The organism is Shewanella salipaludis, from assembly GCF_012911865.1.
GTDB classification, from domain to species: domain Bacteria; phylum Pseudomonadota; class Gammaproteobacteria; order Enterobacterales; family Shewanellaceae; genus Shewanella; species Shewanella salipaludis.
Genome location: NZ_JAAXYH010000006.1, coordinates 1 through 115,343 on the forward strand (window position 1 = coordinate 1; position 115,343 = coordinate 115,343).

The 115,343-nt window shown below is 54.8% G+C and carries 98 protein-coding genes, 1 tRNA gene and 1 other RNA gene (1 of these 100 running past the window's edge); 71 read left to right on the forward strand and 29 right to left on the reverse strand.

Going from position 1 to position 115,343, the window contains the following annotated elements; all coding sequences use genetic code 11:
* From HC757_RS09795 to HC757_RS09810, 4 genes are all read left to right on the forward strand, one after another.
* On the forward strand, positions 1-842 hold an 842-nt coding region (locus HC757_RS09795), incomplete at its 5' end, for a restriction endonuclease subunit S (protein WP_211164360.1).
* Between the two features lie 10 nt (positions 843-852).
* A complete protein-coding gene (locus tag HC757_RS09800) occupies positions 853-2,655 on the forward strand; it encodes an AAA family ATPase (protein ID WP_169564171.1) in 1,803 nt (600 codons plus the stop codon).
* Positions 2,652-3,509 (forward strand): HNH endonuclease family protein, encoded by an 858-nt coding sequence (locus HC757_RS09805; RefSeq protein ID WP_169564172.1) that lies wholly within the window; start codon positions 2,652-2,654, stop codon positions 3,507-3,509. The genes HC757_RS09800 and HC757_RS09805 overlap by 4 nt, the downstream gene beginning before the upstream one ends.
* A 176-nt stretch (positions 3,510-3,685) precedes the next feature.
* Positions 3,686-4,597, forward strand: a complete 912-nt coding sequence (locus tag HC757_RS09810) for a hypothetical protein (RefSeq protein ID WP_169564173.1) — start codon at positions 3,686-3,688, stop codon at positions 4,595-4,597.
* Positions 4,598-4,676: 79 nt separating this feature from the next.
* Here the strand turns inward: HC757_RS09810 and HC757_RS09815 are convergent, their stop codons facing one another.
* The 3 genes from HC757_RS09815 to smpB all read right to left on the reverse strand — a co-directional run bounded on the left by HC757_RS09815 (position 4,677) and on the right by smpB (position 6,140).
* Positions 4,677-4,853 (reverse strand): hypothetical protein, encoded by a 177-nt coding sequence (locus HC757_RS09815; protein WP_169564174.1) that lies wholly within the window; start codon positions 4,851-4,853, stop codon positions 4,677-4,679.
* A 367-nt stretch (positions 4,854-5,220) separates the two neighbouring features.
* Positions 5,221-5,576, reverse strand: a transfer-messenger RNA (tmRNA) gene (gene ssrA / locus HC757_RS09820).
* Between the two features lie 72 nt (positions 5,577-5,648).
* Entirely contained in the window at positions 5,649-6,140 is a 492-nt protein-coding gene (gene smpB, locus HC757_RS09825) for an SsrA-binding protein SmpB (protein ID WP_169564175.1), read from the reverse strand.
* Between the two features lie 205 nt (positions 6,141-6,345).
* Here smpB and HC757_RS09830 point away from each other — a divergent pair, with 205 nt between their 5' ends.
* Together HC757_RS09830 and HC757_RS09835 are read left to right on the forward strand one after the other, a co-directional pair.
* Entirely contained in the window at positions 6,346-6,783 is a 438-nt protein-coding gene (locus tag HC757_RS09830) for an SRPBCC family protein (RefSeq protein WP_169564176.1), read from the forward strand.
* Positions 6,773-7,105, forward strand: a complete 333-nt coding sequence (locus tag HC757_RS09835) for an RnfH family protein (RefSeq protein ID WP_169564177.1) — start codon at positions 6,773-6,775, stop codon at positions 7,103-7,105. The genes HC757_RS09830 and HC757_RS09835 overlap by 11 nt, the downstream gene beginning before the upstream one ends.
* Positions 7,106-7,283: 178 nt before the next feature.
* Here HC757_RS09835 and HC757_RS09840 read toward each other — a convergent pair whose 3' ends face one another.
* On the reverse strand, positions 7,284-7,778 hold the full coding sequence (locus tag HC757_RS09840) for an outer membrane protein assembly factor BamE (protein ID WP_169564178.1): 495 nt from the start codon (positions 7,776-7,778) through the stop codon (positions 7,284-7,286).
* Positions 7,779-8,254: 476 nt separating this feature from the next.
* Between HC757_RS09840 and HC757_RS09845 the strand changes: the two genes are divergently transcribed.
* Genes HC757_RS09845 through HC757_RS09855 form a run of 3 tightly spaced genes read left to right on the forward strand, consistent with a single transcriptional unit; the run spans position 8,255 to position 11,100 of the window.
* Positions 8,255-9,046, forward strand: a complete 792-nt coding sequence (locus tag HC757_RS09845; RefSeq protein ID WP_169564179.1) for an SAM-dependent methyltransferase — start codon at positions 8,255-8,257, stop codon at positions 9,044-9,046.
* Positions 9,047-9,081: 35 nt separating this feature from the next.
* The gene (locus tag HC757_RS09850) at positions 9,082-9,297 is read left to right on the forward strand and encodes a hypothetical protein (protein ID WP_169564180.1); all 216 of its coding nucleotides are present in this window, start codon (positions 9,082-9,084) and stop codon (positions 9,295-9,297) included.
* Positions 9,298-9,339: 42 nt separating this feature from the next.
* Complete coding sequence (locus HC757_RS09855; RefSeq protein ID WP_169564372.1) at positions 9,340-11,100, forward strand: tetratricopeptide repeat-containing diguanylate cyclase; 1,761 nt, start codon at positions 9,340-9,342, stop codon at positions 11,098-11,100.
* 96 nt (positions 11,101-11,196) lie between these two features.
* Here the strand turns inward: HC757_RS09855 and HC757_RS09860 are convergent, their stop codons facing one another.
* A complete protein-coding gene (locus HC757_RS09860; protein WP_169564181.1) occupies positions 11,197-13,635 on the reverse strand; it encodes a TonB-dependent receptor in 2,439 nt (812 codons plus the stop codon).
* 775 nt (positions 13,636-14,410) lie between these two features.
* Here HC757_RS09860 and aceB point away from each other — a divergent pair.
* The 3 genes from aceB (at position 14,411) to HC757_RS09875 (ending at position 19,261) form a co-directional block, all read left to right on the forward strand.
* Positions 14,411-16,042, forward strand: coding sequence for a malate synthase A (gene aceB, locus HC757_RS09865; protein ID WP_169564182.1), 1,632 nt, complete (start codon positions 14,411-14,413; stop codon positions 16,040-16,042).
* A 144-nt stretch (positions 16,043-16,186) separates the two neighbouring features.
* The gene (gene aceA, locus HC757_RS09870) at positions 16,187-17,512 is read left to right on the forward strand and encodes an isocitrate lyase (protein WP_169564183.1); all 1,326 of its coding nucleotides are present in this window, start codon (positions 16,187-16,189) and stop codon (positions 17,510-17,512) included.
* A gap of 294 nt (positions 17,513-17,806) precedes the next feature.
* Positions 17,807-19,261 (forward strand): HDOD domain-containing protein, encoded by a 1,455-nt coding sequence (locus HC757_RS09875; protein WP_425313959.1) that lies wholly within the window; start codon positions 17,807-17,809, stop codon positions 19,259-19,261.
* A gap of 1 nt (position 19,262) precedes the next feature.
* On the opposite strand, the gene HC757_RS09880 is transcribed toward HC757_RS09875, so the two are convergent.
* From HC757_RS09880 to HC757_RS09895, 4 genes are all read right to left on the reverse strand, one after another.
* On the reverse strand, positions 19,263-19,679 hold the full coding sequence (locus HC757_RS09880; RefSeq protein ID WP_244623434.1) for a nuclear transport factor 2 family protein: 417 nt from the start codon (positions 19,677-19,679) through the stop codon (positions 19,263-19,265).
* Positions 19,680-19,891: 212 nt separating this feature from the next.
* Positions 19,892-20,716, reverse strand: coding sequence for a M90 family metallopeptidase (locus HC757_RS09885; protein ID WP_169564184.1), 825 nt, complete (start codon positions 20,714-20,716; stop codon positions 19,892-19,894).
* 280 nt (positions 20,717-20,996) lie between these two features.
* Complete coding sequence (locus tag HC757_RS09890) at positions 20,997-21,371, reverse strand: CopG family transcriptional regulator (protein WP_169564185.1); 375 nt, start codon at positions 21,369-21,371, stop codon at positions 20,997-20,999.
* Entirely contained in the window at positions 21,331-22,074 is a 744-nt protein-coding gene (locus HC757_RS09895; RefSeq protein WP_169564186.1) for an AAA family ATPase, read from the reverse strand. Before HC757_RS09895 ends, HC757_RS09890 begins: the two co-directional genes overlap by 41 nt.
* Positions 22,075-22,598: 524 nt before the next feature.
* On the opposite strand from HC757_RS09895, the gene HC757_RS09900 reads away from it, so the two are divergent.
* From HC757_RS09900 to HC757_RS09915, 4 genes are all read left to right on the forward strand, one after another.
* Entirely contained in the window at positions 22,599-23,069 is a 471-nt protein-coding gene (locus HC757_RS09900; RefSeq protein ID WP_169564187.1) for a GNAT family N-acetyltransferase, read from the forward strand.
* 60 nt (positions 23,070-23,129) lie between these two features.
* Positions 23,130-23,339 (forward strand): DUF3820 family protein, encoded by a 210-nt coding sequence (locus HC757_RS09905; RefSeq protein WP_169564188.1) that lies wholly within the window; start codon positions 23,130-23,132, stop codon positions 23,337-23,339.
* An 89-nt stretch (positions 23,340-23,428) separates the two neighbouring features.
* Positions 23,429-24,016 (forward strand): GNAT family N-acetyltransferase, encoded by a 588-nt coding sequence (locus HC757_RS09910; RefSeq protein WP_169564189.1) that lies wholly within the window; start codon positions 23,429-23,431, stop codon positions 24,014-24,016.
* A gap of 68 nt (positions 24,017-24,084) precedes the next feature.
* The gene (locus tag HC757_RS09915) at positions 24,085-24,582 is read left to right on the forward strand and encodes a GNAT family N-acetyltransferase (RefSeq protein WP_169564190.1); all 498 of its coding nucleotides are present in this window, start codon (positions 24,085-24,087) and stop codon (positions 24,580-24,582) included.
* A 15-nt stretch (positions 24,583-24,597) separates the two neighbouring features.
* Here the strand turns inward: HC757_RS09915 and HC757_RS09920 are convergent, their stop codons facing one another.
* The gene (locus HC757_RS09920; protein ID WP_169564191.1) at positions 24,598-25,290 is read right to left on the reverse strand and encodes a pirin family protein; all 693 of its coding nucleotides are present in this window, start codon (positions 25,288-25,290) and stop codon (positions 24,598-24,600) included.
* Between the two features lie 10 nt (positions 25,291-25,300).
* Entirely contained in the window at positions 25,301-25,744 is a 444-nt protein-coding gene (locus HC757_RS09925; RefSeq protein ID WP_169564192.1) for a DoxX family protein, read from the reverse strand.
* Between the two features lie 159 nt (positions 25,745-25,903).
* On the opposite strand from HC757_RS09925, the gene HC757_RS09930 reads away from it, so the two are divergent.
* Positions 25,904-26,800, forward strand: a complete 897-nt coding sequence (locus HC757_RS09930; protein ID WP_169564193.1) for a LysR family transcriptional regulator — start codon at positions 25,904-25,906, stop codon at positions 26,798-26,800.
* 5 nt (positions 26,801-26,805) lie between these two features.
* Here HC757_RS09930 and HC757_RS09935 read toward each other — a convergent pair whose 3' ends face one another.
* Together HC757_RS09935 and HC757_RS09940 are read right to left on the reverse strand one after the other, a co-directional pair.
* Positions 26,806-28,530, reverse strand: a complete 1,725-nt coding sequence (locus tag HC757_RS09935; protein ID WP_169564194.1) for a bifunctional metallophosphatase/5'-nucleotidase — start codon at positions 28,528-28,530, stop codon at positions 26,806-26,808.
* Positions 28,531-28,601: 71 nt separating this feature from the next.
* A complete protein-coding gene (locus HC757_RS09940; protein ID WP_169564195.1) occupies positions 28,602-29,690 on the reverse strand; it encodes a CNNM domain-containing protein in 1,089 nt (362 codons plus the stop codon).
* Between the two features lie 174 nt (positions 29,691-29,864).
* Here HC757_RS09940 and rlmN point away from each other — a divergent pair, with 174 nt between their 5' ends.
* The 9 genes from rlmN (at position 29,865) to HC757_RS09985 (ending at position 44,155) form a co-directional block, all read left to right on the forward strand.
* Positions 29,865-30,986, forward strand: a complete 1,122-nt coding sequence (rlmN, locus tag HC757_RS09945) for a dual-specificity RNA methyltransferase RlmN (protein WP_169564196.1) — start codon at positions 29,865-29,867, stop codon at positions 30,984-30,986.
* A gap of 46 nt (positions 30,987-31,032) precedes the next feature.
* Positions 31,033-31,821: a type IV pilus biogenesis/stability protein PilW gene (gene pilW / locus HC757_RS09950; protein WP_169564197.1), complete on the forward strand. Its 789-nt coding sequence runs from the start codon at positions 31,033-31,035 to the stop codon at positions 31,819-31,821.
* Entirely contained in the window at positions 31,818-32,840 is a 1,023-nt protein-coding gene (locus HC757_RS09955) for a RodZ domain-containing protein (RefSeq protein WP_169564198.1), read from the forward strand. The genes pilW and HC757_RS09955 overlap by 4 nt, the downstream gene beginning before the upstream one ends.
* A 37-nt stretch (positions 32,841-32,877) precedes the next feature.
* A complete protein-coding gene (gene ispG / locus HC757_RS09960) occupies positions 32,878-33,993 on the forward strand; it encodes a flavodoxin-dependent (E)-4-hydroxy-3-methylbut-2-enyl-diphosphate synthase (RefSeq protein ID WP_169564199.1) in 1,116 nt (371 codons plus the stop codon).
* Between the two features lie 145 nt (positions 33,994-34,138).
* A complete protein-coding gene (gene hisS / locus HC757_RS09965) occupies positions 34,139-35,413 on the forward strand; it encodes a histidine--tRNA ligase (RefSeq protein ID WP_169564200.1) in 1,275 nt (424 codons plus the stop codon).
* A 17-nt stretch (positions 35,414-35,430) separates the two neighbouring features.
* On the forward strand, positions 35,431-36,051 hold the full coding sequence (locus tag HC757_RS09970; protein ID WP_169564201.1) for a tetratricopeptide repeat protein: 621 nt from the start codon (positions 35,431-35,433) through the stop codon (positions 36,049-36,051).
* Positions 36,052-36,061: 10 nt separating this feature from the next.
* Complete coding sequence (gene bamB / locus HC757_RS09975; RefSeq protein ID WP_169564202.1) at positions 36,062-37,249, forward strand: outer membrane protein assembly factor BamB; 1,188 nt, start codon at positions 36,062-36,064, stop codon at positions 37,247-37,249.
* A 77-nt stretch (positions 37,250-37,326) separates the two neighbouring features.
* Positions 37,327-38,793 (forward strand): ribosome biogenesis GTPase Der, encoded by a 1,467-nt coding sequence (der, locus tag HC757_RS09980; protein WP_169564203.1) that lies wholly within the window; start codon positions 37,327-37,329, stop codon positions 38,791-38,793.
* 301 nt (positions 38,794-39,094) lie between these two features.
* On the forward strand, positions 39,095-44,155 hold the full coding sequence (locus HC757_RS09985) for an outer membrane protein assembly factor BamB family protein (protein ID WP_169564204.1): 5,061 nt from the start codon (positions 39,095-39,097) through the stop codon (positions 44,153-44,155).
* A 214-nt stretch (positions 44,156-44,369) separates the two neighbouring features.
* Here the strand turns inward: HC757_RS09985 and HC757_RS09990 are convergent, their stop codons facing one another.
* A complete protein-coding gene (locus tag HC757_RS09990) occupies positions 44,370-45,221 on the reverse strand; it encodes a GNAT family N-acetyltransferase (RefSeq protein WP_169564205.1) in 852 nt (283 codons plus the stop codon).
* Between the two features lie 892 nt (positions 45,222-46,113).
* Here HC757_RS09990 and HC757_RS09995 point away from each other — a divergent pair.
* Complete coding sequence (locus tag HC757_RS09995) at positions 46,114-48,531, forward strand: TonB-dependent receptor plug domain-containing protein (RefSeq protein WP_169564206.1); 2,418 nt, start codon at positions 46,114-46,116, stop codon at positions 48,529-48,531.
* 164 nt (positions 48,532-48,695) lie between these two features.
* Here HC757_RS09995 and HC757_RS10000 read toward each other — a convergent pair whose 3' ends face one another.
* Positions 48,696-49,742, reverse strand: a complete 1,047-nt coding sequence (locus tag HC757_RS10000; protein WP_169564207.1) for a GlxA family transcriptional regulator — start codon at positions 49,740-49,742, stop codon at positions 48,696-48,698.
* 139 nt (positions 49,743-49,881) lie between these two features.
* On the opposite strand from HC757_RS10000, the gene HC757_RS10005 reads away from it, so the two are divergent.
* On the forward strand, positions 49,882-50,658 hold the full coding sequence (locus HC757_RS10005; RefSeq protein ID WP_169564208.1) for an MBL fold metallo-hydrolase: 777 nt from the start codon (positions 49,882-49,884) through the stop codon (positions 50,656-50,658).
* Here the strand turns inward: HC757_RS10005 and HC757_RS10010 are convergent.
* A complete protein-coding gene (locus HC757_RS10010) occupies positions 50,648-50,851 on the reverse strand; it encodes a hypothetical protein (protein WP_169564209.1) in 204 nt (67 codons plus the stop codon). The two genes, HC757_RS10005 and HC757_RS10010, sit on opposite strands and share 11 nt — an antisense overlap.
* Positions 50,852-50,884: 33 nt before the next feature.
* Positions 50,885-52,228, reverse strand: a complete 1,344-nt coding sequence (xseA, locus tag HC757_RS10015; protein ID WP_169564210.1) for an exodeoxyribonuclease VII large subunit — start codon at positions 52,226-52,228, stop codon at positions 50,885-50,887.
* Between the two features lie 120 nt (positions 52,229-52,348).
* Here xseA and guaB point away from each other — a divergent pair, with 120 nt between their 5' ends.
* The 5 genes from guaB (at position 52,349) to tadA (ending at position 57,870) form a co-directional block, all read left to right on the forward strand.
* The gene (gene guaB, locus HC757_RS10020) at positions 52,349-53,815 is read left to right on the forward strand and encodes an IMP dehydrogenase (protein WP_169564211.1); all 1,467 of its coding nucleotides are present in this window, start codon (positions 52,349-52,351) and stop codon (positions 53,813-53,815) included.
* Positions 53,816-53,958: 143 nt separating this feature from the next.
* Positions 53,959-55,536 (forward strand): glutamine-hydrolyzing GMP synthase, encoded by a 1,578-nt coding sequence (gene guaA, locus HC757_RS10025; protein WP_169564212.1) that lies wholly within the window; start codon positions 53,959-53,961, stop codon positions 55,534-55,536.
* Between the two features lie 515 nt (positions 55,537-56,051).
* Positions 56,052-56,435, forward strand: a complete 384-nt coding sequence (locus HC757_RS10030) for a hypothetical protein (protein ID WP_169564213.1) — start codon at positions 56,052-56,054, stop codon at positions 56,433-56,435.
* Positions 56,436-56,540: 105 nt separating this feature from the next.
* Complete coding sequence (locus tag HC757_RS10035) at positions 56,541-57,005, forward strand: DUF2846 domain-containing protein (RefSeq protein ID WP_169564214.1); 465 nt, start codon at positions 56,541-56,543, stop codon at positions 57,003-57,005.
* Positions 57,006-57,336: 331 nt separating this feature from the next.
* Positions 57,337-57,870, forward strand: a complete 534-nt coding sequence (gene tadA / locus HC757_RS10040) for a tRNA adenosine(34) deaminase TadA (protein WP_169564215.1) — start codon at positions 57,337-57,339, stop codon at positions 57,868-57,870.
* A 427-nt stretch (positions 57,871-58,297) separates the two neighbouring features.
* On the opposite strand, the gene mltF is transcribed toward tadA, so the two are convergent.
* Positions 58,298-59,794, reverse strand: coding sequence for a membrane-bound lytic murein transglycosylase MltF (gene mltF / locus HC757_RS10045; RefSeq protein WP_169564216.1), 1,497 nt, complete (start codon positions 59,792-59,794; stop codon positions 58,298-58,300).
* A gap of 258 nt (positions 59,795-60,052) precedes the next feature.
* Here mltF and purL point away from each other — a divergent pair, with 258 nt between their 5' ends.
* The 6 genes from purL to HC757_RS10075 all read left to right on the forward strand — a co-directional run bounded on the left by purL (position 60,053) and on the right by HC757_RS10075 (position 71,525).
* Positions 60,053-63,934, forward strand: a complete 3,882-nt coding sequence (gene purL / locus HC757_RS10050; protein ID WP_169564375.1) for a phosphoribosylformylglycinamidine synthase — start codon at positions 60,053-60,055, stop codon at positions 63,932-63,934.
* A gap of 1,070 nt (positions 63,935-65,004) precedes the next feature.
* Positions 65,005-66,561, forward strand: coding sequence for a cytochrome ubiquinol oxidase subunit I (locus tag HC757_RS10055; protein WP_169564217.1), 1,557 nt, complete (start codon positions 65,005-65,007; stop codon positions 66,559-66,561).
* A 15-nt stretch (positions 66,562-66,576) separates the two neighbouring features.
* A complete protein-coding gene (gene cydB, locus HC757_RS10060) occupies positions 66,577-67,716 on the forward strand; it encodes a cytochrome d ubiquinol oxidase subunit II (RefSeq protein WP_169564218.1) in 1,140 nt (379 codons plus the stop codon).
* A gap of 29 nt (positions 67,717-67,745) precedes the next feature.
* On the forward strand, positions 67,746-67,862 hold the full coding sequence (gene cydX / locus HC757_RS10065) for a cytochrome bd-I oxidase subunit CydX (RefSeq protein WP_169564219.1): 117 nt from the start codon (positions 67,746-67,748) through the stop codon (positions 67,860-67,862).
* Positions 67,863-68,104: 242 nt separating this feature from the next.
* On the forward strand, positions 68,105-68,350 hold the full coding sequence (locus HC757_RS10070) for an HP1242/YdcH family protein (protein WP_169564220.1): 246 nt from the start codon (positions 68,105-68,107) through the stop codon (positions 68,348-68,350).
* Between the two features lie 445 nt (positions 68,351-68,795).
* The gene (locus tag HC757_RS10075; RefSeq protein WP_342343061.1) at positions 68,796-71,525 is read left to right on the forward strand and encodes a TonB-dependent receptor domain-containing protein; all 2,730 of its coding nucleotides are present in this window, start codon (positions 68,796-68,798) and stop codon (positions 71,523-71,525) included.
* A 57-nt stretch (positions 71,526-71,582) separates the two neighbouring features.
* On the opposite strand, the gene HC757_RS10080 is transcribed toward HC757_RS10075, so the two are convergent.
* The gene (locus HC757_RS10080; protein ID WP_169564221.1) at positions 71,583-74,654 is read right to left on the reverse strand and encodes an efflux RND transporter permease subunit; all 3,072 of its coding nucleotides are present in this window, start codon (positions 74,652-74,654) and stop codon (positions 71,583-71,585) included.
* Positions 74,655-74,657: 3 nt separating this feature from the next.
* Positions 74,658-75,791, reverse strand: coding sequence for an efflux RND transporter periplasmic adaptor subunit (locus tag HC757_RS10085; protein WP_169564222.1), 1,134 nt, complete (start codon positions 75,789-75,791; stop codon positions 74,658-74,660).
* Between the two features lie 142 nt (positions 75,792-75,933).
* Between HC757_RS10085 and HC757_RS10090 the strand changes: the two genes are divergently transcribed.
* A complete protein-coding gene (locus HC757_RS10090) occupies positions 75,934-76,572 on the forward strand; it encodes a TetR/AcrR family transcriptional regulator (protein ID WP_169564223.1) in 639 nt (212 codons plus the stop codon).
* Between the two features lie 96 nt (positions 76,573-76,668).
* On the opposite strand, the gene HC757_RS10095 is transcribed toward HC757_RS10090, so the two are convergent.
* The 6 genes from HC757_RS10095 to HC757_RS10120 form a co-directional block, all read right to left on the reverse strand.
* Complete coding sequence (locus HC757_RS10095) at positions 76,669-77,241, reverse strand: chalcone isomerase family protein (RefSeq protein ID WP_169564224.1); 573 nt, start codon at positions 77,239-77,241, stop codon at positions 76,669-76,671.
* Positions 77,242-77,325: 84 nt separating this feature from the next.
* Positions 77,326-77,805, reverse strand: a complete 480-nt coding sequence (locus tag HC757_RS10100; RefSeq protein ID WP_169564377.1) for a DUF2947 domain-containing protein — start codon at positions 77,803-77,805, stop codon at positions 77,326-77,328.
* Between the two features lie 236 nt (positions 77,806-78,041).
* Positions 78,042-79,295, reverse strand: a complete 1,254-nt coding sequence (locus tag HC757_RS10105; RefSeq protein WP_169564225.1) for a sensor domain-containing phosphodiesterase — start codon at positions 79,293-79,295, stop codon at positions 78,042-78,044.
* A 349-nt stretch (positions 79,296-79,644) separates the two neighbouring features.
* Complete coding sequence (locus tag HC757_RS18935) at positions 79,645-80,472, reverse strand: nuclear transport factor 2 family protein (RefSeq protein ID WP_211164362.1); 828 nt, start codon at positions 80,470-80,472, stop codon at positions 79,645-79,647.
* Positions 80,473-80,769: 297 nt separating this feature from the next.
* Positions 80,770-80,845: transfer RNA gene (locus HC757_RS10115), tRNA-Arg, on the reverse strand.
* A 55-nt stretch (positions 80,846-80,900) separates the two neighbouring features.
* Complete coding sequence (locus HC757_RS10120; RefSeq protein ID WP_169564379.1) at positions 80,901-82,079, reverse strand: flagellar assembly protein FlgT; 1,179 nt, start codon at positions 82,077-82,079, stop codon at positions 80,901-80,903.
* Between the two features lie 524 nt (positions 82,080-82,603).
* On the opposite strand from HC757_RS10120, the gene HC757_RS10125 reads away from it, so the two are divergent.
* The gene (locus HC757_RS10125) at positions 82,604-83,236 is read left to right on the forward strand and encodes a FlgO family outer membrane protein (protein WP_169564226.1); all 633 of its coding nucleotides are present in this window, start codon (positions 82,604-82,606) and stop codon (positions 83,234-83,236) included.
* The gene (locus tag HC757_RS10130) at positions 83,233-83,691 is read left to right on the forward strand and encodes an LPP20 family lipoprotein (protein ID WP_169564227.1); all 459 of its coding nucleotides are present in this window, start codon (positions 83,233-83,235) and stop codon (positions 83,689-83,691) included. Before HC757_RS10125 ends, HC757_RS10130 begins: the two co-directional genes overlap by 4 nt.
* A 71-nt stretch (positions 83,692-83,762) precedes the next feature.
* Here the strand turns inward: HC757_RS10130 and HC757_RS10135 are convergent, their stop codons facing one another.
* From HC757_RS10135 to flgA, 3 genes are all read right to left on the reverse strand, one after another.
* Positions 83,763-84,188 (reverse strand): flagella synthesis protein FlgN, encoded by a 426-nt coding sequence (locus HC757_RS10135; RefSeq protein WP_169564228.1) that lies wholly within the window; start codon positions 84,186-84,188, stop codon positions 83,763-83,765.
* Positions 84,189-84,190: 2 nt separating this feature from the next.
* Positions 84,191-84,511 carry a flagellar biosynthesis anti-sigma factor FlgM gene (gene flgM, locus HC757_RS10140; RefSeq protein ID WP_169564229.1) on the reverse strand — a complete coding sequence of 107 codons (321 nt, stop codon included), beginning with the start codon at positions 84,509-84,511 and terminating at the stop codon, positions 84,191-84,193.
* 74 nt (positions 84,512-84,585) lie between these two features.
* Positions 84,586-85,293, reverse strand: coding sequence for a flagellar basal body P-ring formation chaperone FlgA (flgA, locus tag HC757_RS10145; protein ID WP_169564230.1), 708 nt, complete (start codon positions 85,291-85,293; stop codon positions 84,586-84,588).
* A 198-nt stretch (positions 85,294-85,491) separates the two neighbouring features.
* Here flgA and HC757_RS10150 point away from each other — a divergent pair, with 198 nt between their 5' ends.
* The 29 genes from HC757_RS10150 to HC757_RS10290 all read left to right on the forward strand — a co-directional run.
* Complete coding sequence (locus tag HC757_RS10150; RefSeq protein WP_169564231.1) at positions 85,492-86,412, forward strand: chemotaxis protein CheV; 921 nt, start codon at positions 85,492-85,494, stop codon at positions 86,410-86,412.
* 115 nt (positions 86,413-86,527) lie between these two features.
* Positions 86,528-87,367: a CheR family methyltransferase gene (locus tag HC757_RS10155; protein WP_169564380.1), complete on the forward strand. Its 840-nt coding sequence runs from the start codon at positions 86,528-86,530 to the stop codon at positions 87,365-87,367.
* A 132-nt stretch (positions 87,368-87,499) separates the two neighbouring features.
* Positions 87,500-87,898, forward strand: a complete 399-nt coding sequence (flgB, locus tag HC757_RS10160) for a flagellar basal body rod protein FlgB (protein WP_169564232.1) — start codon at positions 87,500-87,502, stop codon at positions 87,896-87,898.
* Positions 87,899-87,900: 2 nt separating this feature from the next.
* Positions 87,901-88,317, forward strand: a complete 417-nt coding sequence (flgC, locus tag HC757_RS10165) for a flagellar basal body rod protein FlgC (RefSeq protein WP_169564233.1) — start codon at positions 87,901-87,903, stop codon at positions 88,315-88,317.
* 24 nt (positions 88,318-88,341) lie between these two features.
* Entirely contained in the window at positions 88,342-89,109 is a 768-nt protein-coding gene (gene flgD, locus HC757_RS10170) for a flagellar hook assembly protein FlgD (RefSeq protein WP_169564234.1), read from the forward strand.
* 65 nt (positions 89,110-89,174) lie between these two features.
* Positions 89,175-90,551, forward strand: coding sequence for a flagellar hook protein FlgE (gene flgE / locus HC757_RS10175; protein WP_169564235.1), 1,377 nt, complete (start codon positions 89,175-89,177; stop codon positions 90,549-90,551).
* A gap of 181 nt (positions 90,552-90,732) precedes the next feature.
* Complete coding sequence (gene flgF, locus HC757_RS10180) at positions 90,733-91,476, forward strand: flagellar basal-body rod protein FlgF (RefSeq protein WP_169564236.1); 744 nt, start codon at positions 90,733-90,735, stop codon at positions 91,474-91,476.
* A gap of 10 nt (positions 91,477-91,486) precedes the next feature.
* Positions 91,487-92,275 (forward strand): flagellar basal-body rod protein FlgG, encoded by a 789-nt coding sequence (gene flgG / locus HC757_RS10185; protein ID WP_169564237.1) that lies wholly within the window; start codon positions 91,487-91,489, stop codon positions 92,273-92,275.
* Between the two features lie 10 nt (positions 92,276-92,285).
* Positions 92,286-92,960 (forward strand): flagellar basal body L-ring protein FlgH, encoded by a 675-nt coding sequence (flgH, locus tag HC757_RS10190; RefSeq protein ID WP_169564238.1) that lies wholly within the window; start codon positions 92,286-92,288, stop codon positions 92,958-92,960.
* An 11-nt stretch (positions 92,961-92,971) separates the two neighbouring features.
* Positions 92,972-94,063 (forward strand): flagellar basal body P-ring protein FlgI, encoded by a 1,092-nt coding sequence (locus tag HC757_RS10195; RefSeq protein WP_169564239.1) that lies wholly within the window; start codon positions 92,972-92,974, stop codon positions 94,061-94,063.
* 16 nt (positions 94,064-94,079) lie between these two features.
* The gene (gene flgJ, locus HC757_RS10200) at positions 94,080-95,132 is read left to right on the forward strand and encodes a flagellar assembly peptidoglycan hydrolase FlgJ (RefSeq protein ID WP_169564240.1); all 1,053 of its coding nucleotides are present in this window, start codon (positions 94,080-94,082) and stop codon (positions 95,130-95,132) included.
* A gap of 37 nt (positions 95,133-95,169) precedes the next feature.
* Entirely contained in the window at positions 95,170-97,089 is a 1,920-nt protein-coding gene (flgK, locus tag HC757_RS10205) for a flagellar hook-associated protein FlgK (protein WP_169564241.1), read from the forward strand.
* A 10-nt stretch (positions 97,090-97,099) separates the two neighbouring features.
* Positions 97,100-98,305: a flagellar hook-associated protein FlgL gene (flgL, locus tag HC757_RS10210; RefSeq protein ID WP_169564242.1), complete on the forward strand. Its 1,206-nt coding sequence runs from the start codon at positions 97,100-97,102 to the stop codon at positions 98,303-98,305.
* Positions 98,306-98,501: 196 nt separating this feature from the next.
* Entirely contained in the window at positions 98,502-99,665 is a 1,164-nt protein-coding gene (locus tag HC757_RS10215) for a flagellin (RefSeq protein WP_169564243.1), read from the forward strand.
* Positions 99,666-99,992: 327 nt separating this feature from the next.
* A complete protein-coding gene (locus tag HC757_RS10220; protein ID WP_169564244.1) occupies positions 99,993-101,153 on the forward strand; it encodes a flagellin in 1,161 nt (386 codons plus the stop codon).
* A gap of 249 nt (positions 101,154-101,402) precedes the next feature.
* A complete protein-coding gene (locus tag HC757_RS10225) occupies positions 101,403-101,795 on the forward strand; it encodes a flagellar protein FlaG (RefSeq protein ID WP_169564245.1) in 393 nt (130 codons plus the stop codon).
* A gap of 58 nt (positions 101,796-101,853) precedes the next feature.
* Positions 101,854-103,212 carry a flagellar filament capping protein FliD gene (fliD, locus tag HC757_RS10230; RefSeq protein WP_169564381.1) on the forward strand — a complete coding sequence of 453 codons (1,359 nt, stop codon included), beginning with the start codon at positions 101,854-101,856 and terminating at the stop codon, positions 103,210-103,212.
* A gap of 88 nt (positions 103,213-103,300) precedes the next feature.
* Positions 103,301-103,666: a flagella biosynthesis chaperone for FliD, FliT gene (locus tag HC757_RS10235; RefSeq protein WP_244623425.1), complete on the forward strand. Its 366-nt coding sequence runs from the start codon at positions 103,301-103,303 to the stop codon at positions 103,664-103,666.
* A gap of 6 nt (positions 103,667-103,672) precedes the next feature.
* Entirely contained in the window at positions 103,673-104,083 is a 411-nt protein-coding gene (gene fliS / locus HC757_RS10240; protein ID WP_169564246.1) for a flagellar export chaperone FliS, read from the forward strand.
* Positions 104,084-104,370: 287 nt separating this feature from the next.
* Positions 104,371-105,804, forward strand: a complete 1,434-nt coding sequence (locus HC757_RS10245) for a sigma-54 dependent transcriptional regulator (RefSeq protein ID WP_169564247.1) — start codon at positions 104,371-104,373, stop codon at positions 105,802-105,804.
* A 130-nt stretch (positions 105,805-105,934) separates the two neighbouring features.
* Positions 105,935-107,017: an ATP-binding protein gene (locus HC757_RS10250; protein ID WP_169564383.1), complete on the forward strand. Its 1,083-nt coding sequence runs from the start codon at positions 105,935-105,937 to the stop codon at positions 107,015-107,017.
* Entirely contained in the window at positions 107,010-108,362 is a 1,353-nt protein-coding gene (locus HC757_RS10255; protein ID WP_169564248.1) for a sigma-54-dependent transcriptional regulator, read from the forward strand. Before HC757_RS10250 ends, HC757_RS10255 begins: the two co-directional genes overlap by 8 nt.
* Before the next feature lie 330 nt (positions 108,363-108,692).
* Positions 108,693-109,028 carry a flagellar hook-basal body complex protein FliE gene (gene fliE, locus HC757_RS10260; protein WP_169564249.1) on the forward strand — a complete coding sequence of 112 codons (336 nt, stop codon included), beginning with the start codon at positions 108,693-108,695 and terminating at the stop codon, positions 109,026-109,028.
* Between the two features lie 47 nt (positions 109,029-109,075).
* Complete coding sequence (fliF, locus tag HC757_RS10265; RefSeq protein WP_211164374.1) at positions 109,076-110,755, forward strand: flagellar basal-body MS-ring/collar protein FliF; 1,680 nt, start codon at positions 109,076-109,078, stop codon at positions 110,753-110,755.
* Positions 110,748-111,788, forward strand: a complete 1,041-nt coding sequence (fliG, locus tag HC757_RS10270) for a flagellar motor switch protein FliG (RefSeq protein ID WP_169564250.1) — start codon at positions 110,748-110,750, stop codon at positions 111,786-111,788. The genes fliF and fliG overlap by 8 nt, the downstream gene beginning before the upstream one ends.
* Positions 111,789-111,808: 20 nt before the next feature.
* Positions 111,809-112,801, forward strand: coding sequence for a flagellar assembly protein FliH (fliH, locus tag HC757_RS10275; RefSeq protein ID WP_169564251.1), 993 nt, complete (start codon positions 111,809-111,811; stop codon positions 112,799-112,801).
* Positions 112,770-114,110, forward strand: a complete 1,341-nt coding sequence (gene fliI / locus HC757_RS10280; protein WP_169564252.1) for a flagellar protein export ATPase FliI — start codon at positions 112,770-112,772, stop codon at positions 114,108-114,110. The genes fliH and fliI overlap by 32 nt, the downstream gene beginning before the upstream one ends.
* 89 nt (positions 114,111-114,199) lie before the next feature.
* Positions 114,200-114,643 (forward strand): flagellar export protein FliJ, encoded by a 444-nt coding sequence (fliJ, locus tag HC757_RS10285; RefSeq protein ID WP_169564253.1) that lies wholly within the window; start codon positions 114,200-114,202, stop codon positions 114,641-114,643.
* A 129-nt stretch (positions 114,644-114,772) separates the two neighbouring features.
* Positions 114,773-115,343, forward strand: partial view of a flagellar hook-length control protein FliK gene (locus tag HC757_RS10290; protein WP_169564254.1) — the 5' end (the start) only. It continues 1,061 nt past the right edge of the window; only the first 571 of its 1,632 coding nucleotides appear in the window; the start codon lies at positions 114,773-114,775; its stop codon lies beyond the right edge, outside the window.

The following is a 115,343-nucleotide window of genomic DNA, read 5'->3' on the forward strand; positions in this document are numbered from 1 at the left end:
TGCTGCCTCGAGTCGAAACTCCGGGCTGTATGTTGGTCTGGTTTGCTTTGTCATTGTGTCACCTGTTTAAATACAGAAGTGATGATATCACCTCTAATCAGGTGGCCAAATTTAGTATGCCACTACAAACCCCACAGCCAGATGATATTTTTTTCACCCGCGAAGCCCCTATGGGGGAAGCTGCGATAGTGCCATCTGATCAAATCGTTTGCCTTGGCCAAAGGCTCATGCTTATCAGATTGTTTACTGACTTACTCAATGAAAGATACTTGATTTATGTAATTAGAAGCCCTGAATTTCAACGGCGAATACAAGAGTCTGCTGTTGGCATGACGGTTAAGCACATTAATGTGCGCGACGTAGAAACATTGATGCTGCCTGTTCCACCTAAGCCTGAGCAAGACGCTATTGTTAGCATTATCGATGCGCTGTTTGGCATATGTGATCGCTTTGAGAAACAGCTATCGAAAAAGCAACGCCTTGCTGAAAACTTGGTAACGAGCTCGGTCTCCGCCCTCACCGGCATCGCCATCGAACAAGAAGAGGAACCTATGAAAGCCCCACAAACTGAACTGGTGGCACCTGTGCGTTTGGGTACACCGCCCGATGTAAAAGCTCAGGCCCCGCTGGCCACGATTTTGGCTCGCCATAACGGCGAAATGAGCGCCAAAGATTTATGGCAGCGTTTTGGCGGTGAGATTGATGCCTTTTACGCCCAGTTAAAAACCGAAGTGGTCCACGGCTGGGTTGATGACCCAAGCTATGTCTTAGATAAAGATGCTGCAGATAGCCCTAAAAAATATCCTGACGGTGCCCAAGTAGCCAAGGTAATAATCAAATAGGAGGTTTGATTTGCAACTTCGATATTTAGCCATACCGCAGTTTCGTAACCTGCGAAATTTAGAAGTGAACTTTGCCACCGAGCTAGAGCCGGCTTCGGGCACACCTGCCGATGCAGCTGGCGATACTTCAGCAAAACGCATTCGCAGCCATGCGCTGATTGGCCAGAATGGCACAGGCAAATCGAACTTAATCGAAGCGTTGATCACCCTGTTTCGCGATGTGGATCTTGACCGCGATGCGGCTTTTGATTACACATTGGAATACGAAATTCGCGGGCATGTTGTGCGCATCGAGGCCGATACTGCCAAACAAAAACGCCCTTACGTTTGGGTAGATGGTGATCGTGTTAGCCAAGAGTATCTGATTAAAAATGACCCGCAGGACAAAGTCCAGCAAGATAAGCGTCGCGGCCCACGACTGTTACCAACACACATATTTGCCTATTACTCTGGCCGAAATGAGCGCATCGAGCAGCTATTTCAGGAGCACCAGCGCCGCTTTAACAAACGTCAGGAAATCACCACCGACGAAGTTTTATCTGAAGACCTGCTGGAAAACTTCACCGCCTCCGATACTGATATTCGCGCAATAGAAGAAGCCAAGCGTCGCCGCGAATCCAAATTAAAGCAAGCGGGCGACGACCGCCTGCGCCGCCTGTTTTACTGCCGTGGTGGCCACAGTCAGATAGTATTGCTTGCCTGTTTGCTCTCAGACGATCCGGTATTTAAAAAGGTGTTGAATAATCTGCATATCGAGTCGTTGGAATCTGCGCTATTTGTACTTAAAGAACCCCACCGCCTACGCGAAAAACGCCGGGGCGGTAAATTCGATGAAATGGAAATTAACGAAGGCGACCCACGCTTTTGGTATGCCCGTGGCAATGTGGTCAGTGAGTTCCTAGAAAAGCTCTGGCAAGTTGCCTGGGCACCGATTGAGCAGGAAGCTAGTAAACAAATTGATTTTCGCGGTCGCAGCGAAAAACAAAAGCAACTCTACTTGTATGTACCCAACAAGCAGAAACTAAAAGAGTTAGGTGAACTTGTTGGGGGAACCGACAGCTTCTTCCGCTACGCCGAAGGTGCCTACATTGGCGATTTGATCGACGAAGTACGAATCACGGTAAAAAAACGAGATGAGCACGGCGGCAAGGTCAACTTTACCCATCTCTCTGAAGGCGAGTTGCAAATGCTCACTGTGCTGGGCTTGATGCGTATCACCCGCGAAGACCATTGTTTATTTTTGTTAGATGAGCCCGATACCCATCTCAACCCCATCTGGAAGCTACGTTACTTCGACGATATAGAAGGCGTGTTGAGTTCCGAGAAAGATTCATTGGTACAAGGCGAATCGCAAATCCTGATCACCACCCACGACCCAATGATGGTGGGCAGCCTTAAACGTGAACAGGTGCATATTCTGCGTAAACACGGCGACCGTTCAGTGATTGAATCACCCGATGAACATCCGCAAGGCATGGGGGTTACCGGCTTGCTCAAAAGCGAGTTATTTGGCCTCTCATCCACTTTGGATATTGAAACCGAACGTCGCTTATTCCGCCGAAATGAGCTGTTTGTAAAGTCGCCTCGTACTGCTGAAGAAGATGCCGAGCTTTCACGGCTGTCAGCCGAGCTGGCTGATCTTGGTTTTTCGACTGCAGATTTCCGCGACCCGGACTACGCCCTGTTCGTGCGCAAAATGGCACAACATCGCAAATTTAGAAAACCGACCCTGACTCCTGAAGAGCAAGCCGAACAAGATCGCATTGCTGACGACATCATTAGTGAAATTTTGCGTGAGGAGGCCGGAGAATGATTTTTATCGATCTCGAGAATAAAAAGCCCACCGACACCGACATTCCAAACTGGGCACCTTGGTCACAGGCTCAATGGGACGCATGGCTTGCGAAATCGAATCAACTTGTTGCCGAATTAGCAGCTTTCGATGCGGCTGGAAATATCAAAGAGCGAAACGAGCAAATTGATAAACATAGCGATCACTGGGGAAAGCTAAAACCTTGGTTGCTGGCGCTGTCAGGTGGCAAGTGCTGGTTTTCGGAAGTGCGTGAACTGTATTCACATTATGACGTCGAGCATTTTCGACCCAAAAAGGAAGCCAAAGCCCTTGATGGTACAAAACGTGATGGCTACTGGTGGTTAGCCTTCGATTATATGAATTTCCGTGTATGCGGTAATGTGGGGAATCGCAAAAAGGGCGGCTGGTTCCCTTTGGGGCCTAGCTCGTTACTTTCAACTTATGCAGCACCCTGTGAAGAATCTGAAACTCGCTATTTACTCGACCCCATTGACGACGATGATGTATCGCTCATCGCCTTTGATGAAGAAGGCAAGGTCGTGCCTGCACCCGGTACCTCAGGCTGGGAACAGCAGCGGGTAGAGGAAACCGTGAAGCGTCTAAAACTCAATGAACATGCCCCACTTGCAGAAGAGCGCCGCAAGGTGTGGCAAAAGGTGGATGGTTTGATTGAGGACTTCAATAAGGCCAAAACACGGTGCGCAGCTGGTAATAACCCTGCTGCCAAAGCAAAGTTGATAGAGGTGCGTACGAAAGTAAGGCAAATGACCAACCCAACAGCCGAGTTGTCGTCCGTCGCTCGCTGGTGCCTATTACTACGAAATGACCCACAACTTTCAAGATTGGTAGGGTAAGGTTTCTTAAAATTGGAAGTTGCTTTTTGAACTGGTTTTACTTTTTGGCTGTCCATCTGGATTGTAACGGGCTGCATGATCAGAGCTGCACGTCGGACGAGCTTTAGAGGCTATTGTAGGCTGTGAAAGAGCTGATAATCAGTTAGATTGTTGGATTAATTTATCAGGGAGTGATGATGAGTATAGGGATTAGTGAACTGTTCAGCGGCTTGCAGTTTGCTGAAAAGGTTGCTCTTTACGTTAACAAATTTCTAAAGCGGCCTGAACCTGATTCACCCGCCAGCCGCTTCCTCGCGTTATTCAATGCCCACGGCGTAAAACCAAGCCAAATCCCTGAGTTCTTCGGCTATGGTCTCAGCATTGCGGATTGCCACTGCGCTGACTCACTCACTAAGGTGTTAACCACTGGTCAGCTTGAACAAGCTGCCAAGCTCTTTGGTGTAAACAAAGACTGGTTGTACTGTGCCAGTGAGCAGGTTTACGAGCCGCACAATTTCTATAAAAACCCCCAGGGTTTTGAAGAATATTTTAAAGGTTTGAATATCGATAGGACTACCCCTGTGCGGGCAACCCTGTACATGCCCGCTCGCAATAAGTGGTTAAAATGTTTCTACCCAGAACACTCTGGTTTATTGGTGATTTATGTTCCGATGGGTGAGATAAACCAGCGCACTATCTATCGTGTCGAATTGGTGAGTTATGAGTGTGCGTTCTACTGGCACACGAGAGGTTACCTGGCGGCAAACTTAGCGCACATGTTACGAAAATATGCTGTAGTGTATGGCACCTTCGTTAGCCCCAAACTGCTGGAGCCGGTGGCGCAAGGACAAAGAATACCTGTCTACGAATATGAATCGCACCATCCCTTTAGCCTGAAAGCGGCAGGGCGCTTTTCTATTGAGGAATTGATTTCCTGTCCCGATAAATATTTGCATGGTGTTGACCCGGAGCAAGATAGCTATGGTCATCGCGCCGCGTTGGACCTGTGGCTCAGCATGGCAGACCGCATGAGGATATGGAATAAGGAACAGCACTCTAGTAACGTTGCGAATTTTGAGGATGCGCTGAGGCGTGTAATTTCACTATAGTGCTGGGGCGACTGTTGCCAGGTTGCAAACCGGTATCGAGGCCAAGTTTTGGCTGTATCATCCCCGTGAAGATGAGCTGTTAGCGAAGAAGCGCGAGTTCATCACACAAAATCTCGACGCTATCAATTCGGGTGCCGGTATGGCTAGAAAGGGGCCAATAATAGCGCCGCATAAGCTCATCAAATGTCAGTGCCTTGGCTGTGGTAAAACCTTTACCGACATCAGGAACCAGGAAAATTCCTGTGCCGATTGTCATACCCATCTTTATGTGGTTAACGCATGAGCTGGATGTCGAGGTATTGAACACTAAGGTTTTATGGATGGCAAAACCGGTTCGACAGTGTTTGGTACTGACGGCAAACGGTAGTAGTTCACTAGGTTTGGGAAACATTATCAAATCATGCGGCGGGATGATTCGCTACATCCCTGTAGCTCACCCCGTTGGGGCCAGCGCAGGCGCTGTTCGGCATTAGTTCCTGACGATGCTCGTGAACCCGCTACGCGGCTAAGTCCAGCACCCACATTAAGATCGAAATAAAAAGGGCCATCCAAACGGATGACCCTTTTGCCGCCATTCACAAAAGAAAAAGGGCTTAGCGTTTCCGCTAAGCCCTTGTTTTATTTGGTGGAGGCGGCGGGACTTGAACCCGCGTCCAGAAAGCCTACATCCAAGGCACTACATGCTTAGTCTCTCTTTTAATTAACCCGAATAAACTCCGAAAGACAGGATTTCATCGGGCGAGTCCGGTACTGTTTCGCGGTTCACCCCCGGACGGAGTTCCCTCGCTATCAAATGTAAGATGACCATCTGTATACACCGCCCATTTGAGAGACCTGTGTCAGATGGCTAGCTAGCCTAAGCTGCTAGAGCGTAGTTATCGTCGTTTGCAACTATAACTGTGCGGCTTTTTACGAGGCCAACCGCCCCTCGGCATGCTCCCAGGGTTTCGTGAATCCTGTCGAATCCAAAATCGCCCCCAAGTGACTTAATTGTAACCCCTGAAAGCGCGAATAACTAGCAGCAATTTCAAAGGGAACAACCTTTTGTTCATTATCCGCGCGTTTTCTCTTTCTTCATCACCCGCGCCTTCTCGACTTCCCATTCCCTGGACTTGGTGTCTTCGCGCTTGTCGTGATCTTTCTTACCCTTACCCAGACCAATCTCGACCTTGACCCAGGCACCCTTACGCCAGTACATGGAGATGGGAATGATGGAATAGCCCTGACGCTCAACCAGCCCCGCGAGCTTGTCGAGTTCCTTGCGGCTCAGCAGCAGTTTCTTCAACCGCAACGGATCGCAGACCACATGGGTCGATGCGGTATTCAGCGGGATTATGGTGCAGCCATGCATGAAGGCTTCGCCACCTTTGAGGAAGACGTAGCAATCGGATAAGTTGACCTTACCCATACGGATGGATTTGACTTCCCATCCCATGAGTTGCAGGCCGGCTTCCATTTTTTCTTCGAAACGGTATTCGAAGGTAGCGCGTTTATTGCGTGCGATAGTCGCAGACGCTTCTTTCTTTGATTTTTTCTTTACCATAGTGGCGCCATTATACCCACGGGCAGTGAATTTGGAATTGGATATGGGGGAATATTTGTGGCTTTTCAACTTTTAATGCCGGGCCTGCTGTTTTTTTGTGCATACCAAGGCGTCGTGCGGCAATAAGGGTGCGTTTTTGCTTGTTCGTGATAAAATCCCGTTAATTTTCGGCCCCAGAGCAGAACCAGGAATACAAGCAGAGCCCATGCCACAGATTTCACGCAGCGTCTTAGTTCGTTTCAGTGCCAAGCAAATGTACGATTTGGTGAATGATGTCGAGTCTTACAAGGAGTTCATTCCCGGCTGCGTCGGTGGCAAGGTATTGGAGTTTGATGGCCAGACCATGTTGGCATCCGTGGACGTGAGCAAGGCGGGCGTCAGCAAGACCTTCACCACCCGCAACCAACTGGTACCGGGAAAGAGCATAGAGCTGAGCCTGGATAACGGCCCGTTCAAGCATTTACGTGGCCACTGGCGTTTCACCGAGTTGACAGAAGACGCCTGCAAGGTGGATTTTGAGCTGAATTTTGAGTTTTCCAGCTCGCTGGTGGAACTGGCTTTTGGTAAAGTATTTAAAGAGTTGATGTCTTCCATGGTAACTGCGTTTACCGGCAGGGCTAAGGTGATTTACAGTGGTGAATGAGACTGAGAAGTTTGCGGTGGATGTGGTGTATGCTTTGCCGACGCAGCAGAAGGTGATTAGGGTAACAGTCAGTGCCGGCACCAGTTGCATTGAGGCGGTGCGCCTGAGTAACATGCAGCAATTTTTCCCCGAGATCGACCTGGAAACGGTGAAACTCGGAATATTCAGCCGCCTGGTGAAACACGATGAAGTGCTCGAGCCCGGGCAGAGAGTTGAAATCTACCGGCCCTTGATTGCCGATCCCAAGGATGTGCGTCGCCGCCGCGCCGATAAGGCTAAAGACGAAGGCAGGGCGAATAAGATCACCGGCGGCCGCGCCTGATGGGCTAGGGCCCAGCACTGAGCCCTGTACAAACAGACTTGAAAGCATTTTTGCCCAATATTTTTTGCTCAATACTTTCTGAACAATGATTTTTGTTCAATGATTTTTGCAGGATAAAGGTGCGGAAACAGCCAACAAAAAAGCGCCCTTGGGCGCTTTTTTGTTGCTCCAGCCGTGACTAATTTTGTGGATCGGCGGGGGTCTTCATTTCCAGTTTCTTCTCTTCGACCAAAGGTTTCCCATCGGCACGCTGGGGCGGCACTTGAGGCACTGTTTCCTGGGTATTCAACGCAGGCAGGCTGCTCTGTTCCAGCGGAGTGTTAAACTCGGGGCTGAGTTCGTAATCTCCGCTGACGCTCACCAGGTGTTGGTCCTTGAATCTCAGTATGAGTTCTTTATGTATTATGCTGGCATCGCGGCCACTCTTATAGTGGTAAACATAATACCAGGTATCGTCGGCGAAGCTGTCGCGTAACACGGGGCGACCGAGTATGTACTCCGCCTGTTCCTTGGTCATGTCGATACGCAGTTTCTCGACTTGCTGCGGCTCCATGTAGTTACCTTGCGGCACATCCGGCTTATAGATCAGATAGTCAAAAACACTACAGGCATTGAGTGACAGGGAGAGCGCAGCGGCGCCCAGCAGGGTAAGACTTTGCTTTTTATTGATCATTGTGTGCGCTACTTCCGAAAAATCTGTCGGCCATGATACCCAAGCATTCCCCCCGCTGACAAGGGTTATAGGAGGTTATAGCAGCCATGGAAACTATTGTGTCACAGTTGGACTGCGGCTTTTGGCATTAGTTCAGTAACATTGGTCTATAGTTAGATGACGTTTTACCGTGGATGAGAGGGTAAAGGCCGGCGCCATGATTTCAATGTGAAGAGCTAGGGTTTGCAGCGGCGGCCAAGGAGTGGACAGGTGCAGTTTAGGCTGTGCTGGCTTGGGTGATGAATAAAGTGGCTAACACTTGTTACCCCTTAAAAAAGTTAACAAAATGTTTTTATTTTGAGTTATTGTAAGTTGAATGTGTCCCTTGGTTTCAAGGTCTTGTCTATAGTGAGATCTTAGCCTGAGCCAAGTCACCTGAGAGGTAGGCCTGAACATTCTCATGCTTTACCTAAGCAACCAGTCTGAAGGAGTTAGATTTGGGTTCACTAGTATGTGTCGGTACCGGATTACAACTGGCCGGGCAGATCAGCGTGTTAAGCAGAAGCTATATTGAGCATGCGGATGTTGTTTTCAGCCTGCTTCCCGATAGTTTCGCCCAGCGTTGGCTCGAAGGATTGAATAACAATGTCATCGACCTGCAGCAGTACTATGCCCAGCAGGAGGGGGTAAAGAATCGGCGCGACACTTATGCTCAGATGGTGGCAGCCATACTGAATGCGGTGCGCTCGGGTAAGAGTGTCGTCTGCGCCCTCTACGGTCATCCAGGGGTGTTCGCCTGTGTGTCCCATCTGGCGATTAAGCAGGCCAGAGCCGAAGGCTTCGCGGCGCAGATGGAGCCGGGGATTTCCGCCGAAGCCTGCCTGTGGGCCGATCTCGGCATAGACCCGGGCAATTCGGGCCACCAGAGCTTCGAGGCCAGCCAGTTCATGTTCTTCAATCATGTGCCCGATCCCACGACCCATCTGCTCTTGTGGCAAATCGCCCTGGCGGGTGAGCACACTTTGACTCGGTTCCATACCACGGCCGACAGGCTGCAGGTGTTGGTGGAGTTGCTGCAACGCTGGTATCCGGCTGAACACGAAATTGTCATCTATGAGGCGGCTAACCTACCGACCCAAAGCCCGCGCATCGAGCGTTTGGCGTTAAGAGACTTGCCGGGAGCCAGGTTGACGGCGATCAGTACCCTGTTGATACCGCCGGCCCGCAAGCTGACATATAACCTGGAAATACTTGAAAAACTGGGAATTACCCCAGCGGATTTAGGATAGTTATTGTTACCACCACAGTAAAATAAGGAAATACTATGTCAAACTTAACTGGTTTTTTGAGTGAGCTGGGTCAGGATGCACGGCTGATGCGGGGCTACAAGCAAAATCCTGTCGCCGTGATGAGCGCCTATGGCGTGAAGGATGAAGAGGCTGTTGCCGTGATGGCGGGGGACAAGTCAAAGCTGCAGTCTTTGGCTGGTGGAGATGAAGGTCAGTCCTGGCTGGTTGTTTATCATGGCAACGATAAATAGCGCCAGGTGAATAAGCTGTATCGCTGGCTATTTACTGCAATCATGGTGCTCTATAGTGGGCACTTGATTGCAGCTATGCAGGAATATGACCAAACTCTCGATGAGATTGGCGTTATTCTGCATTCTGATGTGTCGACATCTGTGACCAGATTGAATGAGTTGGAGCTTAGTTTCGATAAACTGAGCCCTGCACAACAAGGTCGTTTCTTGACCTTCAAGGGCATTACATTCATCTATAACGCCCACTATCGAGAGGCCTTGATAAACTTCAATCAGGCTGAATGGCTAGTTAAGGATACCTACCTTCTGGCATCCCTATACAGCTATAAGGCTACCGCCTATATTGCTACCCGAGATTTTGAACAGGCCTTGGCTATGATGGCCAAAAGTTTGGCATTAATCGTCAGAATCGAAGATGTGGACATCAAACGCAGTGCCTATTTGCGTCTTGCGAATCTTTACAGTGGTTTAGAGGCGAACGATGCCGTTGCCCTATATGCGACCAAGGCAATAGAGCTGGCCGATGCCGACGATGTTAAGGATATCTGCACCGCTAAACTCTATTTGGCAGTGTCGAGTTTAGAGCTGCGGAGTCTGGATTCCGCCTTTAGTGATTTCGAAAATACCCTGAGTTATTGTAAACAAAATGGCTTATCGCTGATCGCCAACATGGCGCTCAAGGGACTGGGATGGGTTAAATTACGAGAGGGTGACTTCCCATTATCCAGAAATTTATTGCTCAAGGCGCTCACAGGTTATGAGGCATTTAATTTCCAGCTAGAAATCAGCCATGTACATGCCTTACTGGCACAGAATTATTTGGCCACCGGCGAAGATGCCGAGGCTAAGATCCACGCCGAGCGAGTGATAACCCAGCCTGAAGATCCCAGTAGCATAGAACATAAGCAGCTAGCCTACCGGGTCTTGTCTGAGCTGGCGGCCAGACAAGGGGCGTTCGAGCAAGCCTATGAGTATTCCCTGCAGGATCAACATTATAGTAAATTGTTGTTCGACGAGAAGAAGATGAAGGCGCTCGCCTACCAGTCATCCAAGTTTAACGTCGATGAGAAGGAGCGGGAGATCAACCTGCTCAACCGTGAGCGTGAGCTGTATATGGCGATGCAGCGGGTCAAGGAGCGGGAACGCACCAATATGCTGATGCTGGTGACCATACTCATAGGTGGGGTAATTTTTCTCGCTATCTTGTTCATCGCCGGCATGCTGCAGAAGCGTAAGTACAAACGCATGGCGAGCTTGGATAGTCTGACCGGCATACTCAATCGCGGTGCGGGTCAGGAGCTGGCCGAGAACCTGTTTGTGCAGACCCTGGCCAAGGGCGGGAGTTTCAGTGTCATCCTGTTCGATCTGGATCATTTCAAGCGCATCAACGACAGCTTTGGTCATGGGACAGGGGACTGGGCGCTGAAAAAAGTGGTCGAAATCCTCAGGAGCCGCATTCGCAGCTGTGACGTGTTTTCCCGGGTCGGTGGAGAAGAGTTTGGCATATTCCTGCCATCTGCCAGCGAGGCCCAGGCATTGGAAGTGGCGCAGCTATGTCGGGAGAAGATAGCCGCCATCAATACCCAGCATTCAGGACATGAATTCAGTCTGACCGCCAGTTTCGGTGTCAGCAGCATGGGTGATAGCGACTTGAGCCTGGATCCCTTGTTGCATAGGGCCGACTTGGCGCTGTACGCAGCCAAGTCCCAGGGACGCAACCTTGTGGTGGCTTATTCCGCGGCATTGGAGCCAGACAAAGGTTCGAACGCCAGGCAGAGCAAGTTATCCCTTAGCCCATCCTGATCCGGAGCCGAACATTGATGAGGAAGAGGGCAGAGCTTGGCGTCTGCCCTCTTTGTTTTAGGACGAGTCAACGGCGTTAACGAGCCGACGCTTGGCTTAAAGGCGATAGCTCAGGCTGAGTTTGAGATTGCGCTCGGCCCCAGGGAGGCCGCCGAGGAACATTGCCTTATCATAGTAGTCTTGGTTGAACAGGTTATTCAGGTTCAACTGCAGCGACCAGTCATCCGTGTCATAGGCTATCGCCGAATGCCATAGACTATAAGCGTCCACATGACCGTCGGGAATGCCGAAGGAACTCGATGCCGTGCTGCGTTCGGCCACATAGTTGACTCCCAGGCTCAATGACAGAGGTTGTGGCAACACGGCTAGATTGGCGCTGTAACTGAGCCAGGCGCCGGCGGTGATCATGGGGACGCCTTTTTGATGCGAGTTGTAGTCGGATGAATTGGGATCGTTCTTGTTACGGGCATCCTGATATACGCCATTCAGATTGAATTTCCACTGCTCATCGAGAAAGGCATTAATATCCAGCTCGACGCCTTTGGTCTCATCGGCACCGTTAAAGAAGTATTGTGGCACCTCGATCGCAGATATCCCAAGCTCATAGTCTGGATTAGTGTACCTCAGGTTGGTGCGCGAACTCTGAAACAGCACCAGGGAGGCCAGCAGCTGATCGTCGAATTGCTTCAGCCGTATCCCCAGATCATAGCTGAGGGATTCCGAGTCCGGCCTGTCATCTTGTTGACCACTGATGCTGCCGAGCAGGCTGTAAGCTATTCTGCCCTTGGCGTGATTGATGAACAAAGACAGTTCATCCACTGGATGATAGGAAAGGCCTAAGTTATAGGTCATGCCATTGTCTTTGCTGTTTTTCTCAGGGGTCGGCTCGGCTTTGCTGGTGCTGTAGCGGGAGTCGACGCCAAGATGCGTGTAGGATTGGGCTATCTCATTGAAGGCAAAGCCCAAGCGTGTCGTGAGGGTGTCGCTGAGGTAGCCCACATATTGCAGCCCCAAGCCCCAGGCTTGCACCTGTTTGCTGTAATTGGCGGTCAACAGGGGATCGTACTGCTCGAAGCTGCCCGTTCCCCAGTTGGGATCGCGGATATCCAGCAGGTAGGGCAGTTGTCCAAGGTAAAGCCGTTCGCCATTCTTGCCCTTGATTTCCTTGTCCGCATCATAGATAGACCAGTCCTGCAGCCTTATGTCCCTGTCTTCCAGATTGGCGTTGAGCAAGAGCTCACTGTCTATGCCGGCCAGGCTGAAGTCATACCTCAAGTCGGCAAAATACTGCCAGGAGGTTTCGTCGGCGTCGACCTTGCGATACTCCTGTCGCCGGGCCGCATAGGGATATAAGACATCATCCACAACCAGTGGTGCGCGGGGATTGGCGTTGGTTGCGCCGCTCCTATGCCAATAAACATAGTTGTAAGCCCCCGTTTGGCGCACGAAGCCGGAATGATAATCCCGGTATTGCAATTGTTGATTGAGATAGAGGTTATCGCTTAAGTCCAGGTTATGGTTGAGCTTGAACCTGAGTTCTTCACCCTGGTTCGGCTCGGTCAGACTCGACACCAGGCTGGTATCCCCGAGTGCAAAGGGGGTTAAACCATCACCGGCCCTGAGGGAGTCTGCCAGTTGCTGGCGCTGGCTATCGCTCAGGTTCACGCCTTTGCCTTTGGGGTCATTGACCAGATCCTGCCAACTGACCTCCATGGCTGACTTGCCCGCGACCGAGTCGCTGTTAAAGATGCGGATAGGATCCCCTATCGAATCGACCCGCACCGCATCCTGAATATAGGCGACAGAGAACAGCAGATCCTGGGATGGGCCGAATCGCTGCTTGAGCGAGGCATAGATTTCATCTCTGTCTGTGCCCAGCTGGCGATAGCCATCACTGCGGCCATGTTTCGCCACCAAGCGGTAGGCGGTATCCGGGGCTATGGCTCCCGTGGTATCCAATGCCAGGCTGTAGCTATCCCATTGACCCAGTTCAGCCTTGAATTCGGTACCGGCATCGAACCTGGGTTTCTTTTCGATAAGATTGATGATGCCGCCGGCACTGCCCATGCCGTAAAGCCCGGTAGCCGGGCCTTTCAATACTTCCACCGACTCCACATTGGTGAGTGAGCGGGTCGGATTGAAGCTATTGCCCAAGCCCGCACCGCCGTACATGCCATCGTAGGTGTAACTGGTATCCAGGCCCCGGATAGACAGGTTATCGCCTATGCCATAGTTATTACCCGCTTGGGTGACACCGCTGATGTTGCGCACCAAGTCTTGCAGATTGCCGGCGCCTTGGCTTTCAATGAGTGCCTGATCCACCAGGACTATGGCCGCTGGCGTTTCCATCAGTGACATATCCGACTTGGTTGCCAGGCCCGAGTTCATCACCAGTCTATTTTGTCTGCCGTAAACCGTGATGCGCTCGACGTCGTCATTGGCGGTGAGCGACACCCGGCTCACAGCCGCATGGCTCATGGTCGCCATGACACTGCCGCATGTCATTAGCATGAGTGAAAAGCCAACAGATCTCATCTCTATATCCTTCCTTCTTAAAAGGGTGGGAATGATAATGATTTTCATTTTTAAATCAATCTATGATTTCAACATTATCCAAGCTGGTTTTCGTCTGCCGTAATTTCGGACAAGCCCCCGGAATGGCCGCCTTCTGCTGCATGCCAACGACTGCCAGGGGGCTTTGGGCTGTGATTGTCACCAAATTGAAAAATAAATGAAAAAAATGTGATTTTTTTGAAGTAAACCAAAACAAATTTCTTTGATGATCGACAAACGTAACTCGCATGTGTGGTTTTGATGACCATCGTCATATTAACCATTACGTAAAGGTAAGATTAAAACGACCGTTTTAATTCGGGGTGGTGAACTTGTTTATTATACTTTTGAAAAATAATGATTTTATCGACTTACCTTAAGGGCAATCCAAAACGCTGAGCTGTTCTCTGGCTAGGTATTTCGCTCGCATTTTTCGTAATTAAAAGTTTATATTTGGTAATTTATTTACGTAATAAATTACGTTGTCACTGGATTGGTAAACTTGTCTGACAAATTTACCTTCACAATTTCAACTACATGTTGTTCTGTTGTTTTTTTGTTTTATTTTAATTAGTTAAATTAATATTTATATCTTGGTCAGACCAATTTTAGTGCCTGTTTCGGCTATTTTATTGCCGAATGCAGCCTGTTGCAAAGCCTGTGTTTTATGCGTAGATTTTGGTTCGAAACGAACATTTGATGGTTTCTGGGTTGGCATAGAGCAGAACCACAGGGTAAGGGTTATCGGGGGCATAAGATGGCGGAACATAGGTTAATGCAACAACAACAGAGCAAGACCGGGCTGGCGATAGTTGGCCATGAGGTCACAGGACAAGAGTCACTCTTCAGTGAAGGCGCCGTCAGTCTGCTGGAGGCGCTCTGCCGGGAATTTGCTGCCGAAGTGCCTGTGCTGCTGGGCGACAGAAAGCAACGACAGGCGCGTATCGACAGCGGGGCCTTACCGGATTTTTTGCCACACACCCAGGCCATTCGTGATGGGGACTGGCAGATAAGAGGGATCCCCGCCGACCTCTTGGATCGCCGGGTAGAGATCACCGGGCCTGTGGAACGCAAGATGGTGATCAATGCCCTCAACGCTAAGGTCAAAGTCTTCATGGCGGACTTCGAGGATTCGCTGGCGCCCAGTTGGCAGAAGGTGGTCGAGGGCCAGATCAATCTGCGTGATGCGGTGCGTGGCGATATCGAATATACGGCGCCACAAAGCGGGAAACACTACAAGCTGGATCCCGACCCTGCTGTGTTGGTCTGCCGGGTTCGCGGCCTGCATCTGCAGGAAAAACATGTCGAGTTCAACGGTTTGGCGATCCCAGGAGCCCTGTTCGATTTTGCCTTGTACTTCTATCACAACTATCGCCAGTTGTTGGCTAAGGGCAGCGGGCCTTATTTCTACTTGCCCAAGCTGGAGAGTCATCTCGAGGCGCGCTGGTGGGCTAAGGTGTTCGCCTTCGTCGAGGACAGATTCTGCCTGCAGAGCGGCGCCATCAAGTGCACCTGCCTGATAGAGACACTGCCTGCGGTATTCGAAATGGACGAGATCCTCTACGAGCTGCGTTCCAACATAGTGGCACTCAACTGCGGCCGTTGGGATTACATCTTCAGCTACATCAAGACCTTGAAGCAACACCCGGACAGGGTGCTGCCGGACAGGCAGGCGGTCACCATGGATACGCCTTTCCTGAGCGCCTATTCGCGACTCTTGATCAAGACCTGCCACAAGCGCGGTGCCCTGGCGATGGGCGGCATGGCGGCTTTCATTCCGGCCAAGGATGCCGGGCAGAATCAGGCGGTGTTGGAACGGGTACGCAAGGACAAGGAGCTGGAGGCCCGCAATGGTCATGATGGCACTTGGGTGGCACATCCCGGGCTCGCCGATACTGCCATGGCGATATTCAACCGCTACATAGGGGATGAGCACTGCAATCAACTGCACATCACCCGGGATGTCGACGCCCCTATTCTGGCCAGCGAACTCTTGCGGCCCTGCGAAGGTGAGCGCACTGAAACCGGGATGCGGCTGAATATTCGTATCGCGTTGCAATACATAGAAGCCTGGATCCAGGGCAATGGCTGTGTGCCCATCTACGGCTTGATGGAGGATGCCGCCACGGCGGAAATTTCCAGGGCCTCTATCTGGCAATGGATCCAGCATGGCAAATCGCTTTCCAATGGCAAGTTGGTCACCAAGGCCTTGTTTAAAGACATGCTGGTGGAAGAACTCGCCAAGGTCAAAGAGGAAGTCGGCGGGGACAGATTTACCCACGGCAAGTTTACCCAGGCGGCGGTGCTGCTGGAGCAGATCACCGTTTCGGACGAGCTGGTCGATTTCCTGACCTTGCCCGGTTACGAAATCCTGACGGCTAAGCAGTAAGCATCGGCATAGCTAATATCACGGCTTCAAGCCTATTGAACCATCATTTTGGCGAGCTATCGCCGCAAACGGGTTTGGCAGGGTGGAACTTGGGGGGCAAGTTTCATCCATGCCGAATTTACCACACAGAGGAAGGGGTACACTATGACTAAGGCAACGACTCAAATGACACGCCAGCAACAGATTGACGCGATAAAGCAGGATTGGGCCGAAAACCCACGCTGGAAAGGGGTGCGCCGTCCATACAGCGCGGAAGAAGTGGTCGCCTTACGTGGTTCCATCGTCCCCGAGAATACCCTCGCCAAGCATGGTGCGGCCAAGCTGTGGGAGCTGGTGAACGGCGGCGCCAAGAAGGGCTATGTCAACTCACTCGGGGCGTTGACCGGCGGTCAGGCGGTGCAGCAGGCCAAGGCGGGGATCGAGGCTATCTACCTCTCGGGTTGGCAGGTGGCGGCGGATGCCAACCTGGCGGGCACCATGTATCCGGATCAGTCACTGTACCCGGCCAACTCGGTCCCCGCAGTGGTATCACGCATCAACAATTCGTTTCGCCGCGCCGATCAGATCCAATGGGGCAACGGCATCAATCCCGGGGATCAAGGCCATACGGACTACTTCCTGCCGATAGTCGCAGATGCCGAAGCGGGTTTCGGTGGGGTACTCAATGCCTTCGAGTTGATGAAGTCCATGATAGATGCGGGTGCCGCCGGGGTTCATTTCGAAGATCAGCTGGCTTCGGTAAAAAAATGTGGCCACATGGGGGGTAAGGTGCTGGTGCCGACTCAGGAAGCGGTACAGAAGCTGGTGGCGGCGCGCCTGGCCGCCGATGTCAGCGGGGTGGAGACCCTGGTCATCGCCCGCACCGATGCCAATGCCGCCGACTTGCTGACCTCCGACTGTGATGCCTACGACCGGGACTTTGTCACGGGTGAGCGTACCAGTGAAGGTTTCTACCGGGTCAGAGCCGGACTGGAGCAGGCGATTTCCCGGGGATTGGCCTATGCCCCCTATGCGGATCTCATCTGGTGTGAAACCGCCAAGCCCGACCTGGACGAGGCGCGCCGTTTCGCCGAGGCGATCCACGCCCACTTCCCGGATCAGCTGCTGGCCTACAATTGCTCGCCGTCGTTCAACTGGAAGAAAAACCTCGATGACGCCACCATAGCGCGCTTCCAACAGGAGCTGTCGGACATGGGCTATAAGTACCAGTTCATCACTTTGGCCGGTATTCACAACATGTGGTACAACATGTTCGACCTGGCATATGACTATGCCCGCGGCGAAGGCATGAAGCACTATGTCGAGAAGGTACAGGAAGTCGAGTTTGCCGCGGCGAAGAAGGGCTACACCTTCGTGGCCCATCAACAGGAAGTGGGCACAGGGTACTTCGATCAGGTGACCACAGTGATCCAGGGCGGACATTCATCCGTGACTGCCTTGACCGGCTCTACCGAAGAGGAGCAATTCTAACCCTTGCTGCCCCAGGACAGCCTGGTTCCCTGTGTCGCTTGTTTCAGGCGGCACCCTATTTGCGCCAGCCGCGCCTTTGGCTGGCGTACCTTTCCCCTGCTTACCCGGCAGCGAACAGACAAGCCAGGCATACAGCCAGAGATCCAGGCTTTCATCCCACAGGTTTGTGTTTGCGACTCCTTAGAGTCGCTTTTTTTGTTATGCTAATGCTTCAGAAAAAATCCAGCGTCACCACTATACTCACAGGTGACTCTTATAATAAGAAAACCATGATTAACATGGGCGGACCATGCAGTGAAAGCAAACAAACTTCCTTCAAAGGGCGTCGATTACTGGACCAAGAGGATCAGTGAACAGGAAATGCCGGCCCTATGCTCGACCATCAAGGCGCTGGAGAAGCTGGAAAAAGACGACGTCTCATCTCTGGCTAAGCTCGGCAACTCAGTGATGCACGATAATGCCCTGACCTCGAGGATCCTGCGGGTCGCCAACAGTGCCATCTATAACAAGGGAATAAGTCACATCACCACCGTCAGCCGCGCCGCAGTGGTGCTGGGGTTCGATACCATACGCAATATCTGCATTACCGCTAAGTTACTCAGCAGCCTGTTGGAAAATAAGAATTTATCACCCCAGGTTTACAAGAGATTGCTCAAGCTGATGGCGCAGGGGTTCCAGGCTGCCATGCTGGCCAAGATGATCCTGGGTGAGCATCAGGAAGAATTGCAGGAAGAAGTGTTTATCGCGGCCCTGCTCTACCAGTTGGGAGAGAGTGCCTTCTGGAGCATGGGCGGGGAGGTTACCGAGCAACTGGACGCCCAATTGACAGTGTGTCAGGACAGGGCGGCAATGAATGGCGTCACCCGGGAACTGCTCGGCACCTCCTTCGGTATACTGACCCAGGGGATAGCCCGTCACTGGGGGCTGGGGGAGGTCTTGCTCAAGTCGCTGAATCAGCCGAATGACAGGACGCCGGAGATCCGCAGCATTTTCCTGGCCAACAAATTGACCGAGCTCTTGGCTTCGCCGGGCCAGAATGCGCAGGAGCTGCAGAGGCGTTTGGCTCAGATAGCGGATGTGATGGCCATAGAAATGGATGAGCTCAAGGGACGCATTCAGGCCTGCCGAATGGCGACCCAGGAGCTGGCGGAAATGTACGGCGCCAGGGCGCTGGTTGAATATCTCCCCGATACCCAGGCGTTGGCGGCGGCCGCTGCAGCAGCGCCGGCACGCGGCGTCGATGTGCATGTTCAACTGCTCAAATTGCGTGAGTTAACCGGCTTTACCGCGGTGAAGACAGACTTCAACCTGGTGCTCATGACCATGCTCGAGGGCATAGTGCTGGGTGTCGGCGTGGACCGCTGTGGGGTATTGCTCTTGTCACCTAACCGCAAGTTGCTGCAACCCAGGCTGGTACTGGGGGACGATGCCCAGCTGATGAAACAGAGTTTCATGCTGGACCTCACGGCGCCTGGCAACCTCTTCCGTCGCTGTGTCGAGCTCAAGAGCCCGGTATGGGTGGACTCACCCGCCTCTGTCCATTGGTCGGCGCAGCTCGATGCCAAGCAAGCCGCCCTGGTGTCGGCCGCAGGTTTTTTACTGGCGCCCTTATTGGTGGCCAACAAGGTGATAGGCGTCTGTTATGCTGACAGGCACAGTTCCCAAAGCGGATTCACCCAGGAGGATTTCGACAGTTTCACCCATTTCATCCAGCTGACCAACATCTGTTTGGGTATCTCTCTGGGCTAGGCTAGTGATTGCCGTCATGGCGCTTGAGTTGCGCTGTAATCTCTTTGGCCATCTCGTTGGGGATGGGGAAGCTGAGGTGATATTGCAGCAGCTTCCATCCCGCCAGGGTGTGGATTAGGGTGCCGCTACTCCGGCAGGCACCATAGGCCAGGCTGCTCAGCCGCTCATCGAAGACGATAACCTCGGCGTGACGCAGCAGATGCCGCTCCATGACGTCATAGCGCCAGCCTTTAGTGGGGCGGGCGTATTGCTCTAACTCGGCCATCCCCCAGCGCTCATCTGCATCTGTGCCCAGAAATAGGGCATCCTGGCTGTAGAGTGAGAAATAGCGATCCCAATCGGCCGTCTTGGCCGACAGGTGCAAGGCATCGAGCACTCTTCCTGCCTCAAGCAGCGCCTGGTCCTCTGTCTCGGCCATTTTGGCGATTTTGGCCTTACCGGCCAGGGCCATGGCGGCGTCTGTGGCCGGGACTTGGGTCTCGGCGGCAAGTGGGCCGAACGAGCAGAGCAGCAGGGCGGCAGTCAGCGCAGGCGCCATAGCCCCAAGACGGAGCTGGCTACAGGGTTTTTCGGTGGGCACTTCATGCATAAGACGTCTTCCTCGGTGAAGCATTATTCTTCTTGGGCGCATCAGTGCCAGCTGACGGGATCCAAGCGGTAAAAGTGGCTCAGCTCAGTGTACAGTGCCGGATGCTGCTGGTAAAAGATCTCCGGACGTTCGAAGAAGACTTCGCTGATCACGGCAAAAAATTCGGCGGGGTTGGTGGCACCATAGTAACTGAATATCGAAGGTAAGCCATGGGCCGCACAGTGCTGGAGTGCGGCAAACTCCTCGCCCAGCACCTTGGACCAGGAAGGGTAGTCAGTGATGCTGGAGAGAAGGGGGGCACCGTTGGCCTGACCGCCTTCCTGATCCAGCTGATGGGCAAATTCATGGATGACGACATTGTTGCCATCATAGGGCTCGGCAGCATCGACCAGGGTATGGGTCCAGGAGAGTATGACCTTGCCCTGCCCCCAGGATTCTCCCGCCAATATGCGTCTGTGATCCCAGACGACGCCGTTGGCGTCTGCTTGTGGTTGCTTGACGATGAAGGCGTTGGGGTAAACCAAAATGTCTTTGAGTTTGGGGTAATAATCCGTCTCGCGATTGAGCAGCAAGAGGCAGGCCTGGGCGGCTATGGTGACCCTGACATCATCATCGATTTCGAAACCATTGCAGCCGATGAAACGCTTCTCATGGATAAAAATCTGTATGTGCTTCTTCAGCTGTAATTGCAGATCTGTGGGCAGGGCCTTGAAATAGGGCAGGCGCTTCTTGAGTATGCTGCGCCATGCCTTGGGAAAAGGCGTCTTGAGTATCTGTGCCCGGCGGCGGCGGGTGCGGGCGTCTTCTGAGACTATCCAGCCTATGGCGAGGCCGCCGAGTAAGATTGTGACTGCTATTGTCAGCATAGTTTATCCGAGACTTGTTCATCTATTACATAACTTGGGGGGATTTGGACATAAATCAAGGGGAAGGGGACTATATCGCCTGTGTGGCACTCAATCACCTGTGTAGCACTCAGCCCGTTTAACGGCAGCTTATCCGGGGGAGAGAAAAAAGGCTGGTAGCGCAAAGCTAAAGTTAATTCGGCGCTAATGTCCGGGCGACAATGACATGAGATCCGGGCCAGGAAACCGTATCTACGAATCTGGATCTCATGTCATGCTACCAGCCAAAGGGAGGAAAAGGTTAGTCTCTGTAAAGGCTTTGCTCTTTCTGTTTACGCTCATGCACGGGCAAGGCATAGTGATGCTCTATTAAGAAGCGCACCAGTTTCGACTTGGCAATCTCACATTCGCTCGCCAGATCGGCCAGTTGGCTGATGGCCGATTCACTCAGGGTGAAGGTGGCCTTGCGAAACGGCTCATGGGGCCTGTTGTCCTGCTTGTTCTGCGCCCCTTGAGCCGGCCTGATGAAGGGTACCAGCTGAGCCGTGGTCTGGCGGACCTCGGGCGCCTGACCCATGGCATACAGATTGGCGGCTTCGATGAAGTCATCCAACGACAGCTGAGCGGTAACCTTCTTAGACTGCGTATAATTTTTCTTGAGATCGGCCAGTCCCATAGTTACCTCTCATATTGGTTATCTTGGTTTGTGTGATGCGCTGACGTATTTCATCGGCGTTGGCGGCCTCCAGCAGCTCACAGGCAATGCCACGAATTTCATCGGCGGCCTTGCCCTTGGGCTCTATTTCTATCACGGACAGGCCGGACTCTTCACTGTCGTCATAGATGTTACGGCTATAGGTGATGGCCTTGAGGACATGGATGTCATAAGTCTGGCAGACTTCCTTGGCTTCCAGTATCCGTCCCGCCTGGTTGGGCAGGTTGGGGCACTGAGTGACCACGAAGGAGGCCTTCATCTTGGGGTTGATCATCATACAGGTGGCGACTATGTCATCCATGTGACTGACTGTCTTGAGATCGCGGCGTTTGGGTCTCAGCGGCATAAGCACGTGGGAGGCGACAGACATGCTCGCCCTCAATGCCAGGTTGTCCTGGCCGCCACAGTCGACTATGACATAGTCATAGTGTTGCTCCAGGCTCAGCAAGTCGTTGCGTATCTTGCCGTAGAGTTGCACACAATTGATGCCGGCTAGCGCCGGATTATTGTTTCTGGCATGGATCCAATCCGACGTAGTGCGCTGGGGATCGCAGTCAACCATGATAACCGCAGCACCACACTCGGCCGTGAGAAACACCGCAATGTTTTGCGCCAGACAACTCTTGCCACTGCCGCCTTTTTCGCCACCGACTAATATGATCATCTTGTTTATTCCTATTATTGCCTGCTTGGCTATTTGCTTTTACTGTTGCTGCGTCAACTGGAGCGGGCAGGGTTCAGATTCATTCGAGCCAACCGTCGCTGATCACAACGTTTCCCGGAGTATGCTCAATGTAGATGCATAAAGTCTTTGGGTCAATTACTTGAATTTTGACGTTTTTTTACATTATGACCCGCGACATTATTTTGGCTTAGGTGGCTGGGATGGCAAAAAGTTGACACTCTGAGGCATGGTGGGAAATTTCATTTTTTCACAATAAAAACATGTGATTAACATTTTTTTGATTTATATTTCGCCGTTAACGGACAGAGTCGCCAGTCATGGGAGCGCATGGCGGCAACCCAAGTATTCCTTCAGGGTATATTAATTCAATAATTAATACGTAAATGATATATAAGGCAATCCCATTATCTGGCGTGATGCTCGGGGCTGCCGCATTGTCATTTTTCTGCCAAATTGGCGGTGTAGGCTAAAAAAACAGCTTTTATCACCAGAAAGGATGCGCGATGGACACCATGAATAAGATGCCGGAATTGGATGTTGGCTTCAGCTTGGCGGAAGAATCGCCGCTGCTGCATGAGTTGTTGAGCCTGAGGCAAACCGCGGGCCAGGCAAGATTTAATGCGGATCAATTCGATCCCGATGACACGGCGCCTCTCTATGCCGTCAGCGCCCGGCTCGGCGCGGCCAGGGAGCCGGGGTCGCTGGCCAAGCTCGTCGGCGTGGTCAGTGTGGTCGAGGACGTGCACCGGCATCTCTATATCCAAGACTTCATCGTCATGCCTCAATACCAGGGATCCGGGTTGTCGCGCATGATGCTCGAACGCGTGTTGGCCTTCGCCCAGCGCAGAGCGGCGCCCGGCACTTGTCTGCGCATTCATGCCCTGGGAGAGGACGAACGTCTCTGCCATGAGCTGGGATTCGTTTCTTCCCACTGCGCCAATCTCGGGCCCAATCTGTCTAAATTACTGCAATAGTGCATCGAAGGTGGAATTTGAGTAGACTGGCGCCAAGTTCCACCGCAACGACTTATCCCTATGGACGAATCTTTACTGCTCGAAGCCATCAATCAAAAAATGCCTTTCGGAAAATATGCCGGCTGGAAATTGTTGCAATTACCCGAGCCATATCTGGTGTGGTTTCATGGCCAGGGGTTCCCCCAGGGCAAGTTGGGTGAACAGTTGGCGCTCATCTATGAGATCAAGCTCAATGGCCTGGAAGCCATGCTGCAGCCCCTGCTCGAGTGAGCGGTCCCGGCTCGCTTAGACTGAGAATATGAAGCCGGTCTTCGAGCCTACATTATTGAATTCAAAGTTAAACTCAAGTTATTGATACTATGCCACAGGACTCAGATTACCAGATCGTTGCCTTTCAGCCGGCCCATGCCCGGCAGGTGAGCCTTGTATTCCATGAAGCCGTGACGGCCATCAAGCACCCGCGTTATTCGCCCGAGCAGCTGAACGCCTGGTCGCGGGCGCCGCGCTCGGAAAAACACTGGCAATTGCGCCTCGCCCGTTCCCGGGGCTGGGTGGTGGTAAGGAAAGGCATGGTCGTCGAGGGGCCGACCGCAGTGCAATCAGCTTCAGGGCAGGATGGCACAGGGGCGAACAGGCTACCACTCTGTTGTGGCTTCATCAATATAGAGACAGGTTTCGGTAGTCGTGGCTACATTGACAGCCTCTACATAGCGCCGGCGCATCAGGGATTGGGGCTGGCCGGGCGGCTGTACGCCACAGTCGAGCTATGGGCCAGAGAGCAGGGGTATGACAGGCTGACGGTCGACGCCTCCTATGTCTCCAGGCCGCTGTTCGAAAAGTGGGGCTTCATCCTGGAGCGGCGCAGCTATCAGCAGAAGCTGGGGCAAGTCATCGCCGGCTTTTCCATGTACAAGCCATTAGGGCATCACGCAGCGGCAAGGCCATAGCTTTTTAGTCGGCATAGCTTGTTAATCGCCATAGTTTTTCAGTCATTCTTTAGTCAGAGTAGGGATATATGCGGGTAAGATTATTTGAGCGTGCGGATGTGGCCCAGTTGGCTGAGGTGTTTCACCTGAGCATCTCGCGGGCCGCGGCGACGCATTATACCCAAGCGCAGCGTCATGCCTGGTCGGGGGCCGTTCGCAGCGAGGCGTATTGGTTGGCCCGGCTGCAAGGCACCCAAACCTGGGTCGCAGAAGACGCCGGGGTTATCCTGGGGTTCATTAACCTCAAGCCGCCGGCTGTCGATGCCCCAGGCTCCGTTCGCCCCAGCGCCGAGATTGACTGCCTCTTTACCCATCCCGAGCATCAGCGGCGTGGGTTGGCGGGCTTGCTGTACCTGGCATTGCTGCAGCACGCCAGGGAGAGTGGCGTAGGACACTTATGTGTCGAGGCCTCTCATCTGGCGATGCCCTTTTTTCTCAAGCAAGGCTTCGTGATCTACAGCCGCAACCAACACCCTCGCGGCGGTGAGATCCTGGAGAACTTCAGCATGACACTGGCGCTTGGCTGACGTTCTCCACACAGCTTAAGGCAAGTCGAAGACCAGGGCTTCTACTGCGCTTGTCCGCGACGCCAGCCTGAGCTCGCCTATGCCTGTTATCCGGGCACCATCGCCCGGTTGCAGCGGTTGGCCGTCGAGCGTCAGCTCACCCGAGATCAGGTGCACGTATGTATTGCGTGTCTCAGTCGTCGGGTAATTTACCTGCTCGCCGGCAGCGAGCCGCAGGCGGTAGAGGGTCGCATCTTGCTTTATCTGCAGGGTGCCGTTTTCCCCATTGGGAGTGATAACCGCGGTCAAGGCGCCTGTCTGCTCGAAGGCCTGCTGCTGATACCGGGCAGCCTGGCCGAACTCATTGGGCTGGATCCAAATCTGCAGGAAGCGCAGCTCGCCGGTCTTCGAGGCGTTGTACTCGCTGTGGTAGATGCCTTTACCCGCCGACATGAGTTGGAACTCGCCCGCCGGCAACACCTTCTCATGCCCATAACTGTCCTTGTGGGCGATTTTTCCCTGAGTCACATAACTGATGATCTCCATGTCTTTATGGCCATGGGTATCGAAACCCATGCCAGGAGCGACATAATCATCGTTGATCACCCGCAGCGCCGAGAAGCCCATCTGCTCGGGATCATAATATTGACCGAAGGAGAAGCTATGGCGACTCTTGAGCCAGCCAAAATTGGCTTTGCCACGCTGTTCTGCACGTCTGATGTTGATCATGGGGACTCCGTTACTTCAGTTTCTGGGCGATGAGGTTATCCAGCGATAATTTGCCGGCTCCCTGGAGCGCCAGCGCCACAGTGATGGCGAGCAAGGCCAGGCCAAATTCATAGCCGTTGTTGGCCAGGAATAAGCCGTTGCCGGCGTGGACGCTGAAGATGGCAATGACCATGGTTATTGCCAGTACCGCTGCGCTTGGTCTCACCAGGAATCCCAGCAGCAACAAGAGACCGCCGAAAAATTCACTGCTGCCGGCCATCAGCGCCATCAGGTAGCCGGGTGTCAGTCCTATGGAGGCCATCCATTGGCCTGTGCCTTCCAGGCCGTAGCCACCGAACCAGCCGAACAGCTTCTGGGCGCCGTGGCCCATGAAGATGATGGCGACAGGGAGGCGCAGTGCTAAAGGTGCCCAGCCGGAGTTGCTGGTGACTAAGGTTGAAATGACTTTTTTCATGATCTTGCTCCAATGTTTGATTAAGTGTGATGCCGTAGCGGACGCTCAGTGACAGAGTGAGCTCCTGCGACTCGAAGCTCAGTCTATGCTTGACCCGGGTCGATAAAAATCGGAACATTTTGATATGAATATTCAAATTTTTTGAACAAAGGTGCCATCATGTATTCCGCCCTGAACCTGGATGCGCTGAGAGTGTTAGATGCTATTGATAAGAAAGGCAGTTTTTCTGCCGCTGCCGATGCCTTGTACAAGGTGCCTTCGGCCTTGACTTATACGGTGCAAAAGCTGGAGAGTGAGCTGGGGGCCAAACTTTTTGATCGCAGCGGTCAACGCGCGGTCCTGACCCAGGTGGGTCGCCTGGTGCTGACCCAGGGACGGGAGATCCTCGCGGCGACCACGCGTCTGGAGGAAGCCGTGCGGCAATTGGAGACAGGTTGGGAGCGGCGCTTGATTTTGGCCAAGGATACTGTGGTGCCGGACGCGCCGCTATTTGGCCTGGTCAGGGAGTTTTGCGAGCTGGGCAAGCAGATTGAACTTGAGCTCACCGAGGAGTCACTCGGTGGCAGCTGGGATGCACTCTACAGCGGCCGGGTCGATATCGCCATAGGCGTAGGTGAGGACAGGCCCAAGGGACAATACCAGGTGCATAAGATGGCCGAGTTGAATTTCGTCTTCGCCATCAGCCCATCCCATCCGCTGGCACAGTCTGACGCCGTCATCTCCAGCGAGGCCCTGCTGCAGTTTCCCTCTGTGGTGGTGGCCGACAGCTCGAGATCCCTGCCGCAACGTTCATCCGGCCTGTTCGAGAGCCGCCAGGTTATCCGGGTGCCCAACATGCGCAGCAAGATAGAGGCGCAACAGGCCGGTGCCGGGGTGGGGTTCATCCCCAGGCATTTGATCGCCCAGGAGCTGGCGCAAGGCAGTCTGTTGGCCCGCGAGGTGGCGCTGCCACGGGCCCCGCAGGCGCTGTATGTTGCCTGGCGCAAGGACAATGACGCCAGGGCGCTGAACTGGTTTGCCAGCCGTTTGCCTACCCTGGACTGGGGGATAGACTAGCTGACTCAGCGCCTGTGGCTGGTATAGTAGACATGGGGAGCCAGGGGCTCGTCGAATAAACCTGCCTTGCCGACGAAGCTGATGAAGGCCCCTGGCAGGGTCAGAGACTCGAGCGGGTCTTGCCAGCGCGATGACAGCAATGCCTGGTAACCTTCCTTGCCGGCGGCTGTGTAGGCGCTGGACACCCCGACATAGTGGCTGTCATGGCAGACGCTATGCCATTCCTGCTCCCGCAGGATCTCCAGGCGGGTGATCCTCTGCCCCTGAACCCGGGTACCGTCATAATGAAACCTGAGGCCGTAGGTGTAGGGGAAACTGCCGGCACCCGTGCCCGTCACGCCGTTATTGGTGGCGCCATCTATGGCGGATTCCAATGCCTGGTACAGATAGAGTCCCTGAATTTCATACTTGACCAGCGGCAGATCGAATGGCAGCAAGCCGCCGACCACATCGGCCAGGGTCAGCTCGCCCTGGTTGAGGGATTGGCGTACCCCGCCGGCATTATGCAGGGCAAAATCGACTCGAGCGTCGAGCTCCTTGGCTTGGTGATACATGCTGTAACTCACCCAGGGGGCGATTTCGCTGCCGTGGGGAAGGTTCTTGCTCGGCAGCCGGGTGTGAACCAATTCCCTTGGGATGAAGGCCAGCACCTGATTTTCCAGGGCGTCCAGTGCCGGACGATACTCCTCGGCTATGGTCCTGGCGAGGGTCGCAGATTCGTCATCCCAGAGTATCCCAGGGTGTGCCCTGAGCCTGGCCGTTGCCGCGTCATGGTCGGCGCGCGTCACCCCGGCATCGCTGCTGAGCTTGAACTGGGTGTCCAGCATGAAGAAGTTGTTGCCCTCGAGACTCACAGCCTTACCCTGGGCATCGAAGCGGATCTCCGCCAGCCCCAGGGTCTCGGCATACTTGCCGGCATGCACTATCGGGGTGTGATTGACTGTTTCACCGTAGGGGATATGACTCAGGCCGAGGGTGCTGAAATCCCCCTGCAGGGTATGGGTATGGCCGCCGACGATCAGGCTGATGCCATCGACCTCGGCCGCCAGGGTCCTGTCTTGATCCAGCCCTAAATGGCTGAGCACTATGATATGGTCTATGCCATCGGCCTTGAGTTGCCTGACTGTGTTGGCCGTGGTGACTATGGCGTTGGCAAAGTGGGTGTCGGCATCGGGCCTGGCGATCAGCTTCATCTGATCCAGGGTGATGCCTATGATCGCCAGCGTCCTGTCATGGAAGGGCCTGAGCAGCACCTTGGCGGTCCGGCTCTGCTCCTGATAGTCGAACAGCATGGGATGGTCCCTGAGTTTGCCGGGCTTATGGCTGTCTTCCTGGCTCAGGTCCATGTTACCGGCCAGCACGGGAAAATCGACACGATTCAAAAAGGCCTGCACCGGACTGTTGCCCGCGTCTATCTCATGATTGCCCAGCACCATGGCATCGGGTTTGAGCAGGTTCAGCAAATGGGCATTGGCGGCGCCCTGAAATTCACGAAAATACAAGGTGCCCTGAAAACTGTCGCCCCCGTGAAGGAAGAGAAACTCGCAGCCCTTGGCTTCGGCATTCTTTCGGGCGCGCGCTATCTGAAATCCGAGCCTGGCGTAGCCACCGCTGCGGCTCTGGAGCTGTAACGTCTTGCCCCCTTCATTCAGGCTGAATTGTACCCGGCTGGGCTCGAAATTGGAGTGAGTATCATTGATGTGAGCGAGCATTAAACTGTAGTTGCTCATGTGCGTCCTCCTGACCACGGCCGGCACCTGCCGGCGATAAACAATAGTGCGGGGGATGGCAGCCCGTCGATTCAGTCCTGGGGGCTGGCATCGTCGGCCGTCGATTCGAAATCGCCGTCGGCGGATAATCGAATGCCTTTCTGTTCCATCCTGCGGGTCCATAATCTGCGAGCCAGCTGTTGCATGTCGGTGACCAGATCGTTGCTATCGACTATCTCCAGTCCCAACATGGATTCTATTATGTCTTCCTGGGTCACTATTCCCTGACTGCTGCCGTATTCATCGACCACCATGGCGATCTGGGTGTTGCGTTTAATCATGAGTTCGAACAGCGGGAGGATCTTCGCCGTCTCCGGCACTACCACCAGGCTATTCTTGAGCAGGCCTATGGGCTCATCCGGGCTGTAGCGCTCGGCCAGCAGGATATCCGTGCGGTTTACATAGCCTATGATGTCGTCATGATCTTCGTCATAAACAGGGATGCGGGAAAATGGCTTATCCATATATTGCCGCACGAACTCATGCTGAGTCAGGCCCACCGGCAGGGAGAACATCACGGTTCTCGGGGTCATGATGGCGGTGACCGGCATGTCCCTGACGGTCAGCATCTGGGTGAGGATCTTGGACTCCTGCTCGTCCAGTTCACCGGATTCCAGCCCCAGGCGGGCGAGGGCACTCATCTCCTGGCGGATATAGTGGCCCTCATCGCCCTTGCCAAGCAGCCTTGTTACCCGCAGCGACATCCACACCAGGGGGCGGGACAGGGTGGTCATCCACTTGAGGGCGACCGACACGGCCGGTGCCAGGCTGCGCCAATAATTGGCTCCCAGGGTTTTGGGAATGATTTCCGAGAAAAACAAGATGATGAAGGTCAACACCCCGGAGAAGACTCCCAACAGCTCGTCGCCGAATACGTGGGAGGCCTGGGCACCGGCGACGGCTGCGCCGACGGTATGGGCTATGGTGTTGATAGTCAGTATGGCAACCAGCGGGGCTTCCACATTGTCTTTTTGCTTGCTGAGGCGTTTGGCCGCCTTGGGGTGGGACTGAGCCAGGCTGGCAATATAGCTGGGAGTAACAGACAAGAGCACGGCTTCAAACACGCTGCACAGAAAAGACACTGCGACGGCAACAAACACTATGATGATGAGGGTTAACATAAAAGTGGGTTTACAATTCCATACTTAGGGACAACGGTGACCCGGGGCAATTCTACCACAGTTTGTCGCCCGGCTTATAAATCTTTAGCCGTGGCCGCTGCCGCTGGCTATAATCCCTCAGCCTCTGTATAATTTGCCGCCCTGTTGGCAGGTTTTAGGTGTTGAGGTTAGGCAATGAGTGAAAAAAAGATCAATTTATTAGACCTTGATCGTAAGGCAATGAGAGCGTTATTCGCTGATATGGGTGAAAAACCTTTCCGCGCCGATCAGCTAATGAAATGGCTTTATCATTTCGGTGTCAGTGACTTCGAAGAAATGACCAATATCAACAAAGTGTTGCGCCAGAAGCTGGCGGCACGTTGTGAAGTGGTTGCACCGGAAATTTCCAAGTACCAAAAATCCGAAGATGGCACCATCAAGTTTGCCATCAATGTGGGCAATGGCCAGGAAGTGGAGACTGTTTACATTCCGGAAGATGACAGGGCGACCCTGTGTGTCTCATCCCAGGTCGGCTGCGCACTGGAATGTACCTTCTGCTCTACCGCCCAGCAGGGATTCAACCGTAACCTGTCTGTGTCGGAAATTGTCGGTCAGATCTGGCGGGTATCGCATTTCCTCGGCTTCCAGAAAGAAACGGGTGAACGTCCCATCTCCAACGTGGTGATGATGGGCATGGGCGAGCCCTTGCTCAACCTCGCCAACGTGATCCCCGCCATGGACATCATGCTGGACGATTTCGGTTTCAGCCTGTCCAAGCGCCGCGTGACCCTGTCGACCTCGGGCGTGGTGCCTGCATTGGATAAACTCGGCGATGCCATAGATGTGGCATTGGCCGTCAGTATTCATGCGCCCAACGATGAGCTGCGCGACATCCTGGTGCCTGTCAACAAGAAGTACCCGCTGCAGACGTTCCTCACCAGCATACGTGGCTATCTGGCCAAGTCCAACGCCAACCGCGGCCGGGTGACTGTGGAGTATGTGATGTTGGATCACATCAACGACAGCACAGATCAGGCCCATGAATTGGCGCAGTTGATGAAGGACACCCCTTGTAAGATCAATCTGATCCCTTTCAATCCCTATCCTGGCTCGCCCTATGGCCGCTCATCCAACTCACGCATCGACCGTTTCTCCAAGGTGCTGATGGAATATGGCCTGACAGTGATAGTGCGCAAGACCCGTGGTGATGATATCGACGCCGCCTGTGGTCAGTTGGCCGGGGATATTCGTGACAGAACCAAGCGTCTGGCGAAAAAACGCATGCAAGATAACCAGATTTCGGTCACAATGGATTAACTGTTTGTTTGCATTCTCTTTGTTCACATCGAATATAGGCTCGCCCATGAAGCATGGATTGCCAGGTTTAGCGTTACTCTTTTGCGTGACTTTGCTGAGCACCGGCTGTGTCACTGAACGTACCTATACGGGCACAGACACGCCTGTGTCGGAACGTAAACTGGACAAGGTAGCGGCGGCAAGGGAGCGGGTGCAGCTCGGTCTGACCTACCTTAACCGCGGCAATAGCGAACAGGCGAAATATAATCTCGACAGGGCGCTGGAATATGCGCCCGAACTGGAAGATGTGCATGTCGCCCTGGCGTATTATTACCAGACAGTGGGCGATCTGATCCGCACCGAAGAGTCTTATAACAGGGCGACCAGCAGCAAGGATGCCAGTGGCGACTCCATGAATAACTTCGGGGTGTTCCTATGTCAGCAGAAGCAGTATGACAGGGCCGAGAAGTTATTCCTGGCCGCCATTGAAATGCCCAAGTATACCCGTACCGCATCCAGCTATGAAAATCTTGGCATTTGCAGCCGGGACGCAGGTCAGGTAGAAAAAGCGCGACACTATTTTGAGATAGCGTTAAAGTATGATCCGAGACGACAAGTTTCATTACTCGAGCTCGCCGAACTCGAATTAGAGCAAGGTGAACTGACCGCCGCCCGTGCCCAGATGGCACGTTATCATGCGGTGACGGCGCAGACACCAGAGAGTTTGGCACTCGCCATTCACATAGAGCAGGCGCTGAAGGATGATGCCGCGGCAAGAAGGTTTGGTATTTTACTGCTTGCCAAGTTCCCCGCATCACTTCAAGCCAAGCAATACAGAGCTAATTTGCACCAATGACAGATAAACACACAGATGTGCACAAGGATGATGCCCAAGACAAAGATTCGGCTCAGCAGATAACCCTGGGACAACTGCTGAAAACAGCCAGGGAAAACAAGGGTCTAAGCATTGACGATGTGGCTTTTAAACTGAATCTGCGGCCATGTATGGTACGGGATATCGAAGCCGATAACTTCGCCAATATTTCCTCCCCGACCTATGTGCGCGGTTACGCCAAAAATTTCGCCCGCCTGGTGGAGGCCGACAAGCAGGAGCTCGAAGCCTGTCTGCAACGTCAGGCACCTCAGGTTACCGAGCCTGTGATGCAAAGTTTTTCCCGCAAGACCACCCACGAGGCCCGCGACAGCCGGCTGATGCTGGTGACCTATCTGGTCATATTTGCCCTGTTGGCACTCCTGGTGCTCTGGTGGGTGCAGAAGTCGTCACTGACGACAGACATAGACTTCTCCAAACCTACCATGGAAGAAATTGCCGCCGCCGAGCAGGCCAAGGCACGGGAAGCCTCTTTTTCTGCGCTGGAGGCTAGCAGCGAAATGCATTCGGGTCAGGGCGGCACGCTTGCTATCACCACTGAGCCCATTGCCACAGACCCCATTACCGCAGAACCCGACACAGCAGTGTCCCTGGTTTCGGCACCTGTGACACAGAGACAAACGCCCCGGAACCCGGCGTTGGCGGATGACGGCCAGGCAAGCCAACATGTTCAAGACAGCGCCCATGCCATCGGCGAGCCGGAGGCGCAGGATAATAGTGCCAGCCAGGCAGAGACGGCATCGACCCTGACTATCGTCCTCAGCGGTGACTGCTGGCTCAATATCAAGGATGCGAGCGGCAAGACCCTGGTCGATGGGGTCAAGAGTCCAAGTGATGAACTCAAGCTGAGTGGCCGTGCCCCCTTTAAGGTGATCCTGGGCGCGCCGCAAACAGCCATAATGCATTTCAATGGGCAGAGCGTCAGCCTGGCGGCGTTTCCTGCCGGCCGCGTGGCACGTCTGACCCTGCCGCAAACCGAATAACGATTGCCCGTCAAAACGAGTAGTAGAGTAGAATCCTATGTACAACGAATCTCCCATCATCAGACGTCAATCCAGCCGCATCTATGTCGGTAAGGTGCCCATAGGCGACGGTGCTCCCATAGCAGTGCAGTCTATGACCAACACCAAGACCACGGATGTTGACGCCACTGTGGCGCAGATCCGGGCGCTGGAAAAAGTCGGCGCCGACATAGTCCGAGTCTCGGTGCCGACCATGGATGCCGCCGAGGCCTTCAAGATCATCAAACAGTCGGTGAATGTGCCGCTGGTGGCCGATATCCACTTCGATTACCGCATCGCCCTCAAAGTCGCCGAATACGGTGTCGATTGTCTGAGGATCAACCCGGGCAACATAGGCAATGAAGCGCGCATCCGCAGCGTGGTGGAGTGCGCCCGTGACAAGAATATTCCTATCCGCATAGGGGTCAACGGCGGTTCATTGGAAAAAGATCTGATGGATAAGTACCGCGAGCCGACGCCGCAGGCGCTGCTGGAATCGGCGATGCGCCATGTGGATATTCTCGATCGTTTGAACTTCGATCAGTTCAAGGTCAGCGTCAAGGCCTCCGACGTGTTCCTGGCCGTCGAGTCTTACCGCCTGCTGGCCAAGCAAATACGTCAGCCGCTGCACCTGGGGATCACCGAGGCGGGTGGCGCCCGCGCCGGTGCCGTCAAGTCGGCCGTCGGTCTGGGCATGTTGCTCGCCGAAGGCATAGGCGACACCCTGCGCATCTCGCTGGCGGCCGATCCCGTCGAAGAGATCAAGGTCGGTTTCGACATCTTGAAATCCCTGCGCATTCGCAGCCGTGGTATCAACTTCATCGCCTGTCCGTCATGCTCGCGCCAGGAGTTCGATGTCATCAGCACAGTCAATGAGCTGGAGCGCCGCCTCGAAGATGTGACCACGGCCATGGACGTGTCCATCATAGGTTGCGTGGTCAATGGTCCGGGTGAAGCCCTGGTGTCCCACATAGGGCTGACGGGAGGCCATAACAAGAGCGGTTATTACGACGAAGGCGAGCGTCAGAAAGAGCGTTTCGATAACGACAATCTGGTGGATTCGCTGGAAACCAAGATCCGCGCCAAGGCCAGCATGATGGCCAATCGCATTCCAGTGCAAGACCAAACCGAATAGCGGCTGTTACCGCCAGGCACCTGTGCCGGTTGCCGTTTCGGTACCGCCGGTTTCAGTCTGGATAGCCAGTTTTGCGTTTAAGGCCGAAGCGCCTATAATGCGGGACGTTTTTTATCAATTTACGTGAAACGGACGAGTCGACACAGTGGCAAAACAGATCCAAGCGATTCGCGGAATGAATGACATTCTGCCTACCCAAAGCCCTCTATGGCAAAAACTTGAAGGTGTCCTGCGCTCGACCGTGAGCGCCTATGGTTACAGCGAAATTCGCACCCCCATAGTGGAAAGTACCGACCTTTTCAAACGCTCAATTGGTGAAGTCACTGATATCGTTGAAAAAGAAATGTACACCTTCGAGGACCGCAACGGTGACAGCCTGACCCTGAGGCCCGAAGGCACGGCGTCGACTGTACGCGCAGGTAACGAGCATGGTTTGCTCTACAACCAGGAGCAGCGTCTGTGGTACATGGGCCCCATGTTCCGCCACGAGCGCCCCCAGAAGGGCCGCTATCGTCAGTTTCACCAATTCGGTGTCGAAGTCTATGGCATAGGCACCCCGGACATAGATGCCGAAGTGCTGATGTTGTCGGCCCGTTTGTGGCAGAAACTCGGTATCAGCGAGCATGTCACCCTGGAGCTCAACACCCTGGGCGATCCTGCCGAGCGCAGCGCCTACCGTGATGCCTTGGTGGGTTTCCTGGAGCAACATAAAGACAGGTTGGATGAAGACAGTCGGCGTCGCATGTACAGCAACCCGTTGCGGGTGCTGGATTCGAAAGACGCCGGCGTGCAAGCCCTGCTGGCCGATGCTCCCGCCTTGATGGACTATCTGGGTGAAGAGTCCCGTGGTCATTTTTCACAATTGCGTGAACTCCTGGACGCCGTTGGCATCCAATACAAGATTAATCCGCGGCTGGTACGTGGGTTGGACTATTACAACCGTACTGTTTTTGAATGGGTGACCACGAGTCTGGGTTCTCAGGGCACTGTGCTTGCCGGTGGCCGTTACGACGGTTTAGTCGGTCAGCTGGGCGGTAAAGATACCCCGGCCGTCGGCTTCGCCATGGGGCTGGAGCGCATCGTCTTGCTGCTGGAGACCCTGGAATTGAATCTGGACTTGCCGGCCGAGGTCGATGTCTATGTGACCGCCATGGGGGATAATTGCCGCATCGAAGCCATCAAGCTGGCCGAAGTGCTGCGTGATGCCTTGCCTGAACTCAGTGTGATGAGTCATTGTGGCGGCGGCAATTTCAAGAAGCAGATTAAGCGGGCCGACAAGAGCGGCGCGGCCATCGTCATCATCCTAGGCGAAGACGAGCTGGCGAATAATCGGGTCGCGGTAAAGCCTTTGCGCAATGACAGTGAACAACAAATAGTGTCCAGAGATGAGTTGGTCTCTTTTCTGGCAGGACTTAGCTAACTAAAGGGGACGTGCGCGTGGAAATTTATAGCACAGAAGAACAACAAGTCGATGCTATCAAACAGTTTTGGAAAGACTACGGTAACTCTATTCTGATTGGCGCCATAGTAGGTTTGGGCGGCCTGTATGCTTGGAACTATTATTCGGATCTCAAGATTGCTCAGACCGAAGCCGCTTCACAGACTTTCAGCAACATAAGCCAGAATGCGAGCGATGCCGCCGCGATAGAAGCGGGCGTCGCTGAGTTTGCCAAGGTGCATGATCAAAGCGGCTACCAGTCTCTGTTGGATCTGATCCTGGCCAAAGCTGCGGTAGAAGCCGGCGAATTGACCAAGGCCGAAGATGCGCTCAAGCGCGTGATCGCCGCCAAGGCGGGTGCCGGCCTGGACATGATAGCCACGCTGCGTTTAGCCAGGGTGCAGGCCGAGCAGGGCCAGTTGGCCACGGCGCTGACGACGCTGGAACAAGTGACTGAGGATGCCTTCGCCGCCCAGCGTGATGAACTCAAGGGTGACTTCCTGGCGCGCCAGGGTGAAGTGGATAAGGCGAAAGCGGCCTATCAGGCTGCGATGGACAAGGGTGGCGTAGCCGCGAGTCCGGCGTTGAAAATGAAATTCGACAGTCTTAACCAGGCATAAGGAAACAGCCATGAAGTCTTGGTGCAAAAACCTGCTTGCCGCTGGATTGAGTCTGGCCGTTTTGTCGGCTTGTTCGTCCAGTGATGTCGAGGAAGAACCTGTCAGCGAGCTGACCGAAATACAAGCGAGTGTCTTCCCCGGGATCGGCTGGAGTACCAGCGTCGGTGATGGCGTCGGTGATTATTACTCCCGGCTGCGTCCCGCGGTCAATTATGGCAAAGTTTTTGTTGCCGACAGATACGGCACCATAGAAGCCTTCGATGAAAACACGGGTGAACGGGTATGGGAGCGGGACTTCAGCGAAGCCTTCCGCGACCACCCTCTGGCGAAGAACAAGGGCGCCCGTCTGGCGGCCGGTGTCGTTGCCGCCCGTAATAAGGTCTTCATCGGCAGCGAGAGCGGTCTGCTCGGCGCCCTGAATGCCGAAGATGGCAGCAATGCCTGGCTCAGCAGCACGAATGGCGAGTTGTTATCCGCCCCGACGGTTGCCGAAGATGTAGTGGTAGTGCATACCAGTGCCGGCAACCTGGACGCCTTCGACGTCGACACGGGCGAGAAGCTGTGGAGCTACGAGATGCAACTGCCCAACCTGACCCTGCGCGGTACGGGTTCGGCGGCCTATGAGGCCGGTGGCTTCTTCCTCGGCAGCGCCGATGGCAAGATAGCCGTGGTGATCAAGGGCAACGGTCAGGCGGCTTGGGAGCAAGCCATCTATACTCCGGGTGGCGGCAATGAGTTTAGCCGCATGGCGGATGTCGACATGACACCGCTGATCCTCGGCGAAAACCTGTACGCCGTCAGCTATAACGGTAACTTGGTGTCCATGGAACTGCGTACCGGCCGGGTGATCTGGAGCCGTAAGTATTCCAGTTTCAACGAGCTGGCCTCATCTGGATTGAGCCTGTTCCTGGTCGATGATCACAGCCGTGTCTACGCCATAGACAAACGCAATGGTCTGGAACTGTGGAGCAACTCTGAGCTGGCCAACCGCAGCCTGACCTCCCCGGCGGTATTCGGTAATTATCTGGTCATTGGCGACTTCGAAGGTTATTTGCATTTCCTCGACAAGAGCACAGGCGCCATAGTGGGCCGGGTCCAGGTGGACAGCTCGGGTTTGTTCAGCCAACCTTTGGTGGTAGGCGACAAAATTTATGTTCAAGGCCGCAGCGGTAAGGTGGCGACAGTAACACTTCCCTAATTTAAGGTGTTATCCTTGTAGAGCCCCTGGAAGTGTTCCGGGGGCTTTTTATTGAAAAGTTTTATAGAGGCAAAATCATGATCCCTGTAGTGGCCCTTGTGGGTCGGCCTAACGTAGGTAAATCGACCCTGTTTAATCGTCTCACCCGTACCCGAGACGCCTTGGTGGCTGACTTTCCTGGCCTGACCCGTGACCGTAAATACGGCCGGGCATTCCTGTCCGGCTACGAGTTTATCGTGGTCGACACCGGCGGTATCGACGGTACCGAAGAGGGGATCGAAACCAAGATGGCCGAACAGTCCCTGGCTGCGATCGAAGAGGCCGATGTGGTGCTCTTCATGACAGATGCCAGAGCCGGCCTGACCGCCGCCGATCTGGCGATCGCCCAGCACCTGCGCAGCCGTGAGAAGACCACCTTCGTGGTCGCCAACAAGGTCGATGGCATAGATGCAGATTCTGCCTGCGCCGAGTTCTGGTCTCTGGGGTTGGGCGAGGTCTACCAGATGGCCGCCTCCCAGGGCCGTGGTGTGACCAACATGATCGAATACGCTCTTGGGCCTTACGCCGAAGCCATGGGCATCACCCGTGACGGTGAAGAAGGCGAAGAGGTCGCCGAGCGTGAATTCACCGAAGAAGAAGCCGAAGCCGAACAGAAACGCCTGCAGGACTTGCCTATCAAGCTCGCCATCATAGGCAAGCCCAACGTCGGCAAGTCGACCCTGACCAACCGCATCCTGGGTGAAGAGCGAGTGGTGGTGTACGATGAACCCGGCACCACCCGCGACAGCATCTACATCCCCATGGAGCGTGAGGGTCGCGAGTATGTGATCATAGACACGGCCGGGGTACGACGTCGCAGCAAGGTGCACCAGGTCATCGAGAAATTCTCTGTGATCAAGACCCTCAAGGCCGTCGAAGACGCCAACGTGGTGCTGCTGATCATAGATGCCCGCGAAGGCATAGCCGAGCAAGATCTCGGCCTGCTGGGCTTCGCCCTCAACGCAGGTCGCGCGCTGGTGATCGCAGTCAACAAGTGGGACGGCATAGATCAGAACGTCAAGGACAGGGTCAAGAGCGAGCTCGACCGTCGTCTGGGCTTCATCGACTTCGCTCGTATCCACTTCATCTCGGCGCTGCATGGCACGGGTGTCGGTCACCTGTACGAGTCCATCGAGGAAGCCTACGACAGCGCCACCCGCCGCGTCAGCACCTCAATGTTGACCCGCATCATGCAGATGTCCCAGGACGATCACCAGCCGCCCATGGTCAACGGTCGCAGGGTCAAGCTCAAGTACGCCCACGCCGGTGGTTACAACCCGCCGATAGTGGTGGTTCACGGTAATCAGGTCAGCAAGCTGCCGGATTCCTACAAGCGCTACATGATGAACTACTTCCGCCGTTCGCTTAAAGTCATAGGCACGCCTATCCAGCTGCGCTTCCAGGAGGGGGAGAACCCTTTCGAGAACAACACTGAGAAGCTGACCATGAGCCAGGAGCGCCGCCGCAAGCGCGCCTTGAGTCATATCAAAGACAGAAAGAAATAAGCCATTAGCCGTTCGGCTGCTGGCAATGAAAAAGGAACCCCAGGGTTCCTTTTTTGTTGCCTTTTGCGCTCTGTTCTAAAGGATGAAAAGGTCATGGTTTTATTTCCTGATGCAGCTTATTGATGGTTTTTCTGGCTGTATGGCTCCAACAGTATAAAAAAAAAATCGCGGGCAAGCTGTTAATAATATGTTTCTTTTCTGAGTGTTCGAGTATCATGTGCCGACTTTTTGACACTTTTACTGATTTCAGGCACAGGCATACTCTTCGTCAGCAGGAAAGCAATACTGTAAGGAAACACGCATGAACCTCTTGGTTAAATATACCAGCATACTTTTTATCGCCACGATACTTGCGGCTTGCGGCGGCGGTTCCGATGAGTCGGAACCACAGCCTTCCGCTCAAGTTAAACCCGACTTTGATAAAGACGGTATCCCGGATGACATAGATACCGACGATGACAACGATGGTGTCTTGGATGTCGATGATAGATTCCCTTTCGACGCAGCTGAGTCTGCCGATACCGACAATGATGGCATTGGCAATAATGCCGATACCGATGATGATAACGATGGTGTTCTGGATGTTGATGATGCGTTTCCGTTAGATGAAAGTGAATCATTGGATACGGACAATGATGGCATAGGCAATAATGCCGATACCGATGATGATAACGATGGTGTCCTGGATGTTGATGATGCGTTTCCACTGGATGCCACTGAGTCGGCCGATAGTGATGGCGATGGTGTGGGTGATAACGCCGACGTGCTGGCACTGAATCCACTTTGCTACATGGCATCGGATGCGATAGGCGACCGCTGCTATGTCGAAGTCATAGGTGGGATGACTGACGTTAGCCTGATTGCCGGCAAGGACGCAACTGCATTTTTTTACCTAAAGACAACCAAACAACTCTTGCCTTATGATGTACAAGGCCAGCACTTTGGTACGCCTTTCTCTGTAGGTCAGGCTGACAGTGAGCCGTCAAAAATCACCTTCCATCCGGAACAGGATAGATTTTATCTGGGGTATGCCAATGGGCTGGTCACTACTTTAACCAACCAGGCTGGCGCGACCGAGGTCATCTTTACCAATGTTGACTCGGGGATCAGTTTAATTGCGGCGTTCGATAAATTCGTATTGATTAATAGCGGTTACCAGTCTCGAATATATGCTGCCAATGGTGAGTATCAAGAGAACTCCTCTTATTTGCCGGATGCAAGAGAGATCGCCTGGAATGCCAGCAATAATCGCCTGTATTTCCTGACATTCAGATATTCGCCGCGCGATATTTACTATGCAACGGTTAATAAAACAACCGGTGAAGTCACAGAAGTCGTAGACTCCCCTTATCATGGCGACTATCAGATACAGCCCCCTTTGGCACTTTCACCCAATGGCCAGCAGGTTCTGCTGGGCAGCGGTGATCTGTACAAGGCCAGTGATCTAACTCTGGAAAAAAGCATTGGGGTGACAGCATCTCTCTTCCGCTGGATTTCAGACACACAAGTGGTTGCGCTTAAGGCTCAGGACGGCCAAATCCTGGTTCGCCGAATTGATGTGTCTTCCTCCCAAGTGCTGGAGCAATTTACCCTGGAAGGTGAGTTGCTTGGTTTAACCACCTTAGACGAACAATCGTTCATCGGCTACCGCAGCAACGGTATTGCCTATGTGCTCCCCTTTGTCACCAACGATGATACCGATGGCGATGGTGTCACAAACACCGAAGATGCGTTTCCCAATGATGCTGCCGCCTCTCTCGATTCGGACTTCGATGGCTTTCCAGATGCCTGGCTCGAAGGAAAGACTCAGGCCGACAGTACTACTGGGCTGACGCTCGATGCATATCCAATGGATAGCGCCTGCTACCTTGAGGCCCATGGAACAGAGGGTAAGTGTGATATTGCCCTCAGGGTCCCCAATTTTACTCCGGACAAAATTGTCTATGACAATGCCGGTATAGTGTATCTGTTGGATCGCAGCAATAGACGAGTGTACCGTTGGTCCAGTAGCAGTCAGTCCTATTTAAACCCCTTTGTAATAGGCATCAATGATGGTTTCTCCAGTATCGCGCCGACGACCATGGCAGTGTCCAATACGCATGGGCGTTTGTATTTTGGCTATGCATCCGGTGCCATTACCCAGGTAGATTTGCAGACGCAAATCCGGGATACAAGGTTCGCCAATGTTCCCGCAAGCGTGGGCGGTTTGGCGGAGGCCGGGAATTTCCTGCTGGCCCAGGACAGCAGCGGCGCCTGGAATACACATTACATTTTCGATATCTCAGGGACTCTTCGTGACACTAAAGAGTGGAACTATTACTCGACACAATATGCCTGGAATGAAGTCAACCAACGTCTGTATTTTTATCGTGACCAGACGTCGCCCAACAACCTGCATTTTGAACAGATAGATCAAGAATCAGGATTAATTACTGCCAATGGCGATACCCCCTACCATGGCGATTATCGTTTCTTTGGTCCCATCAGGATGTCACCTGCAGGAGACAAAGTCTTGATAGGTTCGGGGGAGGTATTTGACGCAGATTCAATGCAACATCTCGGGTCGCTGAATCTGAGCTACACAGATGCGGCTTGGGTAAGCGATGTAATGGTGGTCATGGGCGTCACTTCCGCACAGCATACATTGACGATCCACAATAGAGATAGCTATCAGCTAGAGGGGACGCTCAGTTTCAACGATACTGCCCTGGCATTGCTGCCACTGGGACAAGACGTGGCGGTGTTGCAGAAGGGGCCCCAGGGCCTGAGTTTTGTCACCCGTATCATAGGTGATCACGATGCTGACGGATTGCCGGGATGGTGGGAGTCGTTATATCAGTTAGATGATCAGGAGCCGAGCGACGCGTCCTTGGACCCGGACCTGGATGGTCTCACTAACCTGCAAGAGTTTGCTGTCAGAACCCTGCCAAATGATCCTGATACAGATAAGGATGGGCTGACGGATGGCGAAGAGCTGACGGTGAACCACACCAATCCTCTGGCGGCGGATTCGGATCAAGATGGTCTCAACGATGGTATCGAAGTCAATACCTACGGCACCAATCCGCTGGCAACAGACTCGGATGGCGATGGTGTTACAGATAGCGATGAAGTGATCTTGTACAGTACCAATCCATTGGCCAACGATTCTGACAATGACGGTATGGATGACCTGTGGGAAATCAGCAATGCAACGGATGCCAATAGCGACGATAGCCTGCTTGATCCCGATGCCGATGGCCTGGTGAATATCGATGAGCTTACTCATCACAGCAATCCGCATCTTGCCGATACAGATGGCGACGGGTTGATCGATGGTGATGAGGTACATATTCACCTGACCAATCCGATTGCCAAAGACACAGACGGCGATTTCATGGATGATGGCTGGGAGTTAAGCTTTGCCCTGGATCCCCTGGTAAGTGCGGATGCCGGTGAAGATCTGGATAGTGATACTTATACCAACCTTGAAGAATATTTTCTCGATTCATTGCCCAATGATGCTGCTTCTATACCACAGGCACAGACATGGTCTACCTATCAGGGAAATGCGTCCCATAATGGTTTTGTTGCCGAGCGCATCGATCCTAATAACTTGTCCGAACGTTGGAACATCACTTCGATGCGCTTTGGCAACTCGGTTACGGTTGCCGACGGTAAGCTGTTCGGTACCAGTTACGATGCCAACAACAGTGGTGCAAGTCTACTCGCACTCGATATGAACGACGGTCATCTTGTTTGGCAAAAACAGTATTCGTCTGCTGACTCCATCAACTCGCCGGCCTACTTCGATGGCAAGGTCTATTTTCAGACCGGCGGGCATAGCAATTCCTTCCTGCGGGCCGTAGATGCGAACAATGGTGACTTGTTGTTCAAGTCCTCTTATGGCAACCAGTGGTCTCAATATCAGGCACCCACTGTGACCCAGGATGGTGTCTACTTTGCCGGCGGCACCTATGGCGGCGCGTATCGCTTCAATAAAGACAGTGGTTTGGAAGAGTGGTTCCATTCCCTGGAGCAGGAAAATGGCTGGACTCCAGCTGTCAGTGATGGCCAGGTTTACTTCTTTAAGCGAAATGCTCTGATTAAGGCCGACAAGGCGACCGGTGAGACGCAGGTCGAAATTGTGACTGAATACAGTGATTATCGTGCCTATACTCCCGTACTTGGCTTTGTGGATGATGCTTATGTCGTGCGCGGAAATACCCTGGTTGCCTTTGATACCCTGACAAACAAGGTTAACTGGGCGCTTCCCGGTGGCAATTATCAACAACCTGCCGTGGGCATCACGATACTGGCGGTAGTGAATAACGGCGCCTTGAATGTGTTGAACTCGAAGACGGGTGAATTACTTTGGTCGTGGGAGCCTGATTCGGGCTTGTATATCCAAAGCAATGTCGTTATCACACCAAACCTGATATTTGTGGGAGACAGCAGCTTAACCTATGCTATCGACCTTCAAACCCATCAGGCAGTGTGGAGCCATGCGGCAACGGGGAGTTTGTCTCTGAGCAATGAAGGTGCCTTGGTCATACATAACGCCAATGGCCGGATTAGCGTCATCAACACAGGGGGGGATACCGATGCCGACGGCATGTTTGATTGGTGGGAGCTGCGTTTTGGTTTGGATCCCGAAGATGCGGCCGATGCTGCCCTGGATAGTGACGCAGATGACCTCACCAACCTGGAAGAGTATAACGCCGGTACTCAGCCTACCAAGCTGGATAGCGACGGTGACGGCCTGAGTGACGGCGATGAGGTGAATATCCACCTGACCAGCCCTATATCGCTTGATACAGATGGCGATCAACTCAGCGATTATGACGAAGTCATTACCTATGCAACCAATCCGCTGTTAATAGACACAGATAACGATGGCTTCAGTGATGGCCAGGAAGTGTATCTGTATCTGACCGATCCCAACGACATCGACTCGGTTCCGGCCCCCATAGACAGTTATCAGGAGTCATTCGAAGCGGCTCTACTGCCTGTAGCCTGGTTTAATAATGCCGGGAATGTAGCGGATTGGTTCCTTGATGCCAGCAACGCCAGCGATGGCAGCCAAAGTATTCGTGCCGGCGATATCGGCGATGGCCAAAGCTCCAGTCTCAATTTCCAGGGGCTCTTCTCCGATGGTATATTGAGTTTTGATGCCAAAGTGAGTGCCGAATCCTGTTGCGACTACCTGCTGGTATTTGTCGATGGTCAGCAGGTTGCGTATGTAACCAGTGGCGACTGGCGCAATGTGCAGCTAAACCTAACCAACGGCGAGCACACCATTGAATGGCGTTATCGTAAAGACGGCAGTGTGAGTACGGGCGATGATACGGCTTGGATAGACAAGGTGCAATTCGTGCACTAGCCGTTCGGCCGCTGGCAATGAAAAAGGAACCCCCAGGGTTCCTTTTTTGTTGCCCGTATCCCGTATGGAGAGTGTGGGGGCATCTCTGCCGGGCAAGCGTGCGGCGGGCAGGCTCCTGACTCGCCATTGTATGAGGCTCCAAGGACAGCCAGGCACAGGCGATACCCGCCGGGAAGGTCATCCAGGCTGTTGCACCCGCGTGTTGATTCGGAGATCAGCCAATCTCAAATGAGGTGATGCCGAAAATTTTGTCTAAAGGCAGCTCGGGCATTTCCCGGGTATACATGCGGGCGGTTTCGAAGACGAGCTGCATCTCATGACGTTCGGCCAGTTCTATTGCCGCAGGGTTGAGTTCAGATATGTCGAGGTAAATGGCGTCCGACGCCTTGACCTTGGCTTTTAATGCCTGAAACAATGACTCGGCCAGATCTTGGCTATCGGCAAACAAGGGGCCTATCTTGTAGCCCTTGCGGCATGGACGAATGACCCCATAGCCTGAGAGCGTACCGTTGCGCATCATGCCCAGGGCATGGCAGTCTGGCTGGTTGATCCAGGCCTTAATGAACTCGAGACGTTCGGTGGGGAAAAAAGGGCGCTCGTATGCGGCTAGGGTGTCGAAGGCGAGCCTGTCCAGTGGGATTATCTCCGGGTTTTCCGTCTGGCTGCCACCACCCAGCCCCTCGTAGCGGATGTTGCGGTAAGCCAATTTGAAGCCGGACTTCATATAATTGTCCTGTTGGGCAACCACACCATCCAGGCCTATATTCCGGCCTTCTAGGTAGTCGAGCGCCGCATTCCAGAGTTGCATGCCGTATCCCTGGCCGCGGTATTCCGGCTTCACAATATAGAAACCCACGAAGCCGAAAGACCCGGCGTAGCGAATTGCAGAGATGCTGGCGATGGGCTCGCCGTCGAGCAGACCCATGAGGAAGCCATCAGGATCGGCCTCATAGTAGCAAGCCGCATCATGCAGGCCTGGATTCCAACCTTCCTGTGCGGCCCATTCGATGGCGAGTGTGACTTCTTCCCGTGTCATGGTTCTTATGCTGTAGTGTTTTTGCTGCATGCTTTATCCTGGAAAATTCGTTGTGGTTTGCAGGCTGGTCTCAATTTGGATAACAAAGCGCCGGCTGCGATGAGTTCATCTTTGGTGCAAGACTAATGGCGTGAAACCGAGCGTTGCGAGTATGGAACCTGTCCCTTTATAGCCGAAGCTTGACGACTTGTCAGGCATAAGCCTGTGCCTACTTGGATATTGAATGCCAGAAACCTGCCAGGAAAGCCTCCAAGCGCGCCCGCTGTCGAGGCCACAGGCAGGGGGCGGGCAGGAGATGTGCGCTGAAAACCGATCATTCACCATATCGCCGGATGAGGCCAACACCCGCCATTCCCGGATCCTTTTTCTTGGATCCAAGCCATTCAAAATTGCCGTATGTTGCTAGTTTGTTGCGAATAAATTGAGTATTCTGTATTTATTCCGGTCAAACACTGAACATTTCTCTTGTCTTTAACGATAATGTTGAAATGCATAATCACCGAGTTTGCTTTGCCTTTAGTATGAATTGCGAGCGGTTGAACTCAGTGCTTGAGTGCCTTGATATTGTTGTGCCAACCCATAACATGCCGTAATTAAATGTAAAATCACTGCCACCTTGGGTGGGGGCAAGAGTTTCTTCGTTTGGTGTGAGCAAATTCAGTTTGCATAAAAAGGTGGATTGCAGGATTATTCACGCGTTTTGGTCTGAGGCGGCGTTGCAATGCCTGTTGACAATCCTGTTACAGGATCACTAAATGTGCTTAACGCCTGGCGTGTTGGTCGAGTTTTATTTTTCGGCCGCATACAAGCTCAGGGCGCCAGCGATAGGGCATCGAAAGCTTGAGGTTCGATGCCGGATATTCGATGTCAAATATTCGATGTCAGATAATAATAAGACAGTTACTTTGAGTAAGGGAAGTTCATGACAACAAGCAGTTTTCCACTGAGTAAAATCAATAAATTGATCCAATTGGGGTTATTTGCCATGACGGGTACCTGCCTGCTGCCTGCGGCCCAAGCCGCAGAGGCCGATACTCAGGTTGTAGATCAGAAGATAGAATCGATTTCCGTTATCGGCACCCGCCGGGCCTCACGGGTCGATACCGACACCCCGGTTCCCGTCGACATAGTGCCCATGGATCAAATCGCCGCCAAGTCGGGCCAGCTGGATATAGGCCAGCTGCTTAACTTCGCCGCCCCTTCATTCAACTCCAACCGCCAGGCGGGTTCAGACGGCAGTGACCACATAGATGCGGCGTCACTGCGTGGCCTTGGACCGGATCAGGTGTTGGTGCTGATCAACGGCAAGCGCCGCCATACCTCGTCCTTGATCAACGTATTCGGCTCCCGTGCCCGTGGTAATGTCGGCACGGATCTCAACACCATTCCCGTGGTGGCGATCAAGCGCATCGAGATCTTGCGTGACGGTGCCGCCGCCCAGTATGGCTCGGATGCCATCGCCGGGGTCATCAACATAGTGCTCAAGGACAAGATTGGCCTGGATGCCTCGGTTACCACGGGGCAATACACCCAGGGCGATGGTCAGAGTAATCAGATTGCGCTCAATTATGGCTTCGAACTGAACTCGGACGGCGGCTTCTTTAACGTCTCGGGTGAATACACCACCAGAGACAAGACCGACAGGGCCCCTGAGGGCGAGCATAGGGTGATAGGCGACTCAGATGTCGACAATGCCTCACTGATGTTCAATGCCGAGTTGCCGGTTGACGACAAGACCACTCTCTATGCCTTCGGTGGTCTCAACGACCGTCAGGGACTCGCCGGTGCCTGGTATCGTGCCCCCATAGATGAGCGCACAGTGCCAGAAATCTATCCCAACGGCTTCGTACCCGACATAGGCACCAGCATAGACGACAAGTCGCTCGCCGTCGGTGTCCGCAGTGAGCTGAACGACTGGGCCATAGACTTCAGCAATACCTATGGCAGCAACAAGATGAAGTATTTCATCAGCAACACGGCCAACGCCTCCCTGGGTGCCAGCAGCCCAACCAGTTTCGATGCCGGTGGCTTTCAGTTCAGCCAGAACACCACCAACATAGACTTCAGCCGTTATTTCGACGGTTTCGATGCCATCGAAGGGGTGAACGTCGCCTCAGGCCTGGAATATCGTAAAGAGTCTTACCAGATCTTCGCCGGTGAAGAAGGCTCCTGGAAAAACTACCAGATGGCCGAATTTACCGATCCCGACACGGGTGAAGTGAGCAAGCGTCCGGGCGGCGCCCAGGGCTTCCCCGGCTTCCAGCCGAGCAACGAGCTGGATCGCAGTCGCTCCAACATCTCGGCCTATGTCGATCTTGAGTTTCAGCTGACGGCCGATACCCTGGTGACCTCTGCTATCCGCGGCGAGCACTACAGTGATTTTGGCAGCACAGTCAACGGTAAGCTGTCGTTCGCCAACTCCAGCCTGGAAGACATAGTACTGCGCGGCTCTGCCAGCACAGGCTTCAGGGCGCCTTCGCTGCAGCAGCGTTATTACAACCAGGTGATCACCGACTTCGTTGCCGGCCAGCCGGTCGATACCGTCTATGAATCCAACGATGGCAAACTGGCCAAGGCGCTGGGGATCCCCAGTCTGAAAGAGGAAGAGTCGGTCAACCTGTCACTGGGAATGACGGCCCGCCTGGGCGATGTCACTCTGTCGGTGGATGCCTATCAGATCAGCATCAAAGACAGGGTGGTGCTCACGGGTAAGTTCTACAGCGATGACGAAGACATAGGCCACATACTGCAGGACCTCAACGTAGGGGCGGCGCAGTTCTTCACCAACGCCATAGACACCAAGACCCGCGGTGTGGACCTGACCCTGAGCCATGAGATGGATCTCGGCGAAGGCAGCCTGAAGAGCTTCCTCAGTGCCAACTACAACAAGACGGAGATCGACGGCCAGATCAAGACAGCCGGTCTGCTGCAGGGCAAGGAAGTGAACTACTTCGATGCCCGTGAGCGCTCCTTCCTCGAAGGCGGTGCCCCGGACACCAAGTTTGCCCTGTCGTTCGACTATGAGCTGGGGGATTTCAGCACCAGCCTGCGCACCACCTACTTCGGTGATGTCAGCATGGGGACCTGGTCTGCGGAAGGCACGCCCTTCGATGCCACGGATGTGCCGACCCAGTCCTATGGCGCCAAGTTCTCCACGGATCTCAGCTTTAGCTACAGGCTCAACGACAACCTGAGCTTCACTGTGGGCGGCAGCAACCTGTTCGATGTCTACCCGGACAAGCAAGATCCCGATGAGACAGAGACAGGTGGTCTGTATGAATCCGTGCAGATGGGCTTCAACGGCGCCTATTACTATGCCCGGGCTTCATTGAGCTTCTAAGTCAAAACCAGCCATATCAGGCAATGATAAAATGCCAGTCGCTAATACGACTGGCATTTTTTGTGGGCGTTTGCTTACGGTTGAACACTCAGACATGACGCTTTGAAATCGGGAAGCCGTGTGCAGATATGCCTGTGTCTGCTTTTGATTGGACTCAATGTTTTTTAAGTGCGTTTGAACTCGTTTCTATAGTCATTTGGGGTAAAGCCGCAGACTTGCTTGAAGCTGCGGCGAAAGGCGGTGTCGTCCGAGAAGCCCAGCTCCTCGCCTATAGCGGCGATAGATTGGCGACTGTAAATCAGGCGTTCGCTGGCCTGGTGCAGCTTGACCAGGCGCATGAACTGGGCACAGGAATGACCTGTCAGGTCTTTGACCTTGCGGCTTAGGGTGCGCTCCGTGGTGTTGAGTGCCTGCGCCAAGGCGCTCAGGTTTAACTGCGAAGCCTGCGTCTGTTCGACCCAGAGGATCAGCGAACGGATGAGCTTGTCCTCTATGCTCACCAGTTTCATGAATGCCAAAGGCTGGCTCCTTGGCTCGGGCTTGGGCAGGATCATTAGCTCTATGATGTCGCGCAACACATCCTGACCACACTGCTGACCGATCAACGCCTGTGCCAGCGGCAGATAGCCATTCACGCCCGAGGCACTGGCATACCCTGGTCGATAGAGACAGGTTTGGCTGAAGTGCCATTGCACCCCGGGAAAACGCACTCCCAGGTAATCGGCGAGCCACCAGGTTGAAGTGGCTACTCTGTTATCTAGTTTTCCGGTCTCGGCCAACAGGCATACGCCGCTGCAATATGCCAGCAGCTGGGTGGTGGCGGGTAATTGTTTGAGCCCCTGGATTAACTGCCTATGGCCTCGAATCGCGGCGCTGACTTCCCGGGTGGAGCTGGCCCAGAATCCCGGTACCAGCAGGGCATCGACTCCCTCCTTCTCCGTCGCCATGCTTGCCAGCGACCTGTCTACAGGCAGGGAGAATAGGCTGGGCCCAAAGCCCAGGCCGAGTGGGATTGTGCTCTGTGAAGCCGGAGCGAGTGCGGCGAGATCTGCATGGTCACCGACCCAGCAGAGGGTGAAGTGCTTCCTTCCGGCCCTGTGGTTGGCGACTGTCAAGAGTTCGGCAAAGGCCAATAGGCCCGAGGCAACGCATCCAGGGTATATCAGCAGTCCTATCTTCATCTCACGCTTCGCTTCCGTCTCTCGCCTCATTTATTCACCCAGATTTTGGCCTGAATTGTATGTTTAGTGTCAATATAAGCCATTCTCGGTTCGGGTGCTAATCCATATCATGGGCATCGGTTCACTACTTATATTACTGACGGCTTCACTGGAATATTCTGGAGACGAGATGCGCTTAACACAGATCCGCAATGCCACTATGGCAATCGATACCCACCGCCAAACCCTGCTGCTCGACCCTATGCTGGCGCCTCAGGGGGCGATAGTGCCACTCAAATATTTCACCCGCGCACGGCGGCGTAACCCCCTGGTAGCATTGCCGGATAACACAGGACAGCTGTTGCAGAATGTGCAGCATTGCCTCATCACCCATTGCCGGAAGGGGCACTTCGATCATTTGGATAGGGCCGGCGTCAAATGGTTGCGGCAACATCAGGTTACAGTGCATTGCAGCACCGCCGATGCCGGGTATTTGAAGGGCAAAGGCCTAAAGGTGCACAGTTACGAACCTGGGCGCTCGGCTCCCTTTCTGGGGGGGCAAATAGAGCTGGTCGAATGCCTGCATGGTACGGGGGCGGTCGGTAAACTGATGGCACATGGATATGGCTTTTATATCCAACTGCCTGACGAACCCAGTCTGTATATTTGTGGTGATACTGTGTTGACCGACACTATTCGTGACTTTATCAGGCGCAAGCAACCCGATGTGATAGTCGCCCCGGCAGGCGGTGCCCAATTCGATTTTGGCGGCGAGATCATCATGGGGGTAGATGAGGTGATGGCGTTAGCCGACTTAGCCCTAGGCCAGGTGGTAGCCAATCACCTGGAAGCCTTGGATCATTGTCCAGTGAGCCGTCGTGAGTTGATCGAGGCCGTCAGCCGCCGCAGCTGGCAGACACGTTTCCATGTGCCGGCAGATGGCCAGAGCCTGATCTTCAACCGCTAACATGCTGCTTGCCGCCGGCGATGTCGATAAAAGGTTCTGTGGCATAGGAGGCATGATTCAAGAGTAACCGGCCAATCGCGTCGATGGCACGAATGCCACCATCGAATCTACAGATGAGTGTCCATGGCGACTTGCGGGGGCAAGAGTGCAGGTTACCGTGGCTGATGGGACACTCTGTTATTGGCAGGGACATATCCCTATGGATCTTGCCGCAAGTGGCGAATACTCATTCCGGCTCGACCGCCACCACGGTCGACACCAGGCTCCCCTTGTGCAGTCGGGTATGCAGGCTGCTGCCGACTGCCAGCTGGGATGCCGACTGCAGCACCTGGCCAGTGGCATCCATGCTGATGCTGTAGCCCCTACTCAGGGTCGACAGCGGGCTGACTGTCTCCAGCTTATGGGCGGCGTAACTGATGCGTTGCTCGGCGCCCTTGAGCCTGTCCTGCATCGCCTCGTGCAAGCGTTCGCCCAGATAGTCGAGCCTGCGGGCCTCCAGCGCCAACCTGTGGCTCGGGGTGTGGGCCGCGAGTCGATTGGCCAGCTGCTGCTGTTTCAGCGTCAGCTTGTGCAGCCTATGTTCCAGGGCGTTTTCCAGTCTGAGCTGCATCTCATCGAAACGCTGGGCGAACTGCTGCAGCCGGCGCTTGGGATCCTGGCGTTGCAGGCCATGCTCCAGCAAGCTGAACTTGCGCTCCTGTTTGAGGCTGTAATGTTGCCAACTCTGTTGCAGCCGTGACAGCATGCCGGCCAGGCGCTGGGCCTTATTGGCCGCATCCTGGGACAGGAGTTCGGCACCGGCCGAAGGCGTGGGGGCGCGGACATCGGCGACATAATCGCTGATGCAGGTGTCCACCTCATGGCCGACGGCGCTGACCACCGGCAGGGCGCTGTTGTATATGCAGTGCGCCAGGGCTTCGCTGTTGAAGCACCAGAGATCTTCCAGGGAGCCGCCGCCACGGGTCAGCAGCAATACGTCCACTTCCAGACGGCGGTTGGCGATATCGATCGCCTGACATAGCTGCTCGGCGGCGTTATCGCCCTGGACCTGAGCCGGGTAGATCACCACCTCGATGGAAGGATCGCGCCGTGCCAGCACATGCAGCACGTCGCGGATGGCTGCGCCGGTGGGGGAAGTGATGACCCCGATGCGCTGAATGTTCTGCGGCAGTGGCCTCTTGGTGTCGGCGGCAAATAGCCCCTGGGCGGCCAATTTCATCTTCAGCACTTCGTATTGCTGTGCCAATAGACCGTCGCCGGCGGGTAGCATGGATTCGATCAACAGCTGGTAATCGCCCCTGGGCTCGTAGACGCTGATGGCGCCCTTGACCAGCACTTGCTGACCGTTGGCGGGACGAAAGCCGACAGCCTGGTTGCGGCCCTTGAACATGGCGCAGCGGATCTGCGAGGCACTGTCTTTGAGGGTCAGGTACCAGTGGCCGGAAGAGGGCGCAGAAAAGTTGGAAATCTCGCCGTTGAGCCAGATCTTGCCCAGCTGGCCTTCCAACAGCCGTCGTACTTCACCGTTGAGCCGCGAGACGGTATAAACATTGTTTTCAGTGATTTTCATGGTTTTTCGGGCTCAAATGGAAATTTTTACTATTTTCCATTTACCAAGCCCAGTATGCAAGGTATAATCCCGCCGCAATATTTCACCTCTAAATCCTACTCAACTGGGGAGATGTTGCCAATGCTACGTTTAATTAAAGAAGCGCTTACCTTTGACGATGTGTTACTGGTTCCAGCGCACTCGACCGTCCTCCCAAACACCGCCGTCCTCAAGACTCGCCTGACCAATAAGATTGAATTGAACATTCCACTGGTGTCTGCCGCCATGGATACTGTCACCGAAGCGCGCCTGGCGATTGCCATAGCTCAGGAAGGTGGTTTAGGTTTCATTCATAAAAACATGAGTATTGAGCAACAGGCCGAAGAAGTCCGCAAAGTAAAAATTTACGAAGCGGGCGTAGTACAGCAACCTGTCACAGTGACGCCATACACTACCTTGGCCGAGCTGAAAATCCTCACCGAGAAGAATGGCTTCGCCGGTTATCCCGTGGTCAACAGTGCCAACGAGTTGATCGGGATCATCACAGGCCGTGACGTGCGTTTCGTCACCGACTGGAGCAAGACGGTCGAAGAAGTGATGACGCCGAAACCTCGGTTGATCACAGTCGCCGAAGGCACCAAGCTGGATGAAGTGCAGAAGCTGATGCATGCCCACCGCATCGAGAAAGTGCTGGTGGTCGACGACAACTTCAAGCTCAAGGGTCTGATCACAGTCAAAGACTTCGAAAAAGCCGAACGTAAGCCCAACGCCTGTAAGGACGAGCTGGGCCGCCTGCGTGTCGGTGCCGCCGTCGGTGCCGGTGCCGGTAACGAAGCGCGTGTCGATGCCCTGGTCAAGGCAGGTGTCGACGTGCTGCTCATCGACTCTTCCCATGGTCATTCCGAAGGCGTGCTGCAACGCATACGTGAAACCCGTGCCAAGCATCCGGATCTGCAAATCGTCGGCGGCAACGTCGCCACCGCCGAAGGCGCAGTGGCCCTGGTCGAGGCCGGCGTCAACGCGGTCAAGGTCGGCATAGGCCCAGGCTCCATCTGTACTACCCGTATCGTTACCGGTGTGGGTGTGCCGCAGATCACCGCGGTCTCCGATGCGGCAGAAGCCATGAAGTCCCTGGGCATTCCCGTCATCGCCGATGGCGGCATACGTTTCTCCGGCGATTTGGCCAAGGCGCTGGCGGCAGGTGCTTCCTGCATCATGGCCGGCTCCATGTTTGCCGGTACGGATGAAGCCCCGGGTGAAACCGAACTCTATCAGGGTCGTGCCTACAAGTCTTATCGTGGCATGGGCTCTCTGGGCGCCATGAGCCAAGGCTCATCGGATCGTTACTTCCAGACGGATAACGCCGCCGACAAGCTGGTCCCCGAGGGCATCGAAGGCCGCGTACCTTACAAGGGCAAGATCAAGGAAATCATTCACCAGCACATGGGCGGTCTGCGTTCATGTATGGGCCTGACGGGTTGCGCCACCATCAAGGAATTGGGTGAGAAGGCCCAGTTTGTCAAGGTGACCTCTGCCGGTATGGGTGAGTCCCACGTCCACGACGTGACCATCACCAAGGAAGCGCCTAACTATCGCTCCGGTTCATAACAGAGTTTAACAGGGCGGCGCGGGTCGCCCTTCGTTTAGCTGGCTCCCGGCATCTTCTGCCTGAGCCGGCAAACGTTAGCCGTTAACTGTTTGAGTGGAAACTTAAACGGGATTTCAGACAACTAGATAGATGAAGGTTATCCATGAGCAATATTCATGAGCACAAGATACTGATCCTCGATTTCGGTTCTCAGTACACGCAACTGATTGCCCGCCGTATCCGTGAGATAGGCGTTTATTGTGAACTCTGGGCCTGGGATGTGAGCGAAGCGCAAATTCGCGAGTTCGCGCCAAACGGCATCATTCTCGCCGGTGGCCCAGAGAGTGTCACCGCCGACCACTCACCCCGCGCCCCCGAATACGTGTTCAGCGCCGGCGTGCCTGTACTGGGGATCTGCTACGGTATGCAGACCATGTCCGAGCAGCTGGGCGGCAAGGTCATTCAGGGCATAGGCGAAGGCGAATTCGGTTACGCCCAGATCGAGGTCCTGACCCAATCTGAGCTGTTCAAGAGCATAGAAGATGCGGTCAGCGAGGATGGCAAGCCACTGCTGGACGTGTGGATGAGCCACGGCGACAAGGTCTCGGCCATTCCCGAAGGTTTCGTTGCCGTCGCCAAGACAGATACCTGTCCCTTCGCGGCCATGGCCAACGAAGACAAGCGCTTCTACGGCGTGCAGTTCCACCCTGAGGTGACCCACACACGTCAGGGCATGCGCATGCTGTCGCATTTTGCCCTGGACATCTGTGGCTGCGCCGCCAACTGGAAACCGGCGTCCATCATAGAAGATGCCATAGAGCGTCTGAAGAAGCAGATAGGCGACGATGAAGTCATCCTCGGCCTGTCCGGCGGCGTCGATTCTTCCGTGGTGGCCATGCTGCTGCACCGCGCCATAGGCAAGAAACTGACCTGCGTGTTCGTCGATAACGGCCTGCTGCGTCTCAACGAGGCCGAACAGGTGATGGAGATGTTCGGCGATCACTTCGGCCTCAACATCATCCACGTGGATGCGGAAAACCGCTTCCTGGATGCCATGAAGGGCGAGGCGGATCCCGAAGCCAAGCGCAAGATCATCGGCCGGGTGTTCGTCGAAATCTTCGACGAGCAAGCCAAGAAATGCGTCAACGCCAAGTGGCTGGCCCAGGGCACCATCTACCCTGACGTCATAGAATCTGCCGGCAGCGCCACCGGCAAGGCCCATGTGATCAAGTCACACCATAACGTCGGCGGCCTGCCGGACGACATGGAAATGGGTCTGGTCGAGCCGCTGCGTGAGCTGTTTAAAGACGAAGTGCGCAAGATAGGCCTGGAACTGGGCCTGCCTTACAACATGCTTTACCGTCACCCTTTCCCAGGCCCTGGCCTGGGAGTACGGGTGCTGGGTGAAGTGAAGAAGGAATACTGTGACCTGCTGCGCCGCGCCGACGCCATCTTCATCGAAGAGCTGCACAAGGCCGATCTGTACAACAAGGTCAGCCAGGCCTTCACCGTCTTCCTGCCGGTACGAAGCGTAGGCGTGATGGGCGACGGTCGTAAATACGATTGGGTCGTGTCATTGCGTGCGGTGGAAACCATAGACTTCATGACAGCCCACTGGGCGCACCTGCCGTATGATTTCCTCGGCCGGGTGTCCAACCGCATCATCAACGAGATCGACGGCATCTCCCGCGTGGTGTACGACATCTCCGGCAAGCCACCTGCGACTATCGAGTGGGAATAAGCTCTTGGCCCGATAGTGGTCCAGCTTAAATTGAAAAGGCGCTCAGGCGCCTTTTCTTTTGTGCCTTAATCAGTTGCAAGAAAGCGTGTTGGCCATCTTCACTGTGGACTTATTAGGCGTATCTGAGTTTATTCTGGCAGGTGCGGCTACTGCTGCGAGACGCCACGAGCACATCCCTGTGGGCTCTGGGATTTCATCCCTGAAATCCAAGCTCGCAGCCGCAACTGCACCTTCGCTATGGGAGCTTGTCTTTTCGACTTATTCCTAGACTACTCTCGTGTCTGTTATTTCTCTGTTTGATTTCCCAAATTTTTTACTTGCGATTAACCAGCCAGGCCTGCCAAGATACTGTGTCAGGTGTTTTGGCCAATGACCGTATTCAGCAAATAATACAAAAATTTAGCGATGCGAACTTTTAGCCCTCAAAGGAGTAAAATGCGCATGCGCACTATACAGCTGTGACTTAGACTATGAATACATTTCGATTTAACGACTCACTTTACAAAAAGTACAACTTGAAAATGCTGTGTATTACCGCACCGGTAGTTTTGGTTTTTTATGCTCTAATCGAAGAATTGGGTTTACCGAATTTTGTTATTGCTGTGGTAATCTTCATATGCTGGCTCATCGTAAACCGGCCAATGTTTCTGATGCCAGATGATAATAAATATCGTTCTGATATCGAAGTAACGACAAGCACAAATGAAATAACCGTACTTAATCCGAAAACACATTATAAATTTACGAAACTGTATTCTGATATTGCGGAAGCTAAGAGCTACAACTACTTTGGTATGCCTATCATCAAATTGATATTTCAAGGAAATGAAGTGATTCATTTTGTCGGCTTAGAATCTAGCGACAGGCTGTTTGATATTGTGAGCAAGCGTCTTAAGTAACAAGTGCTTCAGGTTTAACTTCGTGCTGCTACGCAGCACGAAGTTGGGAAGCTGGCGTCATTGCCCCTCAAGCAAACGTTAATTTTAGTACAGGGAACTTTGTTGATGTTTAAGAACTTTATTTTTTCGTTGGTTATGATTGCATCGCTTACCGGTTGCAGTGCAACAGGCCCAAAATTCACTCAAACGGAAGCGCCCAAGGCCAATCAAGCTAAGGTTTATTTCTATCGTCCCAAGGCCATGCTGGATGGTGCAGCCGCTCCAACAGTGCAGATAAATGGTGTTGATAGTTTTAATATCAGCAACGGCGGCTACCAGGTTTTGGATCTTAATCGTGGCGAAACGGTAATCTCGGTCAAAGAAGGCGGGTTTGTGTCCAATTGGCGTGCCGGGCCATTGCAAATCTCTTTCGACGCTCAAGCTAATCACACCTATTTTGTTCGCTTAACGGCTGAGCTTGCCAATGCAGCATATCTTGGAGGCATAGTGAGTATTTCTGGTAATTATTCGCTTGGACTGGTTAATCAAGAAACTGCATTACAAGAGTTGCATGAAACTAAGAAAAACTAACAAGGCAAGCCAGCATCACACCTTCGGTGCTGGACTCGCTAACGCTCGGCCGCTGTTGGCAGCGATATGATTCCCTTTGCCAAATAGACAAATAGTCTCCTTAGCGGAAATTCAAAAAATTTCCGCTAAGGAGACTCTGACAGAGCCTTGTAGTGGCAGAGTGTTTGCTGCACACCGCTGCCGTGCTTGCACATGCCTGCCGCTGGCTAATGCCGCTGAACTTTCCCCCGAATCCAACATCGGACAAATGACCCGTCTACAAATGTCAGTGTCTCGATTCGAAGGCGCCCAGAAACTTGGTATACTGCGGTGCTGAAGTCGATAAGAGTTAATGGACAAAGTGGAAAATCAATCTAAGGCAATGCAACTGACCCAAGAGCAGCAAGACGAACATTGGATGCGGCTGGCGCTCGAGTTGGCCGCGGAGGCCGAAAGCCAGGGGGAAGTGCCGGTCGGCGCCGTGCTGGTCAAGGACGGCGAGCTTATTGCTTCAGGTTTCAATTATTGCATAGGTCTCAAGGATCCCAGTGCCCATGCCGAGATGCAGTGTCTGCGTGAGGCGGGGCAAGTGTTGCAAAATTATCGCCTGCTGGACACCACCTTGTATGTCACCCTGGAGCCCTGTGCCATGTGCGCCGGCGCCATGGTGCACAGCCGCATTGCCCGCCTGGTGTTCGGCGCCAGGGATGAGAAGACCGGCGCCGCAGGTACAGTGGTGAACCTGGTACAGCACCCGGCATTCAATCATCAACTGGCGGTGACGGCCGGGGTGATGGAGGCTGTGTGCAGCGAGCAGTTGAGTCAATTTTTTCGCCGTCGCCGCAAGGAACAGAAGGCGTTGAAGAAAGCCGCTAAGGCCAGCTAAGTCACTCAGGCTGGCTAGTTCAATGCCGGGGCCGACGCCTGGCTTGTTGCCGGGTCTTGCTTGTTCTCTGAATGAGTCGGTGGATTGGACGTCGGAGCAGGAATCTGCTCCGAGCCTGGGGCTTGCAGTCAGTCCTGTACCTGGAGAAAGGTAAAAAATAACTTTTGTCGATTCAGAATGCGTCTGTGGCGTATCTTGAGCAGGGTGCGGCGCCTGGCGGCGGTATTGTTTATGCTTCTTCTTTTCATCTCAAACCTCTTATCTTAAACGTTTGATCTTAATTAAAAGTCTGGTCTCAAACGTTTGCAGTGCAAGTTCATTCTCATCGGCCATTGGCGGCCTATGCCTGAACCGTCAACGACAGTAACAGTTGCCCCGGCTGCAGGCAAGCACACAGGTTTATCGGCAACTGTTTATCCCGGGATACTCAGCGGGGGAGTTTGGGCTCGGCGAGCGGCACCTCGTTGGGCCCGTCCCCGGAAAGCGCCACCGGCTGGGGCTCTGCCGGCGTCAGAATGCCCGGCTGGGCTGTCACTTCCAGATGCCGTTCCTGATTGTCTATCCACACCAAGGTATCGTAGTAACGGCGAATGCTGTCGACATAATGCACCGCCTCGCTGCCTCTGGCGTAGCCGTAGCGTGTCTGCTGGTAGTATTTGCGTTTTTGCAGCAAAGGCAGCACCTTCTTGATGTCACGCCAGGCGCTGGGATTGAGATCCATCTGCTCGGCGAGCTTTCTGGCATCTTCCACATGCCCCATGCCTATGTTGTAGGAGGCCAGGGCGAACCAGATGCGTTGATTCTCCGGGATGGAGTCGGGCAGGCGGTCCATGATGTCCGCCAGGTAAATGGCGCCGCCGCGTATGCTCTGTTCGGCGTCGAGCCTGTTGCTGATCCCCACCCGTTTCGCCGTGGGCATGGTGAGCATCATCATGCCCCTGACCCCGGTGGGTGAGCGGGCATTGGGATCCCAGTGGGACTCCTGGTAGCTGGTTGCCGCCAATTTGCGCCAATCCAGGGTGCCGGCATAGGACTCGAACAGCTTGCGGTATCTGGGCAGGACCCTGTCTATGGCGCGGATGAAGGCCCGGGTATCGACATAATCGAAACGTTTGACGTGACCGAAGTATTTCTCGTTGAGGTGTGCCAGGGTTCCGGCCCTTTGCTCGCTATGCCAGAAGGCCAGCAGCTGGCTCATCAGGGTATCGCTGTCCTGTGGGGCCAGCAGCCATACCACATCCAGCCCCTGTTCCAGGAGCATGCCGTCCCTGAGTTCCGGCAGGTAGCGGCGGTTGATCTGCAGGCTGGTGGAGTCGGTTATTGTGTAGTCCAGCTCACCGTTGGCTATCATGGTCAGCAGTTCTTCATTGTCTTTGTCGTACACCTGCTCCCATAGCAACTTGGGGTGATCTTGTTGCAACTGGGTGAGGGTATCGACGAAGGCGGAGTCGGCGATAACCGCTATGCTGCCTTCCAGCTGATCTATGGCCTGTGGCGGTGGCAGGCCCTCACGGTAGACCAACACCTGATTGACCTTGTAGAGCGGTGGCCCCAGGCGGAATTGTTCTTCGCGGCTGACGGTTTTGCTCATGCCGGCGGCGATGATGTCTATCTCCCCGGTTTTGAGTGCCTGGTAGAGTTCGCTGCGACTGGGATAGGGGGTCATGGTCATGGGCAGATGCAGATATTCGGCGAAACGGCTGGCCATCTCATAGTCGAAGCCGCTGAATCCCTGACCCGAATTCATGAAGATCTGCGGCCCGTAGAGGGTGCCGACCCTGAGCTCGACCAATGGGGGCTGAGGCGGGGCCAGGTCTATGTCCTCTATCCCGGCCGGCTGGCAGGCACTCAGCAGGCTGCATAGCAGCAGGGCAAGCCAGCGAGAGCGGCTGGGGCCGAATAGGGAGTAGGTAAACTTATTCAATATAATCAATTCAGTAGCTTGGCAATGCTGGGCTAGGCAGCTTGTCGGGCTGGATTCTGGCTGAGGTGAGTCTGGGTATTTGTCATAGTGTCGACACCGCCTTTTTCTCAGTAGAATAATGTTTTCAGAAATAGATCCCTTTTATATCACAGGAAACTGGCTTTTGAGCAAGGTCAGCAGGTGATTTGTGGCCGACATTTCCTTATAATAGCGCCACCTTCGACCCTGCAATAATAAATAATAAGGTGAATAGACGTGATGGAGATCATCCGCGGAGCCCCTGCACTCTCGGCATTTAGGGTGCAAAAGCTGATGGAGGCCTGCGAAATCGCGGCGCTTCCGGTACGGCAAATCTATGCTGAGTATGTTCATTTGGCGGATTTGAATGAGTCGCTCGACACTAACGAACGTCAGCAACTCGAAAAAATTCTTACCTATGGACCGGCGATAGAATCCCATACGCCCCAAGGTTCACTTCTGTTTGTTACTCCCCGCCCCGGCACAATTTCCCCCTGGTCTTCAAAAGCAACCGACATAGCCCACAACTGTGGTCTGGGTAAGGTCAAGCGTCTGGAACGCGGCCTGGCCTACTATGTGGAGTCCGATGCCCTGAACCAGGCACAACAACAGGCACTGAGCGCCCTGTTGCATGACCGCATGGTCGAGATCATCCTCGATGATTTTGCCAAGGCAGAGGTGCTCTTTCGCCGCACCGAACCGGCCGAGTTCAAGAGTGTCAACATTCTCGGCGAGGGCCGCCGTGCCCTGGAAGTGGCTAACACTCAGCTGGGACTGGCGCTGGCCGAAGACGAGATCGACTATCTGGTCGAAAACTTCGTGCGGCTCAAGCGCAACCCACACGACATAGAGCTGATGATGTTTGCCCAGGCGAACTCGGAGCATTGTCGTCATAAGATTTTCAACGCAGATTGGACCATAGATGGCGAAGTTCAGCCTAAATCTTTGTTCAAGATGATCAAGAACACTTTCGAAAAGACCCCGGATAACGTCTTGTCTGCCTATAAAGACAACGCCGCCGTGATGCAAGGTTCGGTCGCCGGACGCTTCTTCCCGGATCCCGATGGGGTTTACAGCTATCACACAGAGCCCATGCATGTGTTGATGAAGGTGGAGACCCATAACCATCCGACCGCCATCAGTCCATACCCGGGCGCAGCCACAGGCTCGGGCGGCGAGATCCGCGATGAAGGCGCCACCGGCCGCGGCTCCAAGCCCAAGGCAGGTTTGACAGGTTTCAGCGTATCCAACCTCAAGATCCCCGGCTTCGTTCAGCCTTGGGAAGGGGATTACGGCAAGCCTGAGCGCATCGTCAGCGCATTGGACATAATGACCGAAGGCCCATTGGGCGGCGCGGCGTTCAACAACGAATTCGGCCGTCCGGCGCTGGTGGGTTACTTCCGTACCTATGAGCAGCAGGTCAGCAGCCACAACGGTGTCGAAGTGCGCGGCTACCATAAGCCGATCATGTTGGCCGGTGGTCTGGGCAACATTCGCGAAGATCATGTACAGAAAGGTGAAATCACGGTCGGCGCCAAGCTGATAGTGCTGGGTGGCCCGGCGATGAATATCGGTCTGGGCGGCGGCGCAGCCTCGTCCATGGCCTCGGGCCAGTCGAGCGAAGACCTGGACTTCGCCTCGGTGCAGCGTGAAAACCCTGAGATGGAACGCCGTTGTCAGGAAGTGATCGACCGTTGCTGGCAGCTGGGCGATGAGAACCCGATTCAGTTTATCCACGACGTGGGCGCCGGCGGTCTGTCGAATGCCTTCCCCGAGTTGGTGAACGACGGTGAGCGCGGTGGCTTGTTCAACCTGCGCAAGGTGCCATCCGACGAGCCCGGCATGAGTCCGTTGGAGATCTGGTGTAACGAATCCCAGGAGCGTTATGTGCTCTCGGTCGCACCGGAAAACCTGGCGCTCTTTAGCCAGATCTGTGAGCGCGAGCGCGCGCCATTCGCGGTTGTGGGTGAAGCCACCGCCGAGAAACATCTGACTCTGGCCGACAGCCATTTCGACAACAAGCCGATCGATCTGCCGTTGGAAGTCTTGCTCGGCAAGGCCCCCAAGATGAGCCGTGATGTGGTCAGCGCCAAGGCGCAATCGCCGGCGTTGGATCAGAGCAAGATTGACGTCAAAGAGGCGGTCAGCCGTATCCTGCGTCTGCCGACCGTGGCCGACAAGACCTTCCTCATCAGCATTGGCGACCGCACCGTGACCGGCCTGGTCAACCGGGATCAGATGGTCGGTCCCTGGCAGGTACCTGTTGCCGACTGCGCCGTGACCGCGGCCAGCTTCGACAGCTATGCCGGTGAAGCCATGTCGATCGGCGAGCGCACGCCGCTGGCACTGCTCGACTTCGGCGCCTCGGCGCGTATGGCGGTGGCCGAGTCTGTCATGAACATAGCAGGCACAGACATAGGCTCGTTCAAGCGCATCAAGCTGTCGGCCAACTGGATGTCGGCCGCCGGTCACCCGGGGGAAGATGCGGGTCTGTATGAAGCGGTCAAGGCCGTGGGTGAGCAGCTGTGTCCCGAGCTGGAGCTGACCATTCCTGTCGGTAAAGACTCAATGTCGATGAAGACGGCCTGGCAGCAGGATGGCGAGGAAAAAACCGTCACTTCGCCCATGTCGCTGGTGATCACCGCCTTCAGTGTGGTGCAGGACATACGCAATACAGTGACGCCTGAGCTGCGCAGCGATAAGGGCGACACCGCCTTGCTGCTGCTGGACTTGGGCGCGGGCAAGAACCGCTTGGGCGGCTCTTGTCTGGCCCAGGTGTATGGTGAACTGGGCGATGTGGCCCCGGATCTGGACGATGCCGCCCTGCTGCGCGGCTTCTTCGAGGTGACTCAGGCGCTGGTGGCCGACAAGGCGCTCATCGCCTATCACGACCGCAGCGACGGCGGCCTGTTCACCACCCTGGTGGAAATGGCCTTCGCCGGTAACACAGGCTTGGCGATCGATCTGGCGGGCCTTGGCGGCACGGATCTCGAGCGACTGTTCAACGAAGAACTGGGCGCTGTGATCCAGGTCGCTGCCGCCGAAGCCGAGGCCATCCAGGCCAAGTTTGCCGCGGCCGGGGTGCCTTGTCATTCGATAGGCACACTGGCGGGCGATCAGCTTGTCAGCATCAGAGACGGCGAGCGTGTCATCTTCAGCGACACCCGCATCGCCCTGCGTACCCTCTGGTCCGAGACCACCTACCGCATGCAGGCGCTGCGTGACAACCCTGAATGTGCGCTGGAAGAGTTCAAGCTGAAGCAGGATGCCAGCGACTCGGGGCTCACAGTCAAGCTCGGCTTCGATACCCGTGAAGATGTGGCCGCACCTTACATTCTCAAGGGCGTCGCCCCCAAGATGGCGATACTGCGTGAGCAGGGCGTCAACTCCCATGTGGAAATGGCGGCGGCGTTCGACCGTGCCGGCTTCGAGAGTCGCGACGTGCATATGTCGGATATCCTCTCGGGTCGCATCAGCCTGGATGAGTTCCAGGGGCTGGTGGCCTGTGGCGGCTTCTCCTACGGTGACGTGCTGGGTGCGGGAGAGGGCTGGGCCAAGTCGATCCTGTTCAACGACCGTGCCCGTGATGAGTTCTCGCGCTTCTTCGAGCGTGATGCCAGCTTCGCCCTCGGCGTCTGTAATGGCTGTCAGATGTTGTCCAATCTGAAGGAAATCATTCCCGGCAGCGAACATTGGCCACGTTTTGTGCGCAATCGCTCCGAGCGTTTCGAAGCCCGCTTCAGCCTGGTGGAAGTGCAGCAGAGTCCCTCCATCTTCTTCGAAGGTATGGCGGGTTCGCGCATGCCGATCGCCGTTTCCCACGGTGAAGGCTTGGCCGAGTTTGCCAGCCCGGAAGCGCTGGCCTTGGCCGAAGCCTCAGGCACTATTGCGTTGCGCTTCGTCAACGGCCAGGGTGAGATAGCGACCCAGTACCCGCAGAACCCCAACGGTTCGCCAAACGGCCTGACGGGGATCTGCAGCACGGATGGCCGCGTCACTCTGATGATGCCGCACCCAGAGCGGGTATTCAGAACGGTCGCTAACTCCTGGCACCCGGATGCCTGGGGCGAAGACAGCCCCTGGATGCGTATGTTCCGCAACGCCAGGGTCAAGCTGGGCTAATGCATGATGCTCGGGGTTAGGTCTTGAGCCGAAAGCCAATCAAGAAAGGAGCGATTCATCGCTCCTTTTTTATTGCTCTTTTTTATGGCCCCTGCCCAAGGAGGCGATGCCATGGCCTCATCGCCGGCGGCGTAAGGCTATCGCCGGGCAGGCAAAAAAAAAGCCCCCTGTCTTATCCAGACAGGGGGCAGGTTTTGCGCTAACAAAACTCAAGGTAAATCAGCGCGCCTCGTTTAGCTTTACCGCGAGTTAGCCTTATAGCTCTTTAGCGGTGTATAACTCAACGAAGACACGTTTGTAACTGTTAACCAGACGTTCGAATAAGTTTGTCATATCAATTTCCCCACACCAAAAGTAATGTTTATGTGCGTGAAGTTGGGCTTGACTGGGCATAACCACCAGTACCACCAGACCGTCTCCCTAACACTGGGCATATAATAGGCGGCGACCGCGTTATTCTCAAACGAGAAAAAATACATTTTGCCATTAATAAAACTAATCAATAATATTGATGATTATATATTCACAGATTATGCATTGTTAGTAAGTTTATGATTTTAAGTTGTTATTGTTTTGTTTTATTATACCTTGGTATTTTTTATGGTTAGTGAAACTAGGGTTTATATTGTTGTCGCGCTGTTTTTCATGACTCAGGGCAGCAGGGTGGCGCTAACGCTCTAAACCCGCTTAAAGCCTGTGGCCTGGTTTGCTATCCCATAGTGACCCCTATGTCAATATCGCTTGGGGTGGAAGTGTGCCGCCGGCCGCAAACCCCGGCTAATCTATTGACTCAGATTGATTTACATCAATTTAAGGTGGTATAAATTGGCCTCCGTGGAGAATGCCCTGGCTATCAGTGCCGGCCATTGAAGGTCTCTCACGCCGGGTGTCATCGCTGTCAGCATGAGAGCCTTGGCTCTGCTAGAGTTGGCAGGTAACAGCAGCCTGCCCGGATCCAGGATCGCCAGGCCTATGCCGGCAAGGCATGGGACATTTTAAGCTTCACTCTACTGCCGCTCTGCATGGTTCGGGAGAACCCAGCATAGGGCGCACCACCTAAGGAGTCACAGATGATAGTCGAAGAGGTTGTTGAGCTATCGCGCTTGCAGTTTGCGTTGACGGCCATGTATCACTTCCTGTTTGTTCCCTTGACCTTGGGGCTGGCATTCTTGCTGGCTATCATGGAATCCCTCTATGTGATGACGGATAAGCTCATCTACAAGGACATGACCAAGTTCTGGGGTAAGTTGTTCGGCATCAACTTCGCCCTCGGGGTCGCTACGGGTCTGGCGATGGAGTTTCAGTTCGGCACCAACTGGTCTTACTATTCCCATTATGTCGGCGATATCTTCGGTGCGCCGCTGGCGATGGAAGCCCTGATGGCCTTCTTCCTCGAGTCGACTTTTGTCGGCATGTTCTTCTTCGGCTGGGACAGGTTCACCAAGCGGCAGCATTTGGCGGTAACTTGGCTGGTGGCCTTCGGCTCCAACATGTCGGCCCTATGGATCCTGATCGCCAATGGCTGGATGCAGAACCCTGTGGGATCTGTGTTCAACTATGAAACCATGCGGATGGAGATGACCAGCTTCGCCGAGGTGGTGTTCAACCCCGTCGCCCAGGTCAAGTTCGTCCACACTGTGGCGTCGGGTTATGTCGCCGGTGCCATGTTCGTGCTGGCCATCAGCGCTTATTACATACTCAAGAAACGCGACCTGCCGTTCGCCCGGCGTTCATTCGCGATCGCCGCCAGCTTCGGCATGGCCTCGATCCTGTCTGTAATAGTGCTGGGTGATGAGTCGGGTTATAAGATAGGTGAGGTGCAGCGGGTCAAGCTGGCGGCTATCGAAGCCGAGTGGCACACGGAGCCGGCCCCGGCGTCTTTCACCGCAGTAGGTTTCCCCAACCAAGACACAATGCACACGGATTATGCCATCAAGATCCCCTACGCCATGGGCATCATAGCTACCCGCTCCCTGGATGAGGAAGTCACGGGCCTGACAGATCTGATAGCAGATCATGAAGTGCGCATCCGCAACGGCATCCTGGCCTACAGCATGCTGGAGAAGCTGCGCGCTGGCGATGAGTCGCCCGAGCTGAGACAGGCATTCGAGTGGGCCAAGGTGGATCTGGGTTATGGTTTGCTGCTCAAACGCTACACGGACAAGGTGGTGGATGCCAGCGAGGCGCAGATCAAGGCGGCCGCGCAGGACTCTATTCCCAAGGTGGCGCCTATCTTCTGGAGCTTCCGGGCCATGGTGGGCAGCGGTATGATCATGCTGCTGGTGTTTGCGGCCGCCTTCTGGCAGAGCACCAGACATAAGATAGAAGAGAATAAGTGGGTGCTGAGGGCGGCACTCTACAGCCTGCCTCTGCCATGGGTGGCGATAGAGAGTGGCTGGTTTGTCGCCGAGTCCGGGCGTCAACCCTGGACCATCTCCGAAGTCCTGCCGACCTTCATGTCGGCGTCCAGCCTGACACCGGCCGATGTCTGGTTCAGCATCATCTCCATCACAGTGTTTTACAGTATTTTGTTGGTGATAGAAGTCTACTTGATGCTGAAGTTTGCCAGGCTCGGCCCCAGCAGCATGAAAACCGGGCGTTATCACTTCGAGACGCTCGAGGCCTAAACAGAGGATTTCGTTATGTTTGATTATGAACTATTGAGAATGATCTGGTGGGCCTTGATCGGCGTGCTGCTCATCGGATTTGCAGTGACAGATGGCTTCGACATGGGGGTAGGGGCCTTATTGCCCATCATAGGCAAGGACGACACAGAGCGGCGCATCATGATCAACAGCATAGCTCCCCATTGGGATGGCAATCAGGTGTGGCTGATCACCGCCGCAGGGGCGCTGTTTGCCGCCTGGCCCATGGTCTATGCCGTGTCTTTCTCGGGTTTCTATGTCGCCATGATGTTGGTGTTGTTTGCCTTGTTCCTGCGGCCCGTGGGATTCGACTACCGCTCCAAGATTGAAGATCCCAGATGGCGCAAGAGCTGGGACTGGGCCTTGTTCGTCGGTGGTCTGGTACCTCCCTTCATCATAGGCGTCGCCTTCGGAAATCTGTTGCAGGGAGTGCCGTTCGATTTCGATGAGTTCCTGCGGGCGACCTACCATGGCGGTCTGTTGGGGCTGTTGAATCCCTTCGGTCTGCTGGCCGGTCTGGTCAGCGTCAGCATGGTGATGATGCAAGGCGCCAGCTGGTTACAGATGAAGACGGAAGGCGAGCTCAGGGTGAGGGCGGCGACAGCGGCCCAGGTCTGCGCCATCCTGTTGCTGGTGTTATTTGGCCTGTCCGGTCTCTGGCTGATTAACGGCATCGACGGCTATGTGGTGACCTCTGTGATAGATCATCACGGTGCCTCCAATCCCGCCACCAAGACGGTCGCGGTCCAGGCCGGTGCCTGGCTGCTGAACTACGACAAGTATCCGCTGACTATGTTATTCCCGACATTCGGGCTCATCATGCCCTTGCTGGCATTTGCGGCGAGTCGCTTCAACCGCTCGGGCTTCGCCTTCCTGTTCAGTTCGCTGGCGATAGCGGCGGTGATCCTGACCTGTGGTGCGGCCATGTTCCCCTTCATCATGCCATCCTCTCTGGCCCCTAACCTGAGCCTCACCCTGTGGGATGCGACGGCAAGCCAGATGACCCTGACTGTGATGAGTTGCGCGGCGGCGTTTTTCATTCCTCTGGTGTTGAGCTATACGGTATGGACATACTTTAAAATGTTCGGTCGTCTCAGTCGCCAGCATATCGAAGACAACAGGACCTCACTCTATTGATGGTTACCAGGAAATAAGGAAACTGATTTATGTGGTATTTCACTTGGATATTAGGGGTATTGCTGGCTTGCTCCTTCGGTATCATCAACGCCCTATGGCTGGAAAATACCGAGAATATGGACAGATCCGTCGAGGATGAGAGTTAACGCCGGCTACCAACAAAAGAACCTCACCCTGTGAGGTTTTTTTATCTCTTGCGCTCGGCGTTGGCCCGCGCCTGTCGGGCGTTGCCGCCCCGGCATTGTCAGTCCCGGGCCCCGGGTCTACTATTTAAGGAGATACAGCTCACATGGCTGCGATTGCTGAACGGCAGTTTGCTTGCTGGCGTGATGCGCTCTGCCAGTCCTGTGATTGAACATTATCCATTCTGTGCCGAAGGAGGCTGACTATGTTAGGTGAAATTCATTCTTTAACCCACGAGTTCCCCGAGTATGTGGATGTCATCGCCGAGTTGAAACACAGAGACAGTGAATTTGCCACCATGAGCAAAAGGTACAGCGAGCTGGACAACAAGATCCGCGCGCTCGAGCTTACCAGTGTTCCCACCACGGATGCGCATTTCATGGAGTTGAAGATGGAGCGCTTGTCCCTCAAAGACAAACTGCATCACAGGCTGGTCAATCAAGGGGCCTGAGCAGGCACCCCATTTTTTATGGCATAAGGCTCGCCGGCTGCCGCCTTCGGCCCGGCGATGAGGCTGTTTCGTGCCTGTCATTCCCATGAGTGCCGGCTGGCGCTGCCTTTAGCCCAGGCTTTCATGCTTGGGTGTTGCCGCGTGCGGCTTCTCCTCTGGCGAAAGAGGCCGACTCAATATCAGAAGATTCATTTCAAAATCAATCAGCCATAGGCCTTGGTGTCTTGCGGCCTGAGCCTAGTTCTCCCCCCGGCATTTCCCCTTTCTCTTGTCCAGCCGCTACTGAGTTTGGTTATTTTTGCAACAAAAAATATTGTATACAAAATAAAGTATATGTTATAAATGTTGCGGTTTTGTGACCTTGAATCGCCGGGATGGACACGGCTGGCGGCACAGGAAAGACAAAACTGACCAATAACGACAACGAATCAAAGGGAGAGGAAAGGTGAAATTACACCCATTAGCCAAGATGACAGCGTTAGCCGGCGGCAGCATTATGTTGACCGCCGTACCCCTAATGGTACAAGCAGAGCAGCAAGATAAGGTCGAACGCATCGAGGTCACAGGTTCGCATATCAAACGAATAGACATGGAGGGGGCGAGCCCAATCACTACCATCACGGCCGCCGATCTGGAAAAATCCGGTTTTGCGACCGTGGGCGATGCACTGCGCAGTTCCAATTTGAACGCGTTCGGTTCTTGGGGCGGTGGCTCGAACAACAGCTGGGGATCGCAGGCGACAGTGCAATTGAAAGGCGGTTCGGCATTCCACACCCTGACGCTGCTCGACGGCAAGCGCATGGCCAAGTCGCCCGTGCTCGACGGCGGCGCGGCCAACATCAATACCATTCCCATGGCGGCGGTTGAGCGGATCGAAATCCTCACAGATGGGGCCTCGGCCATCTATGGCACAGATGCCATCGCCGGTGTCGTCAACATCATACTGAAGAAGGACTATGAAGGCATTCAGCTCGACGCCCGCATGGACAGGCCCACAGCCGAAGGCGGCGACTCATCCAATCTGTCTTTTACCGGCGGTCTGGATTCGGATAAGGGGCATCTGGTATTGACCCTGGAGCATTATGAATCCCAAAAGATAAAGCAGAGTGACCGCTGGTATACCCGGCCCTTCCTGTTGGAGGGCGGGGATGCCAATGACTATCAGGACTGGGTGAATATCAGCCCGACGGGACGGGTGCTCACCCAGGGCGATGCCGGCGGCTGGGTGTACTCGGCCCCGTTTTCGAATGCCGACAAGAGCTGTGCCGATGTCTATGGCGAGCAGTTCCTCGGGGTATTGAACGACAGCGACTATCCGGGTGACACCCTGTGTGCCTACGACTACAGCCGGGCGGCGGCCATTTCTGTCGGTCAGAAGCGCAACAATACCCTGATACATTACACCTATGAGTTGAGCGATGACATAGAGCTGACGGCGCGGGCTTTCTGGGCCGCGAACGAGACCATGGACGTGTCGGCACCTGTGCCCGCAGCGATCAGCATTCCCAATGGCTTGCCTGCCTATACCACGGCCGAAGGCCTGGATTTGGTCGAACTCGTTGCCGACCCGGATGCAGGCATGAATTTCCGCTTCGATACCGCGGGCAATCGCGTTGCCGAGCACCATGACAACATCTTCGACTACCTGCTGGCCTTGAATGGGACAACGGATTACCTGTCCTGGGATTTTTCGGTTAATTACAACCAATACAGCAACTTTACCTGGGGAACTGGCTATCAGCTGAAAGGCGCGACCACAGATCTCATCGGCCGCTGGGATAGCGACAGCAATAGCTTCGTGGGGTGGGATCCCAGGGATCCCCATTCACCCATGCCACAAGGAGCGACGGCGAACTATGACAAGCGCATGAACGCGACGTATCTGGACGTCAGCGGTGGTGCCTCATTCGATCTGTTCGAGCTGCCTGGGGGGATTTCCGGCATGTACCTTGGCGCCGCCTATCGTGAAGAATCTTTGGATTCCAAGGTGACGGCTCTGGCCGAGGCGGGGCAGATCATCGGCGGCAACGGCGGCAGCGGCGGCGAGGGTGAACGCGATGTGAAGGCCGCTTACTTCGAGTTGGTGTTGCCGCTGCTGGACAAGCTGGAGCTGAATCTGGCGGGACGCTACGATGATTACTCGGATTTTGGCGGCACCTTTAATCCCCAGGTGTCGGTCAAATACAATGTGCTCGACCCCTTGCTGCTGAGGGCATCCTGGGGAAACGGCTTCAGGGCGCCGACCCTGTCGGATCTGTATCAGGGCACCTCTGAAGGTTTCGGCTATATTACCAACTACCTGAATTGCTACACCGAAGGCGAAGACATAGATACCTGTGGCCGCCGTGACTATGCGCCTACCCGCACCGGCGGCAATGAAGCGCTGCAGCCGGAAGAGTCCGAGTCATACAACTTTGGCCTGGTGTGGGATATCACGGACCAGATCAACATCTCGGTCGATTATTGGTCGCTGGAGACCTCAAACCTCATAGAGACCCTGGACCCGGACGAGATAGTCAAGACGCAGGCCAAGCTATGGCAGGCGGCAGACGCCCTGGGGGTGGCCCGTCCCGAGGTGGGGTCTGTCTATGCCGGCGCCTCGCTCGAACAGAGAGGCAACGGCCGGATAGACAATGTCGTCAGTCGTAAGGTTAATGTGGGCTTGAGCGAGCGCGAAGGCATGGACGTGAGTATGCATGCGAGCTGGGATACCCAAGTGGGGGAGTTGAAGGCCGGCCTGAGCTGGTCCCACTATTTCAAGTACAAGAGCACTTATGTTGACTCCGGGGTGCGTATCCTGGGTGACAACATCGCCGGGCGCGAGGGCTCTCCGGACGACAGGGCCAATGTTTCGCTGGATTATCTGGTGGGCAATCATTCGCTGAGCTACTTCGGCAACTATATCAGCGCGCAAACGAGCTGGGATCTTATCGAAGGCAGCTGGGACCCGGATGCAGGTCAGACCGAGGACGAGGGGCGGTTATTTGAAATCGACTCTGTCTTCTATCATAACCTGACCTATACCTACAGCTTGCCATGGAACGACAGCCTGTCCATCGGCGTCACTAACCTGACGGACGAAGAGCCATCGTTCAAATACGACGGCACTTTCGATGGCGACTTGTATGATATACGGGGACGCACCTACTGGGCTTCATTCCGCCAAGCATTCTGAGTCTCGCAGCGACACAGTTAAAAAGGGCGCTCTCTGAGCGCCCTTTTTTTATTGATGTCAACAGGCCTCTTGTGCCTGCCGTGCCCTCTCGGGCGTTCGCTTCATCAACAATAAATACATGGTAGGGACCCAGAGCAGCGACAGCAGGGTGGTCAGCAGGGTGCCGCCGGCAATGGCGATGGCGAAGGGAGGCCAGAAGCCGCCGCCGGCGATGATCAGCGGGATGAAGCCACCGACTGTGGTGATGGTGGTCGAGCTGATGTGGCGGCCACAGGAAGACACTGCCCTGACTATGGTGTCCAGATCCCCGAGCCTGGCCGCCGGCAGATCTTCCAATTCGGCCAAGATCACTATCGCGGCGTTGATCGCCAGCCCCATCAACCCCAGCAATCCTATGATCACAGTGAAGCCGAAGGGGTAGCCGAAGACATAGACGGCCAGCAGCCCCAGCCCGGCCGATTGCAGCGCACTGAGCAGGATAATGCCCGTCAGCCTGAAGGAGTTGAAGGACAGGACCACGGTTGCCAACAGCAGGGTGACGACCAGCACCAGGCTCGACAACAGGTTGCCGACCGCCTCATTGCGCTTGGCACTTTCACCGCCGATTTCCAGGTGATAGCCGGGCGGCAAATGCAGCTGCGCCAGCTGTGGCTCTATGGCTTGCAGCACCTGCGCCGGCAACACGCCACTGGCGATATAGGCTTCGACCGTGTTGACCCTCTGGCCGTTGCGCCGGGGAATGGCACCGCGGCTGACCTGGGTTTCACTGTGTGACAGGGCGGCCAGGGGGATGCCTGAGCCCGTCGTCGACACCAGGTTGATTTCCGCCAGGCGAGTGGCCTGTTCCCTGGTGCTGTCGCCGAGCCGGACCCTGACCGGCAGAGACTCTGTCTGTTCCAGCAGGCTGCCGCCGAGTATGCCTGTGGTCGACATCTGGATCTGATCCGCTATGTCTTTGAGGCTCAGGCCGCTCATCAGGCTGGCGTCTTCATTGACCTGCAGCCAGACCTTGGGGGCGCCGGCACTCAGGGTGGTGCGGCTGTGGATCACCTGGGGTATGGTGGCGAGCATCCGCCTGACCTCGTCCCCCAGGCCGCGCAGCACGTCCAGATTGGGGCCGAAGAGCCTCAGCTCGACCGGGGCGTTGAAGGGCGGGCCCTGTTCCAGCTTGCGCACCAGGATCTGTGCCTCTGGATAGGCCAGGTCCAGCGCCTGTTGCAGCTCAGGGATCAGACGGTTGGCCGTGTGGAAGTCGCTGACCTTCACCATGGCCTGGGCATAGTTGGTCGCCCCCTGTTGCCGCTGGAGCAGGTTGTAATAGAAGGAGGGGACATTGCCGCCTATGAGCCAATCGACCTGGGTAATGTCCCGGGCCTGGCGCAGCCGCTGGTCCAGGGCGGCAACCAGGGTGCGGGTATGCTCTATGCTCACATGGGGGGCGAGATGGACTTCGACCTGGAACATGTCCCTGTCCGATGGCGGGAAAAATTGCTCCGTCATCTTGCCGGCGGCGAAGAACCCCAGCACAGGCAGGGCGCCTATGCCGATAGCCGTCAGCAATGGCCGTTTGAGTGCGCCGCCCAGCAGGGTCTGATAATAACGGCTGAGGCGAGGCAAACTTATGCCGTCGCGGATCCAGCCGGGGCTATGGCCTTCGAGGCTGAACCTGCCGGCCAAGCCGGCGATCAGCGTATGGGAGATGACATAGGAGCCCAGCAAGGCGAAGATCACCGAGATGGCGATGCCGCCGACAAACTCGCCGGCGGCGCCCGGCATCAGCACTATGGGGGCGAAGGCCAGCATAGTGGTGATGGTCGAGCCTGCCAGTGGCAACCAGAGGTGGTGCAGTGTCTGCGACACAGCCGCCAAACGGCTGGCCCCCTGTTGACGGCGCTGGGCGATGGCGTCGACTATGACGATGGCGTTATCCACCATGATCCCCAAGGCGACCACCAGACCCGTGACCGACATCTGGTGTATCGGCAGGCCGACATATCTCATGCAGGCCAAGGTGAACAGGGCGGTCAGCGGCAGCGACAGGGCGACTATGACGGCATTTCTCAGCCCTAGGGTCAGCATCAGCACCAGCAGGATGATCACAAACCCCTGCAACAGGTTGATCAGCAGGCCGCCGAGGCGCTCCGAGGTGTAACTCTCCTGCTCGAACAGCCATTTGACCTCTATGTTGGCCGGCAGGCTATGCTCAAACTCGGCGACGGCCTGGGCGACCTGTTCCTGCCACAGATCCACCCTGGAGGTGTTGAGCATGCGGGCGGCGACCATTATGCCTTGCTGGCTGTCGATCAGCGCTATGCTGTCCGCCGGGGTCTTGGCCTGGCGCGAGATGTCGGCGACATCCCCCAAACGCAGGATCCTGCCATCGGCATCGACCCTGAGCGGCACCTGACGGATGCGACTCAGGGAGTCGAGTTCTCCCGAGACTTCCACCAGGGCCCTGAAATCGGCATTGTTGATTTCCCCGGCGGAAATCTTGGTATCCGCGTGGCTGAGGATGCCGGCTATGGCCCCGGGAGTCAGCTTCAACTGGCTGATTTTATTGCCATCGAGCCGAACTTGGATCTCCTCCGTCGGAGCGCCATGGAGTTTGACGAAATCGGTACCCGGCAGGAGTCGCAGACGGCTCTGCAGCTCCTTGGCATACCTGTGCAACACATGGGGTTGCAGCTGGGAGTCGCCGCGCCAAGCCAGGCCCAGGATGGCGGTGTTGGCGTAACCTACCTGGTCGTCGAGCCGGGCGTTGTGGGCACCCTCGGGTAATTGTGGCTTGGCATCGGCGATGAGATCCCTGGCCCTGGACCAGACGGGATCTGTCTGGGTGACATTATCTTTCAGTTCCAGCTGGATAACCGAGATCCCTGGCCTGGAGGTCGACTGCACCAGCTTCAACTCTTCCAGACGCCTGAGCTGGTTTTCCAGCACTTCTGTGACCAGGGCTTCGACCCGTTCCGCCGAGGCGCCAGGGTAAGGGGTGATGACAGAAGCGAAGCGATTGGTGATGTGGGGATCTTCGGTTCTCGGCAGGCTGGAGATGGCACCGAACCCCGCCACTATCAGCAGGGCGATGAACAGGCTGACGAGGCGGCCATTTTCGACGAAGGCTTTAATCATGGCTTACCTCGACGTCATTTCTGTGCTTAGCGCGAGATCTGTCCCGGCGGCCACGGGTTTGACCCTTTGGCCTATGACCAACTTATGCAGCCCCTGGCTGACATAGGCCTCGTCATCGGCGATGGCACCGCGAATGAAGGCGCGATCGCCCGAGGTGTAGAGTATGTCGACATCGCGGCGCTCGAGCAGGTAATCGCCTTCAGCCGCCTTGAGCACATAGAGATTCCACAGGCCGCGCATGCCGTCGGTCAGGGCCGCCAGCGGCACCCAGTAGCCGGGCTGGGCTATAGTTTGCTGGTAATGCAGATAGGCAAGCTCACCATTGATCACCGCCGCGCCGAGCGGCAACTTGACTCTCAGCTGCACCGTGCGGCTGACGGGGTCGACTTCGGCGCTGATGCCGGCGATGCTGGCATCGAACTCCTGTTCGGCGACCGTCAGTTCGATTGCCTGGCCCTGGGTCAGTGTCTGGGCAACGGCGACGGGAACCCCTATGTAGGCCTGGGGAGCGGTTGCACCTATCAGGGTGAATACTGGGCTGCCGAGGGCGACCACTTCGCTCGGATTATGATGCCGCTTGCTGATCTTGCCATCGAAGGGGGCGAGCAGGGCAGATTTGTCCAGTTTGAGCCGATTGACTTGCAAGGAGGCGAGCAGGCGTTGCTTACCTGCCTGCAGTCCATTGAGTTGACGCTGGTTCTCATCCAGTGTCTGCGCCGAGACATAGCCTTGCTGTTTCAGTTGCAGGTTGCGCGCCAGGGTGGTCTGCGCCAGATCCAGATCCGCCTGATTCTGCGCCAGACTGGCTTTGAGTTCCTGTTGCTCGGCCAGCAACAGGCGGGTGTCCAGGGTCGCCAGCACTTGCCCCGCCTTGACGCTGTCGCCGCTGTCTACCGCCAGCCCATCGAGCTTGCCTGCCAGCTCGAAGCCTATGGCGGTGGTGTTGCCCGAGCGTATGGTGCCTGTGTAGGTCTGCCTGTGTTGGTAGTATGCCGCCTGGGTCAGGGTTTGAGTGCTGACCACAGGGAGACTCACCTGCGCCTGCGGCGTTGCCTCATCCTGGCAGGCACCCAGCAGCCAAGTCGCCGCAACAGCCAAGGTCAATGGAAGCAGGATGCTATGTCTTGTGATCGCCATGCTGGTATTCCCCGGTTAGCGAAAGGTTGATTTTTGGTTAAACTGGACTGTCTAGTCTAGTTGTGTAGAACTGGACTGTCTAGTCCATTTTGTGCTTTAATTAGCTAAATTTTGATTCTATGATTCGGGTGGATTGAGCAGATTGAGCAGTGTAACCAACCCCAGCGCGACCCTGAGTCGCAGCGAACAGAAGCGCAGCCAGGTATTGGATGCGGCTATCGATCTCTTCTGTTGTCAGGGATTTTTTAACACCAGCATGGATGAAGTGGCCAGGCAGGCCGGGGTGTCGAAGCAGACTGTCTATGCCCACTTTGGCAGCAAGGATGAGCTGTTCGTGGCCGCTATCGAATCCAAGTGTGTGGCCCATCAGCTGACGGGCGATATTCTGACCGATGCCGCCGAGCCCGAGTCGGCACTGATGCGCTTTGCCACCCAGTTCAGTGAGCTCATCATCAGTCCGGGGGCGATGGCGGTGTTCAAGACCTGTGTCGCCCAGGCCGACAGTCATCCCGAGTTGTCGCGGCTCTTCTATGATGCCGGCCCCAACCATGTGTTGCAGTTGCTGGCGGACTATTTGGCTCGGGTCGAAACCCATGGGCGCTACCATTTCGGCAATACCCGCCATTGCGCCGTGCGTTTGTGTCTGATGACCTTCGGGGAATTAAGGCTCAGGCTGGAGTTGGGATTGGAACATCAGGAACTGCTCGGCAGTCGGGAGCAGTATGTGCGGGAATGTGTGCAGATGTTCCTGAAGGCCTACAAGCTGCCGGAAACCCACTGAAGCAACACCCGGGCATGGCCCGGGTGCTTATGCTGAGAGTGCTTGGGTGGAGAGTGCTTGGATAGAGAGTGCTTGGGCGGATAGCCTTTGGCTCGATTAGCCGCCCAGCATGGCTTGCTTGAGGCTCTTCTGTGCCGGCTCGTCGCCTAACCATATCTTCAGCAGGGCGCGTCGAAAGGCGTCGCCTGCTATCGTCGCCTGCGGCGCGCCATTCTTGTAAGCCGTCACCCCCAGCTGCTTATCGGCCGCCAGGGTGAACTGATCGCCTTCCTTGATTTCATCACCGAACAGCGCCATGAAACTGGCTATCTGGGCCTCTATCTCGCCGGTGTCTTCGTGCGTAGCCTTGTCGAAGCCCTCTATGATGGCGGCTTGCATCTTTTGCGAGCTTATCATCCCCGAGGTGATATTCAGGCGGATCACCGCCAGCGGTGCCTCCAGTACCTGTTCTGTTTCTGTCTCGGCCTGGGGCAGATACAGGCTGCCGACATAGAGATCGATAAAGAACTTGCTGCGCACCCCGGCGCCGTTGAGCTGCAGCCTTTGCGCTCCCAAGTCCAGGGTGTCGGCCACGTCGACATCGGCAATGTTTTTCGCCATCACGCCCGTGGGCAGCGACAGAATAAGGAATAGACTCAAACCGCGGATAAGTTGACGCGAAGTGCTCATGTATGACTCCAGAGATACTCTGCCTGCTAGAGGGTAAAAGGCAGAGATAAAATAGTGAAAAATAGGCAAAACGGCCGGCGGGAATTAACCCCGCAGCCCCAGCTTGTACTGGCCCGATTGCTCGAACATCACAGCCTGCTTATGTTTGGGGGAGATCAGCAGTGGACCGTCGTCGAAAAACAGGAAGCATTTCCAGTTACGCACGAACACATCCCAGCGGGTCTCGATGATCTGATATTTTTCATAGCAAAAATACACGGGCGCATCGTCCGGCCAGGGGATGAAGGCGGCCAGGGGCTCGGGCAGGCCGGCATCCTCGCTGTCCCAGGCACTCTGCCAATGCTCAGTCTGCTGCCAGGCGTCGACCTTGGCGGCCCAGTCGCCCTTGGTGAATTGCTCGGCGCGGCTGCTCTTGTTGCTGATCCACTGATTCCACACCCCCATGGCACTCTTTTCATCCAGCGGACGAATGGCGCACTTATCCTGGTCTGTGACTGGCAAATCCTTATGATTGAAAATCCACTTACGACGATATAGATCTAGGGGGATATAGGTATGGGTCAAGCTGCCTCTCCGCATCTGGCTAAATCCCGGTCCACCGCTCGCTCGCGCTTGGGTACCCAGGATTATGAAATAGGGATCACTCAGGGTGATTGATGGCGCATTATACATGGCAAGCCATCATTTAGGGAAATGACCCTGTCGTCAGGACTGAGGGGGACTTGTGCTGCGTTCCCTGGCGCATGGCAGGAACTCGGCTATAGAGATTGGCACTGCAGGCCGTGCCTGTCTTGGCCGTGTTAACCCGTCGACTGCTTATGGGCCAGGTTCAGTGAGCACTTGGCAGCCTCCGCCAGCGGCATGGGATGACCTATGAAATAGCCTTGCACCTTATGCACCCCGAGTTTTCTCAGCGCCAGGAGTTCATCGCTGGTTTCAATGCCTTCGGCCACCACCTCGCAGCCAGTCGCTCTGGCGAAGGCAATCAATGAGGTTGCAAGCGCATGGCGTTTGGGATCTTTATGAATATTGTGGATCAGGCTGATGTCCAGCTTGATGATATCTGCCTCGAGTTCGAGGATATGCTGGAAACTGGCATAGCCGGCACCGGCATCATCTATGGCGAGACGAATGCCTCGGTTGCGCAATGGTTCGAGTGCTGCTCGCAGAGCCGAATAGTCATGGATGCGAGCGTGTTCTGTCATTTCCAGGATGACGCGCTCTGCCGGCACATACGCCAGTGCCGCTTCGATGGCTCCGCTCAGAATATGCTCGGGAGAGGAGTTTATCGAAATGAATATGTTCTCTGGTAGTTGCTGCAGCCCCTTTAGCGCCAGGGTTACCGCCATTAACTCCAACGCTTCTCCCAGCCCCACTTGTGCCGCCTCGTCGAACCAAACGTCCGGTGTACGATAGGGGGTGGTATGGAAGCGGGCCAGAGCTTCAAAGCCTGTGACTCTTTCTTTATTGAAATTGTAAATGGGCTGGTAGAGTATGTTGATCTCCTGCGAGGTCAGGATCGAGCCGACCCTGTCTTCCATCTCCTTCAATAAGCGATTGGCCTTGAGCTTGTTGGCTATGATGATGCTGGCGAAATCCGAAAATGCGCGTAATAAGGCGAGATCCCGTTCCGCCAGGGTAGGATCGGCTTCATGCTTGTAGCAGCAGAAGGCACCATAGAGTTCACCGTCGGGAAGGTAGATGGGCACACCTATATAAGCACCTATCGATAACTCGTAGGTAAAAGCGAGCCTTTGGCTGATGGGATTCAGGCTTGTGTCGGGAATGAGCTGAGGCAGCTCGCCACCGGCAATTTTCTTGCAGTAACTCTCTTCGAGCGGCCCAGAGTCACCCACCTTGATTGAAACCGAGTCATCGGCTGAATCTACGTACTTGAAAATTCGCTTGTCTTGAGTAAATTCAGAAATGAATGCCACCTTCATTCCAAGGTGCAAACGAACCACATTTAAAATGGTCTGCAAGTCATCGGTAATGCCACCATCGCCGGCATGGGCATTAGTTAGAATAACTTTCCGCAATAATGTATTGTGCATCCTGCCTCCAACAATCTCACCTGACTAGCGCTATTCCCTCGAGCGCCGGAGAGCGTTAACCTTCTTCATTGTAGCCTAAAATACGGCTCCGCCGGGTTTCGGCTCTGAGCATCATGGGTGCATAGCCTTGCAGCTGAAGATCCTGAGCCTAGTGCTGAGATGAATTTGGGCACTGCTTTTCTATCTGATCGGATATTGAATGGGGAGGACATGGCTCACACCTTTCAGGGCAATTCCAATGCCCTATTGTGAAAGGTGAACAATCGAATGACGCAAACTGATTCGAAAAAATGGACACTAACCTTGTTAAGTTCAAGGTGGCCATATATGCCCTGTCTTTCTTGTCTTTTCACGGCCTAGCGTTAACCGCGCGATGGTCCAAGCTGAGCACGCGTGCGAGGCGCCATTGCCCATGCTGGAAATGCCACAAGTGAATGAACTGTGCCAGCGTACTGGTGGCTGCACCATACTCGTCGAACCGGTGGACGCCGATTTGCACTGCCCCATAGCCCTCGATTGGGTACACCCGCAGACTGCCTGGAACAACGGTCCTGGTGATGCCGCGGGTGCCCGGGCACGACGCTATGAGCTGGCGAGTGTTCTCCCGCACTTGCTCACCCGCGGTGAAGCCAGCCTGATCGTGATAGAACTCGACATCGTCGGCAAAGATGGTATTGGCCTTGGCGGCATCGCACGACGCAAACGATGCATCGAACAGGATGCTATCCATGTGTGCGAGCTCTTCAAAGAGTGCACCCGAGCGCAAGCCATCGACGCTGTCCGGAACGGCTTCCTTGAGCACGCAGCCGCTAGACATCAGCGCAAACAGTGCGAGAGCGATAGAGAAGGTTCGATGTGTAATGCGCATGAGGTGATCCTTGCCTTCTTTTCTTCGGATGCTTGGCACAGCCGTATGCCTGAACTGATTGCAAAGATCGGTGAACATGGCCTTGGCTTGCTGGGTACACTTGGAATAGGGCGTAGCTTGCTGCTTACGGTCGGCACAGACGCTTTCGGGCTTGATTTGCCAGAGAAAGTGTTGGGAACGTGTCTTTGTGTCTTTGTAGACGAGGCTTTGGGTTGTGACAGTAATATTGGCAGTATCCACATAAGCGTCTGCTATGTTACTGCTGACCGTTTGTTGATAGGTTGCAAACAACTGTGACAGTGGATCCATGACTTATCCCTAAGCAACTGTTAAATCCCGTTTAATTGAATTTGATGAGACTGTGCTGTTGGTTTTTATAACATGATACATGCTATGCGAGGAACACATTTTTAGCTATCAAAGGGCGGTGCGTTCTATGGCGACACGCTTTATGACGGCATTTTTATCGCGGGACTTTTATGGTGACACTTTTATAGCGGGACTTTTATGACGGCACTTTTATGGTGGCACATGGGCGGCAAAGATGGCGGCACAGGAGCTTGGATTTTACTAACTGATTGAATTTAAAAGGGAGGGAGAAAAAACTGGTCTCTCCACAGGGACTCGAACCCCGATCGGCCGCTTAGGAGGCGGCTGCTCTATCCTGTTGAGCTATAGAGAGACGGGAGTGATTATACTGATTTCATCCCCAATTAAAAGCCTTATGATTTAGTTGCTTAAATCTTGAGCGTGATATCATTGATTTGTATGTTATCTGCTGCATTTTCACCCATGAGCAGGGCGGTGGCGCTCTCTTCCGTGACCTGTTCTATGGTGATGCTGGCGCGGCTCTTGCTGGCGATGGGGCGCATCTGCGCCAGCCGGTCGGGCAGGTTTTGCTGCAATACCAATTGAAACTTGTCGCCGACCTTCACCCCATGCTTGCGGCCCAGGTTGAGGACCAGCCTGCTGCCGTGTTTGGCTATCACCTGGCCGAGCAGGGGGCGGCAGCCCAGGCTGTTATCCAAATCCCGTGTCGCTTGCTGCAGTACCTGGGTTATGCCATTGGCGTAAGCCGAGCGCCAGAAACGCTCGCTGTTTGGCGCCACAGTTTCCTGCAGCTCAAACTCCCAGGGGGCCGAATTACGGTATTGATTGTGCCAGATGGCTTCGCCGCTGATCCCGTGATACAGCCTCAGCTCCATGCTGAATTGCCTCTGGGGAGCGCTATGCCAGAGTCCCAGCAGATGGGACGCTTCGGGTTCTGTGGAAACATCGAGTATGTTGATCAGCAACATGTATTGGCTGTCGCTGAGTTCGGCCAGCCAGCCGGGCAGACGATTGCCCGGATTGTCGGCCAGAGCCTGTTTCATGTCCAGGCGTTCGTTGGCGTGTAAGTGACTGAAGCCGGTGCGTGAGTCCAGATCCAGGCCGGCCGCCAGCCGCCGGGATATGGCCTCACCCAGGCCGTCCAGTTGCCCATGCCTGAGTTGGGTCCTGTCGCTAATCTGCGCCTGGGGAATGAAAATGGCGGCCTTGAGATGGTCGCTCATGCATTGCTCGGCGCCGTCCTCGGTCAGATCCAGGCGTAATTCGACCCTGATGCTGTTGTTGCTGAGGTGTTCAGCGACAACTTCTATGCTGTTGGCCTGGGTGAGCCGGTTGAGGGTGAAGTTGTCTTCGACCAAATTGCCCTGGCTGACGGTTTGCACGCTGCTGAGGTTGGCGCCCCTGCCCAAGGTGGCATAACTCATCGCCTGGTTGATGGCCTCTTCCCGCGCCTTGTCCACCTTGCCATCGAAGATCTTGGCTTCGCCACTGACTTCGACCCACTGGGCCTGGAGGGGCAGGGCCAAGCCGAGTAGACTCAGGAGCAAGACTAACTTGGATTTTGCCGACTGGCTTGAGAGTCGCATCTTTTGTCGCACTGTTTGTTGCATCATGGTTTGTTGCATCCCGGTTTGCTGCATCATGGTTTGTTGCATCATGGTTTGTTGCATCATGGTTTGTTGCATCTCGGTTTGCTGCATCATGGTTTGTTGCATCATGGTTTGTTGCATCATGGTTTGTTGCATCATGGTTTGCTGCATCCCGATCTGCTGCATCATAGCTGGCTGCATGAGTCATTGCCCTGTCTTTACGGCCGAAATTTTGGGTTGGCGTCTTGGCTACTGCGACTCTCTGCTGCAACTCAATCATAGAGTCACGTCAGTCATAGCCTGGCGTCTGTCATAGATATGACGCCGCGGCGCACTTTCTGGTTCTTCACGCAAAATAAGCAATATCTATGCCTGTTTAAAAATTTTTTTAGCCTGGGATGGGATAAAGTTTGTCGCCATGAGGCCGATAGAGAGCTATCGCAATGTATGTTGCTCTGTTTGCCGTCCGAGGCGCGTGAGCAACTTGATGCCCTGAGAGGCAAGAACTGAGGAAGGTACCTATGTATAAAATGGCTTTGTTGCCTCTGGTGTTGCTCATGGGTGGCTGCGCCGGGCATGACACCGCCATGGTTGCCACTCCAGGCTTGACCCTGGCCGCGGTTTTGCCGCCCCAGGGGGCGATCAATTACCTGGCCGAGCGGATAGTGAACGACTTGGTGTTGCACAATACCGGGCTGGGGCAAGATCAGCCCTTGTTGGTCACCACGCCTGTGATGGTGGATGATTTAATGCAAACCAACGCCCTGGCGCTGCAATTGCAGCAGGGATTCGTCGGCGCCTTGCAGCAGCGAGAGTTCAGTCTGGTCGATCAGAATGTGGCCCAGATGCTGAGCGTGACGCCCCAGGGAGACTTTATCCTCAGCCGCGACTGGCAGAAGTTGCCGCAGGATCTGCAGGTCGAGCACCTGTTGGTGACGACCCTGAGCGCCGCCGTCAATGGCATGGTGATCAACAGCAGGATAGTGGAGCTCGGCACCGGCAGGGTGTTGTCCAGCTCGCAGAGCTTCGTCAGCCAGGCCGAACTCCCTGACTATTTGCAGCCCGCCGAGCGTGTGGTCTCGCGCCAAGGGCTCTTGTACCTGAATGCCGCCGCGGCGCAGGGGATGGTGACTGTGACAGGAGAAGTGCAATGAACAAGCTGGCCTTATTACTGGCTTTGTCCTTGGCTCAGGGACTGACGGCTTGCGCCGCACCTGACAGGTATGTGCAGTGGGAGACAGAGGCCCCCAAGAGTTTTCCCAAGCTGACCGCCATAGGTTATGCACCACTGGCGACCCAACCTGCGAAGGAGCAGTCGCAGCGGGTGTTGATGGCCATGCAGGCCTCCAAGATCGCCGCTTACCGTGAGTTGGCCGAGCAGGTCTATGGCCAGCAGCTGGCAGCCAACACCAGTGTCAGTGACTGGTTGGTTACGGATGACAACATCAAGGCGTCGGTATCCGGGGTCATTCGCGGTGCCAGGGTGGTGAAAACCTACCCGGCCGGTGAGCATTATGTGACCGAGCTCGAGTTGGATTTTGCCCAGGTATGGGCCTTGTATCAACAGGGGCAGAGATCGCAGAGAGTCAAGCGAGTGACTTACTTCTAAGCAGGTAATGCAGACGGGCATAAAAAAACCACCCCGGGGTGGTTTTTTTATGTTGTGGTGCTTTCGCCGGCTCAGGCTTTCAGCTTGTTGCCTAAGCTGGAAATGGTTGAGGTCCTGCCTTTATCGTTATAGGTGAGGCTAGTGGCGTTACGGCTGACTTGTAGCGCTTGGGAAAAACGATTCAGGCTGGCAAGGCTCAGCTCAATCAAGGCGGCATTCTGCTCATTGAGTTGCTGGCATTCGGCCAGCAAGTGTTTGGCCGAGGCAATTTTCTGGCTCAACTCGGGGACGCTGCCAAGCAGTGCCTTATCCGGGTGGGCCGCGATACGTTGATCGTTAGTCGATAATTCGCCGAGGCAGTGGGATTTGCTGCTTGCCAGTGCCAGCAGGGTGTCGGCATCTTGTTCGGCCAACGCCGTTTTCTCCTTGAGGACTATGTCCTTAAGGCTTGTCAGTTGGGCAAATTGCAGTTCAACCAGTTCGAGCAGTTCAGTCATGGTTACTCTTTATTCAGTTCACTCAGCTCGCTTTCAAAACCGGCGATATTAACGGCCAGCTTCTCGGGATCCACTTTGTAGCGGCCCTCTATGATAGCCTGTTTAATTTCAGCCACTTTCTTGCTGTCGACTTCCGGCAGTGAGGCCATTTTAGTCTGCACTCCTTGCAGTTGTTGCGCCTGTGGGGTGATGACGACCGAATCCCCCTTCGGGGCTCCGCTATTCTTGGCCACCTGTGCCGTATCCGCACCGGTTGATTTGGCCTGGGTCGAACGCATCTGGGCGTTCGTTGCCGTGTTGAGTTTGTTAATATCCATTGCCATTTTTGGCTCCAGCAGCATGTATCAAGATTTCTTAACCTGGGTATCGGCGGTCGGGAATAAAACTTTAGCTTATTTTACATCCTAACTTCCACTTCGCCAATTCCGCTGACTCTGGCATCCAATTCCCTGCCTGAATGGCTGTTTTTGACCCTGATGGTGTCACCCAGATTGCCGTCTCTGAGTGCTTCGCCCAAGGTTTTAATTTCGAAGGCGTCGGAGCGGGCGAAGATCGAAATGGCATCGCCCTTACAGACGAAACAGAGATTATTCGCCAGTATGGGCGCCTCCATGGCGACCCTGTGTTTGACTCTGGTGCCTACTATTTCGCTTGGCTGTGCAAATTGCTGCCCCCTGAGACTGGTTTGATCTATGTAGCGGATCTCGAGCTCATTGGCGGTTATCAAGTCACCGGCCGAGAGTATGTTTGTGGCCACCACCACAGGGAAGAGGATATCGACTCTGACCGAGACATAGACTTGCCAGGGGTAGTCCAGGTCGGGGCTGTTGCAGCCGATTTTTACGGTATTATTGCGGCTGATTTCCCTGTCGCTGGCCAACTCGACCGTCACGGCTGTGCTGCACCTTGGGGGCGCGAGACGACTGTCCAGATTCAGCGGGGTGATCTCGACTCTGGCGTTGTCCGGAGCGGTAATTTTTTTCGCTACTACGGCTTTAGTCTGCGCCATTATGGCCGATATAGTGGGAGTCACAGGCTCGTCGGCTGCGAGAGCCGCCAATGGCATGAAGCAAGTGATTAACAACCAAAGTAAATTTACTTTCATAATGAAGATGCTAGCGTCGCACGCTAGAGTATACCTATACTTTCACCGGGCCCGAGCTGGATGTCGTTTATCTGGAGTTTGTCAGAAAATTGACTCTGTCTAAGGCGAATTTTATCTCTGGTGAGTAGTAAGCAATTTATATGCCTATACTCGTATGAGTGCTAGGATACTGCATAAACACAACAACAAGGCAGGGTTATGTCGAGCATTCTTGATTCAGTCAATAAACGTACCCAACTGGTTGGACAAAACCGTTTAGAGTTATTGCTTTTTAAGCTCAATGGACGGCAGCGTTTCGGCATTAACGTATTTAAAGTCAAAGAAGTATTGCAGTGCCCTAAGTTGACCAGCCTGCCCAGACTCAATAAGCACGTCTGCGGCGTGGCCAATATTCGTGGTACCACCATCTCGGTCATAGATCTCAGCGCCGCCACGGGTGGCCGTCCCATCGCCAGTACCGAAAATTGTTTCGTGATCATTTCCGAATACAACCGCAGCGTGCAGGGTTTCCTGGTGAGCTCGGTCGAGCGCATCATCAACATGAACTGGGATGCCATAATGCCGCCACCCAAGGGCGCGGGGCGTTATTCCTATTTGACGGCTGTGACTGAAATCGAGGGCGAGTTGGTGGAGATCCTCGACGTGGAGAAAATCCTCGATGAAATCTCACCGGTCAAGACCCAGATCAGTCAGGAAGTGGACGAATCCCTCACCCTGGATAGAGGCCAACACTACCATATCATGGTGATAGATGATTCGTCGGTGGCGCGCAAGCAGATCATACGCTCGCTGGAGTCCTTGAACCTGCAGATAGACACGGCCAAAGACGGCAAGGAAGCATTGGACAAGCTTAAAGCCGTCGCCACCGAGATGGATAATGTGGCCGATGAGATCCCCTTGATCATCTCGGACATTGAAATGCCTGAGATGGATGGCTATACCCTGACGGCGGAGATCCGTGACGATCCCAAACTCAAGCATATCAAGGTAGTGTTGCATACCTCCTTGAGCGGTGTCTTCAACCAGGCCATGGTGCAAAAGGTCGGTGCCAATGACTTTATTGCCAAGTTTAATCCCGATGAGTTGGCTGCCGCAGTCAATAAACATCTGAGCCTTTAACCTTTTTATCCCCGGGCCTGCCCGCGAGCCTGGTAACACAGATCCAAGGATGGTCGTTACTTTTTTACCCGTATGAACAGACACTGGCGTGAGTGGTGTTCATCGCAGTTAGGATATTAATGTGCCGAATAAATCACTCGCTGAAGCCGAATATAACCAGTTCAGGTTGTTTTTAGAGCAACATAGCGGCATCGTCTTGGGTGACAATAAGCAGTATCTGGTTCGCAGCCGTTTGGCGCCCCTGATGGGCAAGTATCAGTTACCCTCGCTTTCCGACGTGGTCAAGCAATCGATGAAACCCATAGAGCGCCAACTCAGGGCTGAAGTCATAGATGCCATGACCACCAACGAGACCTTATGGTTCAGGGACAGGTATCCATTCGAATTGCTGAGCTCGGCGCTGTTGCCCGAGTACAGCCGTTTGGGGCGGCCATTGAAGATCTGGTCGGCCGCCTGCTCCTCCGGGCAGGAACCCTATTCCCTGGCCATGACGGTGCTCGAATATCAACAGCGCAGGCCGGGCACCCTGCCAGCAGGGGCGAGCATTCAGGCGACGGATCTGTCACCCTCAATGCTGGAGCGTTGCAAGAATGCCGAATACGACAGCCTGGCATTGGCAAGGGGCCTGTCCGAGGAGCGCAAGCGCCAATTCTTCGATGCCACCCCGACGGGGACCATGAAGGTCAAGGATAACGTCAAGCGGCTGGTGAATTTCCGCGCCCACAACTTGCTCGAGAGTTATACCTTGCTGGGTAAGTTCGACATCATCTTTTGCCGCAATGTGCTGATCTACTTCGCCCCGGAGGCAAAGGCAAAGATACTGCGGCAATTTGCTGCCGCCCTGAACCCCAGGGGGATCTTGTTCTTGGGGGCATCCGAGTCCATTGCCGGTCTGACCGATGAATTTGATATGGTGCGTTGTAACCCTGGCATCTATTACCAGAAAAAGACCTAAGCTATTCTTTTAAAAGAAAATCACCGAAATAATTCGGTGGTTTTTCATTCTCTCCCGCAATATATCTACTCTAACTTATTTGTTGGCACATGAATTGCTTTAATTCCGTCAGTGGAATTAGGAGGCAAATTTATGGCGATCAGTTTTGACAAAGCACTAGGCGTGCACCAATACACTCTGGGTGTTCGGGCCCAGCGGGCCGAAGTGCTGTCGAGCAACATAGCCAACGCCGATACTCCCCATTACAAGGCGCGTGATGTCAACTTCGCCTCGGCGATGCAAACCGCCCAAAGCAAGCAGCATGGTCTGAGAACCTCTGTCACCAACGAGAAACATTTCGATTTGGCCGCACTTTCTCAGCAAAATGTGCAGTATCGGGTGCCGGATCAACCCGATACCGGCGACGGCAACACTGTCGATGTGCAGCACGAGCAGTCGGCTTTCATGCAAAATGCCTTGGAATACCAGATGTCTCTGGGCTTCCTCGACAGCAAGTTTTCCGGGCTGAGAAAGGCCATTAGGGGAGATTAATCATGAGTTTATTCAATATCTTCAATGTGGCAGGCTCGGGCATGTCGGCGCAATCTGTCAGGCTCAATGTGACTGCCAGTAACATTGCCAACGCCGACTCGGTATCGAGCAGCATAGACAAGACCTACCGTGCCAGACAGCCTATCTTCGAAGCCGAATTGGCCAAGGCCAGCAGTCAACAGCTGGACTCGCAGGGGGTTGCGGTCAGAGGCATAGTCGAGAGCGATAAGCCGCTGCTGAAAGAATATTCTCCCGATCATCCCATGGCCGATACCGATGGCTTTATCTACAAACCAAATGTCAATGTGATGGAAGAAATGGCCAACATGATTTCTGCCTCACGTTCGTATCAAATGAATGTCCAGGTGGCTGACGCGGCGAAATCCATGCTGCAGCAAACCCTGAGAATGGGTAAATAATATGAGTCTTTCCGGAGGTTTGCTATGAGCCTAGTCAATAACGTACTCAACACGTCCGCTCAGAATGTTCAGAGCAAGAGCGGTGTGAGCCCCAATTCCACATCGAGCACAGGCTCGACGGGAAATCCTTTCCTGGACAGCATCAGCTTGCCGGAGGACTCGGGCGTGCCCGAGGCCAAGAGCCAACAGCTGACACAGGATGATTTCTTTTCCCTGTTGAGCCAACAGTTGTCGATGCAGGATCCTTTTAAGCCGGTCGACAACGACCAGATGATCGCTCAGATGGCCTCTTTCTCCACCGTCGACGGCATAGGCAAGCTGAACGATGAAATCGGCAACCTCAACAGTCTGACCACCTCGAGCCAGGCGCTGCAGGCATCGGGTCTGGTTGGCCGTAAGGTGTTGATCCCATCCGATGTGGGTTACAGCTCAAGTGAAGATCCCGGCATCAAGGGGGTGATCAGTACGCCCGCGCCTATGCAGGACATCAAAATAAGCGTCGAAGATGAGTCGGGTCAGTTGATCAAGACCTTCATAGTCGATGGCCGCGAAGGCGGCAACATAGACGTCAGCTGGGATGGGTTGGATAAGAATGGCGTGCCGGTCAAGGAAGGCAACTATTCCTTCAAGGCCAGTGGCAGCGTCGATGGCAAGGCCCAGGAACTCGCCGTTTCGACCTACTCGCATGTCTCCAGTGTGTCATTGGGAACCGCCAGCACCGGCGCCATCCTCAATCTGAGAGGCATGGGTGGCATCAAGTTAGCCGATGTGTTGGCCGTTTCAGAAACATAACTCGAATTTAATGAATAGGGCGCCCGGCGCCTAACCAAGCATTTAGTCAGAATTAGAGGTGAACTATGTCATTTAATATTGCACTGAGTGGTATCGCTGCGGCGCAGAAAGATCTCAATACCACGGCAAACAACATTGCCAACGTCAACACGGTCGGCTTCAAGGAATCGCGGGCGGAATTTGCCGATGTTTATGCCAATTCGATCTTTTCCAACAGCAAAACCGCCGTCGGCGGGGGGGCCACCACGACTCAGGTGGCACAGCAATTCCACCAGGGCAGCCTGCAGTTCACCAACAATGCGCTGGATATGGCCATCAGTGGCAATGGCTTCTTCGTCACCTCTTCTTCGGTCGGGACCCAGGATTATTCCTATACCCGTGCCGGTGCCTTCAAGCGTGACGCGGACAATTTCCTGGTGGACTCGGCCGGCAACTATCTGCAGACCTTTCCGGTCGACAAAGAGGGTAATTCCACCTCTGTGAGTCTGACCACCACCCAACCCGTGCAAATTCCCGATACCGCAGGCAGCCCGGTGAAAACCTCCAATGTTTCCATGACGGTCAACCTGAACTCGAGTGAGAAAACCTTGGATCCGGCTAACTTCGATCCCGATGATGCCAAGACCTTCAACAACTCGACGGCCGTGACCGTCTATGACTCCCTCGGCGAGTCCCATGTGTTGACCACTTATTTCGTCCGTCCTCCTGGGGCCGCCAGCGGAGGCAACAGCAGCTGGGTCGCCTTCTATGCCATGGATGATAAACCTGTCAATCTGGATGCCGGTGCGGTCGGAAGCTATGTCAAAGATACAGATACGGATACGGACGGGGACGGCATAGTAGATCCAACGGGTACCGCCCAGACCACGGGTGGTTGGACCGGGGCCGTGGTCAGCTTCAACTCTGTCGGGGCTTACACAGGCAGCAACCCAGCGACCATTACCACGGAAGCGCTGGGGACCGGTGGCTCAAACGTGCTGAGCGCCGCCGCCGATGCAACTCAGCAGATCACCATCCAGTTCGATAATCCGACTCAGTTCTCCGAGAAGTTCAACGCCACCGCATTGAGCCAGGACGGGGTGACGGTCGGCCGTCTGACCAATGTCGAGGTCGGCGCCGATGGTCTGGTGACCGCCAAGTACAGCAACGGCTCGACTGTGCCTTTGGCACGGGTCGCGCTGGTGCGCTTCTCCAACGAGCAGGGCTTGACCCAGGTGGGCAACACTTCCTGGAAGGCGACCCAAGCCTCGGGTGAGGCCTTGGCCGGCGAGGCCAATGGCGGCACCTTCGGCAGCTTACGCTCGTCGGCATTGGAGCAGTCGAACGTCGACTTGACCACTGAGCTGGTGGATCTGATCTCGGCCCAGCGCAACTTCCAGGCCAACTCACGTACCCTGGAAATCAACAACACCCTGCAACAGACGATATTGCAGATCCGCTAACGCTTTCATGCCCATAAGAGTGTTGCCGCCTGCGGCAACACTCTGCCGCTTCCTTGCGGCAGATTTCCCCCGTCAGCCATTCCCCATTCTTTTTTCTTAGTTATCCACTCATTAGCGCGTCTACTTTTTGGCATGATGCTTGCTTTATATTAGCCATGTAGGAAGTTTGACGGAGCAGCCAGTGGACAAATTACTTTATGTCGCCATGAGCGGGGCCAAGCAGAATATGAATGCGCTGGCCGTGCGTGGCAACAACCTAGCCAATGCCAATACCGATGGTTTCAAGTCGGACATGGCACAGGCGCGTGCCATGCAAGCCTTCGGTGAAGGCATGCCGTCGCGGGTATTTGCCATGACTGAGTCGCCTTCGGCCAACTTCAAGGCAGGCCCCATCAAGACCACGGGCAGGGATCTGGACATAGCCGTCAAGGGCGATGGCTGGATAGCTGTGCAGGGGAAGGATGGCGCCGAAGCCTATACCCGCTCCGGCAGCCTGAGTTTCGATACTACCGGCTTGCTGCGCAACGACAGGGGCAATGCGGTGATGGGGGAAAATGGTCCCATAGTGCTGCCACTGCCGATCCAGAAGGTCGAAATTTCCCAGGATGGCATCATTTCGGTCAGGCCCCAGGGGGCGACGGCGGAAGTGATAGAAGAAGTCGGTCGCATCAAGCTCGTTAACCCGGGCAACCAGAATCTGATGCGCGGCGAGGACGGCTTATTCCGTTTGACCTCGGGCCAGGATGCGCCGGCGGATCCCCGGGTGGCGCTCGAGAGTGGGGCGGTCGAGGGCAGCAATGTCAACGCCGTCGAGGAAATGGTGTCCCTTATCGATTTACAGCGTCAGTTCGAGTTGCAGGTCAAGATGATGAAAACAGCAGAAGAGAATGATCGCGCTTCCTCTGCATTAATGCGCATTAGTTAGGAGATAGATTATGCATCCCGCCTTATGGATAAGTAAGACTGGCTTAGACGCTCAGCAGACCAACATCGCCGTGATTTCCAACAACGTCGCCAACGCCAGCACTGTGGGTTACAAGAAGAGCCGTGCCGTGTTCGAAGACTTGCTCTATCAAACGGTGAACCAGGCCGGCGGCGTCAGCGCCTCCAACACCAAACTGCCCAATGGCCTGAATATCGGTGCCGGTACCAAGGTGGTCGCCACCCAAAAGTCGTTTACCCAAGGCAACATGTTGACCACGGACAACTCGCTCGATCTGATGATCGAGGGACCGGGTTTCTTCGAGGTGCAGCTACCCGATGGTACCGCGGCCTACACCCGCAACGGCCAGTTTACCCTGGACGAGAGTGGCCAGCTGGTGACCCCGGGTTCCGGCTACGTGGTGCAGCCGGCAATTACCATTCCCGACAATGCGACCAGCATTACCGTTTCCTCCGAGGGCGAAGTGTCGGTGAAAACCCCGGGGACCGCCGAGAACCAGGTGGTAGGTCAGCTGAGCATGACAGACTTCATCAATCCATCTGGCCTGGACCCCATGGGACAGAACATGTACCAGGAAACCGGCGCCAGCGGCACCCCCATTCAGGGCACGGCTTCGCTCGATGGCATGGGGGCCATACGCCAGGGCGCACTGGAGACCTCCAACGTCAATGTGACCGAAGAGCTGGTCAACCTGATCGAAGGTCAGCGGGTCTATGAGATGAACTCCAAGGTGATTTCTGCCGTGGATCAGATGCTGTCTTATGTTACCCAGAATCTATAGGGAACGCCCCATGGCTAGATACCTGCTGCTGCTTGCCGGTCTGTTGCTTACTGGCTGTAGCTCGACCCAGAACAAACCCATCGCCGACGATCCTTTCTATGCGCCTGTTTATCCTGACACGCCGCCGACCAAGATGGAGGTCACTGGCTCCATCTATCAGGAGAGCCAGGCATCCAGCCTGTATTCGGATATTCGCGCCCATAAGGTCGGCGACATCATCACTGTGGTGCTCAAAGAGGCGACCCAGGCGAGCAAGAGCGCCAACAACAAGATCAAGAAGGGCTCGGATCTGTCGGTGGAACCGCTCTTTGCCGGTGGGGGCAATGTCACCATCAAAGGGGTGCCGCTGGACCTGAGCTACAAAGATGCGATGAATACCAAGCGCGAATCGGGGGCGGATCAGAGCAACAGTCTCGATGGCAGCATCTCGGCCAACGTGATGCAAGTGCTCAGCAACGGCAACCTGGTGATCCGCGGTGAGAAATGGATCAGCATCAACAATGGGGATGAGTTTATTCGGGTGACAGGCATAGTCAGATCCCAGGACATTCGCCCAGATAACACCATAGATTCTCCCCGGGTCGCCAATGCCCGCATCCAATACAGTGGCACAGGTACCTTTGCCGAAGCCCAAAAAGTGGGTTGGTTAGGTCAGTTTCTGCTGAGCGACTGGTGGCCCTTCTGAGGAGTTTGCCCATGAAAGCTAAATTCATACTCGCAGCCGGCTTATTGCTGCTGGCCCTGCCTGGTTACGCCGAGCGCATCAAGGACATAGCCAATGTCCAGGGGGTGCGCAGCAACCAACTGATAGGCTACGGCATGGTGGTCGGTCTGCCGGGCACGGGAGAGAAGACCCGCTATACGGAGCAGACCTTTACTACCATGCTGAAGAACTTCGGCGTCAATTTGCCGGACGGTTTTCGTCCCAAGATCAAGAACGTTGCCGTGGTCGCAGTTCACGCCGACATGCCGGCCTTCATCAAGCCGGGTCAAAGTCTTGACGTTACCGTTTCCAGCTTGGGTGAGGCCAAGAGTCTGCGTGGCGGCACCCTGTTGCAGACCTTCCTCAAGGGGGTCGACGGCAAGGTGTACGCCATAGCCCAGGGCAGCCTGGTGGTCAGTGGTTTCAGTGCCGAGGGCCTCGACGGCTCCAAGGTGATCCAAAATACCCCTACCGTTGGCAGGATCCCCAATGGCGCCATTGTCGAACGTCCGGTCGCCAGCTCCTTCTCCAGCGGGGATTATCTGACCTTTAACCTGCGCCGCTCCGATTTCTCCACCGCCGAGCGCATGGCGGATGCGATCAACGATCTGCTGGGTGAGGGCATGGCCAGAGCCCTGGATGCCACTTCGGTCCAGGTCAGTGCCCCGAGGGATGTGTCCCAGCGGGTGTCTTTCCTGGCGACCCTGGAGAATATTCAGGTTGAACCGGCAGAAGAGTCGGCCAAGGTGATAGTCAATTCCCGTACCGGCACCATAGTGGTAGGTCAGAATGTACAGCTGTTGCCGGCGGCCGTGACCCATGGCGGCTTGACCGTGACCATAGCCGAGGCCTTGAATGTGTCTCAGCCCAATGCCTTGTCCCAGGGTGAGACAGTGGTGACCAGCAACAGCACCATAGGTGTCGAAGAAGACAAGCGCCGCATGTTCATGTTCAATCCTGGCACCACTCTGGATGAACTGGTGCGGGCGGTAAATCTGGTCGGCGCGGCGCCTTCGGATGTGTTGGCGATCCTCGAAGCGTTAAAGATGGCAGGCGCTTTGCATGGTGAACTCATCATCATCTGAAAATTGTCGGGGAACCATGGAAAAGCTGTCAAATTCATCGCACTTTCTCGATCTGGGCGGCCTGGATTCGCTGCGCTCGCAGGCGCAGCAAGATCAGAAGGGCGCCTTGCAGAAAGTGGCCAAGCAATTCGAAGGCATTTTCGTGCAGATGTTGATGAAGAGCATGCGTGACGCCAATGCGGTGTTCGAGTCCGACAGCCCGATGAACAGCCAATACACCAAATTCTACGAACAGATGCGCGATCAACAGCTGTCGGTCGACTTGTCCGACAAGGGCGTGCTGGGTCTGGCGGACATGATGGTGCAGCAGTTGTCTCCGGAGGGGAGCAAGGTGACCCCTGCTTCTGTGCTCAGAGGTGAACTTGGGGCCAGCCCGGCGCGGCAGCATGACACGGCCGCCGCCATCCCTCCTGTTGCCACGGCGGCAACCACAGCTGGCTCTCAGCCTGAACTGCTGTTCCCGAGCCGGCATCACAGGACAGAGGCGAGCCCACAGACGGCAGACGGCATATTGGCTCCCATCTTGAGTGGCAAGAGCTTGCCGTCGGCAGCGACACCAACCCAGGCGAATGCGACCTTCGACAGCCGGGATGAATTTGTCACCCGTCTCTATCCCCATGCCGAGAAAGCGGCCAAGGCCTTGGGCACCAGCCCAGAGTTGCTGTTGGCACAATCTGCGCTGGAAACCGGCTGGGGGCAAAAGATGGTGCGCCGCAGCGACGGTGCCTGCAGCAATAACTTATTCAATATCAAGGCCGACAAACGTTGGGACGGCGATAAGACCAGCGTCAATACCCTGGAATTTGAACAGGGCATAGCCGTTAAACAGAAAGCAGATTTCAGGATGTATGACAACGTCGAGCAGAGCTTCAATGACTTCGTGTCTTTCATCACCGAGGGTGAGCGCTACCAGGAAGCCCGGCAAGTGGCCGCCGAACCCGCCAAGTTCATCAAGGCATTGCAGCAAGCAGGTTATGCGACAGATCCCCATTATGCCGACAAGGTGATCAAGGTGATGAAGTCCATCACTGCGGAGTTCAAGACCCTGATACCGGGAGAGACGCGATGATGCAGGTCACCATATTTGTTCCCAGGAGCGCCAACTAATGTCTATCGATCTACTGAATATCGCCCGCACCGGTGTCATGGCATCTCAGTCCCAGCTGGGGCTGACGAGTAACAACATCACCAATGCCAATACCGCAGGCTATCACAGGCAGGTGGCGACCCAAGCGACCTTGGAATCGCAGCAACTGGGAGGGCATTTTTATGGCGCAGGCACTTATGTTTCCGACGTGAAACGCATCTATAACGACTACGCCGCCCGTGAGCTGCGCATCGGCCAGACAGGGGTGGGGGCTGCCGAAGCCAGCTACAGCAAACTGAGCGAGTTGGATCAGTTGTTTTCCGTCATTGGCAAGGCAGTTCCCCAGGGGCTGAACGACTTCTTCTCCAGCATCAATTCCCTGGCCGATCTGCCGGCGGATCTCGGGGTGCGTGGCGGCATGCTGGCCTCCGCCGGGCAGGTCGCCGACAGCCTGAATCAGATGCAGGCCCAGCTCGATGGTCAATTGACGCAGACCAATGCCCAGATAGAAGGGATCACCAAGAGAGTCAATGAAATCAGCCAGGAGCTTGGCAACATCAACCGGGAGTTGATGAAGTCGAGCGGCCAGGATATGCAGCTGTTGGATCACCAGGATGCGCTCATCCAGGAGCTGAGCCAATACGCCGAAGTCAATGTCATCCCCTTGGACACAGGGGCCAAGACCATAATGCTCGGCGGCGCCATGATCTTGGTCTCGGGCGAACTCGCCATGACAGTGGGCACTAAGCAGGGCGATCCCATACCGCGGGAGACTGAGCTCACAGGCACCATAGGCAACAAGAATGTGGCGATAGATCCCAGCAAGCTGGGTGGGCAACTGCAGGCGCTGTTCGAGTTTCGCGATCAAACCTTGGTGCCGGCCAGTCATGAAATGGGGCAACTGGCATTGGGCATCGCCGACGCCTTCAACAGCATGCAGGGCCAGGGCATGGATCTCAATGGCCAGGTTGGACAGAATATCTTTCGGGACATCAACGATCCTCTGATGTCCAGCGGCCGGGTCAGTGCCTATGCCACCACCCCGGCAACGGCGGCCAACCTGAGTGTCAATATCGATGACACAGGTGCCTTGACCGGCGGTGCCTACGACTTGAGTTTCGACGGTGCCAACTATCAATTGACCGATGTCGACAGCGGCGCAGTCACCAATTTGACGCTCAACGGCACTGTGCTCGAAGGCGGTGCCGGCTTCAGCATCAGCCTGGACTCGGGCGTGGCTTCCCTGGCGGCGGGCAACAAGTTTGCCATACGTCCCACGGCCGGCGCGGCCGGTGGCATCGCCGTGGTGATGACAGATCCCAAGGGCATTGCCGCCGCCAGCCCCAAGATCAACGCAGATGCGGCTAATTCGGGCAATACCCAGGTCAAACTCGTCAGCATAGACAACCGCAATGCCGCCAACTTCCCGGTCACGGGCAACGAGCTGACCTTCACACTGGACACGGTCGCCAATACCTTTACCACCCTGGCGGCCGATGGCAGCACTTCGGGGCCAACGGCCTACACGCCGCCCAACATCAGTGCCTTCGGTTTCACCTTCGAAGTGACCTCGGCAGGCGAGACGGGGCAGAGCTTCAGCTTCGATCTGGCGGCTGCCCAGGGGGATAATACCAACCTGGTGGCCATGGCCAAGCTGAGCGAAAGCAAGCTGATGAACGGCGGCGCCTCGACCCTGGCCGACGTGTTTCAGCAAACCAAGTTAGGTGTGGGCAACCAGACCAAGGCGGCGGAAGTGAAGGTTGGCACCGCCAACGCCATCTATCAGCAAGCCTATGCCAGGGTCGAGAGCGAGTCCGGCGTCAACCTGGACGAAGAGGCGGCCAACTTGATGCGTTTTCAACAGGCCTATCAGGCATCCGCCAGGATCATGACCACGGCTTCCGAACTATTTGACACCTTGTTTAACTCGGTACGCTAGGAGATAAGGGATGCGCATTTCTACCGCACAGATGTTCAATCAAAATATCAGCGGCGTGCTGGAGAAACAGAGCGCCACCAATAAGCTGGTGGAGCAACTCTCGAGTGGCAAGAAGGTCGTTACCTCGGGTGACGATCCCGTGGCGGCGCTGGGGATAGATAACCTGAATCAGCAAAATGCCCTGGTCGATCAATTCGTCAAGAATATAGATTATGCCAGCGGCCGCCTGAGCGTGACCGAGAGCAAGCTCGGCAGTGCCGAAAACCTGGCCATGTCGAGCCGGGATCTCATACTGAGGGCAGTGAACGGCAGCCTCAGTGATGCCGATCGGCAAACTCTTGCCGCCGAGATGCAGGGCAGTCTGGACGAGCTGCTGGCCATGGCCAATAGCAAGGACGAATCGGGCAATTATCTGTTTGCCGGTTTCAATACCGACACCCAGCCCTTTCAATTCGATGCCACGGGCAAGATAAGCTACAGCGGCGACAGCGGCGTGCGCAACACCATGGTGGCTTCCAATGTGGCCCTGGGGACCAATGTGACGGGGGATGCCGCCTTCATGAACGCCCCCAACGCCATGGGGGACTACAGCGTCAATTATTTGGCCAGTCAACAGGGCGAGTTCAGCGTCAGCAGTGCCAAGATTGCCGATGCAACCACTTATGTTGCTGACACTTATACATTTAATGTCACTGACAATGGTGCGGGCGGGCTGGACCTTGAAGTGCTCGACTCCGCCAACAATCCTGTCGCCAACCTTGCCAATTACGATCCCAGTGCCCCTGTGAGCTTCAACGGCATAGAAGTCAAGCTGGAGGGGACCCCAGTTGCCGGGGACAGTTTCAGCATGCAGCCACAGGCACAAGTCAGCATTTTCGATACTTTGAACAGTGCCATTGCCTTGATAAAAGATCCCGGCAAGACAAATACGCCGGCAGGAAACTCAGAGTTGGCACAATTGTTGAATAACTTTGACAGTGGTATGGCACAGATCAGCGACGCAAGAAGTGAAGCCGGTATCAGCCTGAAGCGGGTCGAGAGTTACCAGAGTTCGCACAGTGATGAGAAGCTTGTCAATAACTCGGCACTGTCTCTGCTTGAAGACTTGGATTACGCCTCGGCGATCAGCGAGTTTGAGAAACAGCAACAGGCGCTCAATGCCGTGTCGAGCGTGTTCAGTAAAGTCGGTTCGGTTTCATTGTTTGACTATATATGAGTCGACCCTTGAATCGCTCCGGCAGTTGAAGATAGGCGCCGGAACAGCAAGAACGACATTGGATGTCAGTGATACAGATAGGTGTCCAGTGGGTTAGTGGCACTAATGAGTAAAGCAAGAAGATATATTCATTTTAGCGATATGACTTAGCCAGGCTCTCAAGTCTTGGCATCAAACTAAGAAAGAGGAATTTAACATGGCTATTTCAGTAAATACTAACATCACCTCCATGAAGGCGCAGAAGAACCTGGGCGGTGCCAACAGCAGCTTACAAACTTCGATGGAGCGTCTGTCTTCGGGTCTGCGCATCAACAGCGCCAAGGACGATGCCGCAGGTTTGGCCATTTCCAACCGTATGACCAGTCAGATCAACGGTCTGGACGTGGCCATGCGCAACGCCAACGACGGTATCTCCATCGCCCAGACTGCCGAAGGCGCCATGGGCGAGTCCACCAACATACTGCAGCGTATGCGCGACTTGTCACTGCAATCGGCCAACGGCTCCAACTCGGCCGATGATAGGGTGGCGATGAATAAAGAGCTGTCAGCTCTGCAAACCGAATTGACCCGTATCGCAGATACGACCTCTTTCGGTGGTCAGAAGTTATTGAACGGCAACTATGGCACTCAATCTTTCCAGGTAGGTTCGAGCGCGAATGAAACCATCTCACTGACCTTGGGTGATATCTCTGCGGACACCATAGGTAAAGCGGGTCAGACGGTCGCCGGTACTTATGACGCAGCTACTACTACTGCCGCGATTGCCGCCAATGACTTGGTGTTTACTTATACTCCCGCCGGTGGCAGCGCTGAAACCTTGACTGTTGATCTGTCAAAGGCGACAACAGCGGCCGAAACCGTCGATGCCATCAATAACACGCTGAATGGCGCTTCAGAACCGACAGGGGTATTTGCCAAGCTTGATGCTGCCGGCACAGGTTTCTCATTTGACGGTATCGCAAACAACACAGATACCTTGACTCTGGCTGGCGCCGCCGGCAGTGTCGCTTTTGCCTTGGGTGGTGATGGTACAGCCGATGCAACGTCAAAAGTCAGCAATATCGACATCAGTACTGCGGCCGGTTCGCAAAATGCGGTGACTATTATCGATGCCGCCATTTCGAGCATCGACGGCCAGCGTGCCGATTTGGGTGCGGTACAGAACCGCATGAGTTTCACCATCAACAACCTGAGCAACATTCAGAGCAACGTGACCGACGCCCGCAGCCGTATCCAGGATGTGGACTTCGCCAAGGAAACCGCTGAAATGACCAAGCAGCAGATACTGTCGCAGACCTCATCTGCCATGTTGGCCCAGGCCAACCAGCTGCCTCAGGTCGCGCTGTCGTTGCTGGGCTAAGCCGAGGGCTTGGCTTGGGTGAGATTCAATTGAGAGAGTAAGAGAGGCGCCAACATTATTGGCGCCTCTTTGTTATTGTTGGCGCCGTATCTGGCCATGGTTTTCTGTTTATTGACAGTGATGTCAGTTTGGATACCGGCTGCCAGTCGGCCTGAGATGCCTGTTTTCCGCTGGTGAGTTCATGGAAAGCATATTTTTCAAACATTTTAAGAAAAAACATTAAAGTTAGAAAAAGTGCTGCCGTTAAAGTGACTGTAACCAATAAGACCCGCCTGGCTTAAGCAGACAGGCAAGTTTTCAAGCCAGGTATAAAAGAGGAAATCATCTATGGCTATTTCAGTAAACACTAACATCACTTCAATGAATTCACAGAAGAATCTGAACAGTGCCAACGGCTCCTTGAAGACGTCGATGGAACGTCTGTCTTCGGGTCTGCGCATCAATGGTGCCAAGGACGATGCCGCCGGTCTACAGATCTCCAACCGTATGACCAGTCAGATCAACGGTCTGGATGTGGCCATGCGCAACGCCAACGACGGTATCTCTATCTCCCAAACTGCCGAAGGCGCCATGGGCGAGTCCACCAACATTCTGCAACGTATGCGTGACCTGTCACTGCAATCGGCCAACGGTTCCAACTCGGCAGACGATCGTGCTTCTATGCAGAAAGAGATCTCTTCGCTGCAAACCGAATTGACCCGTATCGCAGATACGACCTCTTTCGGTGGTCAGAAGTTATTGAACGGCAACTATGGCACTCAATCCTTCCAGGTAGGTTCGAGCGCGAATGAAACCATCTCACTGACCTTGGGTGATATCTCTGCAGACAACATAGGCAAAGCGGGTCAGACAGTCGCCGGTACTTATGACGCAGCTACTACTACTGCCGCGATTGCCGCCAATGACTTGGTGTTTACTTATACTCCTGCCGGTGGCAGCGCCGAAACTTTGACTGTTGATCTGTCAAAGGCGACAACTGCGGCCGAAACCGTCGATGCCATCAATAACACGCTGAATGGCGCTTCAGAAGCAACAGGGGTATTTGCCAAGCTTGATGCTGCCGGCACAGGTTTCTCGTTTGACGGTATCGCAAACAACACAGATACCTTGACTCTGGCTGGCGCCGCCGGCAGTGTCGCCTTTGCCTTGGGTGGTGATGATACGGCCAACGCTACTTCTAAAGTCAGTGATATCGACATCAGCACTGCTGCCGGTTCGCAAAATGCGGTGACTATTATCGATGCCGCTATTTCGAGCATTGATGGCCAGCGTGCCGATTTGGGTGCGGTACAGAACCGCATGAACTTCACCATCAACAACCTGGGCAACATCCAAAGCAACGTGGCCGATGCCCGCAGCCGTATCCAGGATGTGGATTTCGCCAAGGAAACAGCGCAGATGACCAAGCAGCAGATCCTGTCGCAAACGTCTTCAGCCATGTTGGCCCAAGCTAACCAGCTGCCTCAGGTAGCCTTGTCACTGCTGTAACAGCCGATAATGGGCATGGCTAAGCTGTAATTGCCGTGTCCAATCGAATGACTTGTAATACAGCTGAGCTGATATCAGGGAAGGTTCGTTTGCGGACCTTCCCTTGCTGCTTTAAGGTACTATGAGGTTCGAGGTGACTCTGATCTGCTTGTTGGTCTTGCCTTCGCTTTGTTTGGAAGCGATGACCGACTTATCGAGTTAAGGGTAGCAGGCCCGGGTGACACGGATGAGTGGATATGGAGCGAAGTGATGGAAATTAACACAGTAAATACTTCTTATGGCGCAACTTTTGCAGCAGATCTGAAGCCTGCCACGGCGCCACAGCCGGCAACCGAGCCTGCGAGCAAATTGGAAGCGCGGCTAAATACGACCGATGAGACAGCCCAAAGCCAAGATGCCGCAGAGGCAGAGCATACGGATCTCGAGCAGTTGCAGAAAATCGCCACGGACTTATCCGACATGATGTCTGTGATGCGCAAGGGCTTGGCATTTGAGGTCGATGATACCCTGGATATTCCTGTGGTGAGCGTGATGGACATGGATTCGGGGGAGGTGATACGCCAGATCCCCAATGCAGAAGCATTGGAGTTGGCGCAAAAACTCTCGGATGTGGCCGGACTGCTGGTGAAGACAGAGGCTTGATGCTCTCGCTAGCGACAGTCTTGGGTTAAGGTTTGTTTTAGATGAGTCAGAGGTGGATATGGGATTAACGGCACTAGGTGTAGGTTCTGGCATGGACATAGGCGGCATAGTCAGCGCCTTGGTGAACGCGGAAAAAGCCCCCAAAGAGGCGCAGTTCAACGTCGATGAAGGTAAACTCAATACCCAGATATCTGCCATTGGCTCGCTCAAGAGTGCCATGTCGGAGTTTTTGGATAAGCTCAAACCCCTGTCCGATATCAAGACTTTCACAGGTTTCAAGAGCAAGCTTTCCAACAAAGACTTTCTCACAGCCACTGTAAATCCTGAAGCCGTTGCCGGCAGCTATAAGCTGGTGGTCGAGCAGCTGGCCGAAAGCCAGAAGCAGGGGTCAACGGCCGTTGCCGATGTGACTGCGCCCATCGGCAGCGGTTCATTGAACTTTGCAGTAGATGGTAAGAGCTTCGATCTTGCCGTAGCCGCCACAGACTCGCTGCAAGACATAATGAAGAATATCAATGCCGCCGAAGACAATGTCGGGGTCACGGCCACCATCATCAATGGCGATGCCGGTGCCCAGTTGGTACTGACATCGAACAAAACCGGCACTGCCAATACTGTGCAGGTGACAGCTACAGACGATGCGGGTACTGCGTTGAACGATACCTTCGCCATGACAGAGTTGCAGTCTGCCAAGGATGCCATTATCTATGTCGATGGCCTCAAGGTCACCTCTGACTCAAATGACATTGAAAATGCGATCACTGGGGTGAGTCTGACACTGACTGACGCCGATGTCGCCAAGTCAACGACTCTGACGGTCGAACCCAACAGAGAGACTTCCAAGACGGCGATCAAGGACTTTGTCACTTCATACAATGAGATGATGAAGACCATGTCCGGCATGTCGGGTTATGACCCCAATACCAAAAAGGCCGGTGTGCTGCAGGGGGATTCGCTGATCCGCAGCATTCAATCACAGCTCAGAGGCGTCATGTCAGCGTCTGGTGACAACGGTAGTGGTGAGATCATGCTGGCCAGTATGGGGATAAAGACCACAAGAGAGGGATTGCTCGAGATAGATGATACCAAGCTCACCGAGGTATTGAAAACCAATGCCAATGCGGTGGCTGATTTCTTCACTACCGAAGATACAGGTTTCGCCGCCAAGGTGAAGGGCGTTGCCGATACCTACACTCAGTCAGGCGGCATTCTGGATAGCCGGGACGAGAGCCTGGATAAGCAGCTATCCCGCATTAAGGATAGCCGTGAGAGCCTGGCGTTGAAGATGAGTGCCTATGAATCGCGCTTATTAAAGCAATACAATGCGATGGACTTGCTCGTCGGCCAGCTGAATACCCAGAGCAGCATGCTGGCTCAGAGACTGGACTCCTTGCCTGGATTGGTGAATAAAAACTGATCCCCTATGCCTGCAACATAGGTTCGGCAACCAAGCGCGCAGCTTCACCACAAGACACCAATGAAGAGAGTAGCCATCAGGTATGAGTATGCAAGATGACATTAATCCCAGCAGCAGTGGCAGGGTTCACAGGCTGAAGACCTTGGACTCGCTTAACTCCGAGATGGCCGAAAGTCTGGCTAAGCTGGCGCTTTCTCCGGTTGAAGACGAACTGACCGATATGTTGGTATCAAACTTGCTAGAGTTTATCCAGCAACGTCAATTATTACTCGCCGAGCTGGTTGCCGATAACGATTTTGTCGATAGAGACTATTTGCAGCAGCAGCTGGTTCTGAGCCAATCCTATGGACAGCGACTCAGTGAACTGTCGCAGCATAGACAGTCGCTGTTGCGTTCAGGCAGTAATAATCAGCGCCATATCAAGGTTTACAAGACTATAGATGCAAATAGGTAGGTGTGTATGAGAGGATCATTGAAGTCATATCGCAAGGTGTCACTCGAGAGTGAAATTGCCATCGCGTCGCCCCACAGGATCATTCAGATGATGCTGTCGGGTGCACTGGAACGTTTGGCTCAGAGTCGTTATGCCATAGAGCAGAAAGACTATGCCAATAAGGGCATATTTATTGGCAAGGCGCTGGGGATCATCTCGGGCTTAAACAGCAGCTTGAACATGGATGCCGAAGGTCAGGTCGCCAATAATCTCAGCGATTTATATGATTTTATGTTGCGCAGAATTTCTGAAGCCAACATGAACAACGATGTCCGGGCCATAGACGAAGTCAGTGATTTGGTGCGGACAATCAAAGAGAGTTGGGATGCCATCCCCCAGGATAAACATACCCTGTCTTCTCATGCAGATAACCTGTAAAACTGAGTGTAAAATGACCGGAAATGCGGCGTGCTCGGCGCGCCATTTTTGACTCGGCGACAGTTATTTGACGATTCAGGCCGGCTCGCCGCAGGATCTGGACTAAAATCGATTCTATGAGCGATAAACAGCATCTGCCACTTGCTTCTGGCTGGCTGATAATACAATATTCCCCCTGGTGTTTATTGTGACACAGATTTTTACATTAAATTTGCGAAGATTTTACAGCAACTAACATAAAAAATTAATGCGAATTAATAAATATTAGAGCTTAAACGGCCTACTGAATGATGCTAACAGAACAACGAATTTTACTTGTCGGAAACCAGTCCGAGCGCCTTAACCGCTTGTGTTGCATATTAGAATTCTTGGGTGAGCAAATTGAGTGTATCTCAGTCGATAAGATTGAAACCTATACTCAGGACACTCGCTTTCGAGCCCTGATAGTGGCGACAGATGTGATATCGGTTGAGGAACTGAAAAATCTGGCCGGACGTCTTGTCTGGCAACCTTGGCTCTTGTTGGGGGCGGTCGACGATCTTCAGCTCTCCAACATACTGGGTGTCATAGATGAGCCGCTGAACTATCCGCAACTGACAGAGCTACTGCATTTTTGCCAGGTCTACGGCCAGGTGAAACGTCCCCAGGTGCCGACCAGTGTCAATCAGACCAAGCTGTTTCGCAGCCTGGTAGGCCGCAGCGAAGGTATTTCCAATGTGCGGCATCTGATCAACCAGGTGGCGGGATCCGAGGCGACAGTGTTGGTGCTGGGGCAATCAGGTACCGGCAAGGAAGTGGTTGCGCGCAACATTCATTATTTATCTCCTCGTCGTGACGGCCCCTTCATCCCGGTGAACTGCGGCGCCATTCCCCCAGAACTGCTCGAGAGCGAACTCTTCGGCCATGAGAAGGGCTCCTTTACCGGCGCCATCTCATCCCGCAAGGGGCGTTTCGAACTGGCCGAGGGCGGCACCCTGTTCTTAGATGAAATCGGTGACATGCCGTTGCAGATGCAGGTGAAGTTGCTGCGGGTATTGCAGGAGAGGGTGTTCGAACGCGTCGGTGGCTCAAAAACCATTCAGGCCAATGTGCGTGTGGTCGCCGCGACCCACAGAAACCTCGAGGCGATGATCCTGGATAATGAATTCCGGGAAGATCTCTATTATCGCCTCAACGTCTTCCCCATAGAAATGCCGGCGCTCAGTGAGCGTCAGGACGATGTGCCCCTGTTGTTGCAGGAGCTGGTCAGTCGTGTCTATAACGAAGGCCGGGGCAAGGTGCGCTTTACCCAGAGGGCGATAGAATCCCTCAAGGAGCACACTTGGTCGGGTAACGTGCGGGAACTCTCCAACTTGGTGGAGCGTTTAACCATCCTCTATCCGGGCGGCTTGGTCGATGTCAACGATCTGCCGTTGAAATACCGCTATATCGACGTGCCCGAGTATTCGGTGGATGTCAGCGAGGAGCAGCAGGAGCGGGATGCGCTGGCCTCCATCTTCAGTGACGATACCCCGATAGAGCTCCCCGAGACCCGTTTCCCGAGTGAGTTACCACCCGAAGGGGTTAACTTGAAGGACTTGTTGGCCGAACTGGAAATCGACATGATACGCCAGGCATTGGAACAGCAGGACAATGTGGTCGCCAGGGCCGCCGAGATGCTGGGGATACGCCGTACCACCTTGGTCGAGAAGATGCGTAAGTACGGCATGAGCAAAGAGTAGCCTTGTTGCAACTCTTTGTTTCAGCATTGTTATTTTCTACTTTAATGCTTGAATCCTTTTTGGCATAAATTCTGCAGTCACCCGTCATAGGCAATAATTTGACGGAGTGACTATGGTCGCCAATCGAGCAGTGTCAGCCAACCCATTAGCACCAATTGACAGCATTGGCCCCCAGTGGCAATGGATCCAGCAGCGTGAGGCAGCCAATATGTCCAATCGTATGGAGCATATACTGCAAGCCATGCCATCCGGGGTGGTGATACTCAATGGCGATGGCATAGTGACCGAAGCCAATCCGATAGCGATCGAGTTGCTGGGTCGACCGCTGAGCGGTGCCCGTTGGCTGGATGTGATCCATCGCGCCTTTGCACCTCAGGATGATGACGGCTATGAAGTCTCCTTACGCAATGGCCGGCGGGTTAAGCTGGCCATCACGCCGCTGACGCCTGAGCCGGGGCAGTTGATCGTATTGACAGATCTGACCGAAACCCGTCTGCTGCAAAAAAACCTGTCTCATCTGCAACGCCTGTCATCACTGGGCAAGATGGTTGCCACCCTGGCGCACCAGGTGCGCACGCCCTTGTCGGCGGCCTTGCTCTATGCTTCCAACCTCGCCAGCCCCAAACTATCGGATGCGGCGCGCAGCAAGTTTCAACAGAAATTGGTCGACCGCCTGAATGAGCTCGAACGTCAGGTTAACGACATGCTGCTGATGGCCAAGGGACGCCAGGATGCGCTCGGTGAGCCCATCTCCCTTGGAGAGCTGATAGACAAGGTGTTGGCCAACTGTGAACCCATAGCCGCCAGACAAAATTGCCGCATCACTCACAGCGATACCTCCTCCGGGCTGTTGCTGGCCAACATCAATGCCCTCAGTTCGGCGGTAAACAACCTGGTGATCAACAGTATCGAAGCAGGTGCAACCGACATTCGCCTGCAGGCGAGTCAGAGTGACGGCGGCCTCAGCCTGCAGGTGCTGGACAATGGCAAGGGACTGGATGCCAAGATGCAGCAACAGGTGCTGGAGCCTTTCTTCACCACCAAGAGTCAGGGCACAGGGCTGGGGCTGGCGGTGGTTCAGTCCGTGGTGCGCAATCATGGCGGCCAGCTGCAACTGAGCTGTGCCCCGGGCAAGGGCTGCGCCGTGGCGCTGCATTTCCCGCTGCATAGGCACGGCGATGACTGCACCATGACGGAGGTCACCCATGTCTGAAGCGAGACTCTTGCTGGTCGAGGATGATGCCAACCTGCGTGAAGCCTTACTCGATACCCTGATGTTGGCTCACTACGACTGTGTCGACGTAGGTTCGGCGGAAGAAGCCATAATGGCGCTCAAGCGCGAGAGCTTCGATCTTGTCATCAGCGATGTGCAGATGGAAGGCATAGGCGGGATCGGCTTGCTCAACTATCTGGCCGCACACCAGCCTAAACTGCCGCTACTCTTGATGACGGCCTATGCCACCATAGGCAGTGCCGTCAGCGCCATCAAGCTGGGGGCCGTCGATTATCTTGCCAAGCCCTTTGCGCCTCAAGTGCTGCTCAACCAGGTCTCCCGTTATCTGCCGACCAAGTTGAACACGGATAAGCCTGTGGTTGCCGATGACAAGAGCCTGGCCTTGCTGGCGTTGGCGCAGCGGGTGGCGGTATCTGATGCCTCTGTGATGATCATGGGGCCCAGTGGCTCGGGCAAGGAAGTCATGGCCCGCTATATCCATAACCACAGCAAGCGTGCCGGCGAGGCATTCGTGGCCATCAACTGTGCCGCCATTCCGGAAAATATGCTGGAAGCGACCCTGTTCGGTTACGAGAAGGGGGCCTTTACCGGTGCCTATCAGGCCTGCCCAGGGAAATTCGAGCAGGCCCAGGGGGGAACCTTGCTGCTGGACGAAATCTCCGAGATGGATCTGGCGCTGCAGGCCAAGTTGCTGCGGGTATTGCAGGAGCGGGAAGTCGAGCGTCTGGGGGGCCGCAAGACCATCAAGCTGGATGTGCGGGTGCTGGCCACCTCCAACCGGGATCTCAAGTCCATGGCGGCCGCCGGCACTTTCCGTGAAGATCTTTACTATCGTATCAATGTCTTTCCGCTGACTTGGCCGGCTCTATGTCAGCGCCCGGCGGATATACTGCCGTTGGCGCGGCACTTGGTGGTCAAACATGCCGAGGCCTGTCAGCTGGCCGCCATGCCTGAGTTGGATGAGAGCGCCTGCAGGCGCCTGTTGGCCCACAGATGGCCGGGTAACGTGCGCGAGTTGGACAATGTCGTTCAACGGGCGTTGATCCTGCATCAGGGGGATGCCATCACGGCGGCCGACATCATAATAGATGCCCAGGATGTGTTGTTCGATGCCGAGGCGGATGAGGCTGTCACGCTGAAACCGGCCGAAGTCGATGGTCTGGGGGATGAGTTGAAAGCCCAGGAACATGTGATCATCCTGGAAACCCTGAACCTATGTCAGGGGAGTCGTAAATTGGTCGCCGAGAAGCTGGGGATCAGTGCCAGGACCCTGAGATATAAGATGGCCAAGATGCGCGACATGGGGATCCAGTTGCCTGGGTAACCCGGTCCGGGAGGCCGTGTTTAGGGAGATGGCCTCCGGCGCTGGCGCAGGAGGCCATTATCATAGTTGCAGGTTGTCCTGGTCGCAGCCAGGCGCCTAAGCGTCGGCGCTTCAGCGCAGTGCTTAAATTGCTGCGCTTAAATTGCTGTGTTTAAATTACTGCGTTTAAATCGCAGTGCTTAAGTTTTCAACAGGTAAACTTTCACCCTCGGCGCAATTCCTGCCCGGTTTCCCGCCTCTCCAGCAACACAATCCAACATTGGCAAACATTTTGCATCATTAGGCTATCATCGGTGGTTATCGTCAATAATTCGACGAATGGGGCTCAATATGCAAATAGGCGCAAATTCATTACTTCAGGAAATGCAGTCACTTAAGGGCGAGATTTCCCCTTCTTTTGCTATTCAGCCCAACATCAGCCAACAGGTCAACAACACCAGCGGCAGCGACTTCGGTCAGCTGCTGTCACAGGCGGTCGGCAATGTCAGCGAGCTGCAGAGTGCTTCGGCTAATTTGGCGACCCGTCTGGATATGGGTGACACCAGCGTGACTCTGTCGGATACTGTCATCGCCCGGGAGAAGGCCGGGGTGGCTTTCGAGGCCACGGTACAGGTAAGAAATCGGTTGGTCGAAGCCTACAAAGAAATTATGAGCATGCCAGTTTAGGCCATGAATAAACCAGATTGCAGGAAGGCGCAGTGAGCACAGAAATTATGGTAGGGTCGGGACTGACAACCGACGATGGAGTTCAGCAGGAGCATAAGTCCGGCGTCATGGGCAGCCTGGGTGGCGTCGATATGATGCGCCAGGTCACCATGATCCTCGCCCTGGCTATCTGCCTGGCGTTGGCCGTGTTCGTCATGCTATGGGCACAGGAACCCGAATATCGTCCGCTGGGCAAGATGGAAACCCAGGAGATGATGCAGGTACTGGATGTGCTCGACAAGAATAAGATCGACTATCAAATCAATGTCGATGTGGTGAGTGTGCCTGAAGACCAATATCAGGCGGTGAAGATGATGCTCAGCCGCGCCGGTATCGACGGGGCGACACAAACCGATGATTATCTGAGCCAGGACAGTGGTTTCGGTGTCAGTCAGCGGATGGAGCAGGCCAGGCTCAAGCATAGCCAGGAGCAGAACCTCGCCCGTGCCATCGAAGAGCTCAAGAGTGTCAGCCGTGCCAAGGTGATCCTGGCATTGCCCAAGGAAAATGTGTTCGCCCGCAATGTCTCCAAGCCCAGCGCCACAGTGGTCATCAGTACCCGCCGTGGCGGTTTGGGCCAGGAAGAAGTCGATGCCATAGTCGACATAGTCGCTTCCGCGGTTCAAGGACTGGAGCCGACCCGGGTGACGGTAACAGATTCCAGTGGTCGCCTGCTCAATTCCGGCAGCCAGGATGGGGCCTCGGCCCGTGCCCGTCGCGAGCTGGAGCTGGTGCAGCAGAAAGAAGCCGAATACCGCAACAAGATAGAATCTATCCTGGTGCCCATCCTGGGCCCGGAGAACTTCACCTCGCAAGTCGATGTCAGCATGGATTTCACCGCTGTCGAACAAACGGCCAAGCGTTTCAATCCGGATTTACCGTCGCTGCGCAGCGAAATGACAGTCGAGAATAACAGTTCGGTCGGCACCAGTGGCGGCATCCCCGGCGCCTTGTCCAACCAGCCGCCGATGGAATCCGATATCCCCCAGCAAGCCACCGAAGCGGCCGCAACCCAGGTGGCATCGGGCAACTCCCACAAAGAAGCCACCCGTAACTTCGAGCTGGATACCACCATCAGCCATACCCGTCAGCAGGTAGGGGTGGTGCGCCGTGTCAGTGTGTCGGTTGCCATAGACTTCAAACCCGGCGCCGTAGGCGAGAATGGTCAGGTGACCCGGGTGGCGCGTACCGAGCAGGAGCTGAGCAATATCCGCCGCCTGTTGGAAGGCGCTGTCGGTTTCAGTGGCCAGCGTGGTGACATATTGGAGGTGGTTACCGTGCCCTTCATGGATCAGTTGGTGGAAGAGATGCCGGCTCCGGAATTGTGGGAGCAGCCCTGGTTCTGGCGGGCGGTGAAACTGGCCTTGGGCGCATTGGTTATCTTAACCCTGATCATATTCGTGGTGCGCCCCATGCTGAAGCGCCTCATCTATCCGGACAGCATCAATATGCCGGACGATCCTAGGATGGGCCATGAGCTTGCCGAAATCGAAGATCAATACGCGGCCGATACCCTGGGCATGTTGAATACCAAGGAAGCCGAGTACAGTTATGCCGACGATGGTTCGATACTGATCCCTAATCTGCGCAAAGATGATGATATGATTAAGGCCATTCGCGCCTTGGTGGCGAATGAGCCTGAATTATCGACACAAGTCGTGAAAACCTGGTTACAAGACAATGGCTGAAATAAAAGAAGCAGTTAAAGGCTCGGGCTTTAACATAGACAATATGACGGGGATTGAGAAGACCGCCATCTTACTGCTGAGCCTGAGCGAAGCGGATGCGGCATCGATCCTGAAACACCTTGAGCCCAAGCAAGTGCAGAAGGTCGGCATGGCGATGGCGGCGATGGAGGACTTCGGTCAGGAAAAAGTCATAGGGGTACATAAGCTCTTCCTGGATGACATCCAGAAGTATTCCTCCATCGGCTTCAACAGCGAAGAATTCGTGCGTAAGGCATTGACCGCGGCGCTCGGCGAGGACAAGGCCGGAAACCTCATAGAACAGATCATCATGGGCAGCGGTGCCAAGGGACTGGATTCCTTGAAGTGGATGGATGCGCGTCAGGTGGCGACCATCATCCAGAATGAGCACCCGCAGATCCAAACCATAGTGCTGTCATACCTGGAGCCGGATCAGGCGGCAGAAATCTTCGGCCAGTTCCCGGAGAATACCCGTTTGGATCTCATGATGCGTATCGCCAATCTGGAAGAAGTCCAGCCGGCGGCGTTGCAGGAGCTCAACGACATCATGGAGAAACAGTTTGCCGGCCAGGGCGGGGCCCAGGCGGCCAAGATGGGCGGTTTGAAGGCGGCGGCCAGCATAATGAACTACCTGGATACCGGGGTAGAGAGCCAGCTGATGGAGACCATGCGCGAGTCCGACGAAGAGATGGCGCAGCAGATCCAGGATCTTATGTTTGTCTTTGAAAATCTTATCGATGTCGACGATCGGGGCATTCAGGCATTGCTGCGTGAAGTGCAGCAGGATATTCTGATGAAGGCGCTCAAAGGGGCCGACGATCAGCTCAAGGAAAAATTGCTCGGGAATATGTCCAAACGGGCAGCAGAATTGCTTAGGGACGATCTTGATGCCATGGGACCTATTCGCATCAGCGAAGTCGAAATTGCCCAGAAAGAGATCCTTTCCATCGCCCGTCGCCTCAGCGACAGCGGTGAGATCATGTTGGGCGGTGGCGGCGGAGACGAGTTCCTCTAAAAGACGTTAAGGGGCAGCAGATGACACCAGATACAGAAGATGAATTCAGCCATTGGCAACTGCCGGATATCACCTCGGAGCAGACCGATGAACCGTCAAATTTATTCGGTAAATTTGGCAAGGCCCATGTGAGGGAGGCCCAGTCCGAGACTGTCCTGCCGCCGACCATGGCCGAAATCGAAGCCATACGAGTTCAGGCTGAGCAGGAAGGTTTCGCCGAAGGCAAGCAAGAGGGCCATAGCGCCGGGCTGGAACAGGGCCGACTCGAAGGCCTGGAACAAGGTCATGCCCAGGGATTGGAGCAGGGGCAACAGCAAGGCTTCGAGGCAGGTATGGCCGAAGCCAAAGTCATGTTGGCGCGTTTCGATAGCCTATTGACGCAATTCGAGCAGCCCTTGGCCGTTCTCGATGCCGACATAGAAGCCGAATTGATGTCTCTGTCTATGTCTTTGGCCAGGGCCGTCATAGGTCATGAACTTAAAACCCATCCGGAACACATACTGGCAGCCTTGCGCCAGGGCATAGATGCACTGCCGATTAAGGAGCAGTCGGTGTCGCTGCGGCTGCATCCGGACGATGCGGCCCTGGTCAACGATGTCTATTCCCAGGCCCAGCTCGAGCGCAACAAGTGGCAAATAGATGAAGATCCCAGTTTGCAACCGGGCGATTGCATCCTCGACAGCCGGCGCTCCTTGGTGGATATGCGCCTGGAGAGTCGCATAGATACGGTATTCGAGCCGCTGCGTCAGCAGCGTGCCCATCTGCAACAGGAAATACAGCAGCATAAAGAGGCGCAGGCCAATAGCGCCGCCCAGGTGACGCCTTCCCTGACGGCAGACGCCGCCATGCAAGATGCCGAGGCCGCCGATGCTGATGTTCCCGATGCCAATGATCTGCAAACCAATGATCTGCAAACCAATGATGCGCAAGCAATAGCTCAGGCTTCCGCTCACCCCCCTCAGGCAACAGGTAACGGCCAAGATGCAAAATCGAACTCACAGGCTGCTGCGTAAGGTCAAACTGCACACTGACAAGGTGCCGCCGTTTCGCCCCGTCGCCAGCGGTCAGTTGGTGCGCGTGGTCGGCCTGACCCTGGAAGCCAGCGGCTGCCGGGCCCCGGTCGGTAGCCTATGCGCCATAGAAACCATGGTGGGTGAATTGATCGCCGAAGTCATAGGCTTCGACGATCAGCTGTTGTACCTGATGCCGATTGAGGAACTCAGGGGCGTGTTGCCGGGTGCCAGGGTGAGCCCGCTGGGTGAGCAAGCCGGACTGAAAGTCGGACTGTCACTGCTCGGACGGGTATTGGACGGCAATGGGGTGCCCCTGGATGGTCAGGGCCCCTTGCAGACGGATCAATACGCGCCCAGACATAGCCCGGCGATCAACCCCCTGTCCAGGCGGGCTATCAGTGAGCCGCTCGACGTCGGGGTGCGCGCCATCAACGCTATGCTGACCGTGGGCAAGGGCCAACGCATGGGGCTGTTCGCCGGCTCGGGCGTGGGCAAGAGCGTACTGTTGGGCATGATGACCCGGGGTACCACGGCCGACATCATAGTGGTCGGCTTGGTGGGTGAACGTGGCCGCGAAGTCAAAGAATTTATCGAAGAAATCCTCGGTGAGCAGGGCAGGGCCCGCTCTGTGGTCATCGCCGCCCCGGCCGATACCTCGCCGCTGATGCGCCTGCGGGCCTGTGAAACTTCGACCCGGATTGCCGAATATTTCCGCGATCTTGGCTATAACGTCCTGCTGCTGATGGACAGCCTGACCCGTTACGCCCAGGCCCAGCGGGAAATCGCCCTGGCGGTGGGCGAGCCGCCGGCAACCAAAGGCTATCCGCCTTCGGTGTTTGCCAAGTTGCCGCGTTTGGTGGAACGTGCCGGCAACGGTGGGCCGGGACAGGGATCGATAACGGCCTTCTATACAGTACTGACCGAAGGCGACGATCAGCAAGATCCCATAGCCGATGCGTCGCGGGCGATCCTCGATGGCCACATAGTCCTGTCGCGGGCATTGGCCGACTCGGGTCATTATCCGGCGATCGACATAGAAGCCTCTATCAGCCGGGTCGCCCCCATGGTGATCCCCAATGAGCACCTGGAGGCGATGCGCAAGGTGAAACAAACCTATTCCCTTTACCAACAGAATAAAGACCTTATTTCCATTGGTGCCTATGCCCAGGGCAGCGATGCCCGCATAGATAATGCCATTCGGTTGCAACCTGCGATGAATGCCTTCCTGCGTCAGACCATGCGCGACGCCCACAGATTCGATGATTGTCAGCTGATGCTGGGGCAACTCGCCGCCCAGTGCAAGGTATAGACGGACCCATGGCGAGACATGCCCCGACCAGAATGCAAGCTCATCCGTGGCAAGCCACGGCCACCCAAAGGATATAGGGACAGCGCTTTATGGCCAAAGATCCTTTATTGACCGTGCTCAAACTCGCCAGCGATGCCGAGGAGCAGGCCGGACTGCAGTTGAAAGCCGCGCAACTGGACTTGCAGAAGCGCCAGGGGCAACTGACGGCGCTGAATAATTACCGCCTCGACTATATGAAGCAGATGGATAGCCAGCTGGGACAGAAGATCAGTGCCAGTAATTACCACCAATTCCACCAATTTATCCGCCAGATAGATGAAGCCATAGTACAGCAGCATAAGCAGGTTAATGAGGCCACGACTCAGACCCAATATCGGCAGCAACATTGGCTGGAGAAACAGCAGAAGCGTAAGGCGGTGGAGTTGTTGCTGGCGAACAAGGCCGACAAGGCCCTGATGCTCGAAGCCAAGCGGGAACAGAAGATGAGCGACGAATTTGCCTCGCAGCAGTTTTATCGCAACCGCAGAAGTTAAACCGCCCGATCCACGAGTGTTGGCATTTTTATTGCTTTAGTTTACCCAAGTATTGTGAATATGGAGCGGTAATTTGACGCTCGCATTCGGACGACATAGGGTCGGAAAAGGGCCACTTCGGGGAATTTCATGCAACAAACGACAAATATCTTGCTTGCCGGCTCGGCAAAAGTGACTCAGTCGCAGGTCAAAAATTCGCAACAACCCAGTGATGCCGAAGCCTTTTCTACCGCCTTGGCGCAAGCCGGCGGCCAGACAGATGCGTCGACTCAGGAGTCCGGGAAGTCTGTGCTTGCCAGGGCTGAGGCCACAGGCCCAATGCAGTCACAAGAGAGGCAGGCCTCAGCCAACCCCGGGTCGGATGAGGAAGACAGCCAAAATGACGACGATATCCAGCTTATTTTCGCCCAGATCAATCTCGCCAAGGAACTGAGACAGCCATCCCAGACTGCCGCTGACGGCGAGAACTTGCCGCTTTCTCCTGGCAATTATGCCGATGCGGCATCGGCGCTGACGCCCGGGCTCAGCCAAGAGAGCATGGCTGTTGCCGGTGGCTCTGCAGATGTTGGTGCAGATGCCGGGACCGAAATGGATGATAAGGTGGCCGGGGAAGCGTCTGAGTCTGTACCGGCACTCGATGGCGACTCTGTCGCAGAGACACAGGTTCTGTCCGGCATGGCCGAAGCCGCCGAACTGCCCA

Bases quoted from the DNA above. Each gene is read 5' to 3' on its own strand.
- HC757_RS09805 (WP_169564172.1), top strand. From the start codon at position 2,652: ATGATTTTTATCGATCTCGAGAATAAAAAGCCCACCGACACCGACATT.
- HC757_RS09810 (WP_169564173.1), top strand. From the start codon at position 3,686: ATGAGTATAGGGATTAGTGAACTGTTCAGCGGCTTGCAGTTTGCTGAA.
- HC757_RS09815 (WP_169564174.1), bottom strand. From the start codon at position 4,853: ATGACAATCGGCACAGGAATTTTCCTGGTTCCTGATGTCGGTAAAGGT.
- smpB (WP_169564175.1), bottom strand. From the start codon at position 6,140: ATGGTAAAGAAAAAATCAAAGAAAGAAGCGTCTGCGACTATCGCACGC.
- HC757_RS09830 (WP_169564176.1), top strand. From the start codon at position 6,346: ATGCCACAGATTTCACGCAGCGTCTTAGTTCGTTTCAGTGCCAAGCAA.
- HC757_RS09840 (WP_169564178.1), bottom strand. From the start codon at position 7,778: ATGATCAATAAAAAGCAAAGTCTTACCCTGCTGGGCGCCGCTGCGCTC.
- HC757_RS09850 (WP_169564180.1), top strand. From the start codon at position 9,082: ATGTCAAACTTAACTGGTTTTTTGAGTGAGCTGGGTCAGGATGCACGG.
- HC757_RS09855 (WP_169564372.1), top strand. From the start codon at position 9,340: ATGGTGCTCTATAGTGGGCACTTGATTGCAGCTATGCAGGAATATGAC.
- HC757_RS09860 (WP_169564181.1), bottom strand. From the start codon at position 13,635: ATGAGATCTGTTGGCTTTTCACTCATGCTAATGACATGCGGCAGTGTC.
- aceB (WP_169564182.1), top strand. From the start codon at position 14,411: ATGGCGGAACATAGGTTAATGCAACAACAACAGAGCAAGACCGGGCTG.
- aceA (WP_169564183.1), top strand. From the start codon at position 16,187: ATGACTAAGGCAACGACTCAAATGACACGCCAGCAACAGATTGACGCG.
- HC757_RS09880 (WP_244623434.1), bottom strand. From the start codon at position 19,679: ATGGCCGAGACAGAGGACCAGGCGCTGCTTGAGGCAGGAAGAGTGCTC.
- HC757_RS09885 (WP_169564184.1), bottom strand. From the start codon at position 20,716: ATGCTGACAATAGCAGTCACAATCTTACTCGGCGGCCTCGCCATAGGC.
- HC757_RS09890 (WP_169564185.1), bottom strand. From the start codon at position 21,371: ATGGGACTGGCCGATCTCAAGAAAAATTATACGCAGTCTAAGAAGGTT.
- HC757_RS09895 (WP_169564186.1), bottom strand. From the start codon at position 22,074: ATGATCATATTAGTCGGTGGCGAAAAAGGCGGCAGTGGCAAGAGTTGT.
- HC757_RS09900 (WP_169564187.1), top strand. From the start codon at position 22,599: ATGGACACCATGAATAAGATGCCGGAATTGGATGTTGGCTTCAGCTTG.
- HC757_RS09905 (WP_169564188.1), top strand. From the start codon at position 23,130: ATGGACGAATCTTTACTGCTCGAAGCCATCAATCAAAAAATGCCTTTC.
- HC757_RS09910 (WP_169564189.1), top strand. From the start codon at position 23,429: ATGCCACAGGACTCAGATTACCAGATCGTTGCCTTTCAGCCGGCCCAT.
- HC757_RS09915 (WP_169564190.1), top strand. From the start codon at position 24,085: ATGCGGGTAAGATTATTTGAGCGTGCGGATGTGGCCCAGTTGGCTGAG.
- HC757_RS09920 (WP_169564191.1), bottom strand. From the start codon at position 25,290: ATGATCAACATCAGACGTGCAGAACAGCGTGGCAAAGCCAATTTTGGC.
- HC757_RS09925 (WP_169564192.1), bottom strand. From the start codon at position 25,744: ATGAAAAAAGTCATTTCAACCTTAGTCACCAGCAACTCCGGCTGGGCA.
- HC757_RS09930 (WP_169564193.1), top strand. From the start codon at position 25,904: ATGTATTCCGCCCTGAACCTGGATGCGCTGAGAGTGTTAGATGCTATT.
- HC757_RS09935 (WP_169564194.1), bottom strand. From the start codon at position 28,530: ATGAGCAACTACAGTTTAATGCTCGCTCACATCAATGATACTCACTCC.
- HC757_RS09940 (WP_169564195.1), bottom strand. From the start codon at position 29,690: ATGTTAACCCTCATCATCATAGTGTTTGTTGCCGTCGCAGTGTCTTTT.
- rlmN (WP_169564196.1), top strand. From the start codon at position 29,865: ATGAGTGAAAAAAAGATCAATTTATTAGACCTTGATCGTAAGGCAATG.
- pilW (WP_169564197.1), top strand. From the start codon at position 31,033: ATGAAGCATGGATTGCCAGGTTTAGCGTTACTCTTTTGCGTGACTTTG.
- HC757_RS09955 (WP_169564198.1), top strand. From the start codon at position 31,818: ATGACAGATAAACACACAGATGTGCACAAGGATGATGCCCAAGACAAA.
- ispG (WP_169564199.1), top strand. From the start codon at position 32,878: ATGTACAACGAATCTCCCATCATCAGACGTCAATCCAGCCGCATCTAT.
- bamB (WP_169564202.1), top strand. From the start codon at position 36,062: ATGAAGTCTTGGTGCAAAAACCTGCTTGCCGCTGGATTGAGTCTGGCC.
- der (WP_169564203.1), top strand. From the start codon at position 37,327: ATGATCCCTGTAGTGGCCCTTGTGGGTCGGCCTAACGTAGGTAAATCG.
- HC757_RS09985 (WP_169564204.1), top strand. From the start codon at position 39,095: ATGAACCTCTTGGTTAAATATACCAGCATACTTTTTATCGCCACGATA.
- HC757_RS09990 (WP_169564205.1), bottom strand. From the start codon at position 45,221: ATGCAGCAAAAACACTACAGCATAAGAACCATGACACGGGAAGAAGTC.
- HC757_RS09995 (WP_169564206.1), top strand. From the start codon at position 46,114: ATGACAACAAGCAGTTTTCCACTGAGTAAAATCAATAAATTGATCCAA.
- HC757_RS10000 (WP_169564207.1), bottom strand. From the start codon at position 49,742: ATGAGGCGAGAGACGGAAGCGAAGCGTGAGATGAAGATAGGACTGCTG.
- HC757_RS10005 (WP_169564208.1), top strand. From the start codon at position 49,882: ATGCGCTTAACACAGATCCGCAATGCCACTATGGCAATCGATACCCAC.
- HC757_RS10010 (WP_169564209.1), bottom strand. From the start codon at position 50,851: ATGTCCCTGCCAATAACAGAGTGTCCCATCAGCCACGGTAACCTGCAC.
- xseA (WP_169564210.1), bottom strand. From the start codon at position 52,228: ATGAAAATCACTGAAAACAATGTTTATACCGTCTCGCGGCTCAACGGT.
- guaB (WP_169564211.1), top strand. From the start codon at position 52,349: ATGCTACGTTTAATTAAAGAAGCGCTTACCTTTGACGATGTGTTACTG.
- guaA (WP_169564212.1), top strand. From the start codon at position 53,959: ATGAGCAATATTCATGAGCACAAGATACTGATCCTCGATTTCGGTTCT.
- HC757_RS10035 (WP_169564214.1), top strand. From the start codon at position 56,541: ATGTTTAAGAACTTTATTTTTTCGTTGGTTATGATTGCATCGCTTACC.
- tadA (WP_169564215.1), top strand. From the start codon at position 57,337: ATGGACAAAGTGGAAAATCAATCTAAGGCAATGCAACTGACCCAAGAG.
- purL (WP_169564375.1), top strand. From the start codon at position 60,053: ATGGAGATCATCCGCGGAGCCCCTGCACTCTCGGCATTTAGGGTGCAA.
- HC757_RS10055 (WP_169564217.1), top strand. From the start codon at position 65,005: ATGATAGTCGAAGAGGTTGTTGAGCTATCGCGCTTGCAGTTTGCGTTG.
- cydB (WP_169564218.1), top strand. From the start codon at position 66,577: ATGTTTGATTATGAACTATTGAGAATGATCTGGTGGGCCTTGATCGGC.
- cydX (WP_169564219.1), top strand. From the start codon at position 67,746: ATGTGGTATTTCACTTGGATATTAGGGGTATTGCTGGCTTGCTCCTTC.
- HC757_RS10070 (WP_169564220.1), top strand. From the start codon at position 68,105: ATGTTAGGTGAAATTCATTCTTTAACCCACGAGTTCCCCGAGTATGTG.
- HC757_RS10080 (WP_169564221.1), bottom strand. From the start codon at position 74,654: ATGATTAAAGCCTTCGTCGAAAATGGCCGCCTCGTCAGCCTGTTCATC.
- HC757_RS10085 (WP_169564222.1), bottom strand. From the start codon at position 75,791: ATGGCGATCACAAGACATAGCATCCTGCTTCCATTGACCTTGGCTGTT.
- HC757_RS10095 (WP_169564224.1), bottom strand. From the start codon at position 77,241: ATGAGCACTTCGCGTCAACTTATCCGCGGTTTGAGTCTATTCCTTATT.
- HC757_RS10105 (WP_169564225.1), bottom strand. From the start codon at position 79,295: ATGCACAATACATTATTGCGGAAAGTTATTCTAACTAATGCCCATGCC.
- HC757_RS18935 (WP_211164362.1), bottom strand. From the start codon at position 80,472: ATGGATCCACTGTCACAGTTGTTTGCAACCTATCAACAAACGGTCAGC.
- HC757_RS10120 (WP_169564379.1), bottom strand. From the start codon at position 82,079: ATGCGACTCTCAAGCCAGTCGGCAAAATCCAAGTTAGTCTTGCTCCTG.
- HC757_RS10125 (WP_169564226.1), top strand. From the start codon at position 82,604: ATGTATAAAATGGCTTTGTTGCCTCTGGTGTTGCTCATGGGTGGCTGC.
- HC757_RS10130 (WP_169564227.1), top strand. From the start codon at position 83,233: ATGAACAAGCTGGCCTTATTACTGGCTTTGTCCTTGGCTCAGGGACTG.
- HC757_RS10135 (WP_169564228.1), bottom strand. From the start codon at position 84,188: ATGACTGAACTGCTCGAACTGGTTGAACTGCAATTTGCCCAACTGACA.
- flgM (WP_169564229.1), bottom strand. From the start codon at position 84,511: ATGGCAATGGATATTAACAAACTCAACACGGCAACGAACGCCCAGATG.
- flgA (WP_169564230.1), bottom strand. From the start codon at position 85,293: ATGAAAGTAAATTTACTTTGGTTGTTAATCACTTGCTTCATGCCATTG.
- HC757_RS10150 (WP_169564231.1), top strand. From the start codon at position 85,492: ATGTCGAGCATTCTTGATTCAGTCAATAAACGTACCCAACTGGTTGGA.
- flgB (WP_169564232.1), top strand. From the start codon at position 87,500: ATGGCGATCAGTTTTGACAAAGCACTAGGCGTGCACCAATACACTCTG.
- flgC (WP_169564233.1), top strand. From the start codon at position 87,901: ATGAGTTTATTCAATATCTTCAATGTGGCAGGCTCGGGCATGTCGGCG.
- flgD (WP_169564234.1), top strand. From the start codon at position 88,342: ATGAGCCTAGTCAATAACGTACTCAACACGTCCGCTCAGAATGTTCAG.
- flgE (WP_169564235.1), top strand. From the start codon at position 89,175: ATGTCATTTAATATTGCACTGAGTGGTATCGCTGCGGCGCAGAAAGAT.
- flgG (WP_169564237.1), top strand. From the start codon at position 91,487: ATGCATCCCGCCTTATGGATAAGTAAGACTGGCTTAGACGCTCAGCAG.
- flgH (WP_169564238.1), top strand. From the start codon at position 92,286: ATGGCTAGATACCTGCTGCTGCTTGCCGGTCTGTTGCTTACTGGCTGT.
- HC757_RS10195 (WP_169564239.1), top strand. From the start codon at position 92,972: ATGAAAGCTAAATTCATACTCGCAGCCGGCTTATTGCTGCTGGCCCTG.
- flgJ (WP_169564240.1), top strand. From the start codon at position 94,080: ATGGAAAAGCTGTCAAATTCATCGCACTTTCTCGATCTGGGCGGCCTG.
- flgK (WP_169564241.1), top strand. From the start codon at position 95,170: ATGTCTATCGATCTACTGAATATCGCCCGCACCGGTGTCATGGCATCT.
- flgL (WP_169564242.1), top strand. From the start codon at position 97,100: ATGCGCATTTCTACCGCACAGATGTTCAATCAAAATATCAGCGGCGTG.
- HC757_RS10215 (WP_169564243.1), top strand. From the start codon at position 98,502: ATGGCTATTTCAGTAAATACTAACATCACCTCCATGAAGGCGCAGAAG.
- HC757_RS10220 (WP_169564244.1), top strand. From the start codon at position 99,993: ATGGCTATTTCAGTAAACACTAACATCACTTCAATGAATTCACAGAAG.
- HC757_RS10225 (WP_169564245.1), top strand. From the start codon at position 101,403: ATGGAAATTAACACAGTAAATACTTCTTATGGCGCAACTTTTGCAGCA.
- fliD (WP_169564381.1), top strand. From the start codon at position 101,854: ATGGGATTAACGGCACTAGGTGTAGGTTCTGGCATGGACATAGGCGGC.
- HC757_RS10235 (WP_244623425.1), top strand. From the start codon at position 103,301: ATGCAAGATGACATTAATCCCAGCAGCAGTGGCAGGGTTCACAGGCTG.
- fliS (WP_169564246.1), top strand. From the start codon at position 103,673: ATGAGAGGATCATTGAAGTCATATCGCAAGGTGTCACTCGAGAGTGAA.
- HC757_RS10245 (WP_169564247.1), top strand. From the start codon at position 104,371: ATGATGCTAACAGAACAACGAATTTTACTTGTCGGAAACCAGTCCGAG.
- HC757_RS10255 (WP_169564248.1), top strand. From the start codon at position 107,010: ATGTCTGAAGCGAGACTCTTGCTGGTCGAGGATGATGCCAACCTGCGT.
- fliE (WP_169564249.1), top strand. From the start codon at position 108,693: ATGCAAATAGGCGCAAATTCATTACTTCAGGAAATGCAGTCACTTAAG.
- fliF (WP_211164374.1), top strand. From the start codon at position 109,076: ATGGTAGGGTCGGGACTGACAACCGACGATGGAGTTCAGCAGGAGCAT.
- fliG (WP_169564250.1), top strand. From the start codon at position 110,748: ATGGCTGAAATAAAAGAAGCAGTTAAAGGCTCGGGCTTTAACATAGAC.
- fliH (WP_169564251.1), top strand. From the start codon at position 111,809: ATGACACCAGATACAGAAGATGAATTCAGCCATTGGCAACTGCCGGAT.
- fliI (WP_169564252.1), top strand. From the start codon at position 112,770: ATGCAAAATCGAACTCACAGGCTGCTGCGTAAGGTCAAACTGCACACT.
- fliJ (WP_169564253.1), top strand. From the start codon at position 114,200: ATGGCCAAAGATCCTTTATTGACCGTGCTCAAACTCGCCAGCGATGCC.